Source organism: Faecalicatena contorta, assembly GCF_001404335.1.
Classification (GTDB): domain Bacteria; phylum Bacillota; class Clostridia; order Lachnospirales; family Lachnospiraceae; genus Faecalicatena; species Faecalicatena contortus_B.
This window is the reverse complement of the sequence record NZ_CYZU01000019.1, coordinates 1-90,176: the sequence shown is the minus strand read 5'-3', so window position 1 is coordinate 90,176 and position 90,176 is coordinate 1. Positions and strand designations below refer to the sequence as shown.

Annotated in this window: 75 protein-coding genes, 4 pseudogenes and 1 riboswitch; of the genes and pseudogenes, 59 read left to right on the top strand and 20 right to left on the bottom strand. The window is 43.2% G+C overall.

Annotation, left to right across the window (positions count from 1 at the left end; genetic code table 11):
* Positions 1-317: 317 nt before the first annotated feature.
* The 39 genes and pseudogenes from ARB69_RS11410 (at position 318) to ARB69_RS11215 (ending at position 51,610) form a co-directional block, all read left to right on the top strand.
* Positions 318-1,229 carry a MerR family transcriptional regulator gene (locus tag ARB69_RS11410; protein WP_154253370.1) on the top strand — a complete coding sequence of 304 codons (912 nt, stop codon included), beginning with the start codon at positions 318-320 and terminating at the stop codon, positions 1,227-1,229.
* Between the two features lie 231 nt (positions 1,230-1,460).
* Positions 1,461-3,554: an ornithine carbamoyltransferase gene (argF, locus tag ARB69_RS28255; protein ID WP_083487081.1), complete on the top strand. Its 2,094-nt coding sequence runs from the start codon at positions 1,461-1,463 to the stop codon at positions 3,552-3,554.
* An 89-nt stretch (positions 3,555-3,643) separates the two neighbouring features.
* On the top strand, positions 3,644-4,624 hold the full coding sequence (locus ARB69_RS11400; protein ID WP_050642072.1) for a biotin--[acetyl-CoA-carboxylase] ligase: 981 nt from the start codon (positions 3,644-3,646) through the stop codon (positions 4,622-4,624).
* Between the two features lie 65 nt (positions 4,625-4,689).
* Positions 4,690-5,031, top strand: coding sequence for a DUF6145 family protein (locus ARB69_RS11395; RefSeq protein ID WP_050642071.1), 342 nt, complete (start codon positions 4,690-4,692; stop codon positions 5,029-5,031).
* Positions 5,015-5,785 carry a type III pantothenate kinase gene (locus ARB69_RS11390; RefSeq protein WP_055153200.1) on the top strand — a complete coding sequence of 257 codons (771 nt, stop codon included), beginning with the start codon at positions 5,015-5,017 and terminating at the stop codon, positions 5,783-5,785. Before ARB69_RS11395 ends, ARB69_RS11390 begins: the two co-directional genes overlap by 17 nt.
* Positions 5,786-5,798: 13 nt before the next feature.
* Entirely contained in the window at positions 5,799-6,758 is a 960-nt protein-coding gene (gene dusB / locus ARB69_RS11385; protein WP_055153198.1) for a tRNA dihydrouridine synthase DusB, read from the top strand.
* Between the two features lie 147 nt (positions 6,759-6,905).
* Complete coding sequence (gene greA, locus ARB69_RS11380; protein ID WP_055153196.1) at positions 6,906-7,394, top strand: transcription elongation factor GreA; 489 nt, start codon at positions 6,906-6,908, stop codon at positions 7,392-7,394.
* Between the two features lie 94 nt (positions 7,395-7,488).
* Entirely contained in the window at positions 7,489-9,450 is a 1,962-nt protein-coding gene (gene lysS / locus ARB69_RS11375) for a lysine--tRNA ligase (protein ID WP_055153194.1), read from the top strand.
* Between the two features lie 520 nt (positions 9,451-9,970).
* Complete coding sequence (gene deoC / locus ARB69_RS11370; protein ID WP_050642066.1) at positions 9,971-10,660, top strand: deoxyribose-phosphate aldolase; 690 nt, start codon at positions 9,971-9,973, stop codon at positions 10,658-10,660.
* Between the two features lie 11 nt (positions 10,661-10,671).
* A complete protein-coding gene (locus ARB69_RS11365) occupies positions 10,672-11,985 on the top strand; it encodes a transaldolase family protein (RefSeq protein ID WP_050642065.1) in 1,314 nt (437 codons plus the stop codon).
* 139 nt (positions 11,986-12,124) lie between these two features.
* Positions 12,125-12,694, top strand: a complete 570-nt coding sequence (locus ARB69_RS11360; protein WP_055153192.1) for a DUF1097 domain-containing protein — start codon at positions 12,125-12,127, stop codon at positions 12,692-12,694.
* Between the two features lie 49 nt (positions 12,695-12,743).
* Positions 12,744-13,196, top strand: coding sequence for a VOC family protein (locus ARB69_RS11355; RefSeq protein ID WP_050642063.1), 453 nt, complete (start codon positions 12,744-12,746; stop codon positions 13,194-13,196).
* A 9-nt stretch (positions 13,197-13,205) separates the two neighbouring features.
* Positions 13,206-14,369, top strand: coding sequence for a phosphopentomutase (locus tag ARB69_RS11350; RefSeq protein ID WP_055153190.1), 1,164 nt, complete (start codon positions 13,206-13,208; stop codon positions 14,367-14,369).
* Between the two features lie 10 nt (positions 14,370-14,379).
* Positions 14,380-15,549 (top strand): iron-containing alcohol dehydrogenase, encoded by a 1,170-nt coding sequence (locus ARB69_RS11345; RefSeq protein ID WP_055153188.1) that lies wholly within the window; start codon positions 14,380-14,382, stop codon positions 15,547-15,549.
* 9 nt (positions 15,550-15,558) lie between these two features.
* On the top strand, positions 15,559-16,884 hold the full coding sequence (locus tag ARB69_RS11340) for an amidohydrolase family protein (RefSeq protein WP_055153186.1): 1,326 nt from the start codon (positions 15,559-15,561) through the stop codon (positions 16,882-16,884).
* A 25-nt stretch (positions 16,885-16,909) separates the two neighbouring features.
* Positions 16,910-18,001 (top strand): BMP family ABC transporter substrate-binding protein, encoded by a 1,092-nt coding sequence (locus tag ARB69_RS11335; protein WP_242843891.1) that lies wholly within the window; start codon positions 16,910-16,912, stop codon positions 17,999-18,001.
* A 116-nt stretch (positions 18,002-18,117) separates the two neighbouring features.
* Entirely contained in the window at positions 18,118-18,954 is an 837-nt protein-coding gene (locus ARB69_RS11330; RefSeq protein WP_050642059.1) for a nucleoside phosphorylase, read from the top strand.
* Positions 18,955-19,041: 87 nt separating this feature from the next.
* Entirely contained in the window at positions 19,042-20,574 is a 1,533-nt protein-coding gene (locus ARB69_RS11325; protein ID WP_050642058.1) for an ABC transporter ATP-binding protein, read from the top strand.
* Entirely contained in the window at positions 20,564-21,649 is a 1,086-nt protein-coding gene (locus ARB69_RS11320) for an ABC transporter permease (protein ID WP_050642057.1), read from the top strand. The genes ARB69_RS11325 and ARB69_RS11320 overlap by 11 nt, the downstream gene beginning before the upstream one ends.
* Before the next feature lies 1 nt (position 21,650).
* On the top strand, positions 21,651-22,595 hold the full coding sequence (locus ARB69_RS11315) for an ABC transporter permease (RefSeq protein ID WP_055153184.1): 945 nt from the start codon (positions 21,651-21,653) through the stop codon (positions 22,593-22,595).
* On the top strand, positions 22,592-24,592 hold the full coding sequence (gene tkt / locus ARB69_RS11310; protein ID WP_055153182.1) for a transketolase: 2,001 nt from the start codon (positions 22,592-22,594) through the stop codon (positions 24,590-24,592). The genes ARB69_RS11315 and tkt overlap by 4 nt, the downstream gene beginning before the upstream one ends.
* A 186-nt stretch (positions 24,593-24,778) precedes the next feature.
* Positions 24,779-25,558 (top strand): DeoR/GlpR family DNA-binding transcription regulator, encoded by a 780-nt coding sequence (locus ARB69_RS11305; RefSeq protein WP_055153180.1) that lies wholly within the window; start codon positions 24,779-24,781, stop codon positions 25,556-25,558.
* Between the two features lie 372 nt (positions 25,559-25,930).
* On the top strand, positions 25,931-26,905 hold the full coding sequence (locus ARB69_RS11300) for a LacI family DNA-binding transcriptional regulator (RefSeq protein WP_050642044.1): 975 nt from the start codon (positions 25,931-25,933) through the stop codon (positions 26,903-26,905).
* Between the two features lie 105 nt (positions 26,906-27,010).
* Positions 27,011-28,339 (top strand): ABC transporter substrate-binding protein, encoded by a 1,329-nt coding sequence (locus tag ARB69_RS11295; RefSeq protein ID WP_050642043.1) that lies wholly within the window; start codon positions 27,011-27,013, stop codon positions 28,337-28,339.
* An 88-nt stretch (positions 28,340-28,427) separates the two neighbouring features.
* Entirely contained in the window at positions 28,428-29,312 is an 885-nt protein-coding gene (locus ARB69_RS11290) for a carbohydrate ABC transporter permease (protein ID WP_050642042.1), read from the top strand.
* Positions 29,313-30,155: a carbohydrate ABC transporter permease gene (locus ARB69_RS11285; protein ID WP_050642041.1), complete on the top strand. Its 843-nt coding sequence runs from the start codon at positions 29,313-29,315 to the stop codon at positions 30,153-30,155. It abuts the gene before it with no gap.
* A gap of 48 nt (positions 30,156-30,203) precedes the next feature.
* Positions 30,204-32,681 (top strand): GH116 family glycosyl-hydrolase, encoded by a 2,478-nt coding sequence (locus tag ARB69_RS11280; protein ID WP_055153178.1) that lies wholly within the window; start codon positions 30,204-30,206, stop codon positions 32,679-32,681.
* Positions 32,682-32,800: 119 nt separating this feature from the next.
* Positions 32,801-33,502 (top strand): GntR family transcriptional regulator, encoded by a 702-nt coding sequence (locus tag ARB69_RS11275; RefSeq protein ID WP_055153176.1) that lies wholly within the window; start codon positions 32,801-32,803, stop codon positions 33,500-33,502.
* 85 nt (positions 33,503-33,587) lie between these two features.
* Complete coding sequence (gene larA, locus ARB69_RS11270; RefSeq protein ID WP_055153174.1) at positions 33,588-34,886, top strand: nickel-dependent lactate racemase; 1,299 nt, start codon at positions 33,588-33,590, stop codon at positions 34,884-34,886.
* 61 nt (positions 34,887-34,947) lie between these two features.
* Positions 34,948-36,282, top strand: coding sequence for an aspartate aminotransferase family protein (locus ARB69_RS11265; RefSeq protein ID WP_055153172.1), 1,335 nt, complete (start codon positions 34,948-34,950; stop codon positions 36,280-36,282).
* Positions 36,283-36,314: 32 nt separating this feature from the next.
* Positions 36,315-37,496, top strand: coding sequence for a M20 family metallopeptidase (locus ARB69_RS11260; protein ID WP_055153170.1), 1,182 nt, complete (start codon positions 36,315-36,317; stop codon positions 37,494-37,496).
* A gap of 40 nt (positions 37,497-37,536) precedes the next feature.
* The gene (locus ARB69_RS11255; protein ID WP_055153168.1) at positions 37,537-38,946 is read left to right on the top strand and encodes a YfcC family protein; all 1,410 of its coding nucleotides are present in this window, start codon (positions 37,537-37,539) and stop codon (positions 38,944-38,946) included.
* 57 nt (positions 38,947-39,003) lie between these two features.
* Entirely contained in the window at positions 39,004-40,275 is a 1,272-nt protein-coding gene (gene otnK / locus ARB69_RS11250; RefSeq protein ID WP_055153166.1) for a 3-oxo-tetronate kinase, read from the top strand.
* 1 nt (position 40,276) lies between these two features.
* Positions 40,277-40,888 carry a class II aldolase/adducin family protein gene (locus ARB69_RS11245; RefSeq protein WP_055153164.1) on the top strand — a complete coding sequence of 204 codons (612 nt, stop codon included), beginning with the start codon at positions 40,277-40,279 and terminating at the stop codon, positions 40,886-40,888.
* Positions 40,889-42,012: 1,124 nt separating this feature from the next.
* Positions 42,013-42,095: riboswitch (cyclic di-GMP riboswitch) on the top strand.
* Between the two features lie 383 nt (positions 42,096-42,478).
* On the top strand, positions 42,479-43,870 hold the full coding sequence (locus tag ARB69_RS11235; RefSeq protein WP_055153160.1) for a dockerin type I repeat-containing protein: 1,392 nt from the start codon (positions 42,479-42,481) through the stop codon (positions 43,868-43,870).
* An 18-nt stretch (positions 43,871-43,888) separates the two neighbouring features.
* Positions 43,889-44,134, top strand: a pseudogene (locus tag ARB69_RS11230) (hypothetical protein); the annotation flags it as partial.
* Positions 44,135-47,731 (top strand): M60 family metallopeptidase, encoded by a 3,597-nt coding sequence (locus tag ARB69_RS11225; RefSeq protein ID WP_055153156.1) that lies wholly within the window; start codon positions 44,135-44,137, stop codon positions 47,729-47,731.
* Between the two features lie 11 nt (positions 47,732-47,742).
* Entirely contained in the window at positions 47,743-49,152 is a 1,410-nt protein-coding gene (locus ARB69_RS27675) for a hypothetical protein (protein WP_055153154.1), read from the top strand.
* Positions 49,153-49,684: 532 nt separating this feature from the next.
* Entirely contained in the window at positions 49,685-51,610 is a 1,926-nt protein-coding gene (locus tag ARB69_RS11215) for a GGDEF domain-containing protein (protein ID WP_055153152.1), read from the top strand.
* Between the two features lie 96 nt (positions 51,611-51,706).
* On the opposite strand, the gene ARB69_RS11210 is transcribed toward ARB69_RS11215, so the two are convergent.
* From ARB69_RS11210 to trxA, 3 genes are all read right to left on the bottom strand, one after another.
* Positions 51,707-52,126 carry an RrF2 family transcriptional regulator gene (locus ARB69_RS11210; protein ID WP_050642020.1) on the bottom strand — a complete coding sequence of 140 codons (420 nt, stop codon included), beginning with the start codon at positions 52,124-52,126 and terminating at the stop codon, positions 51,707-51,709.
* 130 nt (positions 52,127-52,256) lie between these two features.
* Positions 52,257-53,177 (bottom strand): thioredoxin-disulfide reductase, encoded by a 921-nt coding sequence (trxB, locus tag ARB69_RS11205; RefSeq protein WP_050642019.1) that lies wholly within the window; start codon positions 53,175-53,177, stop codon positions 52,257-52,259.
* A gap of 3 nt (positions 53,178-53,180) precedes the next feature.
* Positions 53,181-53,498, bottom strand: coding sequence for a thioredoxin (trxA, locus tag ARB69_RS11200; RefSeq protein WP_050642018.1), 318 nt, complete (start codon positions 53,496-53,498; stop codon positions 53,181-53,183).
* A 268-nt stretch (positions 53,499-53,766) separates the two neighbouring features.
* On the opposite strand from trxA, the gene ARB69_RS11195 reads away from it, so the two are divergent.
* From ARB69_RS11195 to ARB69_RS11110, 18 genes are all read left to right on the top strand, one after another.
* Positions 53,767-54,540 (top strand): SDR family oxidoreductase, encoded by a 774-nt coding sequence (locus tag ARB69_RS11195; protein ID WP_055153150.1) that lies wholly within the window; start codon positions 53,767-53,769, stop codon positions 54,538-54,540.
* Positions 54,541-54,555: 15 nt separating this feature from the next.
* Complete coding sequence (locus tag ARB69_RS11190) at positions 54,556-54,894, top strand: hypothetical protein (RefSeq protein WP_050642016.1); 339 nt, start codon at positions 54,556-54,558, stop codon at positions 54,892-54,894.
* A gap of 395 nt (positions 54,895-55,289) precedes the next feature.
* Complete coding sequence (locus ARB69_RS11185; RefSeq protein WP_050642015.1) at positions 55,290-56,012, top strand: ABC transporter ATP-binding protein; 723 nt, start codon at positions 55,290-55,292, stop codon at positions 56,010-56,012.
* Positions 56,009-56,752 (top strand): ABC transporter permease, encoded by a 744-nt coding sequence (locus ARB69_RS11180; protein ID WP_050642014.1) that lies wholly within the window; start codon positions 56,009-56,011, stop codon positions 56,750-56,752. Before ARB69_RS11185 ends, ARB69_RS11180 begins: the two co-directional genes overlap by 4 nt.
* 126 nt (positions 56,753-56,878) lie before the next feature.
* A complete protein-coding gene (locus ARB69_RS11175; RefSeq protein ID WP_055153148.1) occupies positions 56,879-57,748 on the top strand; it encodes a MerR family transcriptional regulator in 870 nt (289 codons plus the stop codon).
* Between the two features lie 188 nt (positions 57,749-57,936).
* Positions 57,937-58,716 carry a YveK family protein gene (locus tag ARB69_RS11170; protein ID WP_050642012.1) on the top strand — a complete coding sequence of 260 codons (780 nt, stop codon included), beginning with the start codon at positions 57,937-57,939 and terminating at the stop codon, positions 58,714-58,716.
* 18 nt (positions 58,717-58,734) lie between these two features.
* Positions 58,735-59,520, top strand: a complete 786-nt coding sequence (srtB, locus tag ARB69_RS11165) for a class B sortase (RefSeq protein ID WP_055153146.1) — start codon at positions 58,735-58,737, stop codon at positions 59,518-59,520.
* A complete protein-coding gene (locus tag ARB69_RS11160) occupies positions 59,495-60,571 on the top strand; it encodes an LCP family protein (RefSeq protein WP_055153144.1) in 1,077 nt (358 codons plus the stop codon). Before srtB ends, ARB69_RS11160 begins: the two co-directional genes overlap by 26 nt.
* A 53-nt stretch (positions 60,572-60,624) precedes the next feature.
* Positions 60,625-61,209 (top strand): LPXTG cell wall anchor domain-containing protein, encoded by a 585-nt coding sequence (locus tag ARB69_RS11155; protein WP_050642009.1) that lies wholly within the window; start codon positions 60,625-60,627, stop codon positions 61,207-61,209.
* A 576-nt stretch (positions 61,210-61,785) separates the two neighbouring features.
* Positions 61,786-62,523: a CpsB/CapC family capsule biosynthesis tyrosine phosphatase gene (locus ARB69_RS11150; RefSeq protein WP_055153142.1), complete on the top strand. Its 738-nt coding sequence runs from the start codon at positions 61,786-61,788 to the stop codon at positions 62,521-62,523.
* A gap of 63 nt (positions 62,524-62,586) precedes the next feature.
* Entirely contained in the window at positions 62,587-63,288 is a 702-nt protein-coding gene (locus ARB69_RS11145) for a polysaccharide biosynthesis tyrosine autokinase (RefSeq protein ID WP_055153140.1), read from the top strand.
* Between the two features lie 63 nt (positions 63,289-63,351).
* Positions 63,352-64,764: a sugar transferase gene (locus ARB69_RS11140; protein ID WP_050642006.1), complete on the top strand. Its 1,413-nt coding sequence runs from the start codon at positions 63,352-63,354 to the stop codon at positions 64,762-64,764.
* Between the two features lie 502 nt (positions 64,765-65,266).
* Positions 65,267-66,328, top strand: a complete 1,062-nt coding sequence (locus ARB69_RS11135) for a glycosyltransferase (protein WP_055153138.1) — start codon at positions 65,267-65,269, stop codon at positions 66,326-66,328.
* A 25-nt stretch (positions 66,329-66,353) separates the two neighbouring features.
* Positions 66,354-67,544, top strand: a complete 1,191-nt coding sequence (locus tag ARB69_RS11130; RefSeq protein ID WP_055153136.1) for an O-antigen ligase family protein — start codon at positions 66,354-66,356, stop codon at positions 67,542-67,544.
* Between the two features lie 15 nt (positions 67,545-67,559).
* On the top strand, positions 67,560-68,996 hold the full coding sequence (locus tag ARB69_RS11125; protein ID WP_055153134.1) for a flippase: 1,437 nt from the start codon (positions 67,560-67,562) through the stop codon (positions 68,994-68,996).
* A complete protein-coding gene (locus tag ARB69_RS11120; RefSeq protein ID WP_055153132.1) occupies positions 68,993-69,802 on the top strand; it encodes a 6-hydroxymethylpterin diphosphokinase MptE-like protein in 810 nt (269 codons plus the stop codon). The genes ARB69_RS11125 and ARB69_RS11120 overlap by 4 nt, the downstream gene beginning before the upstream one ends.
* 12 nt (positions 69,803-69,814) lie before the next feature.
* Positions 69,815-71,413 carry a cytidylyltransferase domain-containing protein gene (locus tag ARB69_RS11115; protein ID WP_055153130.1) on the top strand — a complete coding sequence of 533 codons (1,599 nt, stop codon included), beginning with the start codon at positions 69,815-69,817 and terminating at the stop codon, positions 71,411-71,413.
* 12 nt (positions 71,414-71,425) lie between these two features.
* Entirely contained in the window at positions 71,426-72,469 is a 1,044-nt protein-coding gene (locus tag ARB69_RS11110) for an N-acetylneuraminate synthase family protein (protein ID WP_055153128.1), read from the top strand.
* Positions 72,470-72,497: 28 nt separating this feature from the next.
* On the opposite strand, the gene tnpB is transcribed toward ARB69_RS11110, so the two are convergent.
* A complete protein-coding gene (gene tnpB / locus ARB69_RS11105) occupies positions 72,498-72,797 on the bottom strand; it encodes an IS66 family insertion sequence element accessory protein TnpB (RefSeq protein WP_207733217.1) in 300 nt (99 codons plus the stop codon).
* A 109-nt stretch (positions 72,798-72,906) separates the two neighbouring features.
* Between tnpB and ARB69_RS26685 the strand changes: the two genes are divergently transcribed.
* Complete coding sequence (locus tag ARB69_RS26685) at positions 72,907-73,095, top strand: VanZ family protein (protein WP_157355626.1); 189 nt, start codon at positions 72,907-72,909, stop codon at positions 73,093-73,095.
* A gap of 113 nt (positions 73,096-73,208) precedes the next feature.
* Here the strand turns inward: ARB69_RS26685 and ARB69_RS25980 are convergent.
* The 16 genes and pseudogenes from ARB69_RS25980 to ARB69_RS27375 form a co-directional block, all read right to left on the bottom strand.
* A pseudogene (locus ARB69_RS25980) lies at positions 73,209-73,421 on the bottom strand (nucleotidyltransferase); the annotation flags it as partial.
* Positions 73,422-73,493: 72 nt separating this feature from the next.
* Positions 73,494-74,501 (bottom strand): annotated as a pseudogene (locus ARB69_RS11095) (acyltransferase); the annotation flags it as partial.
* Positions 74,502-74,585: 84 nt separating this feature from the next.
* Complete coding sequence (locus tag ARB69_RS11090; protein WP_083487074.1) at positions 74,586-76,061, bottom strand: lipopolysaccharide biosynthesis protein; 1,476 nt, start codon at positions 76,059-76,061, stop codon at positions 74,586-74,588.
* 120 nt (positions 76,062-76,181) lie between these two features.
* Positions 76,182-77,219 (bottom strand): thiamine pyrophosphate-binding protein, encoded by a 1,038-nt coding sequence (locus tag ARB69_RS11085; RefSeq protein ID WP_242857581.1) that lies wholly within the window; start codon positions 77,217-77,219, stop codon positions 76,182-76,184.
* Positions 77,220-77,247: 28 nt separating this feature from the next.
* Positions 77,248-77,781: a thiamine pyrophosphate-binding protein gene (locus tag ARB69_RS11080; RefSeq protein ID WP_055153119.1), complete on the bottom strand. Its 534-nt coding sequence runs from the start codon at positions 77,779-77,781 to the stop codon at positions 77,248-77,250.
* Positions 77,768-78,400 carry an SDR family NAD(P)-dependent oxidoreductase gene (locus ARB69_RS11075; protein ID WP_055153117.1) on the bottom strand — a complete coding sequence of 211 codons (633 nt, stop codon included), beginning with the start codon at positions 78,398-78,400 and terminating at the stop codon, positions 77,768-77,770. The genes ARB69_RS11080 and ARB69_RS11075 overlap by 14 nt, the downstream gene beginning before the upstream one ends.
* A complete protein-coding gene (locus ARB69_RS11070) occupies positions 78,397-79,005 on the bottom strand; it encodes an IspD/TarI family cytidylyltransferase (RefSeq protein ID WP_055153115.1) in 609 nt (202 codons plus the stop codon). The genes ARB69_RS11075 and ARB69_RS11070 overlap by 4 nt, the downstream gene beginning before the upstream one ends.
* A gap of 93 nt (positions 79,006-79,098) precedes the next feature.
* Positions 79,099-80,319, bottom strand: coding sequence for a CDP-glycerol glycerophosphotransferase family protein (locus ARB69_RS11065; RefSeq protein WP_055153113.1), 1,221 nt, complete (start codon positions 80,317-80,319; stop codon positions 79,099-79,101).
* A gap of 24 nt (positions 80,320-80,343) precedes the next feature.
* Positions 80,344-81,174: a LicD family protein gene (locus ARB69_RS11060; RefSeq protein WP_055153111.1), complete on the bottom strand. Its 831-nt coding sequence runs from the start codon at positions 81,172-81,174 to the stop codon at positions 80,344-80,346.
* Positions 81,175-81,207: 33 nt separating this feature from the next.
* A complete protein-coding gene (locus ARB69_RS11055; RefSeq protein WP_055153109.1) occupies positions 81,208-82,389 on the bottom strand; it encodes an EpsG family protein in 1,182 nt (393 codons plus the stop codon).
* Positions 82,390-82,415: 26 nt separating this feature from the next.
* Entirely contained in the window at positions 82,416-83,510 is a 1,095-nt protein-coding gene (locus ARB69_RS11050; RefSeq protein WP_055153107.1) for a glycosyltransferase, read from the bottom strand.
* Positions 83,511-83,539: 29 nt separating this feature from the next.
* Positions 83,540-84,547, bottom strand: coding sequence for a glycosyltransferase family 2 protein (locus ARB69_RS11045; RefSeq protein ID WP_070102405.1), 1,008 nt, complete (start codon positions 84,545-84,547; stop codon positions 83,540-83,542).
* Positions 84,548-84,567: 20 nt separating this feature from the next.
* Positions 84,568-85,647 carry a glycosyltransferase gene (locus tag ARB69_RS11040; RefSeq protein WP_055153103.1) on the bottom strand — a complete coding sequence of 360 codons (1,080 nt, stop codon included), beginning with the start codon at positions 85,645-85,647 and terminating at the stop codon, positions 84,568-84,570.
* Positions 85,648-85,651: 4 nt separating this feature from the next.
* A pseudogene (locus ARB69_RS28250) lies at positions 85,652-86,602 on the bottom strand (UDP-galactopyranose/dTDP-fucopyranose mutase family protein).
* Positions 86,603-87,114: 512 nt separating this feature from the next.
* Positions 87,115-87,270, bottom strand: coding sequence for a hypothetical protein (locus ARB69_RS27380; RefSeq protein ID WP_174518407.1), 156 nt, complete (start codon positions 87,268-87,270; stop codon positions 87,115-87,117).
* 339 nt (positions 87,271-87,609) lie between these two features.
* Positions 87,610-87,837, bottom strand: a complete 228-nt coding sequence (locus ARB69_RS27375) for a hypothetical protein (protein WP_174518406.1) — start codon at positions 87,835-87,837, stop codon at positions 87,610-87,612.
* A 1,551-nt stretch (positions 87,838-89,388) separates the two neighbouring features.
* Here ARB69_RS27375 and ARB69_RS11025 point away from each other — a divergent pair.
* Entirely contained in the window at positions 89,389-89,667 is a 279-nt protein-coding gene (locus ARB69_RS11025; protein ID WP_055153101.1) for a hypothetical protein, read from the top strand.
* The last annotated feature ends 509 nt before the right edge of the window (positions 89,668-90,176 follow it).

The window sequence follows — 90,176 nt, the reverse complement described above, 5'->3', positions numbered from 1 at the left end:
AGTTGAAGAAGTTTTTTCCTCATCACCTCCTCTTTGAAAGTCGATTCAAATATGAAAAATCAAGCGGAAATGACACCCGCTCTATTTGTCATGCCCTAATCGACTGTGAATAGTAACAAACGGTGATTTGGTAAAAGAAAAAACTATTGACTCTTACGCTGCGTGATAGTGTACTATGAAATAAAAGAAATATAGAAGACAGTCACAGCCGGCAGACGAACAAACTATATATTCTTATAAACACCGTGTACTGACGTTTATGCAGTTTAACTAAAAACGCTGAATAATAATGTAATAGTACAGCGGTAAGACAGGAGCTGATTACGATAAGAACTGTAAAAGAGGTTGCCAGTTTGTCTGGCATCAGTGTAAGGACACTGCAGTATTATGACGAAATAGGTGTATTCAAACCAACAAAAGTAACCGATGCAGGCTATCGTCTATATGACGATGAAGCGTTGAAAACCCTGCAGCAGATTTTGTTTTTTAAGGAATTGGACTTTCCGTTGAAGGATATAAAAGCCATCATGGAAGATCCGCATTATGATAAACTCAAAGCATTTAAAAAGCAGAAAGAACTGCTGATAGTAAAACGCGACAGGCTAACGAAGCTTTTAAGCCTGCTTGAAAAGCTGGAAAAAGGAGAATCATGTATGAGTTTTGAAGAATTTGATTTAAGTGAATATATACAAATGCTGGAAGATTTTAAGCAGGAAAATACAGAAGAAGTAGTCAGGCATTGGGGAAGCGTAGAAGAGTTCGATAAATTCATAAGTAAAATGAAAGCGGACGAAGTCCAGATTGCGGAAATGGCAATCAAACAGTATGGAAGCGTTGCAAAATATACGGCAGCCATGAAGCACAGCTTGGAGCACTTTTCTGAGAATATGGAAAAGATGGAGCAGATAAAAAAGAATGGATATATAGAAAAAAACGAGGCCCTGAATGCAAAACTATATGAGGATATAACAAAAGACCCGAAGTCGGAAGAAGTGCAGAGTATATTAGATGAGATTATAAAGCTGGGGCAGGAGACCATGCCGGATGTAGATCAGGGGGAGCACTATTGGGAGATGATGATTGACTGGTACCTCCATAAAGAATCCTTAATAGAAGCGATAGATAAACGGTATGGGGCCGGGGCATCCAGATATATGGGGGAGGCGCTGCAATACTATTTTAGAAACGAAATCAAAGAAAATGATATAGGGGACGCAAAAAAGGGATAGTCTTTACATTTATAAGCATATTATAAAAAAAGCAAAATTTCTCATAATACCGATAGCTAATTACTGGAGGTTTTACGGATCACCAACCGAATCAATACGCTCCCCCCGCCCTGCTACAGGCTTCCCGGTTTTTTAGCGTCCCTCCCACAACAAAGATTTCCGCCAACTTTTTATAGAAAGTTGCAATTTAGGTCCGGGATATAGTATACTAACATAAATCGAGGTGAGCATATGGAACCATTACTGGACTTATCGAAGGAATATGGGATTGTACTTGACGGAGGAGGAGCCAGAGGGGCCTATCAGATCGGGGCCTGGAAGGCGTTGAAAGAGGCAGGCGTGAAGGTAAATGCGGTTGCGGGTACATCAGTGGGCGCTTTGAACGGAGCGCTTATTTGCATGGATGATGTCGAGAATGCGGAAAAGATATGGACCGGTATGACATTTTCCAAGGTGATGGATGTGGATGATGACTGGATGGAGCGTCTGTTCAGCCATGAGAACAAGTTTACGGAAGTGATCGCAGAGATCTGGAAGAGGCTGTCGGATGGCGGTGTGGATGTAACTCCGCTGAGGAAGCTGATTCATGAAGTGATTGATGAGGAGAAGATCCGCAGTTCCGGGAAAGAATTCTTTCTTCTGACATTTTCTTTGACGGATTTTAAAGAACTGGATCTGAGCCTGGATGATATCCCGGAAGGGATGCTGGAAGATTTTCTGCTTGCAAGTGCGTACCTGCTGGGATTTAAGAATGAAAAGCTGCATGGGAAGAGATATATTGACGGCGGCGTGGTGAATAATGTGCCGCTGAAGTCCCTGGTCAAACGAGGGTATACTGATATTATTGAGATCCGTATTTACGGGCCCGGCAGAGAGCCCAGAGTGAAGCTGCCCGAAGGGGCTGAGAAGTATCAGATTGGTCCGCGGGTTGGACTGGGCAGTATTATAGATTTTGAGAGTAAGCGGAGCCGGCAGAATCTGAAAATCGGTTATTTTGATGCAAAGCGTATGCTTTATGGCCTGGAAGGATTTATTTATTATGTAGTACAGACCCATGAGGACGGCTGGTTTGAGGAACAGCTGGCGGATATCACGGAGATAGAAAAAGCGGAAATGGCGTTCGTGCTGAAGCTGCCGCTGACATTTACCGTAAAGGCTTTGTATATGGCGATGCTGGAGGCGAGCGCGAAGCAGATGCGTATTCCCAAGTATCAGATCTATACGACGGATGAATTATACAACCTGACGGCCGAACGGTATGAAGCGCTTGCCGACAAGATTCATCTGCCGAGATTTACACATGTACTTATGAATATAGGGAGGGATAACACAATGAATTTAAAAGGAAGAAACTTTTTGACGCTGAAGGATTTTACCCCGGAAGAGATTACTTATCTGCTTGACCTTGCGGCAGATCTGAAAGAGAAGAAGAAAAACGGGGTGCCTGTGGATTATTATAAAGGAAAGAATGTGGCCCTTATTTTTGAGAAGACAAGCACCAGAACGCGCTGTGCATTCGAGGTGGCGGCGCACGACATGGGAATGGGTTCCACTTACCTGGATCCCAGTGGATCGCAGATCGGGAAAAAGGAGAGCATCGAGGATACCGCAAGAGTGCTGGGAAGAATGTATGACGGCATCGAATACCGCGGTTTCGGCCAGGAGATTGTGGAGGAACTGGCAAAATATGCAGGAGTCCCTGTATGGAACGGCCTGACAAATGAGTACCATCCGACTCAGATGCTGGCAGACTTACTAACGATCCGGGAGCATTTCGGTAAATTAAAAGGAATCAAGCTGGTATATATGGGAGATGCAAGATACAATATGGGCAACTCCCTGATGATCGCATGTGCAAAGATGGGGATGCACTTTGTAGCATGCACCACGGCAAAATATTTCCCGAGCCAGGAGCTGGTTGAAGTCTGCAGAGGATATGCGGCAGAGTCAGGAGCAACAATCACACTGACCGAGGACGCCATGGAAGGGACAAAAGATGCGGATGTAATCTACACAGATGTCTGGGTATCTATGGGTGAGCCTGACGAAGTATGGGAAGAGCGTATTAAAGAACTTTCCCCATATAAAGTAACAAAAGAAATTATGGGAAATGCAGGCGAGGGCGCAATCTTCCTGCACTGCCTGCCGGCATTCCACGATCTGAAGACAAAGATCGGAAAAGAAATGGGAGAAAGGTTCGGCATCACAGATATGGAAGTTACGGATGAAGTATTCGAGTCCGTGCAGTCCAAAGTATTTGACGAGGCAGAAAATAGAATGCATACCATCAAGGCAGTTATGGTTGCGACTTTGGGAGAATTTTAAGAATATTCAGAAAACGGAGGGTAAAGGGGTCAGACCCCTTTGCAAAGGGGTCTGACCCCATGCCCTCCGTTTGAATTCGGGGTGAAGTTTTGAAAGCAGAAATATTAAAAATGCTGCGTGAAAGTAATGATTATGTGTCCGGCCAGCAGTTGTGTGAGAAGCTCGGAGTTTCCCGGACCGCTGTCTGGAAGGCAATCAATCAGCTGAAAGAAGAGGGCTATCAGGTAGAAGCCGTTCGAAACCGCGGCTATCATATTGTGGAGAGTCCGGATATTATCTCCAGAGAAGAGCTCGCCAGCATGATCGACACCGAGTGGGCAGGACAGAAAGTCTACTATTATAATACAACGGATTCCACCAACATCCGGGCAAAACAACTCGGAGAAGAGGGAGCCCCCCACGGAACCCTGGTCACGGCCGGCCAGCAGAGCGCCGGAAGAGGGCGCCGCGGCAGAGGATGGGAGTCACCGGCGGGCAGCAGCGTGTATATGTCAATTTTGCTCCGGCCGGAGATTCCGCCGGTGAAAGCGCCTATGCTGACTTTGGTAATGGCTTTGAGCGTTGCCAGGAGCCTCGAGGAATGCACCGGTTTGAATGTTCAGATTAAATGGCCGAATGATATCATCCTGAATGGGAAGAAACTGGTTGGCATTCTGACGGAAATGAGTACAGAGATTGACTTTATTAATCACGTAGTAATCGGTGTGGGAATCAATGTGAACATGGAATATCTTCCGGAGAAAATACGGGATAAGGCAACATCCCTCCGCCTGGAAACAGGACATGTGATAAGGCGAAGCGAAATCATAGCATCTACGATGAAAGAATTTGAGAAATACTACGGCTTATTCATCGAAGACCAGAATCTGGAAAGCATGCGTGAAGAATACAATGCTCTGCTGGTTAACCGCGGCAAAGAAGTGCGGATTCTGGGAGGAAAAGAAGAATATAACGCAGTGGCGCTGGGAATAAACGAAAAAGGCGAATTATTAGTACGCCGTAAAGACGGAACAGAAGAGGCAATCTTTGCCGGCGAAGTATCCGTGCGGGGAGTGTACGGATACATCTAAATTTTGAGAATATTCAGAAAATGGTAAGCAAAGGGGTCAGACCCCTTTGCAGGAAAGGACGAATCATGGAAGAGGAAGTTGTTCTTTGCGGGGCCAGCTCATACGAGCAGAAGTTTTATTTGAACCCCGAGTTCGAGACACTCCCGGAAAGCATACAGCAGGAACTTCAGATTATGTGTGTGCTGTACACAGAGGATGTGGGCGGAGTGCTGATGGTGGTTTACGACGAGCAGGGAAATCTGGAACTGCGGGTAGACCACAGGGAGGATGATTTTACGTTTGATGAGATAGGCAGCGTGCTGAAGATCAAGGAACTCCAGCGTACGAAGTCGGAACTTTTTGAGTCGCTGGAACTGTTCTATAAGGTATTCTGTTTAGGGGAGGATATGGATGTTACTGACGATTGATGTAGGAAATACAAATATAACATTAGGTGTATTCGATCATGATAAACTGGTCGGAACCTTCCGCATGACTACAAAGCGCTCCAGGACCTCGGATGAATACGGCTTTACGATCTGCGGCATACTGGAGCACCGGGATGTGAAGGCGGCAGATGTGGACGCGGTGATTATAGCCTCGGTAGTACCGGATATTATGCACTCATTGGGGAGTGGAATCATCAAGTATCTGGATGTAAAACCGCTGGTTGTTTCTGCCGGAATTAAAACGGGAATCCGGATTGTGACGGAGAATCCCAAGGAGATCGGTCCGGATCGTATTGTGGACGCAGTAGCGGGATATGAGCTCTACGGCGGGCCGGTGATTGTTGTGGACTTCGGGACTGCGACCACCTATGACCTGATCGGGCCGAAGGGGACTTTTGAAGCGGGGATTACCGCGCCCGGGATCGAGACTGCCGGACGCTCCCTATGGGGCGGAGCTGCCATGCTTCCGGCTATCGAGATCAAAAAGCCGCCGTCCATCCTGGCAAAGGAGACGGTCTCCAGTATGCAGGCAGGACTTGTCTATGGGGCGATCGGTCAGACTGAGTATATTATAGAGAAGATCAAAGAAGAGTCCGGCTATGATAAGGCCACTGTAGTAGCAACGGGCGGCCTTGGCAAAATCATTGCGAAGGAAACCAGGAGTATAGACGCATACAGGCCGGATCTGACATTGGACGGGCTTCGTCTGATTTATAATAAAAATAGAAAATAGTGAGATAATAGACATGAAACAATTGAAAATCGGCAATGTACAGCTACAGAATTCTTATATACTAGGACCCATGGCAGGAGTAACAGACCTGCCATTTCGCTTGCTCTGCAAAGAGCAGGGAGCCGGCCTTGTCTGCATGGAAATGGTAAGCGCGAAAGGAATCCTCTATAACAATAAGAATACGGAAAGCCTTCTGGAGATCCATCCGGATGAAATGCCCGCCTCTCTGCAGCTGTTCGGTTCTGATCCCAAAATTGTCAGTGAGATGGCAAAAAGAATAGAAGAGCGTCCATTTGCTATCTTGGATATTAATATGGGCTGTCCGGTCCCCAAGGTAGTCCGCAATGGGGAGGGATCCGCACTGATGAAGAATCCTAAGCTGGTATTCGAACTGGTGAGCGCAGTGGTAAAAGCAATCGAAAAACCGGTAACCGTGAAGATCAGAAAAGGGTTTGATGAGCAGCATGTGAATGCCGTGGAGATTGCGAAAATTATCGAGGAAGCAGGAGCGGCAGCCGTCGCAGTTCACGGAAGAACAAGAGAGCAGTACTATTCCGGAAAGGCGGACTGGGAAATCATCAGCAAAGTAAAGGATGCTGTAACCATTCCGGTCATAGGAAATGGAGATGTCACATCGGGGGAAAGGGCCATTGCCATGCGGGAGCAGACGGGCTGTGATGGAGTCATGATAGCCAGAGGCGCCCAGGGCAACCCCTGGATATTTTCCGAGCTCACAGTCTATGAACAGAACGGCACGCTTCCGCCCAGGCCGTCCGTTGCGGAGATTAAGAAAACCATGCTCCGGCACGCCGCCCTCCAGCTTGAATACAAAGGCGAGTACCTTGGAATTCGGGAAATGCGCAAGCATGTCGCCTGGTATGTAAAAGGACTTCACGGCGCAGCAAGGCTGAGAGATGCCATTAATAAGGTAGAGACGTATGAAGAACTTGAAAATATCTTGACATCGCTATAGGGATTGGTTATAATATTGAAATTGTGAAATATAAATTTAAACAGGATTAGAATCAGTGCATAGGAACGCTGATCAGAAGCAAGAAAGCTTAATAAATGAAAGAACACGATAAGAGGAAAGAAAAGGAAAGGAAAAGGAGCAGTTAACATGGCAGAAGCAAAGAAAAGATTACTTACTTATGCAGGCCTAAAGGCACTGGAAGACGAGCTGGAGAATCTGAAGGTCGTTAAACGGAAAGAGGTCGCAGCAAAGATTAAGGAAGCGAGAGAGCAGGGGGATTTATCCGAGAATGCAGAGTACGATGCGGCAAAAGACGAGCAGCGCGATATTGAGGCCCGTATCGAAGAGCTGGAGGGCATCCTTAAAAATGCCGAGGTCGTTGTTGAAGACGAGGTAGACTTCGACAAAATCAATGTAGGATGTAAAGTAAAAGTATTTGATATCACGTTTGATGAGGAAATGGAATTCAAAATTGTTGGTTCAACAGAAGCAAACAGTCTGGAAGGAAAGATATCCAATGAATCTCCGGTAGGGCAGGCATTGATGGGCAAGAAAGCGGGAGACTTAGTCGAGGTAGAGACACAGGCCGGGCAGATTCAGTATAAGGTACTTGATATCAGCCGGTCAACGAGATAACTGAGGATTGAAATAATGTAATAAACCAATGAAATGACAGACCTCTTACCTACAAGAGGTCTGAATTCGCATATATAAGGAAGGAGAGAAAACAGTGTCCGAACAGAAAAATAACAAGAACGCACAGCAGAACAATGCACAGGAGCCAGACCTGAATCAGCTGAGGAAGGTCCGCCGTGAGAAGCTGGCTGAGCTGCAGGAAAACGGCAAAGACCCGTTTGTAACCACGAAATATGACCAGACACACCACAGCCAGGAGATCAAAGATCAATACGAGGAGCTGGAGGGCAAAACCGTATCAATCGCAGGCCGCATGATGTCCAAGCGTGTCATGGGGAAAGCTTCCTTCTGCAATGTCCAGGATCTCAAGGGCAACATCCAGTCATACGTAGCAAGAGACAGCGTAGGTGAGGATGCGTATAAAGAATTTAAAAAGATGGATGTAGGCGATGTAGTGGGAATCGTGGGTGAAGTGTTCCGGACAAAGACAGGAGAGATCTCGATCCATGCCGCTTCTGTCAAACTGCTTTCCAAGAGCCTGCAGATACTGCCGGAGAAGTTCCACGGCCTGACAAATACGGACATCCGTTACCGTCAGAGATACGTAGACCTGATCATGAATCCGGAAGTAAAAGATACATTTATCAAACGTTCAAAAATCCTGAGTTCCATCAGAAGATACCTGGATACAGAAGGCTTCATGGAAGTGGAAACGCCGATGCTTGTGAGCAATGCGGGAGGCGCTGCGGCAAGGCCTTTCGAGACACATTTCAATGCACTGGATGAGGATTTCAAGCTCCGCATCTCTCTTGAACTGTACTTAAAGAGGCTGATCGTAGGCGGTATGGAACGTGTTTATGAAATTGGACGAGTCTTCCGCAACGAGGGTCTTGATACAAGACACAATCCGGAATTTACGCTGATGGAGCTGTACCAGGCTTATACAGATTATCATGGCATGATGGATCTGACAGAGAATCTCTATCGTCATGTGGCACAGGAAGTCCTGGGCACAACAACAATCGTTTATAATGGTGTTGAGATGGATCTCGGCAAGCCGTTCGAGAGAATCACGATGATTGATGCCGTTAAAAAATATGCGGGCATCGATTTTAATGAGATTAAAACAACAGAAGAAGCAAAAGCACTTGCGAAAGAAAAGGGCATAGAGTTTGAAGACAGGCACAAAAAGGGTGATATCCTGAGCCTGTTCTTTGAGGAATTTGTTGAGGAACATCTGGTGCAGCCCACATTTGTTATGGATCACCCGATTGAGATCTCACCGCTTACAAAGAAGAAACCGGAGAATCCGGACTATGTAGAAAGATTCGAATTCTTCATGAATGGCTGGGAGATGGCAAACGCATACTCTGAGCTGAATGATCCGATTGATCAGAGAGAAAGATTCAAAGCGCAGGAAGAACTGCTGGCACAGGGGGATGAGGAAGCGAATACGACGGATGAAGACTTTCTCAATGCGCTGGAGATCGGGATGCCTCCTACAGGAGGGATTGGATTCGGGATCGACAGGATGTGTATGCTGCTGACGGATTCGGCGGCTATACGTGATGTACTGCTGTTCCCGACCATGAAGACACTGGGCGGAAGCGATGCTTCTAAGAAGGTGGAAAAGGCAGGGAAGGAAGAGGACAAGCCAGAGGAAAAAAAGGCTGAAAAAATTGATTTTTCTAATGTAAGAATTGAGCCGCTGTTTGAAGAATTTGTTGATTTTGATACATTTGCAAAGTCTGATTACAGAGCTGTAAAGGTAATATCCTGTGAAGCTGTACCGAAGAGCAAGAAGCTTCTGAAGTTCGTTTTGGATGACGGTACAGACAAAGAACGCGTGATTTTAAGCGGAATTCACGAATATTATGAGCCGGAAGAGCTGGTAGGTAAGACTTGTATCGCAATCACAAACCTGCCGCCAAGACCCATGATGGGAATTGATTCCTGCGGAATGTTAATCTCAGCAGTACACGAGGAAGATGGTCATGAAGGACTGAACCTTCTGATGGTGGATGATAGAATTCCGGCAGGAGCGAAGCTGTATTAAGAGCTAATTTTCCGCTTGGAAAAAGCTGAAAATCCTGGTATTATTATTCATTTGCCAGTAATTATATAAAGTATGATGCATTGTTATAAAGCATAACGAATTTCAGGCGAAAAGGTGAAGGTGGAGCAAAAATATATGAAAGCACTTCTTAGAGTTAATCTAAGGAGTGCTTTTTTTCACATATGTGGTAAACCGCATTAAGCCGGTTAATGAACAGATTTATTATATGGGATTCCGTAAATGACACTATAGCTGTGTTATAGATTATGCAAAAGTATTCGGGACTTTAACGGAAAGTGTAAAAATGGCATGAAATGTTATATAATGAACAAATTGTTTAAACAAATGTTAAAGTATACTCATTTATATTGCGTGAAAGTGAACAATAAGTGAAATAAAACTAACAAATGTTATTGACAAAACAAAATAAGGGTGTTATACTAACATTGTAACGAACAGTATATTGAAAATGCGCATCAATATAATAGCAAGGAAAAGTGGATTATTAGGAGGATTTACAATGTTGACAGTGAACGAATTTGCAAAGCATTTAGACTTAGCATATCTGGCGCCGAATTTACAGAAGGAAGATATCATCGAAGCATGTAATATTGCTAAGAAGTATCATGTAAATGCGGTGAACGTGAACTCCTGCTGGGGAGAACTTGTTGTGGAAGAGTTAAAGGGAAGCGATGTTGGACCAAGCGCTGTCATTGGTTTTCCGTATGGCGCGATGTGCACGAAGGCAAAATTATTTGAATTAGAAGAGATGGTAAAGCTTGGATGTACTGCCTGCGATATGGTTGTGAACATCGGAGCTGTAAAAGATAAAAACTATGAGCTTGTACGCCATGAGATCAGCGAGTTTGTAAGGATCTGCGGCGAGGGCTGTGATACAAAGCTGATCTTCGAAGTTGGATTCTTGACTGATGAAGAGATAGCAGAGCTGACGAAGATCTGCTGTGAGTGCGGTGTTACATATGTAAAGACAGCTACCGGATCACAGGCATTCCCGACTTTGGATCAGGTTAAGATCATGAAAGAGAATCTTTCCGGAGATACGAAGATTAAAGTTTCCGGAGTGCCGAGAACATTTACCATGCCGGCAGTCCTTCACATGTTTGAACACATGGGTGTCAGCCTGGTAGGAACAAGAAGCGCAGGCAAGCTTGTCGAGGAATACAGCAAATATCTGGAAGAATTGAAATAGTGGAGGGTGTTATGCAGACAGTGAATTACAGTTTAGCCTCTCTTGTGGGAGGAGAGATTCAGATCGTATCAAATGATGAAGGCTATGTCAGAAGAGCGCTCCATCAGAATATCAGTCTTGAGGAATATGAATTCCTGTTGAAAAGAATACGTTATATCGGTGTAAGCGACAGATTCAGGGATGTCATCGATTTGTTCAAGGTTCCGGAAGGGGAGACGCCGGCGGGATTCAAGATTGAATATAATATGAAAGAGAACCAGATATTGGAGATAGATTTGGTCAGAAATATATCGTATGATAAAAATGGACTCAGAAGACCGACCAAGTTCATCTATTCGGCAGATACAGCCAATCCGTATGAAGTCGAGCCGATCAAACACCTCATCGGGAACCTGACCTGCAATCCGGGGATTATCTATGACCTGTTCATCAATAATCCGCAGGCAAATGTGGGGCATAAGTTTAAGACCAGGAACGAGGTTATGAGTGAGATTGCTAATATTCTCGGACCAGGGTGTGATATCAGTGTTGAGGTAAATAATCCATTTGCAGATTTTGAACAGATACTTGAGGAGGCAGAGGAATTCAGAGAGATGTTCTCTGATTACCGTATGGTTCTCAAGATTCCCCATACAGGCCCGGTAAATGCAGACAATGTAAGCGAGCTGCTCGCAGGCGACAAGAAGCTTTCTACACGCTGGAATCAGGCGGCTACAAAGGATTACCTTTACGGGCACAACCTGGCGCTGAAGATGAAGGAACATGGATTCAGAGTAAACTATACTTTGATGTTTGAACCGTGGCAGACGGGCATGGCATTGCAGGCGAAGCCATATTTTATCAATAGCTTTGTACGCCAGCGCTTTGGTGTTACAACTTATATTAATGGGCTTCTGAATGCATACCAGACTACATATGACGACAGATTTTTGCAGGCCCTGCGCAGCTTTATGATCGAATGGGACTTCCTCTCCAAGAATGACCAGGATGCGGATCTGCGTCTGGTTGAAAAGATGGCAAGAGAGACAGTTGAATATAGAAAGATCAACGAACACGAGGGATTCGACGGCATGGACGGCGTAAGGCATAACTTACGGATGCTTCGGAATTCTAATCTGGAGGACACCAGGCTGATCATCTGCAGTATCGAAGGTTCAAGAATGTATCCGGAGCTGGACAAACTGATGACAGAAGATGAGTTCAAGGATATGACGGACAGGATTGTAATTACGACAGAACCAAGTTACTTAGCCCAGAATACATCGGCACCGCAAATTATTACATATCAGAGAAGATTCATGAACGCTGCGAATGGTGAGAAGTAGTTTATTGAAGGGGCACCAGGGGCAGACTCGGGCGCCTCTTTTTTGGATCTCCCGGCGTAAATACGCCAATTTATAGCACCCGCTGTCTGCGCCGGGAGGCACTGGACAGGATTGCGTTAAAAAGCGGGCAGGAGGAGAAATGAAGAAAAGCCAGTATCTAATATTTGCGATTTTTGTGGGAATCCAGTCTTTTCTGCTTCAGCTGGTGGACCAGGTGATCGGTACGCATCTTGTATCCGGCGGCCACAGTGGATTTGTGTTTATCGCGTTTCAGGGCTGGGCGCTTTACTTTCTGCTGGGAAGCAGTGTGAAGGGCGCCGTAAAGGGATTCTGCGGGTATGTCCTGGGGATTCTGTTTGCAGTGATTATGATTGGGATGTCGGCCATTTTACCGGATCTGAAGCTTTTGACGGTACCGCTGGTGGCGTTGATTGTGGTTCCCTTTATGATGTATTTTGAATTTGCCCCGTGGTGTATCAGTAATGTTGCCGTGTTCTTTGTCGGGGCGGGCGCCTTTTTCGGAGTTAACAGCTATGTTGAAGGTATCAAAATGTGGCAGTCCGCAGGGATTGTACTTCTATACTGTATATTCGGGCTGCTGTCCGGCTGGACGAGCATCGTGTTTCGGAAATGGCTGGAAGGCAAGATTTTCAGCGTATCTGTTCCTGATTCCGGACAGATACCGGGTAAGAAAGGAATAGATGCGTAACAGTTCAGGCATGTCTGAACTGCTACATGGATGGAGGTGTATCAGGCACATGAGTAAGTTAGAAATGCTGACAAAGTTAAATGATATCTGCTTATTTGTAAAAGATTTTCAGGGAGCGCTTAAATTCTACACAGAAAAGTTCGGGTTCAAAGTAAAGAGACTTCAGCCGGACCCTGAGCATGCCAATTATGCGGAATTTGAATTCCATGGGACGGCGGTTACGCTCTGGGATAAAAAGGGGCTGTGCGAAGTGGTGGACCATACCTATATCGATGGGGAAGGACATCATTTTATGATGGCTGTGAAGGTTCCCGCTCTGCAGGACGTAGACGATATAGCAGAAGAATTGATTGGCAACGGGGTAAACTGCATCAAGGAACCGACCACCTATGGTTTTGGCTCCAGAGCGGCTTATTTTCAGGATTTTGAAGGAAATGTATGGGAAGTGTTTGCCTGGGAAGAAGGCAATGGCCCGGGTCTTCTGGATGAAGCGACAGAATAGGAGGAAGCCATGCCAGGTTTTACAATTATCGTGCTGGACAGCGTAGGGGTCGGAGAGCTTCCGGATGCGGCAGAGTTCGGAGATACAGGAACCAATACGCTGAAGCATGTGGACGAGTACAGAGAAGGGCTGAATATCCCGAATTTAAAGCAGCTTGGGTTGTATAATATCGAGGGAACAGGACTTACGGGGATCAGGGCTCCCAAAGGGTGCTTCGGAAAAGCAGCAGAGTTGGGAAAGGCAAAGGATACAACGAATGGACATTTCGAGATTGCCGGGCTGACCGTGAAGACGCCGTTCAAAGTATTTGGGGAATCTTTTCCGCCGCGGATTATAGAGGAGCTGGAGCGGCGGATTGGGACGAAGATGATTGGGAATTATCCGGCGTCCGGTACCGAGATCATCAAAGTGCTGGGAGATGAGCATGTAAAGACCGGGTATCCGATCGTATATCTATCGGCTGACAGCCTGATGCAGATTGCGATGCATGAGAGTATCATCCCTTTAGAGAGACAGTATGAGATCTGCCGGATTGCCAGGGAGCTCCTCACAGGGGATGACACGGTAAGCCGTGTGATCTGCAGGCCGTTTACCGGCGAAAGCGGTAATTATTACCGCACGGAAAACCGCAAAGACTTTTCCGTAGACCCGCCGGGGTATACAGTTTTGGACCTCCTGAGTGAGAAGGGGAAAGACGTGATCGGCGTCGGGAAGATTGAAGACATTTTCAACAGGCGCGGCCTGACGGAGATCAATCACACGAAGAACAACAGAGAAGGCATACAGGCTGCCCTGTCTTATCTGAAGACAGGATTTGACGGGCTTTTATTTGTGAATCTGGTTGATTTTGACATGCTTTACGGACACCGCAATAACCCGCTGGGATATGCTGAGGCGCTGGAGTATTTTGATACCTTTGTACCTGAGATGGTCAGCCTTTTGAAGGAAGATGATATTCTCCTGATCACGGCGGACCATGGATGTGACCCGACAACGCCGGGAACAGATCATACAAGGGAGTATATTCCGATTGTCTTATACGGGAAGCGGCTGAAAGCAGGAATCGATATAGGAACCAGGAGTACCTTTTCAGACATTGCGGCGACCGTTGCAGAATATTTTGGCTATGAATTTCAGGCGGGTACCTCTTTTCTGAAGGAGATAGAAAGGTAAGGTAGGAAATATGGATAGTTTTGAATTTATGTCACCGACGAAGTTTATCCTGGACAAGGATGCAGATCAGCTTTGCGGGCAGGAAGTTAAGAAGATATCTGATAAAGTGTTATTTGTTCATTACGGGGACGGTTATATGTATAAGTCCGGGCTCCACGCAAGGATTATTAAGGCTCTGGAGGCGGCGCAGGTTACGTATTATGAGCTGCCAGGGGTAGAACCGAATCCGAAGGTCGGGCTGGTCCGGGAGGGCGCAGCGCTTTGTAAGGAGCATCAGATCGGCTGCGTATTGGCAGTTGGGGGCGGCAGCGTCATTGACACGGCTAAGGCAGTTGCCCTGGGGGCAAAGTATGAAGGCGATGTGTGGGATTTTTACAGCAAGAAGGCCGTTCCGGCTGAGGCGCTTCCGGTAGGCACAGTCATGACACTTCCGGCGACAGGAAGCGAAGGCAGCAATGGAAGCGTGCTGAATAATCCGGAAACAGGCGAGAGCGCGGATGTCATGGCAGATTTTTTAAGGCCTTCATTCACCTTAATGAATCCCGATCTGACGCTGACGATACCGAAAAGACAGACCGTATTTGGCATTATCGATATGTTTTCCCATGTACTGGAACGGTATTTTTCAAGCTCTGTGGATGTGCATCTGACAGACTATATGTGTGAAGGTGTTATGAAGGCAATTCTGGTCAATGCCAGAGCGCTGATGGAGAACCTGGATGATTACAATGCCAGGGCAGAGTTCATGTGGACGGCTATTGTAGCACACAACGGGCTTCTTGCAGCCGGAAGGAATCAGGACTGGGCGACGCATACGATCGGCGCACAGCTGAGCGCGCAGTATAATGCGGTACATGGTTCGACCCTATCCGTGCTATTTCCATGTTGGGCGACGTACGTATACAAAGAAAACCTTCCGAGATTCGTACAGTTTGCGAACCGCGTGTTTGACGTTGAGATAGATTTTTATGACCAGGAGAAGACCGCTTTGGAGGGAATCCGCAGATTGAAGGAATTTTTCCAATCCATGGGTGCTCCCGTGACATTAAAGGAAATCGGAGTCGAAAGCGATGAGAAGTTCCGGAAGATGGCAGAAGATGCATGCAGGTTCGGCAATATCGGTGGGCTGAAGGTTCTGAATGCCGATGATGTGGAAGCAATTTACAGAATGGCACAGTAGGGTGGGTATATGAAGTATGAAATAGGTATCAGCGGGGCAGTTATTGTCTCGGCGCACAACCGGTACCGGCCGTTTATCGGTTCGGTAGGCGTGTCCGGGGACAGGATTGCGGCCGTTATGGAAGGAAAACTAAAAAAGGAAGACTGTGAGGTCTGGCTGGATGCCGATGGAAAGATCCTGATGCCCGGACTTGTCAACGGGCACTGCCACGGGGACATGACACTGGCGCGAGGGCTGGGGGATGATATGACTTTGCTGGAGCAAAACCATAAGTTTGCTGATACCGGGTGGTTTTATACCCTGATTGACGACGAGGACAGGTTCTATTCCCGGCAGCTCACCTACTGTGAGGCGCTGCTTTCCGGTACCACATTTATCATGGAAAATATGTACTGGGGGCTTAAAGAAGATTCTGTCCGTGCGATGAAGGAGGTTGGTATCAGAGGAGCTCTGGCGGAGGATGTCCGGGTAGATTTTCAGAAACCGGATGAGCTTATATCAGAACAATTTCTTACAGAGTTTATCAGAGTGTGCAAAGAGAATGATTTTGTTCCTGTACTGGGTGGGATTTCGGAAGAAGACTATGATACGGAGAGGCTGAAAAGGATTCAGGCGATCGCAGACCGGCACAAGATATTGCTTACCTGCCATTTAGCGGAGAACACATGGCGGCAGGAGATTGTAAAAGAGAAGTACCATGGGACGGCGATTGCATATCTGCATCAGAACCGGCTGCTGAATCCGGGCGTAATCGGCTCCCACGTCGTCTACGCTTCCGAAGACGAGGTAATACAGCTTGCACAGACGGATACAAAGGTAGTGAATACGCCGCTGTGCGAGATGAAGATTCAGGACGGCATCGCGCCAATTCCGGAGATGGTCAGGCGGGGCGTTACCGTATGCCTGGGTACAGACGGGGCAATGTGGAACAACTCTAACGATATTTTCCGGGAAATGAAAGGGATGTCCCTGCTCCATACGATCCACAAAGGAATCCGCAGTCTGAAGAAGACGGATATTCTGGATATGGCGACAATCAACGGGGCAAAATGCTTTGGACTGGAAAACGACTATGGAACCATCGAAGCAGGGAAGAAGGCAGATTTTATTCTAATCGAGACTAGAGCTCCCCATATGCAGCCGATGCTTCTGGGGGAAATGGAGACGGTAACGTCCGCTCTTATCTATAATGCAACAGGCCGTGACGTAACGGATGTTTTTGTGGACGGAAGGCATGTAGTAGCGGATGGGGTATTGCAGACAATAGACGTAAAGGATGTCATGGAAAAAGTGCAGAAGACTTCGGAAAAAATAGGAAGGGCACTTTCTTCATAGAAAAAAGAAAAGGAAGGAACATATTATGAAAAAACGAGTATTGGCAGTTATGCTGGCAGCAGTGATGGTGATTGGACTTGTGGCAGGATGCGGAAAGAAAAACGAACCTGCGGCCTCAGACGGGAAAGATGATGGGGGAACGAAGCAGTTAAAGGTTGCGCTTGTTGTAAACCAGAAGTTCGGCGACAAAGCCTCCATGGATGACCTCGCAAAAGGCGCGGATCAGGCGGCAGAGGACTTTGGAGTTGAGATTAAAAAGCTGGAGTCTGCGGAGGCTTCCAAATTCGAAGAAGACGTGCGTGCAATGTCCAAGGCAGGTTATGACTTGATCGTAACTACATACGGCTACATGACAGACGCAACAAAGCTTGTATCAAAGGAATATCCGGATACCAAGTATGCGGCAATCTTCCAGACCATCAATGACGGCAGTGAAAAGTATGAAAATGTATGGGATACGGAATTTCACGGCGAAGGCGCTTTCTACCTTGGCGGATATATTGCCGGAAAACTGACAAAAGCGAATCACGTAGGCTTTGTTGTAGGCGCAGAGGAGCCGACGCCAAATGCGGAAGGCAATGGTTTTATGATGGGTGTAAAGGCGGCCAATCCGGATGCCACTGTTGAATTTTCTTATGTAGGAAGCTATGAAGATCCGGCGAAGGCAAAAGAAGTAACGAGTGCAATGATCTCAAAAGGCTGCGATGTCATCCAGACAGACTCAGGCGCTTCGAATGCAGGCGTAGTTGAGGCATGTAAAGAAGCAGGTATCCTGTGTGCAGGTGAGATCAGCGATTACTATGATACATACGATGGGTTCTATGGCATTGAAGGCATTGGATTTGGAGACACCGTATACAAAGCAATTGAAATGCTGGAGAATGGAGAATATCCTGGCGGAGAGCACGGAATCCGTGACCTGACAAACGGCGGATACTTTATGGATTGGGATTCATTCAACAGATTCGCAGACAGTAACGACGAGTATAAAGATGTAATGAAAGCAGCGATTGAAGAGGCACAGAAACTGGAAGAACAGATTAAGGACGGCTCCTTAGAAATTCCATTCAATACAGACGTGCCGAATTGGGAAAAAATTAAATCTTCAGCAGAATAAAACGAAAACGGCAGAGGCTGCCCCTTAAGCTGCAGTTACAGGCAGCTTAAACAGGGCGGCTTCTGTAAGATAATAAAACAGATAAACGAAGCATTGTTAAAGGAGAGTCAATGATTATGGAAGAAAACATGAACAAAGCATCCGCACCAAAGGCAGAGAACGAAGGGGTATATCATCTACAGCTCAAACCAGGGGATGTCCCGCCGTACGTGATTCTGCCGGGCGCTCCGGAAAGAACTTTAAAAATTGCGAAAAATTGGGAGGATGTGAAGGAAGTCGCATCCTATCGGGAATATAAAACAGTTACGGGAAAATATAAAGGGATGGATATGGCGTGCACTTCCACAGGCATCGGCGGGCCAAGTTCCGAGATCTGCCTTCACGAGCTGAACACACTGGGCGTGCACACCTGCATCCGTGTGGGGACGACGGGATGTATTGTACCGCAGTTCGATCTGGGAGATCTGATCATCCCGGTTGCCTGTGTCAGAAAAGACGGAACCTCTGCCACTTATGTAGAGCCCGAATTTCCGGCGTTTGCAAATACCTATGTGGTCATGGCCCTTATGGAGGCATGCGAGCGTCTGGGATTCCGTTACGGACTGGGCCTTGATTACACGGTCGGCTCTTTCTATATCGGACAGGGACGTCCCCTGAATGAGGATGGAAGCGGATACTGGCCTTCCTTTGCAGAAAAGATTATCCCGGATCTGCAGACTGCCGGTGTGACGAACATCGAGATGGAGACCTCCGGACAGTTCGTGGTAGGTTATCTGCACGAAATGAGGATGGGAGCGGTTCTTTCCGTAATTTCCAACAGGGTGCTGGACCGCTGGGGCGACAATGGCGGAGAAGAGAAGGCATGTCTGGCAGCGGCCGAAGCGATGAAAATACTCAAAGAGTGGGATGAAACAGGCGAAGTAAAACTGAGCGTGAAGAAAAATCAGGTATAGATACGAAAAGACCAAATCTATGGTGGATGAGCAGAAAAGGTAACAGTTCAGGTCTGCCTGGCCTGTTGCCAGAAAAGGAAGGATAATATGGCAGTAGCGGTTGAAATGTTGAATATATCGAAATTCTTCCCCGGCGTTGTGGCGAATGATAATGTATCCTTAAGCGTGAATGAGGGGGAGATACTTGGACTGATCGGCGAGAATGGCGCCGGCAAATCGACGATGATGAATATGCTGTATGGGATGATGGAGCCGGACCTTGGCGTAATCAGGCTGTCAGGGAAGGAAGTCCGAATCCAGTCTCCGAATATGGCAATTAAACTGGGGATTGGAATGGTACATCAGCATTTCATGCTGATGCCCAATTTAAGTGTTTTACAGAATATTATTTTAGGAAAGACACCAACTAAAAATGGGTTGATTGATACAAAAGAAGCAAAGGAAAAGATCCAAAAGATAATGGATACCTACGATCTCCCTGTAAATCTGGACGAAAAGATATACCAGCTGTCTGTCGGAGAAAAGCAGAGAGTGGAGATTATTAAGGCGCTGTACAGAGAAGCCAGAATCCTGATTCTGGATGAACCGACAGCCGTATTGACGCCCACGGAGACAGACAAGCTTCTGGAGGTGCTTAGGCTTTTGAAGTCAAAAGGCTGTGCGATCATCTTTATTACACACAAGCTCCGCGAGGTCATGGCAATCACCGACAAAATTGTAGTTATGAGAAAAGGCCTTGTAACAGGAACTCTGGATACCTCTGAGGCGAATACGGAGGGGCTTTCCGATATGATGGTCGGAAGAAAAGTAAACCTGGAGATTGAACGGCAGGCGTACCAGCCAGGAGAAGAGGTACTGGAAGTCAGGGACGTAAGTGCCTTGAACCAGAGAGGGCTTCCGGCACTGAATGGGATCAGCTTCCATGTATCCAGGGGCGAGGTTGTGGGTATTGCAGGTGTAGAAGGCAATGGGCAGACAGAACTGATCGAGGTTGTCTCAGGCATGCTAAAGCCCACGGGCGGCCAGGTTATCTTCGAGGGCAAAGATGTAACGGCGCAGAATGTACGCGAGCGTAGAGAAGGCGGCATGTCCCATATCCCGGAGGACCGGCTGAAGATGGGCAGCGCGGTCAACTGTACCATCAGAGACAATCTGATCCTGAACAGGTACTATCAGAAGCCATACTGCAAGGGCGGCATTCTGGACAACAAAAAGCTTCACGATTTGTCGGAGGATCTGTGCAAAAACTTTGACGTTAAGACGCCGGATTCCGATTATAAACTGGGGACGCTTTCCGGTGGAAATATGCAGAAGGTGATCTTTGCGCGTGAGATGGAGGCAGACCCGGATCTGCTGATTGCGGCACAGCCTACCCGCGGGGTGGATATCGGAGCCATCGAATCAATCCATCATAAAATCATAGAAGTGCGGGACTCTAACCGGGGCGTGCTGCTGGTCAGCGCGGAATTAGACGAGATACTTTCTCTGTCGGACCGGATCCTGGTAATGTACGAAGGAGAGATTATGGCAGAATTCAAACGTGGAGAAGCAGATGAGCGTACCATTGCAGTCTATATGACAGGCGCAAAGAGACAAGGCGGTGATGACGATGAAAAATAAAGAAAACAACAGAATATTATCCGCACTGGGCGTCGTAGGAAAACAGGTCAGCCTGATTGTTATTGCGCTGATTCTTGCAACAATCTTCCTGGCAGCTTCCGGTTACGAGCCACTGGCGATTGTAAACGGAATTATGGACGGGTTGACCCTGGATATCGCCGGCACGATCCGCTGGGCGACACCCCTGATTCTCTCCGGCCTTGCAATCTGCGTAACTTACAAGGCAGAGGTTTTCAACCTTGGTGTGGACGGGCAGCTCTATATGGGGGCGGCGGCAGCAACGGCGGTAGCAGTAAATATCCCGGAATCAATGAACCATTTGGCGGCGCTGGTGCTTATCTTCCTTTCCGCCATGCTGGCAGGAGCGTTGTTTGCAATGATACCGGCGCTGATGAAGGTGTTCCTGAACACGAACGAAGTGGTATCGACACTGCTTTTAAACTTTATCGCAGTATTATTTGTAGAATATCTGGTAACGGGCCCATTGCGTGACCCGGAGGCTGGGACGAATCTCAATGCCAGCGCTATTTTGAAAGAAAATACATGGCTTCCGCGTATTTCGTATTTCGAGCCCTCCTCTGCAAATATCGGGTTTTACATAGCAATCATAGTTATGATTATTTTAACATTTATTTTCTTTAGGACGGCCTTTGGGCATGAGATTAAGGTAGTCGGCTCTAATCCGGTCCTGGCGAAATACGCCGGAATGAAGCCAAAGAAGACGATCCTTCAGGTCATGGCGATGAGCGGAGCTATCGCGGGGATTGTCGGAGCGGTTGAGGTGACAGCGGTACAGCACAGGCTTCTGGCGGGCTTTAACCCTGATTTTGGATTTGACGGAATCGTAGTATCACTGCTGGCAAATAACAATCCAATCGGCGTGCTGTTCTCTGGTATTTTCTTCGGCGCCCTGAAGAACGGCGGAATCAATATGGAACGTATCACAGATGTGCCGTCAGCGGTAACAGAAATCGTAACGGCAATTATATTTATTACAATCAGTGCGAAGTTCCTGCTCCCGAAGTTAAAGAAAAAAGCAGCCAAAAAGACACCGGCAAGTGAAGGAGGTAAATAGGATGAATTTAGCAGTTATTTCTGATACATTGGCATCGATGATACGAATTGCCACTCCTTTGATGCTGATGGCCTTAGGCGGTCTTCTCTGCCAGCGGGCAGGCGTTTTCAACATCGCGCTGGAAGGTTTCTCACTGGTAGGCGCATTTGCCGCCATTGCAGTTGTGCAGTTTACAGGTGGAAGTGTTTGGGCAGGACTGATCGGGGCGATGCTGATCGGCGCCTTGTACAGCGCGTTGTTCGCCCTGTTTGTAACAAGGTTCAAGGCGGATAATATTATAGCCAGTATCGCCATGAACATGCTGGGCGCCGGGCTGACCTCATATCTCTTACGGGCGATGTTCGGGGTGCAGGGAGCTTACACGCCGGACAAGATTAGTAAGCTGGAAATGATTAATATTCCTGTCATCAAGAATATCCCGATCCTGAGCTGCATCAGCGGACAGAGTATTGTGACTTATTTTGCTATCGTGCTGATCATCGTGATCTATATTATGTTGTTTAAGACGAAGATGGGCTTAAGTATCTGTGCGGTTGGGGAGTCCGAGATTGCAGCGAAGACCGCAGGCATCAAGCCGGCGGTTGTAAAATGGCAGGTCATCCTGATCTCGGGTGCATTGTCAGGGCTTGCGGGGGCATATCTGTCCACAATTTCTGTTTCCCAGTTCTCCGAAGATATGATTCAGGGAAGAGGATTTAATGCCTTTACGGCACTTGTTTTCGGAAATGCACATCCGATATTCTCTTCACTGGTAACACTGCTCTTCGGGCTTGCAGATGCAATCGGAATCAGAATTGAGCTGATGGGAATGAATATTTCACCTTCTATCATCAAGATGTTCCCATTCATTTTCGCGATTCTTGCATTGGCAATCAGCTCTTATACGACAAAGCTGAAGATAAAAGGCGTGATTGGACATAAAAAGAAAAAGGAGAAAACGGCATGAATAAGCAAATAGAGAAACTAGCAGTGAATGCAATCCGGGTTCTGTCCGCGGATATGGTGCAGAAAGCAAATTCCGGGCATCCGGGGCTGCCTTTGGGCGCCGCCCCGATTGCATATGAAGTATGGGCGCATCAGATGTCCCATAATCCGGAGGATCCCCAATGGATCAACCGGGACAGGTTTATCCTGTCGGCTGGGCATGGCTCTTCCATGTTATATTCCCTCCTGCATTTATTCGGTTATGGGGAACTTGGAATTGATGATCTTAAGAACTTCCGGCAGTTGAATTCCCTGACTCCCGGCCATCCCGAATACGGCCATACAGCCGGCGTAGAAGCGACGACAGGGCCGTTAGGCGCCGGGCTTGGCATGGCGGTGGGGATGGCCATGGCGGAAAAGCATATGGCGGCAGTGTTCAACAGAGATGGATATCCCGTCTTTGACCATTACACATTTGCACTCTGCGGAGACGGCTGCCTGATGGAGGGAATCTCTTCGGAGGTCATGTCTCTGGCAGGCACATGGGGGCTGGGAAAACTGATCGTCCTGTATGACTCCAATTCCATCACAATAGAAGGGAATACAGATCTTGCGTTTACAGAAGATGTGGAGAAGCGGTTCGAGGCCTTTGGCTTCCAGGTTCTTTCCGTGGAGGACGGGAATGATCCGGTGGCAATCGGAAAGGCAATTGAGCAGGCCAAGTCGGAAAAAGAGCGTCCCTCCTTTATTAGAATAACAACCAGGATCGGGCATGGTGTACCGGCAAAAGAAGGAAAGGCCAGTGCACATGGCGAGCCGCTGGGCGAGGAAAACGTTAAGATTCTGAGAGAGTCACTCGACTGGCCGCTGGAGGAAGCATTTGCGGTACCGGAGGAAATTTACGAACATTACCGGTCGCTGGCGCGTGCAGGTGCTGGAAAACAGTATTTCTGGCAGCAGATGTTTGAGGAATATGGCAGTAAATACCCGGAACTGAAGGCAATGCTGGAAACATATTATGACTTTGACGCAGCATCCGGTCTTCTTGACGATGAGGCGTTCTGGGCAGGAAATGGAAAAGCTGAGGCCACGAGGAGCATTTCAGGCAAGGTGCTGAATGCTGTCAAAGACCGGCTTCCGAACCTGATTGGCGGCTCCGCCGATTTAGGCCCGTCAAATAAGACCGTTATGAACGGGGAGGCAGATTATTCCGCTGAGTGTCCCGCAGGCAGGAACCTTCATTACGGCGTCAGAGAACTTGGGATGACGGCGGTGGCTAACGGAATACTCCTGCATGGCGGACTGCGTACCTATGCGGCGACCTTCTTTGTGTTTGTGGATTATATGAAGCCGATGCTGCGCCTTTCTTCTCTGATGGGCCTGCCGTTGATTTCGGTATTGACCCACGACAGCATCGGAGTAGGGGAAGACGGACCTACCCACGAACCGGTGGAGCAGCTCACCATGCTCAGGTCCCTTCCGAACATGCATGTGTTCAGGCCCGCGGATGAAGTCGAGACAAAGGCGGCCTGGTATTCGGCGCTGACCTCCGCACACACACCGACCTGCCTGGTGCTTTCCAGACAGAATCTTCCTGCGATTGAGCAGACTGGCAGAGACGCGCTGCGCGGGGGATATATCCTTAAGAAGGAATCCGGTGAGGCAATCGATATGATATTCATGGCTACAGGTTCAGAAGTCAGCGTTGCCCTGGAGGCGGCCGGCATGCTGGAGCAGGACGGTATATCAGTCAGGGTGGTAAGTATGCCGTGTATGGATCTGTTCGCGGAACAAGACGAGGCATATCAGGAAGAGATACTTCCGAAAAGCGTTGCAAAGCGCGTTGTAGTTGAGGCCGGCAGCAGCATGTCATGGGGAAAATACGCCGGTATAGACGGCTGTTATGTGACAATGGATGAGTTCGGCGCATCGGCGCCGGCGGGACAATTATTCGAAAAATATGGATTTACAGCCGACGCTGTGGTAAACTGTGTACGGAAAAAGTTTCCGCAAGTTTAGATTTCATGATATAATGTACGCAGAGTGTACATTATATCATTGCGCATTTAGCAGTTTCTGCAGAACAGCAGAAAGCTGTGCTGTGCATCCGCCGGAGGCATCGTGTCCGCTTGCGGTCATGCTATAATAAACAATATGGTGGGACACATTTTCAGTGGGGAAATTATAGAGTGAGAGGTATTTCTTTTGAGTAAAAAAGAGGATAGATTAAACCGGTTAATTGAAATATTGAAAAGGCAGAATGGCGCTACGATCCGTGATCTGGCACAGATGCTGGATGTATCTGAGATGACCGTGCGCAGGGATTTGGATGCACTGAAGTCAAAGAACGTGATACTGGATATTCCGGGTGCAGCGGTCCTGAATACCCAATATACGTATGAAGGGGAAGACGATGCATATCAACTCTCTATGGCAACCCGCTCACATGCAAAGGAAAAGGAGCGGATTGGAAAGTTTGCCGCCTCCTTAATTCAGCAGGATGACTGCGTGATTATTGATAACGGTTCTACCGTAGAATATCTGGCGGATAGTATTGCAAAGGACATGAAGGTGACGGTCTTTACCTGTAACCTTAATATTTTAAATAAGATCTGCAGTAACCCCAATATTTCTATTATTTTTGGGGGCGGCTATTATCATCCGGATACGACCTTGTTTGAATCGGCGGAAAATATCACGTTGATCAAAAATATCAGAGCTACAAAGGTCTTTGCATCGGCGGCAGGGGTTCATGACACAATGGGGGTCACCTGCATGAATAATTATGAGCTGGAAATTAAACAAACGATCATCCAGTCGGGGGCAGAGAAGATCCTGCTGGTAGACTCCAGCAAGTTTGGGATGATTAAGCCATGCTTTGTGACAGATCTGGATATTTTTGACCGGATCATTACCGACACGAACCTTTCGGAGGAATGGGTACAGCTGATTCAGGAGAAAGGGATCGAATTGAATATGGTGTAAATAAAACGGACAGAGCATAGGTAAAATGCCGTTTCTCTGTTCTGGAGATAATACAAGACTTTGGATTTAGAATCCAGGGATTCATCTTCTTTCAAGGCCAGACTAGAAAATAACCCTTTAGTAAAATGCTGAAGGGTTATTTTTTGTTTATAAACAGAAATTGCATTTCACTTCCGAGCATACTTCAGACAGTATGAATGGAAAAAAACTAATAAAAATAGATAAAAACAGATAAATATAGAAAATAATAGAGAAAATATAGAAAAAATTCTCCGTTAAGCTTGACTTTTTTCTCCAAGTTGATATAATGTAGCTATATCAAGAAGGAAATCTGATTCATTTGTATGTCTGCATGACTTTAGGAGGATAAATATGGGCACCATAAAAGATGTAGCTAAAAAAGCCGGAGTCTCGGTATCTACGGTTTATAAGGTTTTTAATGATAACTACAGTACCCGCCCGGGAATAAAAGAGCGTGTACTGGAGGCCTGCAAGGAAGTGAATTATACGCACCATGCAGTAGTCCGCAACCGTAAGCTGTTAGGATTAATGTTCAGCGAGGCGAAGAATCCATTCACGAACGACCTGATCCAGATGATCATTGAAGAATTGGGAAGCGAATACGAAATCGTTGTATTATTCAGCAACGAAGATACAGACAGAGAAGAGCAGAATGTGGCCTGCCTGGAGCGCCTGGGGGTTGATGCATTAATCTTTGCAGCGGTGTCAAACTACAACTATCCAGAGATCGAAAAAATGATTGAGGAAGGCAAGCCGGTTATCCAGATTTTTATGTGTACCCACCAGGGCGCAGATACCATTCTTTTTGATGATGAGCTGGGAACATACCGGGCAGTAAAATACCTGCTGCAGAACGGGCATAAAGATATTCTGATGCTTTATAAATACCGGGAAGATTTTCCGCAAAGAGGCGACGGCTACAGGCGGGCCTTTGAAGAGGCAGGGCTGGAAGTTGATTCCCGTTTCTTATATGATATTCCCTATAATGACAGTATCAGGGGAATGATTCAAAACCATATTCAGGAATTGCAGCCTACTGCTATTTTAGCAGTGAATGAAATCATTGCTACCGCTGCAGTTGCTGCGCTTACCGAAATGAAACTGTCTTTTCCGGAGGATGTCAGTCTGATTATTTATGATGATTTACCCTGGGCGGCAGCCTCGGGAATCACCACGATTGGGCATGCTTTTGATTCTGCAGGGTCACTCTGTAAAAATATCCTGTCGAACTCAGGAAGTGCCGGTAAACCTCATGAGCCGGTCCGGCTGGTGATTGATCCGATGCTCATCGTACGTGATTCGGTAAAAATCTTAGATTCGAAATAGATGAAATAAGGGCCCAAACCAGTTATTAAGTCATTGCATCCGGAGGCGATGGTTAATAATAAATATGAACAAGTATAACCATGTTTAAAAGGTGAGGAGAAAATCATGAAAAAACGTGTAATTAGTGTATTAGTCATGAGTGCGTTACTGCTGGGATTAACAGCGTGCGGCAGCTCTGGTAATTCTACAGATAAGAAAGAAGATAAGAATGCGGGGAATGGTAAAATAACATTTACGTTTGCAGAGCATGTGGCGAATATTGAAGAACAGGCGCCCCAGGTATATGCTGTAGTTCAGGAATTTATGAAACAGAATCCGGATATTGTGATAGACATGACTGGTTCAGCGCAGGATGAACACACTCAGAAGATAAAATTAGCGTCACAATCGGATACTCTGCCGGATCTGTTCTATTCACTAAAAGGGGATGCCGATGCTATGGCGGAGGCAGGGCTGCTTGCAGATATTTCCGCAGACATTACGGATGATCAGGAATTTGTGGATGGTTTTCTGCCGGGAATGCTGGATGTAATGGAGATGGATGGAGCCATTTATGGGCTGCCAGCAGAGATTTTCTGCAATGGGATCTGGTATAACAAGGCGCTTTTTGAAGAATGCGGATTGGAAATACCCGTGACATATGATGATCTGATACATTGCGCTGAAGTATTTAATGAAAAGGGAATTGTCCCTATGGCACGTGGTACTAAGGATGTCTGGAGCAGCTGGTCGTTAATGACAATGCACGCCAGATACGGATTTTTTGACCATATAGATGGGATTTTCCAGGGCACGGACAACTGGCTGAACGACGATTACCTGCTGTTCTATGAAAAGCTTCAGGATATGTCAGAAAAAGGGATGTTTCCGGATAATGCGGCTTCTCTTGGTTATTGGGAAGCGACCGAGATGTTCCTTGGGGGAAAGGCAGCTATGTTTGACAGCGGGGCCTGGGATACCAAAAAGTTTGATGAAAGTGAATGGAAAGAAGACATTGGCTTCTGGTGGGGACCGACTTTCAGCGATGGTATCGGCAACCAGGAACTGGCTATGAAAGCGCCTTCTCATCCATATTGCGTATCTGCAAAAACGAAAGAGGAAGAACCGGAAAAATATCAGGCAATCATCAAATTCCTTAAGTTTTATTATGGCCCTGAGGGGACAGCCATCATTGCCAGGGATAACCAGAGCGTGCCGGTAACCAGATATGAAGGTGAAATTGATGCAGAATCGTACCCGGTGTTTGCGAAAGTTATGGAGCGTATGAATGATGATTGGGAAAGTCCCGAGACCTGCCCCAATATGACCTTGCCCGGACAGTTTGAGACCACTTATTTTGAAAGCATGGCAGGAGTCATCAACGGTATCTATACGCCCGAAGAAGCGCTCCGGTATATGGATGAACAAACTGAAGCACAGGGGCTGATCCAATAAAGCAGACTGCTCGCCTGATGCCGCTTGGCGCAGGCGAGTTTTTCAATCAAACCGGAAATTCATTTTCTTTTAGAGAGAGGTAATTTTAATGCACTGGCTGAGCAAAAGAAGTACGAAAATTATTATGGTGCTGCCGGCTCTGATTCTTTTTGTGGGATTTGTTATTATACCTATTTTTATTAGTGTTTATTATAGTGTTACGGATTTTACAGGTATCGGAGAGGCACACTTTATAGGCTTGAAAAATTATCGGGTATTATTTCATGATAAGTTCTTTTTCATCGCCCTGAAAAATACATTCATCATTTTGATTTGTATAACAATCACAGTATTACCTATATCTTTTCTTGTGGCTTTACTGTTGGAAAAGTCCTTCAAGGGAAGCGGAATCATTCAATCCATGATCTTTGCGCCAAATGTAGTGGCGCCGATCCTGGTAGGCTTAATATGGCTGTTTATTTTAGACCCCAAAATGGGACTGATTAACGCGGTCCTGAAAGGAATTGGGCTGGAAGGATGGCAGCAGCAATGGATTGGCGGACAGACACTGACGCCTTATGCGGTAGCATTCGTCTATTTGTGGCAGGTTCTGGGGTTTTATACAACCATAAATATGGCGGGACTGCGCAGCATACCTTCGGATATTTACGAGGCATCTCAGATCGACGGAGCAAACCGGGTTCAGCAGGTTTGGCGGATTACGATTCCGATGATGAAGAATACCATCGTGATTAATACAGTTTTGATTATTACTGGCGGGTTTAAAATATTTGAGACAGTTCAACAGCTGACAAATGGCGGGCCCAATCATGTATCGGACGTGCTGGTTACTTATATGTACCACACCACGTTTACAACCTCACGTTATGGCTATGGTATGGCCATTGCCACAGTTTCCTTTATATTTTGTCTGATCTTTTCGATCATATATCTGACCAAAGTGAATAAGTCGATGCATCAGGAGGAGGGATAGATGATGTCAAAAACACGCAGATGGCCAAAAGCCCTGAGCCGTATCGTGCTGATTGTGATCACGGCATTAACCGCATTTCCGTTTTTGTGGCTCTTTGTTCTTTCCTTTAAGACGGATACGGAAATTCTGAACAGCCCGTTTTCTCTGCCGGAAAGTATCAGTTTTTCGAATTATGAGCGGGCGCTTCATACGCTGCCCCTGATAAAGATGTTCGGTAATACTCTTTTTGTAGCAGTTTTTGCCCTGGCGATCAGCCTGGTCTGTACCTTTATGCTGTCTTATGCTATTACACGCCTGCAGTTTAAATCAAAGCGTTTACAGAATGGTCTTTATCTGCTATTTGTGGCAGGCCTTACGATCCCCCCTTATATTGTGATTTTCCCTACTTACCGTATGATTGTTTCCATGGGATTGCTGGGAAACAGGGCGTCTTTGATCCTGCCGCTGGCGGCAACGACGATGGCACTGGGCGTTCTTTTAATGGTCGGGTTCCTCAGGGACTTTCCAAAAGAAATTGAAGAGGCGGCAATCATCGATGGCTGTAATATCTATCAGATGTGTACAAGAGTTGTTCTTCCGGTTATTAAACCGGTACTTGCTACGGTTATTATTTTTAATGTTTTGTATTTTTGGAATGAATACCCTATATCGTCGGTTCTGGTAAATGACCCTAAAATGATGACAATATCCCTGGGAGCTTCTATGTTCAGAGGGCGGTATAGCATGGACTACAGCGGAATGATTGCAGCCACGGTGATTATTATTATCCCGCAGCTTCTGTTTTATCTGCTTTTCCAGAAACATATTGTGGAAGGCATGACCGCCGGGGCTGTAAAAGGATAAGCGCGCCCGGACGATATTTAATAAAAAACGAAAAAAAGGAGATTATTCATGAAACATTTAATATATCCCACAGAAGAGCTATTCTGTGACAATGAACAAAAAAAGTACCCCGGAACCGCAGGGTGTGTCGATTTCCTTTTAGGCGGAATCGGTACAGGCAATGTATCTTTGGGGGCAAGAGGGAATTTGACAACCTGGCAGATATTTAATCAACCGGGACAGCTCAACAGAATGCCGTATACTTTTTTTTCCATCTGGGCAAAACCCGAACATGGGAAGGCGGTTGCAAGAGTATTGGAAAGCAGGCTGAATCCCCCGTTTGCGAAATCTCAGGGCTTCTTCCGAAACGAAATGGCCGGGTTACCACGCTTTGACAGTGCAGAAATGGGCTCAGAATATCCATTTGTTAACTTTAAATTTACGGACGATCAGATGCCGGTTCAGGTAAGCTTAGAAGCATTTACGCCATTCATTCCGTTGAATGCGGATGATTCAGGAATACCCGGAGCGTATTTACAATACAAAGTAAAGAATCCGGGAAGAGAAAAGGTGGAAGTGTCGATTGCCGGTTCGATGAACAATGCCGTGGGTTTTGAAGGGTATAATAACTTTTCTTTTATGCAGCATGCAGGTGAAAGAGTAAACAGATACCGTGATGATAATGGAGTCAGAGGGATTACATATACGGGCAGTGGATTTTCCGACCAGCATATTACCTGGGGGGATATGGCTCTTACGACCACAGCGCCCGCAGAAAATATAACGGCAAAACCTGTTTGGTATCAGGGGCAGTGGACAGATGGGGGCGAGGATTTCTGGCAGGATTTTTCTAGTGACGGCAGGCTGGATGAGGCCAGCATTTATGAACAGGTAGGCAGTACCTGGGCAGAAAATTCGGATTTCAGCTTTCTTCATTTTACAGACAAAATTGGTTCTTTAAGCGTTACGCACAGTCTGGAACCGGGGGAAGAAAAGACGTTTACATTTATACTGACCTGGTATTTTCCCAACCGTCCGAAAATGTGGATTGAACTCGACAAGGACAGAGCCGATATCAATGCAGGCAATTACCAGGTGACAAAAAATTATTATGCAACCCTTTTTGCAGATGCATGGGAGGCAGCTGCTTATCTGGGCAATGAAAAAGAGCGCCTGTACCGTGAGAGCAAGGCCTTTTCTAATGCATTTTTCAGCACCACTTTACCGGGATATGTCTTAGAGGCAGCAGCCGATAATATAACGGTTATGCGCAGCCCCACCTGTTTCCGGATTGAGAATGGCGACTTTCTTGGCTGGGAAGGCGTTGATAATGATTTGGGCTGCGGCCCGGGAAATTGCACTCATGTCTGGAATTACGCCCAAAGTGTGGCGGTACTATTTCCGGAGCTGGAACGAACCATGCGCCGGATTGAGCTGGCCGATGAAATAAGAGAGGATGGTTACATGCCTTTTCGGGCGTACACACCTTTTGATCTGCCCCAATGGGAAATGACGCCTTCGGCAGACGGACAATTGGGAAGCGTCGTGAGGCTGTACCGGGAATGGGTGATCAGCGGCGACGATGCGATTGTCAGGGAATGCTGGCCGGGGGTTGAAAAAACTATGAGATATGCCGAGCAAATATGGGATCGTGACGGCGACGGTTTGTTAGAGGAGCCCCAGCATGTGACTTATGATACCGAACTGTATGGAATATCCAGTATGACCGGGAGCATTTATTTTGCGGCATTGGCAGCGGCGGCTGAGATGGCGGAGCATATGGGGCATGCAGGAGACGCTGAGAAATACAGGGAATTAGCACAAAATGGCAGGAGAAAACTGGACGAAATCAGCTGGAACGGAGAATTTTATGAGCAGATTGTTGACGACGTGAATGCGTATCGTTATCAGTACGGGAAAGGATGCCTTTCCGATCAGTTGCTGGGTCAGTTCATGGCCTTTAATGCACAGCTGGGTTATGTGATGTCTGAAGAACATGTGAAAAAGGCTGCAGCATCCATCTTCAAGTACAATTTTGTTGAACGTGCAAAAGAGAATGTTCATGCGGAGAGGGCGTTTATTTTAAATGATGAAAAAGGCCTGACGCCCTGTACCTGGCCGAATGGCGGCCGTCCGGTATTTCCTTTTGTCTATTATGGCGAGGTATGGACTGGAATTGAATATGAAGCAGCGGCGCTGCTGGCAAGAACGGGTCAGGTCGAAGAAGCCCTGACCATCGTGAAGGCGATTCGCGACCGGCACGACGGCTTCAAACGGAACCCCTTTAGTGAGAATGAATCAGGATATTACTATACAAGGGCCATGGCGTCATGGTCAGTATATGAAGCATTATTGGGCTATGAGTATGACATGCGCAGCAACAGACAGACGTTTGCACCCAGACTTCATGCAGATGACTTTACCGGATTCTGGTGTAATGGGAAAGCCTGGGGAATCTTCCGTCAGAAAAAGACCCAGGACGGCGGCCTGACGCAGGAAGTGGAAGTCCTGTATGGCGGTGAAGGAACTGTAAAGCGGGGGAAATAGTCATGAACAGTAACGAATAGTTATCAAATAAATTACCTACTTGACATATTCTGGAATTTTAGCTATGATACAACTATAATCTAAAATTTCAGATGCATAAATGCAATGCGAGGTAATTTATGTTTAACAGAGTAAAATACAGCAGTTTAAACGAGTTGATATACGACGAAATAAAGAGCAAGATTCTCACAAATGAGTTAAAACCAAACGAAAAGCTGGACATTGACTACCTGAGCACATCTCTGGGGGTCAGCCGCACACCCGTGACCAATGCCCTGAAGTCCCTGCAAAAGGACGGCTACGTAGTAATCAATCCCCGAAGCGGCAGTTATGTAAGAGAGTTGACAAAGGAAGAGCTGGAATATATTTTTGATTTCCGGGAGGTATTAGAAGCCCAGGTAATCCGGAAAGCCATTACAAAGCTGGATAAGAAGAAGCTAAAAGAATTCGGGGAAAAGTTCCGGCTTATTTTAAGTGTTTCTTCTGTGGAGGGGGAAGAGCAGGTACTGGATGTCGTGGAGAAGTTTTTTGAGATAGAGATTAATTTCCATGAGCATTTAATCGACGCCTGTCCATCCATTATCGGAGCGGAGATCATGAATCTGGTGGATCTGACCAAGCGGATTCGTAAACTCCATATTATTTATAAATTGCACAAGGCAGGCTGGGAGTGCTTTAAAGAAGAGATAGAAATTCATGTCCGTTTAATTGAAACTTTGATCAATGAAGAGTTAGAAGAAAGCATCCGGTGGATTTCCACGGATATACACCACACAAAAGAAGAGATTATGGATTGCTTTGACATTATTAATCAGTGGTAAGGCAGTTGGTGCCGGCGTAAGATCGTCGGCGCCTTTCAAAAAGAAAAATGTGAAATTTTACATTTCAAAAAATCGGAGGGGAAATATGTACAGAATCGAAGCGGCCGGAGACAAAATACATTACATTGACGACGAAGAAAAAAGAGACGCATTTCTGCCTTTAGAGAATTTCATGGGAATTTACGAAACCGGAAATCCTCCGTCTATTCAGGCAGAAGAAATCAAGAACGCCGTTATAAGCCCAGTGGGAAAGGGGGAACGTTTAAGGGATATTGTAAGCAGAAAGCAGGCGGAAACGGCAGCGGTTATTATATCGGATGCAACCCGCGGCGTACCAACGGACCGGGTTGCACCGTATATCATTCAGGAGCTGACAGCGGCCGGTATGAAAAAGGAGAATATTGTCTTTGTTGTGGCTCTTGGAGTCCACAGGGATGCCACGGAAAGTGAAATGAAGGAGTTTTTAGGCCCTCTCATGGGAGACATTGCGATTGAAAACCATGATGCTTTCGACGACAATAAGCTGGTATATCTGGGCATGACTTCCCGCCATACACCGGTGAAGGTAAATAAAAGGGTGTATGAATGCGACGTAGTGATCACGATCGGCAAGGTAGAGCTGCATGATATGGCCGGATTTTCAGGAGGAAGAAAGTCCATACTGCCGGGTGTCGCTTCACAGGAGACGATTGTGATCAACCACAGGCCGGAGATGATGGTGCATCCCAAAAGCTATGCAGGCAATCTGGAAGGAAACCCCATCCACGAGGATATGCTCGAGGCCGCTAACATGTGTGGTGTGGACTACTCGGTGAATATCGTAATGAATCAGGAATATGAGATTGCGGGAATCTTCTCAGGGGAACTGCAGGAATCACATGAGGCTGCGGCTGCCTTTTTAAAAGGGTTCTGTATGGTGGAGCTTCCGGCAAAGCCAGATATCTATGTGGTATGTCCTGGGCATCCCTTAAATATCGATATGTACCAGGGTGTTAAGCCGTTAATTGCCCTGCACAAACTGGCAGATGAGAATACTACGGTGATATTGTACGGCGATTTCAACGAGGGTATCAACGCTCCGGATTTTATTGAACCTTTCCGGGCCTATCCGGATCTTGAGGAATTGAAGGAATACGTCTGGAGCCACTATGAGATACAGATGGATCACATCGTTCCTATAAGAGAGATCCTGAAAAAGAAAACCAGAGTCATGGTTGTCTCAGAAAATGTATCGAAAGAAGACCTGGCAGCTATGCACATGGAGAAGTATGACACGCTTCAGGAAGCGATTGACACCGCGATTAAAGAGCATGAGGCAGCATGTCCGAAAGCTGCGCTTTGCCCGCAGAGCTATCGAAGTATTCTTACATTTTTGAACAATTGAGATATTTTAGCTTAATCTAAAATATTAGATATTAAATTATAGACGACAGGAGAGAATCAGTATGAATAAGGAGAGCGCATTATATGCAGTAATAGAGAAAGAATATCCGGAAGTAGATTACGGAAAAGGAATGTATATCTATGATAAACAGGGAAAAAGATACCTAGACTGTGCAGCCGGAATCGGCGTGGTAAATATCGGACACGGGGTGAAAGATGTCATTGATAAGATGACAAGGCAGGCGGAGAAGATCAGTTTTGTTTACGGAGGCACATTTACCAGTGATGTCAGAAGGCGTTTGGCGGCTAAGATTGTCTCGATTGCACCAAAGGGCATGGACAAAGTCTTTTTCTGTTCGGGTGGTTCCGAAGCTATGGAGTCACTGATGAAGATCGCCCGGCAGTATCAGTTGGAAGCCGGAAGGCCAAAGAAGAATAAAATCATATCCCGGTGGCAGAGCTATCACGGGAATACTATGGGAACGCTGGCTTTGGGCGGAAGGCCGTCCTGGCGGGAAAAATATGAGGATTTCTTTCCTAAGAATATTTCCCAGATCGCCCCCTGTAATTGTTACCGGTGTCCTTATGGTTTAGAAGAGGAGAGCTGTTCCTGCCAATGCGCCCAGGAACTGGAAAGAAAGATCAAATACGAAGGGCCGGACACGGTAGCAGCCTTTGTGATGGAGCCTATTACGGGAACCACTGCGGCAGCCATTACACCGCCTCAAAAATATATGAAGAAAATCCGGGAAATCTGTGATAAGTATGATGTGTTGTTCTGCGTAGACGAAGTGATTACCGGCTTTGGAAGAACCGGAAAGAATTTTGCAGTAGACCATTACCAGATAACCCCGGATCTGATTGGATTTGCCAAGGGGCTTGGCAGCGGTTATGTACCCATAGGCGGCGTCATCGTACATAAGAAAATTGTAGACGCTATCGCGGCTGGTACAGGGGCCTTAACACACAGCTTTACTTTCTCCGGGAACCCGCTGGCATGTGCGGGGGCAGAGGCCGTACTGGATTACATCATGGATCATGGCCTGATTGAACAAAGCCGGAAAATGGGCGAGATTTTTCTGGAAAAGCTGCAGCCATTGAAAAAATACCCGGTTGTGGGTGATATCCGGGGGATCGGCCTTTTACTTGGCGTAGAATTTGTAAAAAACAGCAAAACAAAAGAGCCGCTGGATTTTAATTTTTCCACGGAAATTTCACAATATTGTTTTCAGCATGGAATTATGATAACGGGAGGTGTAACAGGAAGCGCTGATGGTATTTTAGGGGATGCATTGCAGATAGCCCCCCCGTTTATCATTAGTGAGGAAGAAATAAACCAGGTGGCTGCCATGCTGGAGCAGGCCATAGAAGAAACTATGAGAAAACATCAGTTATGAGCACGCTCGTTATAAGAAAAGAGGTGTAAAAAATGGATTTAGCAAAATTAATGGAACAGATTGACAGGCAGGAGCTGACTGATTTTTTGCAGAAGGCAGTTCAGATCCCCAGCCATATTGAGCTGGAAAGCCAGGAAAAAGAAATCGGGCAGTATATCGCCGGAAAGCTGCTTGCCGAAGGAATTGAAACAGTACTTCAAGTTGTAGAAGGAGAACGGGCTAACGTGCTTGCCACTATTCACGGAACCGGTGAGGGCAAAAGCGTTACCTTTAACGGCCATATGGACAGCATCCCTCCGATTGATATGGAAGATCCTTATTCAGGCAGAATCGTGGGGGATGACCTGTACGGCAGGGGGGCCTGCGATATGAAGGGCGGCATTATTGCCATGGCTTACGCAATGATAGCCATTAAAAGGGCAGGCCTTATCCCAAAGGGCGATATCGTGCTGTCGGCCATGATCGGAGAAGAGTATGGAAGTGACGGCGCCACTTATTACGCAAAGCATACCAAACTGACTGATTATGGGATCTGTGGGGAACCAACGGACATGAAGATTGGTTCTGCACAGAAAGGTCTTCACTGGTTCCAGTTTGATATTCCCGGCAGGCGGACCCATTCCAGTGTTTCATCTACGGGGATCAATGCATTGAAGCGTCTCAATAAGCTGATGACCTGCATCAATGAAGAGCTGGAACCAAAGCTGAAGGAAAGAATACATCCCCTTCTGGGACCGTCGCTGGTGAATCTGGGAAAAGCATGGGGCGGGGAACAGCCTAACGTGGTACCGGGAGACGCTCATCTTCAGGTAGAAAGAAGATACATCCCCGGAGAGACTCTGGAGAGTGTAAAAGCGGAATTAGATGAAGCAGTAAAAAAGTGCAATGAAGGATATGAGGAAGAGTACGCGATTACTTACGAATCTATGCCCTACAGCCTGAAGGTAAGCAAAACGCCCATGGATATTCCCGAGGGGCATCCCATCGTACAGGGGATGAAAAAAGCAGGCATGGAAGTGCTGGGAGAGGAGCCGGAGATCTTCGGCGTTCCCTTCTGGGGGGATGCAGGAGTCTTATATGATGCAGGGTGCGACTGTATACTGTTTGGACCGGGAAGCATAAAAGACGCCCATTCAAAATGCGAAAAAGTCAGCCTGAGCAACGTTTATCAGGCCGCGAAGATCTATGCGGCGCTGCCTTTTGTTTTGGAATAGTTCTTTGATTGAGTACTCTGATTAGGTGAGGAGGGAATTTATGTCAAGTAAGGATACAGCTGTAAAAGAGAAGAAAAAATTTTCGATGCCCCCGGCATTTGCCCTGCTGGTTGTTATGATTTTAATTGGCGTGATCGCCACTTGGATCCTGCCCGCAGGAGAGTTTGACCGGGAAATGAATGATGCCGGGAAAACCTTGGTAGTAGCCGGTTCCTATCACGGAGTAGAGGCGAGTCCGGTAAGCGTGTGGGATGGGTTTATGGCGATTCCGCAGGGGATGGTCAAATCGGCTACCATCATTTTTGGAGTTCTGCTTATTGGAGGTTCCTTTACCATTATCGTATCAACGGGTATGATTCAATCAGCATTGGGTAAAGTTGAAAAGGTATTTAAAGGCAGAGAGCTGCTAATGATCCCTATCATTATGGCTGCCGCCTCCGTAATGTGCTGTTTCATCGGCCTGCTGGAGCTTTCCATGGTTATTATTCCAATATTGATCCCCATATGTCTGATTTTGGGCTTTGACTCCCTGACAGCGATTGCCATGGCCCTGGTTTCCACGGCAGCCGGTTTTGGCGCCGCCGTGGCCAATCCTTTTACTGTGGTTGTGGCTCAGCCGATTGGGGAACTGCCCCTGTATTCCGGCGCGGGATACCGCACCATCTGTCTCATCGTGATTACTGCAATCGGGATCGCGTATGTCATGCGCCATGCCATAAAAGTCCGGAAAAAACCGGAGCTCAGCATAACTTATCAAACAGACATTGAGCTGAGAAAAGAGTATGGGGTTGGCAAAAAGGTAGAAATGACCGGCCGCAGAAAGGTGGCTATGTTTGCCTTCTTAATCTGTTTTGCGATTCTGATTGTGGGAGCATTAAAATTCTCCTGGGGACTGATTGAGATCGGAACGATGTTCCTGATCACGGGTCTGCTTGTAGGTTTTATCTGTAAGCTGTCCCTGACGGAAATCTGTGATAAATTTTCAGAGGGGCTTTCCGCCTTTATCGGCGCCGCTTTAATCAGTGGTTTTGCGAGCGGAATCACAATTGTGCTGGAAAACGGAAAGATTATCGATACCATCATTAATGCGGTAGCACAGCTGGTCCAGGCTCTGCCCCCGTCAGTGGCAGCAGTAGGGATGCTGATTACACAGCTGCTTTTCAACTTTATCGTACCTTCCGGGTCGGGACAGGCTTTGGTATCTATGCCTATCATGTTCCCACTGGCCGATCTGGTGGGCGTCAGCAGACAGGTGGCGGTTCTGGCCTTCCAGTTTGGAGATGGACTGTCCAATATTGTGTGGCCGACTCTGGGATATCTGTGGGTTTGTATTGGCTATGGTAAAATCAAATACGAACAGTGGTTTAAGTTTATTATTCCTTTGATCGGTATATGGTATTTGGCATGTATGATTCTTCTGGTAATTGCACAGGGAATTGGATGGTCTTAACATTAAGGACGGATTTGCTTTTTATGCAAATCCGTCTGTTTGAAAAGGGGGAGTACTATGCAGAAAAACAAACTGTTATTCGGATGTGTGGCAGATGATTTCACCGGCGCCGGGGACGGGGCCTCGTTTCTTGTAAAAAGCGGTATTTCTACGGTACTGTATAACGGGATACCTAAGAAAAATCTGGAAGATAAGAACGTGCAGGGTGCAGTCATTGCTCTTAAAACGAGAAATGTTAAAAAGGAGCAGGCGGTGGTTGAATCTCTCAAAGCCTTTGCGTGGCTGAAAGAGCAGGGAGCCAGAATCTTTTACTTCAAATACTGTTCCACCTTTGATTCCACGGAGGAGGGAAATATCGGACCGGTAATCGATGCAGTTATGGAAAAAATGGGATTTTCCTATACGGTACTATGCCCTTCGCTACCGGTCAACGGACGCACGCTTACGGAGGGCAGGCTCTATGTGAATGGGAAGCTTTTAGAAGAGAGCCACATGAAAAACCATCCGCTGACACCCATGAAGAAATCACGTCTGGGGGATCTCATGAAGTCCCAGGGGAAATACCGCTGTATAGAAACAAGGACCCCTTTAACGGAAAAAGCGAAAAAAGAGATTGCCCGGGAAATTGATAAAAATGCGCACTGTTACGTGGTGCCGGATTATGAAACGGATGTTCAGGGCCAGCAGATTGCCAAAGACTTTCCAGGCATTGGTTTTTACACCGGAGGTTCGGGGCTGATAGAACATCTGGGGAAATACTTTGGGAGAACGTATGGATTCGAAATGGAAAAGGCAGAGGAAGCACCCGTAAAAGGCCCGACACTGCTCATCGCAGGCAGTTGTTCTAAAATTACTTTAGAACAGATTGCTGAATATCAGAAAAAAGGCCTTCCATATTATAAGGTGATACCTGCCCGGCTGGCAGACGGCTCTTTAGATGCAGCGGGCATATGGAGAGAGGCACAGATAGATCATGCCTCGGAGATACTGATTTACAGTTCCGCATCTCCCGGGGAGGTAAAGAAAAACCAGGAGATGGGAAAGGAAGCCATAGCCCGGAAGATAGAGGATACCATGGCCGATCTGATAACCATTGCAAGAAAAAACGGCATCAGGAAATATATGATAGCCGGAGGTGAGACTTCCGGCGCCGCGATGAAAGCGCTGGGATTCGAAGGGTACCTTATCGGAAGCAGCATTGCACCGGGTGTCCCAATAATGACCCCTTTAGATGGACCCGAGTACCGCCTGGTGTTGAAATCGGGAAATTTCGGACAGCGGGATTTCTTTTTCCGGGCCATACAAATGTTAAAAGGAGAGGAGATATAAAATGACGGAGCAGTATTTTCAGGAAGCAATATGGATCGCTCACACCCTATTTGCAAAAGGGAGCGCCTCCGGATCGTCCTCCAATATCAGTTTCCGCGCAGGGAACCAGATCTACATCTCCGGCAGCGGTACATGCTTCGGCACACTGACAGAAGAACAGTTCGCCTGCCTGACGATTGAAGGGGAACAGAGGAACAAAGTAAAACCAAGCAAAGAATTTCCGCTGCATCAGGTAATATATCAGGCTAAACCAGATATAAAGGCTGTGATACATACCCACAGCTTCTATGCAACGCTCTATTCGTGTACGGTCGTTGAGAATCCTGCGGATGTGATTCCGTCCTATACGCCTTATCTAAAAATGAAGGTGGGAACCATAGGCTTGGTCCCTTATGCAAAACCGGGGAGCCAACAACTCTTTTCCTATATGCGGGAAAGGGTTTTGCTGTCCGATGGCTATCTATTAAAACAGCATGGCCCAGTGGTTGGCGGAAAAAGCCTTATGGATGCATTTTACGGGATAGAAGAACTGGAGGAGAGCGCAAAAATGGCATGGTATTTGGAAGAGAACAGGAGAAAACAAAACATACATCCAACCACAGACATAAACTAAATCGGGAATTAGTGACGCGCTTTAGTCGCGGCACGGATGGGGACGCTCCATGAAGGAATAGCCGAAAACCTCCCGGAGAACATCCGTGTCCTTTCAAAAATGCGGCCGCGGGCCTAAGAAATTCTAGGCGGGAAACAGCCCTGAAAATGGAGCACCACTGACACATCACCAGAAATCCCGATGATTTCTCGCCTGGGTCAGCTGATTTTTGGATTCGGAATCCAAAAATCTCTCCATTTTCAGGGCTGTTCCCACCAAGAATTTCTAAGGCCCGCTTTAAGCGTTTTTGAAAGGACACGGATGTTCTCCGGAAGGTTTTCGGCTATCCCTTCATGGAGCTGGCGCATCCAACCGGCAGGAAAAAGCTCGATTCTAAGGAGGGGCCTCAAGCGGGGACAGCGTATGGTATTGAATTTGCGGGACTTTTATGTCCCCAGTGGATGTACAAAAGCAATGGGATACGGTTCCAGTATCAAAATAATTCAATATACATCTTGAAGATGAAAAGACACGTATAGCCAATCCACATCCGCTGTCCCGATTGGGGATCCCACCCGGTTGGCGAGCTTTCCTGCCGATTGGATGAGCCAGCTTTATGACAGGGAGGCCGGGGAGGCGCTGGGGCTGTATATGCCGTTGCGAAATGCTGGAGTGCGCTTAGTGTTTCTTGAACAGCCGCTGCCGGATAGGCGGGGAAACACTTGATCTCCGAATCAAGTGTTTGCTGAACCCAGCGCGGGAAATCATCAGATTTCCCGTGATGTGTTCAGTGTACCCGCCTATCCGGCAGCGGCTGTTCTAGAAACACTTAGCAGCACGGGTGCATATCGCAACGGCATATACAGCCCCAGCGCCTTCCCGGCCTCCCTGTCATGAAGCGTCTCCATCCGTCGGCTAGGCTAAAGCTAGCCGACTAACTCCCGATTCTGGAGGATTTTTGTAAAAGTTTTTTATGTGTCATTGACAGTGAAAGTTTTAATTGCTATATTAAATGCAACAAGATGATTACGGATTCTTACGTTTTATAGGTGAAGAGACGAATCACTAGATATAAGATTAGCGGACGTGGTTGGTGGTGGATAAAGGATTCTCCGCCGATGGGGACCGCGAAGTTTTTTATACTCATACGAAAAAGGCAAAATTGCCGTAAGGCAGTGACGCAAAGCTACAGGTCCTGGCAGTTGTACAGGATGGCTGAGTTGCAGATATTCAGGGGGAGAAAACCGGGGGGATTAATGCCGGGGAATATCTTATTCGTGGGTCGGATAGAATAATAGGAAAAGTGTATTTTCCAGGCTATCAGTGCGCATAAATCTGCAGGCGGTATCAAAGTCTTTTTGATACCGCCTTTTTGATGATATAGGGAGTTTTTCTGGGATTTTCTATATCGCGAATTTCTCTGAAGGATGCTAACGCGGTGTTTAGAATATAGCAGCCAAGCGGTATCGCTGCGGTGCCAAAGTATTTTTGCCTTTCATGAGTGCGGGTCGGGAAGCAGAAGTGGGTATGCCCACTTTGCCAGGATTGAATAAAAGGAGAGAGACAGCCCTTTCAGCAATGAATAGGGGGCGTATTAAGGAGGATGGGCAGATGAAGAAAAAGTTGGCATGGGTGCTGGCAATGTGCATGGTACTGCAGCTGTCATCATTTACGGTTTTTGCGGAAGAAGGACAGGGAGGCTCTGAACCTGAGGGTGTGGAGATAGTGACAGACAATGATGAAGGGATTACTGCGCCGGGAGGGCAGGCAGGGGAGTTAGCCGGTACCGGTGAGGAAGGAATAGCACAGCCGGAAGGGGAAGAGACAGCTCTGGATGAAACTGAGAATCGAACGGAAGGGCCGGGGGCTGATCTGATTCAGGGAGAGGATACGGCGGAGATGAAGATGGCGCCGAATAGACAGCGGACAGGGAATTTGTCGATTGAACTTACGTGCAATCTGCCCATCGCAGAGCTACAGACCCGCCTTGAAAGTATTTCGGCCATATTGACACAGGAAGGCAGCGAGGCTGCTTCTGCGGGCTTTACTGTTTCGGGTACGGACAATGGCAGAGCGGGAGCAGAGATCAACGGGCTGGCTGAAGGGACGTATGAGCTGCAGATTATTGGGGGCGGTTTTGCCTATAGCCAGAGTATTGAGATACAGCCGATGAACCAAAAGATACGCCTGGTGGATATGACGGCGTCTATTGGGCAGGAGTCTGCCCATCCGGGAACTTTTCGTTATGGGGATGTGAATGGCGATGGTGCGGTAGACAATACGGATCGGAACCTGCTTCTGGACGCTATCAGTGAGGAGACCCAGGAACTTATCTGTGATGTGAATGGGGACGGAGCAGTCGATCTGGCGGACCTGCAGTGTTTTACATACAGTTATGGTACAGAGCAGCTGGAGTCTGCGGTAACAAGATCCGTAATTATTGACGAGGACATGGTAGAGGCAAAGACGGCTGAAGGTACCGAACTTGCAGCGGGCAGCAGTGTATCGGATGTGTTGACCGGCAAGGGAAGTATCTCTATGAAACCAGTCTCTGACGAAATAATTTCCAAAGAGAATCCGGTAGAAATCAGCATAGATTTATCCGGGCAGGAGACCGCGCCAATAGATGGGATTACGATCGCGCCGCCAAAGGATTCTGAAAATGTCATCAAAGAGGGGACGATCGACATTGTCTACATCGACGAGAATGGTGATGAACAGACAACAACAGCCGTAATCGGCGGTATGGCGGCGTACTACCGATCCAGAGCGGCGGCCATTGTGACGCAGGAGCCGGACGGCACCCTGGTGGTAAATCTTGGGAAACAGGTTGCTGTGAAGAAGATTACGATCAAGGTGACAGACACGGGAAGTACGAAACTTGCTGATATTGCCAAAGTGGAATTCCTAAATGATATGGAATCAAGGATACCTGTGCCTGTCATGAATATACCGGGGAATCTTTCGGTGGCTCCGGGAAGCAAAAAGTTTACGCTTACCTGAGAAGCACAGCAGAATGTAACCGGGTATGAGGTTGAGATTACATATGAAGGAAAGAGCATCGTGATACCGACAACGGTGAACCGGCTGGCTGTGACATCATTCGGCAATGAAAAGCTGAAAAATAAAGAGATATATAAGGTAAGAGTACAGTCCGTAAATGGAGAATGGAGCAGTGGTTACAGTGAGGCTGTGGACGCGGTGCCGGTCGCAGATAAAGCGCCCTCCGCACCTGAAAATATAAGCGTAACCGGCGGATACCGTTAGTTGGATATTTCATGGAAAAAGATGGAGGACGCGGATTATTATACGCTTTATTACCGGGTGAAGGGAGAAAGCGAATATCAGAAAGTTGATAATATTAAAAAAACAAGCTGGCGGCTCACAGAATTGGAAAATAAGACGACATATGAAGTTTGCCTTACCGCTGCAAATGAGTGTGGGACAAGCAATTTTTCAAAGTCTTATACAGGTGCTACAATGGATATTGACCCGGCCATTACTTCCAATTACAAATTGATTAATACAGATAACGGAGTCGGCAATGCAACCGAGCATATTGTAAAGGTAGAATATCCGAGGAACAAACCGGATACTGAAATGGCTGTTGTGGATAATGACTATACCACATCATGGATGCTTCCTTCTTGGGACGGGGGTGGATACAACAGCGGAAAGCCTTCCCCTATTGTAGAATTTGACCAATTATATGAGATGAACCGTATTACTGTGGTACCGGATGCAGGGCAGGTGGGACAGTATGCCTATGCGAAGACCCGCTATTGGGATGAGAACGGGGCAGTGAATATGATTGATGGTTTCCTTACTGCGAAAACAAGCAGTAATGGCAAGGTATATTATGAGTTGTGGTTTGACAAACCGTTTACCGCCAAAAAAGTGCAGGTAAACCTTGCACAATACTGGGCCGGAAATAACAGCTTATCTATTTCTGAGCTGAAGTTTTATTACTATGACAGTTTGGACGATGAGATAGAGGCCCTTTATGACGATTCCCTGCACGTGACACTGGCAGATGGTGTCACGGCAGACATGATCGATAAACTTGAAGATCGTACAAATACAAAGGATGAGGTCAGTGGTGAGTATCATCCAAGGCGCCAGATTCTGTTAAGAGAGATTGAAAATGCGAGAAAGATCCTGGATGACAAAAAGATATCAGACCCAATCAAGGTAGATACAGGGATTATTAAGTCAAAAGATAATGTACTTAAAATAGCCTCGGGTCTGAATTCCTGGCAGCCTCTTGGTATCACAGCCCATGAGGGAGAAGAACTGGCAATATATGTGGGCCGGGAAAACGCCGCAATTGGATCTAATACCCAGGTCCGGCTTATCGCGACTCAGTACCATGCAGAATCCGGGAACTGGAGTAAAGTCGTTGTATCGAATCTTAAGCAGGGACAGAACATCGTCACGATGCCGAAGATCAGCAGCCTGGATACAGAGCATGGCGGTAGCCTGTACGTTGAGTTTACCGGCAGCAACAGGAATCTGAACATACAGATCCGGGTGAGCGGCGGAATAAAGATTCCGATGCTGGATATATCCAAAATGTCTTCTGAAGATGAGCGGCGTGCCGCAGTTTCAGCTTATGTGCAAGAGCTCAATGCCTATGTTCCAAAGATAAAAGAACAGCATAACAGCCTGCATCTTGGAAAGGAAGTAAGCCACTGTGATTATGAATTCCAGAAGGAGAACTGTATACTGGGAGCTACGGAGATCGTGCTGGATCAGGTCATGTATTCTGTTTCGGCCGAGCAGATTCTTGCCGGAATAAACCGCAGTGCTGCGTTAAATGGCCAAACAGTGACAGTGGAGAGCCAGACAGAGGCGCTGTATCAGTCTCTGGAAGCAATGGAACAAATGGTTGCACTCTTTTATCAGCATAAGGGGCTCACAGATCAGGAAGTGCCCGAGGAATATGGCACAAGCAATAGCTTGCCGGTGAGCAGGCTGAATATCCGATATATGAGAATGTTCGCAGGAGCCTTCATGTATGCGGGCGGGCTTCATATCGGGATCGAATGGGAAAGTATTCCGGGACTTGCAGCATCTCAGCCCATTGTCAGCGACAATGGGAAATATGTGAGCGGCCATCTGTTTGGCTGGGGCATTGCCCATGAGATAGGGCATATAATCAACCAGCCGGATTATGCGATTGCCGAGATCACGAACAATTACTTCTCGATTCTGGCACAGGCAGATGAGACCAATGAAAAAGTAAGATTTAAGTATGCCGACGTTTATGACAAAGTGACATCCGGCACCAAAGGGAAGGCCCCCAGCGTGTTCACCAGCCTTGCCATGTACTGGCAGCTGCACCTGGCATATGATAATGGCTATAATTATAAGACATATGATAACTATACCGATCAATTTAACAACCTGTTCTTTGCGAGAGTGGATGCTTATGCAAGAAATACCTCGATTGCACCAAACGGCCTGTCACTTGACGGGGCAGATAAGGATAATAAATTGATGCGGCTGGCTTGCGCGGCGGCACAGAAGAATCTGCTTTCCTTCTTTGAAAAGTGGGGAATGATTCCGGACGATACGACTAGGGCATATGCGGCGCTCTTCCCGGAAGAGACAAGAAATATTTGCTATATTACGGATGAAGCCAGGGCTTACAGGGCCGAAGGCAAGTCAGATGCAGCTTCCGGCAGTATCGTAAATGTAGAGATGCAGCACGAAAACAACTCCAGACAGATAACTCTTAAGATGTCCAATACGGCGCAGGATCAGGATGCAATGCTTGGATACGAGATATACCGTAATGGTACGGTGATTGGGTTTGCAGAGGCACACAACGGTGTTACGGAATATACAGATACAATAGCAACCGTTAACAACAGGGTATTTACATATGAAGTAGTGGCATACGACAAGCTGCTTAACATAACAGAAAAGGCGGTGCTTAATCCAATTAAGATTTCTCATGACGGAAGTGTCTCTAAGTCAGGCTGGTCGGTAACAACAAATATGGCCTCCCCAGACGACATGAAGGAAGAGGGATCCGATGATAATCCCGAACCGGAAACTATTTCAGCGATTGGAAAGATTTATAATGATGATTACAGTGACAGCTATACAGGGACGTCTGCAGGAAATCCGGAGCTTGTCATTCATTTCCAGGAAACACTTGCGGCAGCCGGCATGAAGATTACAGCTCCGGTGGGCAGCGCGGGTGCAGTGAAACAGTATGAAGTATATGTAAGCAGCGATGGCATTGAGTGGACACTGGCAAAATCAGGAAGCTTATCCTATGATAAGGGAACTGCGCTTGTTTATTTCAGCAAAGAGAATGACACATGGATGTATACGTATGATGCGTCCTTCCTAAAGTTTGTGGTAAAAGGACAGAAAAAGGCCGAAATATCAGAGATTGATATTTTGGGCCCGGCAGGAGATAATGTAGATCTGCCGGAGCAGGGGATCGGAATTCTGAAGTCAGATTATCACTATGATAAGAGCAGTGATCATGGAAAAATACCTGCGGGTTCTCTCATATTTACAGGAGAATACAAAGGGAATCCTGCCTATAACGCTGTGAAGCTCTATAATGAAAAAGGCGAGATTGTGGAAGGCACACAGCTTATCTTTGCAGAAGTGCCCGATAAAGGAGAACTGGGAGAGATTTCTTCAGGAACCTGGATTTACTATATTGAGCCTCAGGATCTGGAGACACTTGTAAGTATGGGAAATGTACCCGTAAGCGTCAGGGCAGAACTTTACCGCGTGGATGATGCGCATACCAATGAGGGTGAACGTCTGGTAAGCGATACACTTCCGGTAATATTGCCGGAAGTACTGCCGGAAATTACAATTCAGGATAACAAGTAGGAGGGGACAAAATGAAAAAAATAAAAAGACTAGTGCCGCTGCTTCTGCTTGCACTATTCGGATGCTGTGTTACGGTGTCTGCCGGGGAAAATAAAAACAGTGACCTCATACAGTGGAAGGCAGACGAAAGCCAGGTAGGTGCAGAGCTTATATTTACGCCGGATGAAGAGATGTTTGAGAACGCCGTAACAACATTACAACTTACTATGCAGATAGTAGATACAGGCCAGAAAATTACCGATGCAGCCGTTGAGTTTAATGAAGGCACGGCTCAGGCCTACCGTATCACATCCTATACATACAGGCCAGACAAAGGCGAAGTACACATTTTTCTGTCTGACGCAAACCCCTTGTTTCAGGATAAGAGCAAAAGCGTAATAATCGGAACCGTAAATGTAAGCACCGAGCCAGGGGAGGATCAGATTAGCATACAGCCTGTATCTGTAAAATCCGTGGATCAGAGCCACACAATCCGGAAAATTGAAGCAGAAGATTTACAGAATATGTCTGTCACAATAAACAAAAGTGGTGGGGAGCCTGTAGTGCCGGACACACCGGATACTCCAGACATTCCAGACACTCCAGACACTCCGGACACTCCGGACACTCCGGACATTCCGGATACTCCAGAGACTCCGAACACTCCAGACAGCCCAGGCACACCGGACAATCCGGGTACCCCAGACAACCCATCTTTAGGCGCTGTATTTAACAACGCAGCAGACGTGGTAAAAGAGTTGGAAAATGGCCAGGCCTCAGAGGTGACGTTGATTATTGAAAACAGGACGGAGGTAACAGCGGAAGATCAAAAAGCCATATTCCAGGCGCTGAAAGATAAAGATAAGTCCTTAACATTTGCATTTAAAAACGGCGGGAGACTTTTATACTCATTCACTTTCAGAGGAGATCAGATCACCAATGAGAATATAACCGTTAATTTCAACATTAAATCAGACGTCAGGAATCAGGATATAGAAAACTTAATGGAAAAAGAGGCAGAGAAGCTGCTTATGGACTTCTCACATAATGGCAGCCTTCCGGGGAGAGCAGAGATAAAAGTATATGTCGGAAACCATTTTACAGATGGCCGGAAACTGTATCTTTACTATTATAATCCAGATAAAAAAGAAATAGAGCCGGTGCAGAAGAACATAGTCGTAGTGGACGGTTATGCAACATTTGAATTGTCACACTGCTCCAGCTACGTGCTGACGGACAAGGAAGTAAAAAAAGCAGGTGAATTTCCTGTGCCGGGAGAACAAAACAACTCAGGAAACTCAGGCAAAAATGGATACAGCCAGAAGGCGGGTACATTGACCGGAGATTCCTCCCCCCTTACGGCAGTGCTTATATTGATTATAGTTGCAACGGTAGCAATCGTATTGGCAATATGGTGGAAAATGAGGGGGCGAAAGAAGTAGTCCGAGCTTCGGCCCAGCGCGGATGGTGATGTCTCATGAAGGGAGAACTGCCCTTAGTAAGAACATCACTGTTATGCAAAAATCGTGGACACGGACCTAAATAATTCTAGGCGGGAAACAGCTGCCCCATTACGAGAAATACGATAATTTCTTGTGATGGGGCAGCTGTTTTTGGATTCGTTATCCAAAAGTCACTCCATTTTTCAGGCTATTTTACACCGAGAATTATTAAGATCCGTTTTCCGATTATTTCATGACAGAGAGGTTCTAATGGGGGCTTTCGGCTATCCTTTTATGGAGCTGGTGTAAAAGACCGGCAGGGAAAGGACTCGTTCCTTAGGTGGGCCCAAAAAAGTGTATCCCCGCACAGGCATAGCCAGCCCCAGTGTCCCCCCGTCCTCTCTGTCATTAAGCATCTACAACCAACGACAAGGTAAAAGCCTGCCGACTAAAACCAGATTTTAAATTTTGGATGCAGTGTTTCAGTTATATGGTATAATGTAGTAGTAAAGTTGGATGGAGGGGGAACAGTATGAAGTATCAGATCCGGAAGAAATTATGTTTGATCATATCGGCGGCCATGCTTTTCTCTCTGCTGCTGAATGTTCTGCTTCAGGTTAATCTGGCGGAAAAGTCTATGAGGACGGAATCTGAGAATTTATTCTGGCAGATTAATCAGATATTGGTGCAGAATGAAAAGGACGTCGAACAGATCAAAGCAGATTTTGCGAGGAACTGCCTCATTAATGCAAAGGCCGCTGCTTATATCATGCAGAACCGGCCGGAGATTATTGGGAATCAGCCGGAACTGGAGAAGATTGCTAAGCTGCTTCAGATCGATGAGTTTCACATATTTGATACGGAGGGAAACTTGTATGCGGGGTCGCAGCCTAAATATTTTGGGATGAATTTTAATTCCGGGGAGCAGATGCAGTTTTTTCTTCCAATGCTGGAGGACCGTTCTCTTGAGCTCTGCCAGGAGATAACCCCGAATACGGCAGAGAGCAAGCTTATGCAGTATGCGGCTGTCTGGCAGGAAGACGGCAAAGGGATTGTGCAGATTGGAATGGAACCCGACCGTGTTGTAGAGGCTATGAAAAGAAATGAGCTTTCCTATATATTTTCAATTGTTACTGCGGATGAGGGAAATGTAATCTGTGCGATAGATCCTGATACCCATAAAGTGCTGGGATCTACAGACAGCAATTATATTAACAGAGATGTCAAAGAACTGGGGATAAAAGGGGAGGCTCTGGCGGATGGAGAAGAGGGATTCCGGACGGAGTTTGACGGGGAAAAGAGTTACTGTTTGTTCTCGCGCACGGGTTCCGTAATACTTGGGCGGATCTGTCCCGAGAGCACAATGTACCGGAATATATCTAAAAATACGCTTATGCTGTCCTTGTATCTTGCGCTGCTGGGCGTGATTATTATTGCAGCAATTTCAAGGTATCTGGACAGATATATAGTGCGGGGGATTTCTTCGGTCAATCAGAAACTGCGTGTGATTACCGGAGGTGACCTGGATACCCTGGTGAGCGTAAATACGACGCCGGAATTTGCCGAACTGAGCGAACAGATTAATGAGATGATAGAAAGCCTGCTGGATATGCCGAATAAATTATCAGCAGTGCTGGATATTGTGAAGATTCCGGTGGGGATCTATGAGTATCGGCTGAATATGAAGCGGGTGATGGCTACGAGTGGGATAAGAAGCATTCTCTGTCTGTCTTCGGAAGAAACTGAGAAGATTCTGTCAGACCATGGGCTGTTTGAAGCAAAACTGGAAGAGATCCGACGATGCCCGGAGGAAGCAGAACGGGGGATTTACCGACTTCCCTGGGAAGAAGAACGGTATATCCGAATGGATTCCATTCCTTACGAGAATGGCACTTTGGGGGTTATTCTGGATGTGACGGAAGACATGGTTGAAAAGCACCATATTGTATATGAAAGAGACCGGGATTTTCTGACCGGTTTATATAACCGCCGGGCTTTCTACAGCAGGTTTGAAGGAATCATGAGCGGAAAGCAGGAATGCGGCCAAGCAGTGCTGTTTCTTGCCGATGCCGACGGACTAAAAAAGGTAAACGATCAGTATGGCCATGCTGGCGGAGATGACTACCTGCAGGGAATAGCTGATGTACTGCTCTCCTGCCCGGCCGGAAAGAAAGTTGTGAGCAGACTGGGGGGAGACGAATTTGCCCTGCTTATTTATGGCGCGAAAGACAGGGCGGAATTGGAAGATTATATCAATGCGGTGCAGAAGACTGTAAGCCAAAGCATTGTAGAGATCAACGGACAGATCTCGATTCCTGTGCGACTGTCTGCGGGATACGCATTCTATCCGGAGGACGGCAGTGACTGCAGTGGATTGATGGAACTTGCGGATAAACGCATGTATGAGGCAAAGAAGAGCAGGGGATATAAACCCCGTAATAAGAGTGTATCCAGTTGATGATACACTCTTAAGGGTAACAGCTACAACAAACTGAGCTGTTACCCTTATATAGACTTTTCAACAGGAGTCTGCCATATTCAAGTTTCCTCTGGTTTAATCTGCCTTTCCGAAAATCTGCTCCTCAATGTCTTTTATTGTAACACTCTCCAGATATTGTTTTCCGATTTTATTTAGACTGCCATAGATTCCATCCATGACTCCGGCCATTCCGGATGCGACCAAACAAGGCATATCAATATTTCCGGAATGCCAGGAGGGCTTTACAATATCCATCTGCAGAGCATCACAAATTTGTTTCAGATTGATATCCTCTGGATTCCTGGCAATTCTATAGCCGCCCCTCAGGCCTTCTTTGGTATCGAGTAAATTATATTTTTTCAGCCTTGCCATCACTTTTCTGACCCGGACCGGATTTGTGCAGATGTTGGCTGCCAGCTCTTCACTGGAGAGCGTTTCCTTCTTATGGTCCAGAAAGACCAGTGCGTGCACCGCGATTGTAAATTCTCCTGTCATGTTATCACCCTTCAGTTATATTTGTTCCTGCCCATTTCGCTCTGTTAGTGAGTCTTTGTGAAACTATTTTCAAAAATTTGGTTCTTTCAGTAGATTATTTATCCATCAGACCTATTTTTTAAACAATTTTCTACATTCCACTTAGAAATTCTTCCGCGTATTTAGAGGCTACAGCGCCATCAGATGCTGCTGTTATAATCTGACGCATGGGTTTTGTACGGACATCTCCGACCGCAAATACGCCGGGAATATTTGTGCGTGTTGTCTCATCGGCCTGAATATAGCCGTGGGAATCCAGCGTAACCTGTCCCTCCAGAATGGCTGTATCAGGAACTCTGCCAACTGCCACGAAGATCCCGTCACAGGGAAGGTAGGACACTTCTTTTGTATTGACATCCTCCAGTTTGGCTCCGATGACTTTCTTTTCGTGAAGAACGCCGGTTATCCGTGTGTTCCAGTGGAAAATGATATTGCTGTTGTTCAGCGGCTCGATATAGATCCGTGATGCACGGAGCTGGTCCCTACGGTGAACCAGATGTACTTCTTTGCAGATTTTAGAGAGCAGAATAGCGTCTGCAGCCGCAGTATTTCCTCCGCCTGCGATTACCACGGTCTTATTCTTATACATCATCCCATCGCATGCCGCACAGTAAGCGACGCCATGTCCGCGCATCTCCTGCTCTCCGGGGACATCCAGTTCGCGCGGAGAGGCGCCCATTGCCAGAATCACAGTGCGTCCAAGAACTTCTCCTTCTGAGGTGATAAGTTTTTTGGGATTGGAGGTGAGTTCCATTTCATCTACCTGGGCAAAAGCGGTTTCCACACCGAATCTGTCTGCGCCCTTTTTCATCTTTGTGGCCAGTGTGTAGCCATCTATACCGTCTTCAAATCCCGGATAATTATCGATCTGTTCGGTAGTCGCCATCTGTCCGCCCGGAGAAAGCTTCTCCAGTACCAGAACGGAAAATCCGCTCCTGGCGGCGTACAGGGCCGCGGTATAACCGCCGGGGCCGCCGCCCACAATCACAACATCATATTCCTTCTCTTTCATCCTCTATACCTCCTTTATCCACTTTTGTATCTCTGCTTTCGAGCCCGGATTAACAAGCAGTTCACTGTGCTGGCCGTCCTTGAACATTAACAGGGAGGGGATCGTGTCCACATCGAACTTTTCCGCTAGTTCCGGCTCGTCATCCAGATTGACTTTTCCGATTGCCACTGTACCCTGGAGGTCTTCTTCCAGCTGGTCGATTACGGGGCCCAGACGGCGGCAGTAACCGCACCATGGCGCCCAGAATTCCACAATTATGGGGGTTGTATTCTGATTTGTATGCTCCTGAAAATTATTGCTTGTTAAAGTGAGTTGACTCATCTTTGGCACCTCCTGATTTTTATCTTTTTTGTTTTCTGCGCAGTGCTGTGAATATAAATGTAATACTGATAGTTACAGTTTATACTGTAATTATATTAGTATCAGTTTGTGGTGTCAAGTGTTTTTATGAATCTTTTTGATGAAAATAAAAGTATGTTTAAAATTTATCAGACTATTGTTAAAATATTATTTAAATTGACAGTATATTTATTGCGTGGTAATGTAAATGTACAGTTTTGGAATACACTTTTGAAAAGGGAGGTTTATTATGAGTGTTTATATTATTACAGGAGGAACAACAGGTATCGGGGCTGCTGTAAGGACGACATTGCTGGAGCAGGGCCATGAGGTTTTTAATATTGACTTAAAAGAGGGAGATTTCCTGGCAGATCTTTCTAAAAGTGAAGAACGCCAGAATGCAATTGAGACAGTAAAACTACGCTATCCGGATGGGATTGACGGGCTGTTCTGCAATGCCGGCGTGGGGCCCACTGCACCGCCTAAGCTGATATTCAGTCTGAATTTCTTTGCGGGAATTGAGATTGCAGAGGGACTGCGCCCACTGCTGAAGAAAAAGAACGGGAGCTGTGTTATGACCTCTTCAAATTCGGTGACAAATCATACGGTCCGGTGTGACTGGGTAGACATGATGTCAAACGTCATGGACGAAGAACGGATATTGGAGATGGCGGCAGATATACCGCGTACAATGGCTCCATCCGCCTATAGCTCTTCCAAGCATGCTCTGGCCAGGTGGGTAAGGAGAGTATCTCCTGCGTGGGCAGTGGACGGTCTGCGTATAAATGCGGTTGCCCCCGGCAACACAACGACTCCGATGACACAGGGAATGACTGATGCACAGCGGGATGCGGCGCTTTTGATTCCGATTCCAACGCGGTATGGAAGAAAAGAATTTCTGGATGCACAGGAAATTGCAAACGGCATGTTATTCCTTGCTTCGCCGCTGGCCAGCGGGATCAATGGAATTATCTTATTTGTAGACGGCGGAATTGATGCATTATTGCGTTCAGAGCGTTTTTAGAAGGGAGAGAAAGTGATGAGAATTTTAGAACAATATATGGACTGTATGCAGCGTGGTGATAATGTGGGGCTAGCCGACCTGTTTAATGAGTACGGGGTGCTTCACGATGCTTCCTTAATAAAGATTGGAAGCGATACGATGCATCTGGAAGGGAAAATGGCCGTAGAAATGATGTTTCACCATAAGTTTGGATTCAATGGAGGACCATTCAAAATATACAGTGTCAAATACAATGGGGACAATCAGGTGTGGTACTTTATTCAGTATGGAGATACAATACTGCCGGTAACCGCTTTTCTGGAGAAAACGGATGAAAATGGAAAGATTAAGCGGCTAAATATATATCCGCTCTAAATAATTAAAGTGTTATAAAATTACATCGCATATGGTGATAAGATCTTTATACTTAAAAGTTGTTAAATTTATATCCATTATAATAAGAAGAAACTGCTCTGCCCGAAACATTTTTTAGATGTTTTCAGCAGGGCATTTTTTTATGATATAGGAAATTCCTTTGGAATTTCCTATATCATAAAAACCCTCCGGGGGATGCACACGCCGCGATAAGGTATATAGCCGCAAAGCGGCATCGCGGCGGTGCCAAAGTGTGCAAGCCCCTCATGAGTGAGGGGCTTGCACACTTTGTTATATTCTGCATGATTCAGAAATAGGATTCAGAAATATAAAAAACATCTTGACTCTTCCCTTACGGGAGACTGTAGGATGAATTTGTAAGGAGGAGCAGAGAGATGAGAACATGTATGAAAGCAGAACATTTAACAAAAAAGTTTGGGGACAGAACCGTGGTTGACAATCTGTCATTTCAGGTATACAGCCGTGAGGTCTTCGGGCTGCTTGGACCCAACGGGGCTGGAAAAAGTACGACAATTGAGGCCATCCTGGGTTTAAAAAAAGCGGATGGAGGACAGGTGGAACTACTGGGAATGGAGCCGGGAAAGAAACGGAAAGAGCTCTTTCATAAAGTAGGGGTTCAGCTGCAGTCCTCTAACTTTCAGAACAACATTCGGGTTGAGGAGATATGCGAAGAGCTATCCGTACTCTACCGTAATCCGGCGGATTATTGTGATCTGCTGCGCAGGTTTAAGCTGTGGGAACGGCGTAAACAGCCAGTGGACAAGTTATCGGGGGGAGAGCGCCAGAAACTGTCGGTAGTGCTTGCGTTAATGCCGGATCCTGAACTGGTATTTCTGGATGAGCTGACAACCGGGCTGGATACTGCTGCGCGCAGGGAAGTCTGGCAGTCTCTCAGGGAATTAAAGGAAAACGGTATGACGATATTTCTGACCACACATTATATGGAAGAAGCAGAAAGTTTGTGTGACAGGATCATGCTGATAAAAGCGGGAAAGAAGATCGCAGAGGGGACAGTGGAAGAAATCATCCAGACGAGTCCATATGACAATTTGGAAGATGCGTATCTGTGGTATATGGGAGAGGAGGAATTGGCATGAGACAATTTGGAACCTTATATAAAATAGAACAAAAGCTGGGACTGCGCTGCCCCGACGGCCTGATCTTCGGCGTTGCCATGCCGGTAGGAGTATTGGTGCTGATTGCCGTAATTGCAGGAAACAAAACTGCCGGATCAGGAGGAAGCCTTACGTATCTTGAAAGCGCATTTGCATCGCTGACCGCGGTAGGTATCTGCGCCAGCGCATTTATGGGAATACCACTGACAATTGCAGATTACCGCGATAAAAAGATCCTGAAACACTTTTTCGTGACACCCTGCAGCCCAATGATGCTTCTGGGAGCAGTGGTCGTATGCGGCGTGGTAACAGCACTTGTCTCATGCGCTGCGGTTTCACTGGTTTCCGTAGTGGTATTCGGATATCGGATGAAGGGAAATGTACTTTTGTTTCTGGCATCCTATCTGCTGGTAATGGCTGCTATGTACAGTGTCGGAATGCTAATTGCGGGCTTGTGTAAAACGGTAAAGGCGGCAAACGTAATAACCACAGCAGTATATTTTCCTATGTTATTTTTATCAGGTGCAACAATTCCCTTTGAACTATTTCCAAAAGGACTGCAGAATGTGGCGTCCATCCTGCCGCTGACGCAGGGAATCAAGCTGATGAAGCAGGTATCAATGGGTGGTGCGGTTGAAAATATCAGCGGCACAGTTCTTCTGATGGTAACTATTACCGTTATCTGCTGTGTTCTATCTAAATTGACATTCCGGTGGGAGTAACTTACTATTGAAAAACAGCATATGTTAAAAACTTTATTGTGCAGGGTCTCCAAAGGGGTGCTATTCACAGCCTATGGTCCGTGAATAGTAACTCCAGAGACCCTGTATTAGGAAAGGCGGACAACCATGAAAAAAGAGCACATCTGCGATATAAAGGAACCCTTCAAATTATATAGAATCGGCATGTTTGCCAGCATGAACCACGTAACCGTAAAAACACTGCGCTATTATGACGAGCAGGGCCTGTTAAAACCGGTCAGTGTAGATACTGCAACGGGCTACCGCTATTATACAGCCGGCCAGCTGCCTGTCATACACCAGATACTGGTGCTTCGGAACATGGGATTTTCCCTGGAAGAAATCAAAGGGATACAGAGAGGTGAATCAGAGGAAGAATTACTGCGGGCAAAAAAACGCCAGCTCCTGGCCGAGATTGCAGAGAAAACTGCCAAACTGGCACAGGTAGAATGTTACTTATCTTCTGAAAATATAAATACGAATTACCATGTCCTCATTAAAAAGATACCTGAGGTAACCGTCGCATACATGAAAAAACGCCTGCCGGACTACGGTGCCATGTTTGATGTCATGCCCGCCATGGGAAAAGAAATGGAACGTCTGGGGTGCGTCTGTGCAGAGCCGGAATACTGCTTCACCATCTACCATGACGGAGAACACAGAGAAGAAGACATAGACGCAGAAATATGTGAAGCAGTCACCGAAGAAAAACCTGACTCAGAACTAGTTCAGTTCAAAGTAATACCAGAAGTACAAACTGCCGCATGCGTACTGCACAAAGGTTCATATGAAAGATTCCCGGAAGCATACGCCGCGGTCATAAGATTTATAGAAGAAAACGGCTATGAAATCTGTGGCAGCCCAAGGGAATCCTATATAGACGGAGTATGGAACAAAGAAACAGAATCAGAATGGCTCTCAGAGGTGCAGTTCCCGGTAAGGAAAATCGTAAAAGAGGATTCAATTTTTCAACAGTAATCAATCCCCTGAGAATAAGCCCTAACCGGCCTGCCGGATGAACCTGGCCTGCCACGCTTCTCTTCGCAGCAGGCATCACTCACATCCTTCTCCAAATCCCGGCATTTTTTGTCATTCCCAGTTGTGTTTTGTCGTCTCCTGTGCTAGAATAAAACAGATTCTAGCGATTAAAGAGGGAGATTTTTATAATGGAAGAGCAATTACGAGATGATGAAATAGAGATTGATTTACTAGAGATAATTCACGCGCTTTGGCGGAAAGCATGGCTGATTATACTCTGCCTGGCTGCCGGAGCAGTGATTGCAGGTGCCGCGACCAAGTTCCTGATGGTGCCGCAATATACTTCTTCATCTATGATCTATATTCTAACGAAGACAACCAGTGTGACATCTCTGGCGGATATACAGATGGGGACACAGCTCACGGTTGACTTTGAGACGCTGGCTACAAGCAGGCCTGTTGTGGAAAATGTAATCGAGGAGCTGAACCTGGATACGACTTATGAAGACCTGGTGAAGACTATTTCTATATCCAATCCTGCAGACACCCGTATCTTGAAAATCAGTGTGGAGAATCCGGATGCGGAACTGGCAAAAGACATCGCCAACGCAATGGCGAATGCAACCGCTGACAGAGTTGCAGAAGTCATGAGTACGGACAAGCCAAGCATCGTGGAGGAAGCTGTCATTTCAGAGTACCCCTCCAGCCCTGTTTTGAAGAAGAACGTGGCAATAGGCGGATTGCTTGCGGCACTGCTTGCAATAGCAATTATTATCGTTCTGCTGTTGCTGGATGATTCCATTAAGACAGAGGATGATGTAAGAAAGTATCTTAATATGAATACATTGGCGGTAATTCCGCTGGAGGCAGGAGAATCTTCAACAAAGAAACAGCGCATGAGCAAATATGGCGGGGAGAAGAAAAAGAAAAAAAGAAAGTCAGGCTCTTCGCAGGCTCATAAGAAATAAGAAAGAAGGTTTCAGAAGTTGAAAAAAAGTACAAAAGCAGCCTTAACCGTAGTTCTGGTTTTGATTGCGGCAGCATGCATTGGTTATATCATTTATTATTTTGCAGGACAGGACAAAAGAAGTAACGCTTACGATGAGGTTCAGAAACAGGTGAACCTGGAACCGGAAAAAGAAACAGAGGAACCAAAAAGTTCGGAGGCCCCGAAAGAACCGAATCCGATAGATTTTAAACAGTTACAGGAGACTAATCCCGATATTTACGCATGGATCTCCATCCCGGATACGAACATCAATTATCCGATCGTACAGAGTGCTACGGATAACACGTATTATCTGGACAACACAATAGACGGGCAGGCGGGCCTGCCGGGATCAATCTATACGGAGAATCTGAATGCAAAAGATTTTTCTGATTTTAATACTGTAATTTACGGACACGACATGCTGGACGGCTCCATGTTCCAGAATTTACATAATTATGAAGACCCAACGTATTTTCAGGAACACTCAAAAGTGTATATATACACACAGGAGAAGAAGCTCACATATGAGGTTTTTGAGGCAGTTGTTTATGACGACAGACATATTCTGCTGTCCTTTGATTTTACGATGAATCATCAGAAGCAGGCTTATCTGGATTCGCTGAAAGCAGTCCGGGAGTTAGGAAGCAATTTTAATGACAATGTGCAGGTGGGGCCGGAAAGCCGTATTATTACAATGAGCACCTGTATTGGCGACAGACCGGATAACAGGTATTTAGTAGGAGCTGTACTGACAGATGAGTATGAATATGAAGCACAATAATAAAAGAAGTTCGGATGGTTCAGGTCATACCGGGAATAAGCCTACAGGGCATGGGAAGAAGAATACAGGTTTGATCGTGGGTGTTATCGCAGTGATCATTCTCGTGATAATTGCGGGCACATTATTCTTTATGAAGTCCAGACAGGAAAAGGCGCAGGTGCCTTCTAAAAAGTCCGCTTCATCCTCGCAAGGTGAGACCAAATCAGATTCAAAGAATATAACCTACCAGGGACAGGCATATGAATACAACCGGGATATTAAGGCGGTGGTATTTCTGGGGGTGGATAAAAAGGGTGATATGGACTATGCTCAGTTCATGGGAGACGGCGGTCAGGCAGACAGCATTATACTGATGGCGCTTAATGAGAAAGAGAAGACGGTCCAGCTTTTCCAAATTTCCAGAAATACAATGACGAATGTAGACGTATATTCTGAAAAAGGAGAGTACTTAACGACACAGAAAATGCAGATTGCGCTCCAGTATGCATACGGAGATGGTGAGAAGAAGAGTGCCTGGCTGATGAAGAAGGCAGTATCAAACCTGATGTACGGTGTTCCGATCAGTGCATCCATTGCAATGAGCATTGACGGAATCTCTACAGTGAATGATCTGCTGGGAGGAGTTGAGATTACGGTTCCCAAGGATTATACTTATGTAGATCCTGTCTTTGAGCAGGGAAAAACCCTCACTCTGACGGGAGAACAGGCAGAAAAGTATGTACGTTACCGGGATATCAACGTTACAGGAAGCAACAATGACCGAATGGAGCGGCAAACACAGTTTGTCATGGCGCTGATGTCACAGTTAAAGGATGCATCCCAGAGGGATACAGAGCTATATGCCAAACTCATGACAGGAGCGAACCCTTATTTCACGACGGATATGAGCGCGGATGAGATTATGGCGTTATCCAATTATGAGATGTCCGGCGAAATACAGACGATTCCCGGAGAAGAACGGGCAGGTGCAGAACATGACGAATTTTATACAAATGAGGACGAATTACAAAAAATGGTAGTCAAAACCTTTTACAAAATTAAGGATATGTGATACAATATGGAAATGAACTAGAATTTTATTATTTTACTTAGGAGGGACTAGTCATGAAAAAAAGTAGAATGAAGAAATTAGTGGGGGTTTTAGTATCGGCTGTAATGCTTCTTACTATGACCATGGGTGTATTTGCTGCAGGAAGCCCGTCAGCTAATTTCCAGAGTGGTACAAAAGCCACAGACAAGGACGGCAATCCGGTTACTGTAACATTTGCCGCTGCAACACAGACACCAAGCGCTGCAGACATCACAGCAGTTATTCCGAACGGAACACTGGTAACATCATTTGATCTGACAGCACCGGATTGGGATTTCGCTAATGGCCCGCTGACAATCAGCTTCCCGTTAGCAGGAGCAACATCAAACACAAAAGCAGCAGTGCTTCACTTTGACGGCAGCTGGAAGAACGTAACAGGAAGCGTTGGCGACGGCGTTATCACAGGTACTTTCGACAGCTTATCACCAGTAGCAATCGTTGTTGACAACAGCACATTAACAAACAGCGGTAATGGAACAGCAACTGGAACATCACCAAAGACAGGCGAGTCTTCACTCGTTCTTGCATTAGGCGTATTAGCAATGGCAGCAGCAGCTGGAGCTTACGGCCTGAACAGAAAAAAAGCTTATAACAAATAATTTGTACTTATAAAACAACAAATGAGAATAAGCAAATCAAATCTCTTTCTGACAGTAATTGCCAGAAAGAGATTTTTTTGTATAATAAGAAATTGCTTAGTACTTTCCTATTATACAAAACCCTCCGGGGGGATGCAAACGCCGCCATAAGGTATATACCCGAAAAGCGGGCAATTCCAATAAGTTACAAAAAGAAGCACATTTACAGAGTGTAATTACGGTGGCATATAAAAAAGCGATTTCTGCAAAAAAAGCGGCAGACACATAGAGAAGTGTGCGAGTCTGCTCTGCATTTTGTGATAAAGTCTGTTATTTGTGCACTTTGTATCAATTAATTATAAAAAAGCGAAGTTTATAAATTGAATTGTGGCGTATTTGCGGGCTTTCTGGTAATTTGCATAATATGACAATAAAACGCAATGTTAGTACAAATTCTACAGATTTCTTGACAAATGGGAAAGTAAGCGATAAACTAAATGTTGTATCTGGTAAAAGAAAAAGGTGTAATACTATGTTTTAATGCATAGTACAGATATATAGATAGAAAGTCACAGGAATGACTAGGAGGCCAGCCTGATGGAAAGATATATTGACATGCACTGCCATATCCTTCCTGGAGTAGATGATGGGGCTGCCAATATGGAGGAGACAGAGAAGATGCTGCACATTGCTTATGATGAAGGCATCCGTTGTATGATTGCGACTCCCCATTACCATCCCCGCAGAGGACACGAGCATCCTGACGTATTAAGAAAGAAACTAACTTTAGTCCGTAAAGCCGCACAGAACATTGATGATAAATTCCGGATCTATCTTGGTACGGAAATATATTTTGGACAGGATGTTCCTGAAAAGATCAGGCGTGGTGAGATACTCACAATGAACAGAAGAAATCAGGTCATGGTTGAGTTTTCGCCTGCAGATAATTTTTCCTATATCAAACAAGGACTGCAGCAGATACAGTCAGCTGGATATGAAGTGATTCTCGCACATGCGGAGAGATATCTTTGCCTGCTTGATAAGTTTGAGTTAACAGAGCATATCTGGAACATGGGGGTTAATATACAGATTAACTCGGGTAGCATAACTGGGGATTCCGGGAGAAAGGCAAGACAGTTTGTAAGGGATCTGATGGACCAGGATATGGTGTTTGGTGTGGGTTCGGATGCACACCACTCTGAGAGCAGATCTCCCAGAATGGAAAAGGCAGCCGCATATGTAAAGAAAAAATACGGAGAGCCGTACATGAGAAAAATATTTTTCAATAATGCGGCATCCATGCTTAGAAAGATAAATAGTAAAACAGAAAGTTAATACACCCTTGAAGTAACAGACAGAGTTGCAACCGGGAGCCAGGGGCAGAGGAGGATAAGTGGAATGCAGGAAATAGTGCTGAAAGGCATGGATAAGGATTTCAGGAGTAATGAGGCGTATAAAACCCTCCGTACTAACATTGAGTTTTCCGGAGCAGACAATAAGGTTATAGTATTTACAAGCTGTACGCCGAATGAAGGAAAAAGCACAGTATCCCTTTCTGTATCCAGTTCTTTGGCAGAGGCAGGAAAAAAAGTGCTGTTTATAGATGCGGATCTTAGAAAGTCAGTTCTTGCCGGCCGTCAAAAGTTAACAGGAGCAATGAAAGGATTATCTCATTTTCTGGCCGGGCAGGCTGAGGTCGGTGATATCATGTACAAGACGCAAAAGGCCGGCCTTGTTGTTATGTTTGCAGGTGTGGTACCGCCTAATCCCGCAGAGCTGCTGGGACATAAACGCTTCGAAAACTTAATCAGCAGCGCCAGAAAAGTTTATGATTATATTATTATAGATGCACCGCCACTTGGAAGTGTAATTGACAGCGCGATCATAGCAAAACAATGCGATGCTGCTGTGATGGTAATTGCATCTCAGGCAATTAGTTACAAGTTTGCCAAAAATGTTAAAAAGCAGCTGGAAAAATCAGAATGCCCGATCTTAGGAGTTGTACTGAACAAGGTTGATATGAAGCTGAACCAATATTATGGAAGATACTACGGAAGATATTACGGCAAGTACTACGGAAACTATGGAAACGAAGAGTGATACCGTATATGGAATGAGAAACCGATTAGTATCCGTTAAGTAGTATGAGGATGGGGGAGAAGCATGTATCAGAATATTGTAAAGGGCTGGGCTAAACATTTAGACTTTACGATATTGGACATTGTGTGCCTTGAGGTTGCATTTTTCATTTCTTATTTAATAAGAAACGGTTTTCCAGAGGGCGGTCTGAGCGATCAGTATCAGAGTATGATTTGGGCCATCGTGTTTGTAAGCCTGCTGGCAGTATTCTTTATAAACAGTTATGAAAATATCATACGCCGCGGTTACATGGCGGAGATAAAGCAGTCAATATTACACTGTGGGTTTGTCACAGTAGGGCTTATTATATGGATGTTCATATTTAAAGAATCCAGTTCCTATTCAAGGGCAATAGTTTTATCCATGTGCCCTATGAGCATGTGCTTTATGATTGTGGAAAGATTATTCTGGAAGCGGATCATACGCATGCGGATAAGCGGTAAGAAAGCCAGAAGAAAAGTGCTGATCATATCTACCTCAGCGCGGATTGAGGAAACAATCGAAGGTCTGCTTCAGCCATACAGAGATTACCAGCTGACCGCTTGCGCGCTGTATGACACAGCCGACCAGGTTGGAACCAGTATCAAATATGTACCCGTAGTGGCCGATAAAGACCATATCATCAAATACATACAAGACAGCATCATAGACGAAGTGTTCATAGACCTGCCCGGGCAGGAAAAAGACGCCGAAAGGCTGATGAGCATATTCGTGGGCATGGGCTTGGTATCCCATGTAAACCTGGCTCGATTTACAGAGCAGGTTGAAAACAAAAGAATCCAGAGATTTGCAAGTTATATGGTCTTGTCTTCCAGTATGAAGTTCGCGACGCCGAGGCAGTTGTTCTTCAAACGGCTGATGGATGTTGCAGGAGGTTTGGTAGGACTGATAATAACCGGGATTGCATTTATCATATTTGCTCCGATTATTAAGAAGCAGTCACCAGGACCGGTTTTCTTTTCTCAGGAAAGAGTAGGGAGAAACGGAAGACGGTTTAAGATTTACAAATTCCGTACCATGTACCCTGATGCAGAGGCGCGGAAAAAAGAACTGATGGAACAGAACAAGATGAGCGGCTTTATGTTCAAGATGGACAACGATCCGCGGATCATCCCCATCGGACACTTTTTAAGGAAAAGCAGTATCGATGAACTTCCGCAGTTCTGGAACGTTCTGAAGGGGGACATGAGCCTTGTAGGCACACGGCCTCCAACGGTGGATGAGTATGAACAGTATGAAGTGCGTCACAGGAAGCGGCTGGCTATGAGACCGGGGCTGACTGGGATGTGGCAGGTGAGTGGCCGAAGTGATATTGTGGACTTTGAGGAAGTTGTGGCTTTGGATGCTAAGTACATAACAGAATGGACGCTGATGATGGATTTTAAGATTATTTGGCGGACGGTATTGATTGTGCTGGGGCAGAAGGGGGCGGTTTAGGGAATTTAAACTCAAAATAATAACAATTATTTGGAGGACAAAGTACATTTTAGTAAGCTTTTAGTTACTACAAAAACTATAGCAGTATTTTACTTCTCTCAAATATACTTATTACTTTTTAAATCTGATCATCAACTTAATGCAAAAGTATAATGCATACAGGCGATCCTTATATAAGTTTCAGCTACAAACACCTTATCTTTAAAATAAGGAACTCAATAAAAAAATCAGCCAAAAGGAATGTGGATAAATTTGACGCGACTGTATATTGTGTTTCCCCTTCTTCTGAAAAAGCAATAGAGCAGTATTTGATCAGCAAGCTAAAGCTACGGGAAAATCAGTTCTTGTAATCGACAAACGTCAGAATATTGCGGGAAATAAAGAACTAAAAGATGCAGAGGAGATGATCATTTTGAGTGGTCGTCTTATCGAATATAAATATTACGACACGGAGACTATAATTGTGTCTGCGTTGGAGTGTGTAGAGGGAGAAGTAAAGTAAATGAAAAAGATACTAATGGTTTGTGAAGCATTCGGAGGTGGAGTTTTTTCTTATGTTTCTCAACTCTGCAATGATATGGTTGATAGTTTTGATGTCTATCTGGCATATTCGCTTAGACCCCAGACGCCTAAAAACTATAAAGAATTTCTTGATCCCAAGGTTCATTTAATTGAGATGAAATATTTAGGGGGTAAAGGACTTACAAGTATTAAAAATGATATTGCAGTGATTAAAGAATTAAGAGCAATTGAGAAAAAGGTAAAACCTGATGTGATTCATCTTCATTCTTCAATTGCAGGTGGTTTGGGAAGACTAGCATACAATGGGAAAAGTAATACTGTTGTATACACACCACATGGGTATGCGCACATTCTTATGGGACCTGGCAAGAAGAGCATTGCGTATAAAACTGCTGAGAAAATTCTTGGGAATAGAGCTCTTACTCTGACCTGCTGTGAAAGCGAAGATGAAGAAGCAAAGCGGTTTTCTAAGAGAACAGCATACGTTGAAACGGGTATTAACTTAACAGATTTATCAACTTCACTTGATGGTATTGACCCGGTTAAAAATGAGAAATTCACAGTGTTTACTTTAGGACGGGCTTGTAAACAAAAGCAACCTGCGCTGTTCAATAGGATTGCAGAACTTGTACCAGAAGCAAGATTTATATGGATTGGTAATGGCGAACTTGAAAATGAGCTTACCGCTCCTAATATGGAAATCACAGGTTGGAAGCCTAGAAAAGAGGCTCTTGCGATGGCAAAAGGTGCAGATGCGTTCATCCTTTGTAGCCTTGGAGAAGCAATTGCAATGAGTCTTATCGAGAATATGTTTATTAAGAAACTTATTTTGGTAAGTAACACAATGGGTAATAAAAGTGTTATTAATGATGGTGTAAACGGTTATATTTGTGAATATGCTGAAGAATATGCAGATAGAATTAAGGCTGCAATAAAAGAATTCCCCAGTAGCCTTCCAGAGCAAGCATATCAGGACGTACTGACCATTTACAATACTGATGTAATGAAGAAAAAGTATGTAGAGTTTTATTCTTCCTTATAAGACTTTATGAGGCGGAGATTCTAAAATGAAACTAAGATTAAAGATTCATCCAAAAAGAATTACGAGAAATATAGTTTTTAGTGTTGTATTTTTTGCATTATTAAAACCAGATTCGTTAGCTTATCTTGGCCTTGGATGGTTAGACACATTGCTGATTGTTTGTGATGCCTTTGTACTTTTATATTTTGCAGAAGAATTACTAGTTCGAAGGTACAGGATGAGCCACATAACTAAATGTATTATAGCCATTTATTTGGCTATGACCTTGTCTACTGTTTTGGTTTCACACGATTACTTTACATTGCTTAAAACGGCAGGACCAGCTATTGCAATGTGTATGTTTACAGATCATTCAATGCAGAGGAGACCAATTGAATACTTAGAGGCTTCATTTAATCTGCTTGCATTATTATATACATTGAATTTAATTACTATTATCCTTTATTACCCTAATGGAATGTATCAAACAGATTATGTAGTTGGTGATACTTATTTAATGGGATTTGATAATGGTATGATTTATAATTTTTTACCATTGTGTTGTTATGCTGCGATTCAATCATATATCAAAGATAAAAAACTTTTTACTAGAAGAACGATTTTTGCTTTTGAGTTAATGCTAATATCTGAGATCTATGTAAGTAGTGGTTCAGGAATAATTCAAGCAGTATTACTTCTGTTATTAATGCTTGCAGTAGACAAGAATTTGATGAATCACTTTATAAAACCAACAATAATGTTCCTTGTTTTTTATGTAGGGACTTTCTTGATTACAATATTAAGAATTCAAACTTATTTTGCTGACTTTATTATTGGAGTATTAGGAAAAGACTTGACAATGACAGGCAGAACATATTTATGGGATTACGCAATAAGTAGTATTAAAGAAAACCCGATTATAGGAATTGGAGCAACAGGTAGAACAGTTTTAGGAATCAATGATCATTATTATCCTCATCCGCATTGTATGTTACTTGACTTCCTATATAAAGGTGGAATAATAATGTTTTTCTTTTTTGTATTGTTGACAATTTTATTTATAATTAGTTATAAAAAAGCAGAATCAAAGACATTAGGAAATATCATCCTGATAACGTTGTTTGTATTTTTAGTTGGAGAAATGGTTAATTCAGCACAGTATAAAATATTTTTTTGGGGAATATTTGTTCTGATTGGTTATGTGAATCATTTGGAGGCAATCCGCAGAGCAGGATAATAAGGAAGGATTGAAATGCAGAAAAATTCGTTATATAAGAACTCCTTATATTTTATCTTATATAGAGTTATAAATGTAATCTATCCTTTAGTAACAGCAACATATGTGTCAAGAGTCTTGAAGCCCGATGGCGTAGGTCAGATATCTATAGCTCAAACAGTAGTGATTTTTCTAACTGCCTGTGCATGCTTGGGTATTCCTAATTATGGCACAAGAGAAGTTAGTAAGGTTGATAATAGGGATGAATTAAGCAAATTATTCTCTGAACTATTTATTACTAATCTATTATCGACGGCTATTTTTGCCGCATTATTTTATTCAATCATTCCTCTTTTATCAAATGATCTCGAAATTAATAAAACCTTATATTATGTTGAGGGAATCATTTTAGTTCTGAATTTTATTAATGTTGACTGGTTTTATCAGGGGAAAGAAGAATTCAGATATATAACTATTAGAAGTTGTATTGTAAAGTTCTTGTCAATTTTTGCTATATTTGGTTTTGTTAAAAATGAGGGGGATATTGTAGTCTATGCAATAGTATTTGTAATAGCATATGCGGGCAATTATCTGTTTAATGTTATAAATTTACGAAAATATGTTTACTTCACTTTGAGAGGAATAACCCCCAAAAAGCATATCAAATTAGTATTGATTTTAGCAATCACATATATTTCAAATGAAATATATGTGACGGTAGATACAGTAATGCTAGGTTTCATGTCTGGAAACTCAGCTGCTGCATACTACTCTAATGCAATGAAACTTATAAAGATTCTTGTAAATGTATGTACGGCTATGGGAACCGCCTTGCTTCCAAGACTATCGAGGGTTTTGTATGACGGAGATAGCTTGGGGTTTGAAAGGATTACTAAAAAAGCTGTGCATGTGCTAATGTGGATTACTCTAGCATGTGTTACAGGAATTATTTTAACTTCGCAACATTTAATTATTGTTCTTTTTGGATATGATTTCGCACCATCTATTGGAATTATAAGAGTACTGTGTTTTCTTATTGTGTTTCGAAGTTTTTCAAATCTTTTTTTGCAGATATTATTGTGTACCAACCAAGAAAAAATTACAACGTATGGATATTTTAGTGGCATGATTCTTAACATAATCTTGAACTATTTTTTTATTCCATATTGGGGAGGAGAAGGCGCTGCCATTGCGTCTGTTCTGAGTGAATTATACATCTGTTTATTCCTTTTCTTCTTCTTGAGAAAAAAGACAAAGATTAAAGTAGATCCAAAATACTTAGCGAGTTTGGCGATTTCAATAACATGCATGGTGATTTGTGTCCAAACAACAAAAATATGGGCATTTTCTCATTTTATGAGTCTTGCTATTGAAATTGCTATAGGCTTTCTAAGTTTTGTTTTTGTTAATATGATCTCAAAAAATGAAGTGTTGTATTTATTTTTAAAAAAATATGGAGGAAGCTCGAAATGATTCTAAAAGTGAAAACAAGAAAGAATATTCTGAAGATTCCGTTTGCAAGAGAAGTCAGCAATTATATTGTCAATGTAGGAAATGAGCTATTTTATAGTAAGTTGAATTCTACACGGCAATTTGACAAGAAAATCAGATCCATAAAAGGAACAAAAACAGGAAAAAGATGTTTCATTGTTGGAAGTGGACCGAGTTTGACTTTAAATCAGCTAGAGGCAATAAAGTGTGAAGACTGTTTTGGTGCTAATCGTATTTATAAAATGTTTGAAAAGACTGTTTGGAGACCCAAATATTATGTGATTCAGGATAAATATGATAGCACAAAAGGCATTTATGAAAAACTAGATGTAGAGAATCTATTTATTTCTGATTTTTATTGGAAAGAACATGGAATGAGTAACCCCAATGCTATTTGCTACCATATAAAAAGAGCTTTAAAACAGACGCGTAATCTTCCTTTTAGTGAAGATTGTTCGACGTTTGTCCAAGCAGCTTCAACTGTAACTTTTACAATGATTCAGTTGGCTTGTTATATGGGATACTCTGAAATATATTTAATAGGTATGGATCATACGTATGCAAATGTGACTAATGATAAAGGCGTTATTATTCAGAAGAATAATGTAAAAAGCCATGCTTTTGAAGATGAAAAGCCAAACGAAGTAGTTGCAAATATTGCTTATATGGAACAGGCATACCGTACAGCTAAAAACTATTGTGAATCACACGATATTAAAATATACAATGCCACTTTGGGTGGTGCTTTAGAGATATTTGAAAGGGTTGACTTTTGGAAATTAATATAAAGAGGTGCGACGATGAAAATTTTAGCCGTAATCCCTGCACGTGCAGGATCTAAGGAAATTCCTAATAAAAACATAAGAATTGTTGGTGGTCATCCACTTATTTATTATTCAATAAAAAATGCTCTTTCATCAAATTACATAACTGATGTAATTATATCAACTGATTCTGATCATGTAAGAATTATTGGAGAGCAGATGGGAGCATTGGTAAAAAGGCGAGAGGCGGAACTTTGTGAAGATGCGGTTACTCTAGATGCAGTAATCCATGATGCTGTTCCAGAAGGAACATGGGATTACATTATTACAATGCAGCCAACCTCTCCAACCTTAAGAGTTGAAACACTGGACGCTGCCATTAAGTATACCATCGATAGTGACTTGGATACAGTTATCTCAGCCATTAACACACCTCATCTCTCTTGGGGGGAAAGGGACGGTAAGAAAATACCAAATTACACAAGAAGATTGAATCGTCAATACTTACCACCTTGTTATATGGAAACTGGTGCATTTGTTATTTCAAAGGCAACAGTCGTAACATCTAGGACTAGAATTGGAGAGAAGGTTGATGTCTTTGAAATTCCGGAAGATGAGTCTCAGGATGTAGATAATTTTAAAGATTTACGAAATGTTGCAGCTGTGCTTGATAGGGAAAAGGTAGCAATCTATGTAAACGGGAACAACAAGCGTGGAATTGGTCATATTTACAGAGCTCTTGAAATAGCTGATGAGTTCTATTCAAAACCGGATATTTATTATGATATGAATCAGACTGATCCTAAAGTATTCGGAACAACGACTCATAAATTAATTCCTGTTAATGGTATTGCAGATTTGTTCGAAGTTTGTAAAAAAGAGAATTACACAATTTTCATCAATGATATTCTTACTACTTCTATTGATTATATGATTGGACTGAGAACTGTGCTTCCAAACGCTAAGTTAATTAACTTTGAAGATGATGGTGAAGGGATATTGAAAGCAGACCTGGTTTTCAATGCGCTTTATCATGAAGGTGATCTACCTCAGGTCAAAGCAGGAGAGAAATACTATATCTCTGGAAAAACCTTCATGTTCTACAAGCCTATTGAGATTAACGAAAAGGTTGAAAGAGTGTTTATTTCTTTCGGTGGAGCAGATCCTCAGAATTATTCTGATAGGTTGCTGTCTATTGTCAGCCAAGATGAGTACAAACAATATAAGTTCGTAGTTGTTCTTGGAAGAGCAAAATATAATGTAAATAAGCTTCTAGAGTATAATAAATATGACAATCTTGAAGTATTGTATGATGTTTCGAATATGCCCGAACTTATGAGTTCTTGTGATATTGGTGTTACCTCAAGAGGAAGAACTGGTTACGAGCTTGCTATTCTCGGTATTCCATCAATATCAATGGCACAGAACCATCGTGAGGAAAAACATGGTTTTGTTTGCAATGAAAATGGTTTCAGTTACATCGGTTTGAACCCGGCTGATGAGGTTATTAAGGGAACACTTGATATGTACCTTAAGATGTCACAATCAGGTAGAATGCGCTACCATGAAATGCTTTTAAGCCACGACTTGCGTGGGGGAAGAAAGAGAATTATGAGTCTGATTAAAAGTTTATAAAAGGAGAGAAAAATGCGAAGTACAAAACCTTATATTATTGCTGAGATGGGTGTTAATTTTTACGATACAGCAAAAGCTCTAAACATTACTCCATTGGAGGCGGCAAAACTTTATATTGACGGTGCGGCTGAAGCTGGCTGTGATTGCGCAAAGTTCCAGTCTTACAAAGCTGATACTATTGTTTCTAAAAACTCACCTGCCTATTGGGATTTGACTAAGGAGCCTACCAAGACTCAGCATGCTTTGTTCATGAAACACGATGGATTTAATGAAGAAGATTACAGAAAACTTTGTGATTACACTCATGAAAAAGGAATGGATTTTACATCTACACCCTTTGATTATGCATCTGCTGATTACCTTGAAGATATGGTGGATTTCTATAAAATCTCATCCTCTGATCTTTCAAATCTGCCTTTCATGAGACATATTGCTAAGAAGGGGAAGAAGATGATTGTATCTGTAGGCGCAGCGTATCTTTCAGAGGTTGATAAAGCAATTAGAACAATAAAAGAAGTTGGCAATAACGACATTGTTATTCTTCACTGTGTCCTTTCTTATCCTACCGCTCCTGAAAATGCTAACCTTCGTATTATCGAGACACTTAAGAAGATTTTTCCTGATGTGGGTATAGGTTTTTCTGACCATGTTGCTCCAGATGATACAATGATAACTCTTGCTACCGCATATCTTCTTGGCGCTGAAATAATAGAGAAACATTTTACGCTTGATAAGACCCTTTCTGGTAACGATCATTATCATGCTGGCGATCCGGATGATTTTAAAAAAGCAATTGCGAACTTCCAATGGATTGATCGTGTACTTGGTTCTGGCGAAAAGACAGTTCTTGATTGTGAGTTTATTCCTAGAAGGGAAGCAAGAAGATCTCTTGTCCTTAATAGAGATATGAAATCAGGAGAAGTCATTCGAAAAGAGGATCTTATGCCTAAACGTCCCGGAACAGGCATTTCTCCAGAATATGTGGAGCTTGTTTTAGGAAGAAAAGTTGTTAGGGACTTAGAGGAAGACACTATACTGACATGGGATATGCTTTAAAAGATAATTCCTTGAATTGTGCACTAACTCACTGAACAGTAAAAATTGTAAAGGTGTTGCTGATGCACGCTTTCGGCTGTTCAATATCGATGCCTGACATCAGATAGTCGAACTCTCTCCATGTAAGATTTCGGACTTTAGATTTGTACCTTGGCCATCGATATGCCCCCTCGGCAGTCAGTCTTTTGTATATCATGAGAAGCACATCAGGTTCTTTTAAGATGGATTTGATCCGGTCACATTTACGTCCATAGAATAGAAAGAGTGCATGGTCGATCCCCATAGTAAACTGATCTTGAATGACCGCATATAATCTGTTCTGCCACAGACGATATAGATCGTATCGACATTTAATGTATTTGTTAAGATTTCAAAAGAGCAGACAGGACATCATTACTCATGCGTATCAGCAATCCTATTGCTTCGATTTCAATTGTATGTTGAGAAATATATGTTTTTGCTTATTGATGGCCTTTATTACAAGCCTGACAATTGAGACGACACAGGTGATTACAAAGATGGGGTATGGGCAGACTGATGACGTAATCACCAATGTTCTTGGTGCTATAGTCGGGCTTGGTATATTATGGATTGTGGGGAAAGTAAAACGATACCGGTCAGCCTAACCTATAGGCTGGATTTTAGAAATATGAATTGATCTCTTAAAAATAAAAAATACGGGCAATTCTTATCAAGAAAAATCATTTTCCATAGACACAGAAATTTTTACGCCCTCACAGATATCGTTGATATCCTGGAAAGCGTAGTCCACAGTTACGTTATGAGCGGAGCAAATAGCTACAATGCGATCACCGATGACCTCTTTGAACTCCTGCCCGATATCCTTAAGGATAATAAATACTACATGGTTGAAGCCAGCTTCGATTGCATCATGGATCGAGTAGTCCATAATGATATGATTAGAAGCATCCACTGGCTCCAACTTTTTGATTCAAGTTCAAAATCGGCTACCGATTCCGGCCGCCATGATAAGTAATGTTGTGTTCATTTTTCTTTTTTCTCTCTATCCTTTTATTTTTAAAAAACCCATTTTCCCACAAATGGAATCTTCTTTACAATGCGCGTAACAATATAGCCACATACAAAAATTCAGTATTGCAATAAGAACAGATGCCAATGTATAGCAATAGTTTGTTGCAATCATAAATCGATCCGAAAATGTCTGTATAAACATCACATGCACCAGATAGATTCCAAGCGTTGTGCTCCCCAGATTGCAAATAAAGTTCTTTGACTTTTCTGTAAAACAGATATCTCCACCCTTATCTTTGAACAGTACAAAAATCATCGCAGAGTAAAAAACAATATTTAGTGTCAAATTATTATATGTCGCTTGGCTTGGTTCACCAATATGTCTGCCATACAGAATGCCTCCGATGACACCATAAATCATACCTAATATTACGGCCAACATGAGAAGACGCTTACTAGAAATTTTATTATTATATAAATAGTATCCTAAAATGTAATATCCCGTGTAACCCATAGGCAAAAACAAATATAATTTATCTTGCAACACTTCTTGTGCCAAATCATTCAATATCGGAACAACCTCTAACATTCCGGGAGCCCAGCATCCAACCACACACAGAACCAGCAAATACTTGCAGAGCTTATTATCTTCAATAATTATACTAAAAATTGGCGTAATAGCATATAATCCAGCAATCATCCATAAATACCAAAGATGATAATTGCCAAATAGCAATGCTCCAGCAATACTTTTTATGCCTGTAGTCTCTAAGTTGCCATTTAGAATTCTAAATACAAAATATGTGCATGACCAAAACACAATAAGAGCAAAAATCCTATAAATATATTTTTTATAAACTATCTCAATATTTTTACCTCTTGGCTTTCCAAGAAATAATGCACCACTTATCATAACAAAACAACACACACCAATTCTTGAAATAGCATGCCAAAACAGATAAATCGGCCATACACTCGCATTAACCCCAGCATATTTCCAACCTTTTGTTGAAACATGAAGCACTATCACACAAAAGCAAGCTAATACCCTTTATAATTCAATCCAAACTGCTCTGCTCTCAAAGTTATCTTCCCCTTATTTTTGCTGTCAAGTAGTCTTCTTTTACTTTTCCTTCATACTTCGTAATAGTTCAATCACACTATCTTTCTTAATAATAGCTACAACTGCTCCCCCAAAAAGAATTCCATATCGAATATACCAATAATCAAACAAGAAATTACACAAAACACCTGCTGTAATTACAAGAATCGATAGAGCTAAAATCATCTTGGAATCAAATAGAATTTTCCCTGGAATAAATATATTCATGACGCATTTGCTCACAATCCAATGTCCTATACTGTACAGAACATAACAGACCAAAGTTGTATACCCGGCTGCGACATACCCGAACATCTGGATAAAAATATAGTTCAATACTAGATTGACCAGTGCTGCTGTTATAGAAGACAAAAGCAAGAACTGGGTTTTTTCAAAATAAAACTGGGGGAGTGCAAGAATGTTATAAAGAAAGATGAAAAACACACTTGCTGCAACCGGCGGAATAACAAATGTAGCACTAGCATATTCTGCTGAGCCAAAAAGCCATACAAGTTCCGGGCCACATAGCATTAAAGAAAATACAATAACACCTACCAACACTAATAGTGCATTTATAATTTTTGCAATTTCAGCATAATCATTCTTCTTAATTTTCTGATATACCCATGGCGTAAAAGAATTGCTAATCGCATTTGTAAAGATTTGAACAAGCATTCCTATACTATATGCGACACTGTAAAAAGCAACTTCTGATCTTCCTGCCAATTTATCTATCATGATTCTATCGCCTTGGTTCAACACCATGCTCGATAAATAGTGGGGTAGAAGGGGAATTGCCAAGCCAAGTGCATATTTCCAATATTTTTTCAAAAAAAAGCATCGACCATCTGCAAACTGCTTGACAAGAACAATACTGCAAAAAATAACCTCTACAATAACAATGGAAGCAATACGAGCTGAAACCTTATCATTTGCAAAATAAACCGCAATCAAACCCAAAACAGGATTTGCAATAGATTTTCCAAGCGTGACTGCAACCAGCTGTTGATACTTATATTCAAATCTTTGCCGACCAGCCCAAAAACTAATCGCTGGGGTTACTAACATTTCAATAAACATTAATATAATTAATATTGGTGCTAGCCCGAGTACCTGAACCCACATTTTTTGAAAAGCAAGATATATTCCAAACACAGCGGCAGTGATTGTCATGGTCAATCCCTGCATAGAAGATATATATCTATTCCGATCATCTTCAAATTTTACCATGGCATTGTTAAATACCCCATAATAAAGATATAGCGATGTAATAATCGTTAAAATTTGTAACCAGGACAAATAAAGGCTATAAGTACCATATTGTTCTTTTGTCATCAATCGCGTGAAAATTGGTACTGTAATAAAAGCGATTCCTTTTTGTAGGATACTACACATTGTAAACCAGATTGCAGATTTTGCCTGAACACTCATTTGTGTGTATTTACTGAGTAGTTTCGTTCTTTTCTCGACCGTTTTTCTCGAACCTCCTTCAATCAAATAACACGAATTCCAAAATATTAGTCTACGATGAATTTAAGAAAAAGAGAAAACTGTACCCAAGATTCTATCCACATCTAATCATCGTAGACCACTCTATATTTTTCTTATACTTTTTGATTATTTAGCCAATATAGCTTTAGCTTGATTAAAGACAGAATCTTCAAGTTTTGGAGAAATCAGTCCTGTTTCAAACTTAATTTTGGGTGTCAAAAAGCTTGCTTCAGGTAGTGAAATATCTAAAAGGCACGGTTCCGAATCCTCAATCCAATCAACATACTTATCTAGATCTTCATATATTGAAAGTGAAGCTGCCTTAACTCCGTATGCTTCTGAAATCTTGCAAAAATCCGGGACTGTATATCCACCACTTGCTGCAGTAGCTGCAAATCGATCTCCATGACTAAAATGTTGCGTTTCACTGATTTTGCCTAACACTCGATTATTCATAATAAAAATCTTGATAGGAAGATTCTCCCTTTTTATAGTCTCCAACTCCTGAATATTCATCTGAAATCCGCCATCACCGCAAATACAAAAAACTTTTCCGTTGTCTGTTGCTATGGAAGAACCTATAGCATACGGAAGTCCGCAGCCCATTGCCCCAAAACCACCGCCAATATGTATTCTGCCTTCTCTACCTTTGAGATGCAAAGACTGTGCCGCCCAGCACTGATTCATGCCAACATCCACAGCTACAATCGGATTTACTGGTAAGAGAGAGGATATTTTTGCTATGGCTAAATTTCCAGGCTGAACATCATATTTTTTCAAATACTCTTTTGCCGCAAGACACTGATTCTTCCAAATGGAATAATCACCAACTTCTTCGCTGAGTAACATTCTCATGAAGTCTCTAGCATCAGCGTGATATTTCTTTTCTCCTCTTTTAATATCACGGCTTAATTCATATTCATCAATATCTGCTCTGACCAAATCAGCCTTTGGTGCGAATCCTTTCGGATCTCTGCCAACCTGCCTGATACCAAGCCGTGCACCAACAGATATTACTAAATCGCATTCATTTAATATCATATTGGCAACTCTGTTTCCGTGTGTTCCGATAAAGCCAATGTGGAACTCGTCCTGCGCCAAATCCACACCATTTAAAGTGGTTAAAATCGGGATATTGCATTTTTCTGCAAATTCATAAACCATGTTTACCGCATTAGCGGATCTTACGCCATTACCGATCAGCAATACTGGCTTGCTGTATGTCAAGTGGAAAATCAATGATAACGCCTCCTTTTCTTCCCAATGTTGCCATATTATATGCTCGTCCCACAATATCTGCAAAACCTTCGCTTGTATTTGCAGTGACCGAATATTTTGAAATATTTCTCGTCATAGAAACAAGATCCATTTCCTGAAAACCATTCTGGCGAATTCCGGAAAATCCTTTCATTTCTTTAGTAGGCACATTTCCGCAAATCCCCATAACTGGAAAACTATCAAACCAAGCATCAGCCAAACCGCTAAGACCATTTACAGCACCAGGTCCAGATGTTGTAAAGTAAACCCCCACTTTTCCCATTGTACGGGCAAAACCCACTGCGGCAAATGCACAGCCTTGTTCGTTATAGCACACATGCATTTTAATTTCATCTTTTCTTTTATATAAAGCATCCATAAATGGTACTATATATCCACCTGCATAACCGAATATATCCGTTACGCCATGCTCTATGAGAAAATCAACTAAATATTCAGAACAATTCATCTATTTTTCCCCCTAAAACATCTTTTACAGTTTGCTTTCTTACCAAAATATGGTCCCCAGCACAGTATTCTTTGTTTACAGCTTTTGAAATAACTTTGGCAAAATCATCAGGTTCCAGTAATGTTGTTTGGTCTTCTTCTGGGTACAAACTCTTTCTCATTTTAGTTCTTGTACGTGCAGGAGATACCGCTACCGCATACAAACCATCATCCGCCCAACACTTTGTAGCCATGACCACTGCGGCCTTCGTTGCGCAATATTCACTCCATGTTGCATGTTTTTCCACAGCTGCAGCTGATGTAACATTCACAATATCAACATTAGGATTGTACTTTAAGGCAATCTCTGTACAGTAAAACGTCCCTGATAAGTTTATGTCAATATGTTTCTTTGTGTTAAGCAGATTGGCTTCTTTTATAGATTTTGGAACAACGTAACCAGCATTGTTGATTAACACATCCGGTATAAAACCGGAAATTTCTTTTTCTATACTCTCCCAATCTGTCACGTCAAGCTCTAATTTTGAAGGAGCGTATACTTCATAGCCCTCGATTTCCAGCTGCCGCTTTATTGCCTGCGCTATGTCACCACTTCCACCAGTAATAAGTACCTTTTTCATTTGCCCATCTCCTTATTTATTCTCTGATATATCGATTCAATAACGTCCAAATCACCTGGATATGTCACTTTGAAAAGATTTGATTTTGTCTCAATAAAGTGCGGTTTTATTCCGTAATATTCGTACATCGCTCTAGTTTCGTCTGTAATATCATTGAACTTACCACTTCGATATGCTTCTAGTAACAACCTAAAATCAAATGCCTGGGGTGTTAAAAGATCATACAATTCTTCTCGATTAATATAGGTACCATCTCTAAATATAACGGTGTTAACCAACGGCCGCACAAACGAAACTGACGGATGGCAATCATCCAGTAGCTGCCGAATTTGTCTTTCTGTTACCATTGGACGGGCGGCTTCTAAAATAATAACTCTATTTGTATCCGAAGGAATAGCCTCCAAGCCCTTTAGAACAGACCCAGTTCTAGTCGTTCCTCCCGGAATGTCTTTACCAACAGCCACAATATTGTTTTCCCCAACAACTTTCATTCCTGCTTCGTAGGCATAGCGCCACAATGGCTTAGCATGAAACAGAACGTCTTGTTTTGTTCCTTTATATCTTGTTCCCTTGCCCGCCGCCAGTAAAATAGCAGAATACTTCATCTAATTTTCTCCTCCTATAAATCGCGCATCTGCACAAATTCAACTTTTCACTGTTGCCTTTACAGTAAAACCGTATCTCACGAAGTCAATGTCTCATAAGTGAAAAATTTCAATGAGACGTTTCGCATTATTTCCATCATTATACTGATTTGCCCATGCACAGACTTGATGTCTTTTTTCAAGATAAGGATCTTTCCCCTCAAAAATTTCACAAAAGAAAGAGAGTAATCCCACTATATCTTTGATGTGATCACCAGGCATATAGTCTGTAATATTTTCATATGCAAAGCCTAATTTGTATGATTTCATATCGTCTATAATATAAGCCATTGGACGATCTGCAAGCATATAATCAAAAGCTACGGATGAGTAATCTGTAATTAATCCGCTGCTGGACGTGAATAGACTATACATGTCAATATTGTGTTTTTCCAGATAATCATTTGTCCACACAATAATATTACTAAACTTCAATTCTTCTATGCCGCACTGGGCCGCTCGAGGATGTGGTTTTATCAGCAAGATTATTCTTTTCTCATGAAGCACATCGTTGATGGTTCTTAAGTCCGCTTCGCTATGTATTAGTGGAAGTCCATACAAATATTGCACTGTGGAGTCATTTCTTCTAATATTATTCTCTACAATATTAGAAGAACGAAATGTTGGCATCCATATAACCACTTTCATTGATTCGTCAAATCCAAACTCTTGGAATTTCATTTGCGATCTTGGAATCACATCATTGCGTGCCATACCATTTACGATAAATTTTCCTCTCTGGAAGCAAAGCATATCCGACATAACATCACGTACTTTATCAGACGTTATCATGGCATTCGTATCAAGCTTTGGATTTAACGTAATAAATCCCTTACAATTCTTGAGGGAAGGACAGCCATGCCCTAAGTACACAACTCTTTGCCCTTTAACACGTCTTTGGAAACAACAGCTAACCTCATAAAAAACAATAGACGCCGTAGCATTATAGTAGATTTTTTTTAGCCAATTTCTATCAGAAATTACTTCGCAATATCCATCGTTTAACTTATAACGATTGGAATCATTATTTATGTGCCACACTATTTTGTATTTCTCATAAAATCCATTTTGAATCAATTCATCATACAAAGCTTTGCAGTTTCCAGAAAAATCAGTCTGCCCCTTCAGAACAATCACATTTCTTATCCCTAGTATAGACCGTAAAAACCTTGCGACACCAACATTTACCATAGTAATAAAACAATACCGTGCAAAAAACGCAGATCCCTTTATCCGGCCATACGATTTTAGCATTAGTTTCAATTTTCGTGGCATATTTACCCTCCAAACAGCAAAACATTATGCATTTTTGTATGGTCCGAAATCGAGACTCTGGAAACCATGCGTATGTCTTTTTTCCTTTGGAGGTAATTTCATATAATCTCCATAAACAGTTCTCAAAAATGCATTATATTCTTTAATAATAGAAAACTCTGTATTTTCAAATGGAACTACTATAGTTTCTTCAAAATACTTTCTATATGTTGTTTCCTTATCGTAGCCATAATATCCGCTCATATTACAAACCAACTCTGTTTTTTTGCAATTAAATCTTGTCATGTTCTCAAACAATTTTGACTTCAAATATTTCATCGAAAAAAAGATATTCACAAAATCAATCAGGTGAAAAGCAATAAATTTCAAAAAGCTACTTTTATCTTCGATCCCTGCTTTACCTTTTCTCGCCAGCATTTTTATTAAAAGATAGATTTTTCGCTTTTGCTTTTTTCTATCTTTAATATTAGCAGGAACATTGTCAAGTGGAAAAATATCAATATAAATTCCCTTTTTTTGTTTTGTTTTTTCGTGACAATACTGAACTAGATATGTATCTTTAAGCATTATCTTTGCAAATCCAAAAAAATAATTAGGATCATTATCCATTGTCTGAATCTCAAACGCTGAACCAAGTTGTGTTTCACATGCCTTTAAAAACTTATTATAGTCATCTCTTAGCATTGCAATATCCATATCGTCATCCCACGGAATAAAGCCTTTATGGCGCACTGCACCTATCATACTTCCTCCCGTTAATGAATAATTTATTCCATTATCATTACATATTCTTTTCACTTCTTCTGATTGCATTACAAGCAGTTCGTGAAGTTTTTCAAGATCTTTCTCATTCATATTTTTTCCTCTTCTTAATTTTACTTTCAAATATCAATTACTAAAAAACACGTATGGAACTGTTCCATAAGACGTTCCACCTGAAGTAAATCCGATATACAAGAAATACGCTAATAGTACACAATACATCCCATACTTAGTCAGCCTCCTCGTTTGAATATTATCCATCATATTCAAAGCTCTTGGAAACGCAATCATTATGAATGGAAGAAAAAACTGACTTAATCTTCCGACAACAAAAACAAAAAAAACGAAAAACCGACACATTGCTGCTATATAAACGGCAAATCCTATAATCGAATTCGACCACGGATACTCTTCGTTTGGAATTTTAGATATAAACATTTTGCCTCCACTTATAGCAATTTTTTTTGGTCTTTGTAGCCTATCCTCATACATTTTCCAAGGCTTTATGTAAATACAAACAAGTATTAGCACCACAAAAGGAATTATAAATTGTACCAGAGAATTCCAGTTGAAATATCCCACCGCATGCATTCCGAACTTATATATATCATATGAATCGGACAAAAAAGGAATTTGTAGCAGATAACTAAATAAGGCCGAATACGATGCAGGAATCACAGCTAATATCACTAATAAAAATATAAGTCTATTAGGTGTAAGCCGTATTTTATCTAAAAAAACCAGAACAAATGCAATTAATGCACTTTTATGAAACAGAACCGCCACTAAAACAAATATGATATATTTCACATATTTTTTATCCCTTAAAGTGCCCAAGCCCATAATTACAATACTAACCGCCATGGCCTGACGTATCGTATTCATATTTGAAAACATCAAATTATATGCAACATAAAAGAATGCACCAAATACCACATCGTCGCAATTTTTATAAATTAAATACCCATATGGCAAAACGATTACTGCACTTGATACAGCTATAAAAAATTGAGTATCTGTTGAAATATATGTCAGCAATTTGCAGAACGCACAAAAGCCCAATTCCCAGTCTCCAGATATCGTTACTGACTGCAAGTTATTCCATGGTATTTGTGCAAAATGAGCAAAATGTGGCGCATAGTATTTATTTAAATCTATTCCTATCAATGGACTTCTCAATGCATTTACAAGGTAAATTGCACCAAAAATAAATACTATAAAATATTTTTTCCCTTTTCTGCTTCCATTGGGTTTGAATACTACATTTGCAAATAAAATGAGCAAAAGTAATATAATATATACAATCATTTATTTTCCTCAAACATTCTTAGTTTTCATAAAGAATCATAAATCACCGCTAGCTGGTCCCCACAATAACGCAAATCATAACCATGTTCCTTTAGATAATCCAAGTTATCATCCCTTGAGCCTTTACAATTTTGGTGTGTAATGAGTTTGTCAGCCCAAAATCCAGCTTTCTTTTTTAATGAAATATACTCAATATTATTAGTGACGGCAGTATCGGTTGGGATAACATCTGATGCGATACAATATAATCCAGATGCTTGTGCCTCAATGTAAACCATACCTAGCCCTTCAAATAATGACGGCAAAAAGAATATATCCATTGCCGAATATATTTTATTGGCATCTTTTCTTGCTCCTAGCATCACAACAAAATCGTGAAGATTATTGTTATCAATATATTTTTGTACCGCTTCTGTTAATGGTCCTGATCCAACCCACAGTAATCTTGCATTTTTATTTTTATTCAAAATTTCTTTGAAAACGTCAACTATAAAGAATGGATTTTTTTGCTCTGCATGTCTGCATACTGTTCCTATAACTAACTTATCATTCAGTCCATACTTTTCTCTAAATAAATGACGATATTCATTATCAAATTTATATTGTTCAGGATTAATTGCATTAGGCAAAACAGTATACTTATTTTTTCCGAACACATCATCTCCTGCAAGTGAAGAACACGCCAATCTCTTTGTTGATAACATTGCACATATAGGATCAAAAAGGAAACTACGAATTCTTGCTTTAATAGATGATGTTTCTCGTGGGTTATGGCTATGATGTATTCTTTTTTTGACTCCGCATTTTTGGGCAGTCTTTAAAAAGACAACACCATTTAATCCTGTTAAATTGTTATGCACTATATCATAATTTTCTTTTTTCAATATGTCTCGAATAAACTGTGCATTTTCTTTATTGGGCTTACCTGTATTATGTGGATATATATATTTTTTTCCCCCGCGTTTTTTGACATATTGCATATATGGAGAAGGGACATTGCTTAATAACGCATAGTCAACTTGATATCCACGGTTTAGGAGTCCGTCATAGTAGCTCATAATACAACTGGCGATACCGTTTCCATTTCTTAAATTGGCAGAAGATATTATGACTTTTTTCATTAAAGACCTCCTCCTTTACTATCTGCGGATTAAATTTTACGCACACCCTTTTTTTTATCTATGTGTGCATTCATATTTTTTATAGAGGCCACAAACCGTGATCCAAAATAGCTTGTCAAACATGCAATTTTTGTTTTTGTTCTAGCTTTTGGATTTTTGATAACTGACCACCGATATTGCCTTATGATTTTCCAGCATTTATCAAGGCATTCTTTATTTAATGGTGAACATTCATATATTTTACATAGCAAAACAAAGCTATCCGTCACATGTTTACACACTGCTGCATTTACTATCTGAGGGAAATTCTTTTCCATATATTGTAAACATTCAGCCGAAAAATCTATTAAACTCATTTTTCTTTCAGCGAAGCTTTGATGCATAATGCTTCCCGAATGCTGTAGATAAAAATAACTTTTATATGTGTCAAACGAAATAATGTCGGCCTTTGCAAAGACTTTATAGGTAACAGCTGTATCTTCATTAATTTTTCCTTCAGGATATTCAATTCCTTCAAACAATGACGAAAGATACATTTTTCCCCAAGCATTAACATCCACTTCATCTTGATACAGCATTTTTTCAATTGCCTGTTCAGCTGTAAATACCTCATTCCTTCGATTGCTTGCATCTACTGTGCAGAATTTTTCTGAAAATACTGTCTTCACACCACAAATTGATATTTGCGAATTATTGTTTTTTATTGAATTATAAAGTACCTCTACATAATCATCTGCCACCATGTCATCCGGGTCGATAAATGTCATGTATTTCCCCGTCATCGTTCGAATTCCGCAATTACGTGCTGAGGATACTCCTCCATTAACCTTGTGAATAACCTTGAAACGACTATCTTTTGCTACGTAACTATCACATATTTTAGAACTTTCATCGGTACTACCATCATCAATTAACAGAATTTCCAAATTCGAATATGTCTGAATTGCAATGCTATCTAAACATTTCGGTAAATATTTTCCAACATTATATATAGGCAATACTATACTTATTATTGGTTTTGTTTCGGATTGATTCATTCTTACTCTCCCATTAAGAATTAGACCTTTATAATAATCCTATTATAGAATTCTACATATTTCTTCTTCATAGCATCTGTGTTATAAACTTCAAGAACATCCTGATAGGCTCTTTTAGGAAGTTCCTTTGGAAATTTCTTCATAGCTGCTTTTATTCGCTCAGCATATTCTTCTGCTTTATCACACACATAACCATTTACGCCGTCATTAATAACGCTCTTATTTCCCATCGTATTGCTGACAAGAATCAATTTCTTGATATACATATTTTCAATAAGGCTCATAGCAATAGCCTCGCCGAGACTGCACAGAACAAATGCATCTGCACCTTTAGCCATTGCTAAAGCTTCCTTACGAAGTTTCCATCCAGTTACCTCAATGTTCGGTGCTTTTAATTCATTTTCAAGTTCGCCGTTACCGATCCAAACGAATCTTGCATCTGGTACTAATTCAGCAATTCTATTAAAAAGCTGTGGCTGTTTCTGGACACATGCACGGCCAAGTGTAAATACTGTGAACTTAGCGTTTTTCACAGGTTTTATACCGTCGAGGGATGCTGAAAGATCCGCAAGATTCACACCAGTTTCAACATAAGCCGTTCTCTTAGAAAATTTCTTTGCTTCCTCATCTTCACTTTCACAGCAAGTAAGTGTAAGTGCTCGATTTCCGAGAACCTTTTCAACAAACTTATAAATCTTGCTTTTCTTTCCTGGTCCCATGAGAATATGTGCATATCCATGAGGTGTATATACGACGGTATTATTCTTTCCTTTATATGCAAGTCTACCTAAACCACCTGCAACAGAGGAATGCAGGTGAATCACATCTGGCTGAACATCCTTTTCAATCCGACGTAGTTCTTTGATTGCCGCAATATCACTTTTTAAATTAGTCAAACCTTTGACTCCAACATTTTTCATTTCAATCAGATGTACTCTCTGATCCAGAAAATCTTTGTAATTCTTAGGAGTCTGCGGTCTGAGGGAATATGCAAGATAAACGTCAAATTCATCCACCATATCGTTGCATAGCTGAGAAACGTAGGTAAATACGCCTCCTCCAAAGGCCTCACAGACCATTAGTATTCTTTTCTTTGCCATATTTTTATTCTCCTAGTTCACTATCACATTTATCTAACACGGCAGCAACAACTTGATCCATGTCGTAGTACTTATACTCGCTCATCCTTACCAAACTCAAACCATTTGTGCTCAATAATTGGAGTCCACGGGGGTTCGCGATCGGTGTAGTTCACCGCCGCATTACCCTGGAAGTTTGGTTTATCCAATGTTTCCGTTTCAAAGCGGACAGAACGGTATTCCAGCGTACCCAGCTTGTAGCCAAAGTAAGCGTCAATCGGTTCAGTGTATACAACCTTATTAGCCAATGCGTCCAGCTCATCTTTATTTTCCTAATAATCAGTATTAAGGCGAACCTCAATGCCATCCAGCAGATTGGCAATCATCTTGGTATAACCACCAACAGGAATTCCCTGATAAAGTACATTAAAGTAGTTGTTATCAAAAGTCAGACGAACTAGAAGGCGTTCGATAATAAAGGACGGCAGTTCTTTGCAGTCGCGTCCCCACTGTTTCTCCGTATATCCCTTTATAAGTTTCTCGTAGATATCACGACCAACAAGGGAAATAGCCTGTTCTTCGAGATTCTGCGGCTCACCAGTAATCTCTTTGCACTGCTCTTCGATTTTAGCGGTAGCTTCCTCCGAGGTCACAACACTCCACATCTTATTAAAGGTATACATGTTAAAAGGATGAGAATACAGTTGCCTTTATAATTAGCCACAGGGCTGTTGGTGAATCGGTTAAATTCTGCAAACTGTGTGATGTAGTTCCATACCTTTTTGTTATGGGTATGAAAAATATGAGCACCGTACTTATGAACATTGATGCCCTCGACATTTTCGGTATAGATGTTTCCCGCAATATTGGAGCGTTTGTCTACTACCAAAACAGATTTTCCATGAGCCTTAGCTTCATGTGCAAAAATTGCTCCATACAGGCCAGATCCTACTACTAAATAATCAAATGTTTCCATAATACTTACTCCTCGGATCCTCTTCGAACCCCATTCCCTTGAAAGGTAATTTTATCTATCTACACATCCATCTGGATGGTATCTCTCATTCTCAAACCCATGTGTTCACCACACTGGCATATCTACTACAATGGTAAACTCATCACAATCAGCTAAGTGTTCTTCTATTGAGTAAGCTCCCACACCGCAATATATGTATTTTGGCTACGTGTTTTCCTGTTCACTAAACCCCTTATCGCTTATGTAATGCTCATTTCTGCTAAGAGTTCTTGTGCTGACTTAACTTCAGCGTAGCTCGATATGTCTAGACATTGGTCGGTGCCGCAATAACAACAAAGTCCGCTTCACTGTGTGCTACTCTGGCATCCAGCGTTGCGGTCAAATTCAAGTCTTTTTCTTTTGTTCATCGCTGCACCCTCAACCACAACTGAACTTATCTACACCGCCTTTAGTCTGTACGAAGCAGGCTTGTATTTTCAAGTTTTACACCACTGCGTTTGAAGGGCAGTCATTTAAATGGCAACCTTCCGGCTGTCTACTATCTTAGTGCCTTTACCAAACTTTTTAACTACTTTGATCAGATTCTCCAGGAAATAGTACAGATTAATATTTCCTGAATACATAATGACGAACTTACCATCCAAACCGTATTTCTTTTTGAATTCCACATTTTTGAATGGTTTTCCGGCAACGGGTTAATCTCATTTTCATCAATCCAATTGTTGAAATCACGGTCTTAGGAAGTAGCTTTCCTTCGAATCTTTTCTCGACAGTCACGACCAGATCACGGCCAACTGTACTCACTAGGTCACTCCGTTTACAGCTGAATTTGTCGAACCACATCATGGTGTCGGTGATCAGCGTGCTCTTGGTATAACCAACGGCCAACACTTGCTCCGGATTGAAGTTCTGTATGTTGTATATGTACTTGACGTGTTTCACCCATTTGCCCCAGACACCTAGTAAAACGCCCAAAATCGGTGGCTGTGAAATAGAAACCATATAGTCTATTTTCCGACCTTAAAAGTCATACCCATTACCCCAAAGAAATAGGAAACAATGTTCTTTACTATACTCTTCTTGTTGGTCTTACTGAATTCCAGCACTCGGATTCGAACTACTTTCACACCGTAGATTTCTTCTTCGTAATATTTCTGCGTCTTGTATTTATCTTCAAAAGTTCCAAAGTAACTCGGAACTACGTAAATCGCCGTAATTTTTAATATATCCAGCATGCACTTCGCTAATTTACGGAGAATCTTTCCCGTTAACACTATATCTTGAGTATAGTAATGAGCAGATATCAAAATTTTCTTGAAATTATTTGACATTTTGCTATGTTCCTCTCAAGCTTTATATCTAACAGTAGCTGTGATACCCTGAATTATCTACCTTGTCATCGGTTCTGTACGTCTGCATCTTTTTAGAGCCGTAAAAACTGGAGGAAAAACCTAATCAGGATATTACATGCCATTCTGGTAATGTTCCACGTATCAAGTAAGCCGCCATTTCTTGGCGGCCGCGACATCCAAAATAAAACTCCTTGTTTTCCAACCATAAATGTATTCCTCATAGTGACAAAAAACACGACACAATATTTTCACCCCAATTCTTTTTTATCTTATTGAGCCGTACTTCCCTAATTCAAAATACCACCATATTGTCATTATTCTCTCCGCAACACTTTTGTGTATTGTACTTCAACCCGAATGTGGAAAGGTACTTCTAAGCCACACAAAATACCAGTATATTGAACATATCAGGTACGCCCTCCATAGATTCATGGAGGCATTGTTCAAATGATGAGGTGTTAAGAAAAGGATAGTGAGTTCAGGAATTAAAAACTCTTTTAACAGCCCAATTCTGTGCCTCCTTATTAGCTTCCTGTTTTCCAGAATTTATATTCAAACGCAACTAAAAAGCAACGGATGCCAGCGTATCCTACTCCAAATAATTGTTATTATTGGTTTGGAAAAAATAAAGAAATTGACGTGCATTTAATACACAATACAATTAAATATCAAATAATTCGGAGTATATGGAGAATGAGTCAAAATACTCAAATTAAAATTCTAATAGGTAATATGCATAATATAACTTTGCCTCATCGTTGCCCTCATAATATGTCGGAATATAAAACAAATATCACGAAATGCACAAACTTTATAAACAATAAAGCCTAGATCATAGTGTTCTTTTGTTTTTTATACCTAATTTAAAGAAAAGTTTTTACACAGGTGGGATTTATTTTAAAAGAGTTAAGTAAATATGTAATAAGCATAGTATTGTTAAAACTGTCTGGTAAAGACCATAGAATGGAAAGATGAAAAAGAATAAAAAGATACTATTATAAAGCGGTGTCTGTTAAGCCGGTAAATGATAATACATTCCGGTATATACTGATACATCAAAGCGTAAGCAAATAAGAAAGCTTGACCAACTGAAACAAGTCGTAAAGTACATTGTTAATAATTGGCGAATTATCTTTTCAGCAAAGTCAATATCAAATTATTTAAAATCAGAGAACAATCAGAGAACAGAAAAATAGATAACGCAAAGATTCACAGCTACCTTGAAGAGTCCTATTTGCTACATTGCTGCTCCCGTTTTGATTTGCAAAGAAGAGAATTTTTTTCACAGACGTGGCACTATGATACAGTATTCTCGGCTAAAACGCAGACATTGTAGCTTCAATTCTTGAAAACATTATATATCGTAAGTTCTGCCAAAGGAGATATGTAATAAATATAGTAAAAACAGCTGTCGAAGAGATTTATTTTGTTGCGGTGAGACAGAATGATAAGCTGTATGTTCAAGTGACACAGGAAATTGTATCTGATAAGACAGAGAAACGCGAGCATGATCAGTTACATGAAATCAGTAACTACTATCCTAAATATGTTTTAATGATAGACGGATTTGGGGATGTGAACTATAAGGGTCACAAAACCATACATATCGCTAATTTCTTATTAAACGCAAAAGATAGAATTGGTAAAACACAGATGAAGGGTGTTCATCTCTTAGACAGACGCTCCTTTTCTATTAAAAAAGCAGGAATCTGATTTGTTAATAAACGCTCTTCTTTAAGCATGCTTTTTCGAAACATAAGATCGGTATTTACATTTGTACTTAATTAAACAGCATTGATTCCCCTCTATATAGAACAGGCCTATTTCCTCCTGGAGTTTTTCAATCAGATTATTTATACTCCCTTTTTAATATATAAATAAAATGTAGCATTTTTATAAACAGAAAATAGATTAGCGTAGTTTTTTTAATTCCCTGTGAACCGTGTAAAAATATGCTCACAGGGAGAAAAGGGTATATGCTGTTTTATTTCTTACTTTTGTTTCATTACCAATACATATTTTGCTTATTTACCAGCCATCTGTCTTAAAAATTATACATATTTCACTTACTTGGTATTCATAAAGTTCCTCCCATTATACTTCATTAAAACTTCCTTTTTTCGATTTAAGGATACCTCTGTGTAAATGGTAAAATAAAAATGTACATTTAATGGAAAATAAAAATGTACAATCCAAGTCATCATGCTATCGTATTCATGGAG

What these genes read in the sequence shown, in the direction of transcription:
- argF (WP_083487081.1), top strand. Translation starts at nt 1,461, where the DNA reads ATGGAACCATTACTGGACTTATCGAAGGAATATGGGATTGTACTTGAC.
- ARB69_RS11395 (WP_050642071.1), top strand. Translation starts at nt 4,690, where the DNA reads ATGGAAGAGGAAGTTGTTCTTTGCGGGGCCAGCTCATACGAGCAGAAG.
- ARB69_RS11390 (WP_055153200.1), top strand. Translation starts at nt 5,015, where the DNA reads ATGTTACTGACGATTGATGTAGGAAATACAAATATAACATTAGGTGTA.
- dusB (WP_055153198.1), top strand. Translation starts at nt 5,799, where the DNA reads ATGAAACAATTGAAAATCGGCAATGTACAGCTACAGAATTCTTATATA.
- greA (WP_055153196.1), top strand. Translation starts at nt 6,906, where the DNA reads ATGGCAGAAGCAAAGAAAAGATTACTTACTTATGCAGGCCTAAAGGCA.
- deoC (WP_050642066.1), top strand. Translation starts at nt 9,971, where the DNA reads ATGTTGACAGTGAACGAATTTGCAAAGCATTTAGACTTAGCATATCTG.
- ARB69_RS11365 (WP_050642065.1), top strand. Translation starts at nt 10,672, where the DNA reads ATGCAGACAGTGAATTACAGTTTAGCCTCTCTTGTGGGAGGAGAGATT.
- ARB69_RS11360 (WP_055153192.1), top strand. Translation starts at nt 12,125, where the DNA reads ATGAAGAAAAGCCAGTATCTAATATTTGCGATTTTTGTGGGAATCCAG.
- ARB69_RS11355 (WP_050642063.1), top strand. Translation starts at nt 12,744, where the DNA reads ATGAGTAAGTTAGAAATGCTGACAAAGTTAAATGATATCTGCTTATTT.
- ARB69_RS11350 (WP_055153190.1), top strand. Translation starts at nt 13,206, where the DNA reads ATGCCAGGTTTTACAATTATCGTGCTGGACAGCGTAGGGGTCGGAGAG.
- ARB69_RS11345 (WP_055153188.1), top strand. Translation starts at nt 14,380, where the DNA reads ATGGATAGTTTTGAATTTATGTCACCGACGAAGTTTATCCTGGACAAG.
- ARB69_RS11340 (WP_055153186.1), top strand. Translation starts at nt 15,559, where the DNA reads ATGAAGTATGAAATAGGTATCAGCGGGGCAGTTATTGTCTCGGCGCAC.
- ARB69_RS11335 (WP_242843891.1), top strand. Translation starts at nt 16,910, where the DNA reads ATGAAAAAACGAGTATTGGCAGTTATGCTGGCAGCAGTGATGGTGATT.
- ARB69_RS11330 (WP_050642059.1), top strand. Translation starts at nt 18,118, where the DNA reads ATGGAAGAAAACATGAACAAAGCATCCGCACCAAAGGCAGAGAACGAA.
- ARB69_RS11325 (WP_050642058.1), top strand. Translation starts at nt 19,042, where the DNA reads ATGGCAGTAGCGGTTGAAATGTTGAATATATCGAAATTCTTCCCCGGC.
- ARB69_RS11320 (WP_050642057.1), top strand. Translation starts at nt 20,564, where the DNA reads ATGAAAAATAAAGAAAACAACAGAATATTATCCGCACTGGGCGTCGTA.
- ARB69_RS11315 (WP_055153184.1), top strand. Translation starts at nt 21,651, where the DNA reads ATGAATTTAGCAGTTATTTCTGATACATTGGCATCGATGATACGAATT.
- tkt (WP_055153182.1), top strand. Translation starts at nt 22,592, where the DNA reads ATGAATAAGCAAATAGAGAAACTAGCAGTGAATGCAATCCGGGTTCTG.
- ARB69_RS11300 (WP_050642044.1), top strand. Translation starts at nt 25,931, where the DNA reads ATGGGCACCATAAAAGATGTAGCTAAAAAAGCCGGAGTCTCGGTATCT.
- ARB69_RS11295 (WP_050642043.1), top strand. Translation starts at nt 27,011, where the DNA reads ATGAAAAAACGTGTAATTAGTGTATTAGTCATGAGTGCGTTACTGCTG.
- ARB69_RS11290 (WP_050642042.1), top strand. Translation starts at nt 28,428, where the DNA reads ATGCACTGGCTGAGCAAAAGAAGTACGAAAATTATTATGGTGCTGCCG.
- ARB69_RS11285 (WP_050642041.1), top strand. Translation starts at nt 29,313, where the DNA reads ATGATGTCAAAAACACGCAGATGGCCAAAAGCCCTGAGCCGTATCGTG.
- ARB69_RS11280 (WP_055153178.1), top strand. Translation starts at nt 30,204, where the DNA reads ATGAAACATTTAATATATCCCACAGAAGAGCTATTCTGTGACAATGAA.
- ARB69_RS11275 (WP_055153176.1), top strand. Translation starts at nt 32,801, where the DNA reads ATGTTTAACAGAGTAAAATACAGCAGTTTAAACGAGTTGATATACGAC.
- larA (WP_055153174.1), top strand. Translation starts at nt 33,588, where the DNA reads ATGTACAGAATCGAAGCGGCCGGAGACAAAATACATTACATTGACGAC.
- ARB69_RS11265 (WP_055153172.1), top strand. Translation starts at nt 34,948, where the DNA reads ATGAATAAGGAGAGCGCATTATATGCAGTAATAGAGAAAGAATATCCG.
- ARB69_RS11260 (WP_055153170.1), top strand. Translation starts at nt 36,315, where the DNA reads ATGGATTTAGCAAAATTAATGGAACAGATTGACAGGCAGGAGCTGACT.
- ARB69_RS11255 (WP_055153168.1), top strand. Translation starts at nt 37,537, where the DNA reads ATGTCAAGTAAGGATACAGCTGTAAAAGAGAAGAAAAAATTTTCGATG.
- otnK (WP_055153166.1), top strand. Translation starts at nt 39,004, where the DNA reads ATGCAGAAAAACAAACTGTTATTCGGATGTGTGGCAGATGATTTCACC.
- ARB69_RS11245 (WP_055153164.1), top strand. Translation starts at nt 40,277, where the DNA reads ATGACGGAGCAGTATTTTCAGGAAGCAATATGGATCGCTCACACCCTA.
- ARB69_RS11235 (WP_055153160.1), top strand. Translation starts at nt 42,479, where the DNA reads ATGAAGAAAAAGTTGGCATGGGTGCTGGCAATGTGCATGGTACTGCAG.
- ARB69_RS27675 (WP_055153154.1), top strand. Translation starts at nt 47,743, where the DNA reads ATGAAAAAAATAAAAAGACTAGTGCCGCTGCTTCTGCTTGCACTATTC.
- ARB69_RS11215 (WP_055153152.1), top strand. Translation starts at nt 49,685, where the DNA reads ATGAAGTATCAGATCCGGAAGAAATTATGTTTGATCATATCGGCGGCC.
- ARB69_RS11210 (WP_050642020.1), bottom strand. Translation starts at nt 52,126, where the DNA reads ATGACAGGAGAATTTACAATCGCGGTGCACGCACTGGTCTTTCTGGAC.
- trxB (WP_050642019.1), bottom strand. Translation starts at nt 53,177, where the DNA reads ATGAAAGAGAAGGAATATGATGTTGTGATTGTGGGCGGCGGCCCCGGC.
- trxA (WP_050642018.1), bottom strand. Translation starts at nt 53,498, where the DNA reads ATGAGTCAACTCACTTTAACAAGCAATAATTTTCAGGAGCATACAAAT.
- ARB69_RS11195 (WP_055153150.1), top strand. Translation starts at nt 53,767, where the DNA reads ATGAGTGTTTATATTATTACAGGAGGAACAACAGGTATCGGGGCTGCT.
- ARB69_RS11190 (WP_050642016.1), top strand. Translation starts at nt 54,556, where the DNA reads ATGAGAATTTTAGAACAATATATGGACTGTATGCAGCGTGGTGATAAT.
- ARB69_RS11185 (WP_050642015.1), top strand. Translation starts at nt 55,290, where the DNA reads ATGAGAACATGTATGAAAGCAGAACATTTAACAAAAAAGTTTGGGGAC.
- ARB69_RS11180 (WP_050642014.1), top strand. Translation starts at nt 56,009, where the DNA reads ATGAGACAATTTGGAACCTTATATAAAATAGAACAAAAGCTGGGACTG.
- ARB69_RS11175 (WP_055153148.1), top strand. Translation starts at nt 56,879, where the DNA reads ATGAAAAAAGAGCACATCTGCGATATAAAGGAACCCTTCAAATTATAT.
- ARB69_RS11170 (WP_050642012.1), top strand. Translation starts at nt 57,937, where the DNA reads ATGGAAGAGCAATTACGAGATGATGAAATAGAGATTGATTTACTAGAG.
- ARB69_RS11160 (WP_055153144.1), top strand. Translation starts at nt 59,495, where the DNA reads ATGAGTATGAATATGAAGCACAATAATAAAAGAAGTTCGGATGGTTCA.
- ARB69_RS11155 (WP_050642009.1), top strand. Translation starts at nt 60,625, where the DNA reads ATGAAAAAAAGTAGAATGAAGAAATTAGTGGGGGTTTTAGTATCGGCT.
- ARB69_RS11150 (WP_055153142.1), top strand. Translation starts at nt 61,786, where the DNA reads ATGGAAAGATATATTGACATGCACTGCCATATCCTTCCTGGAGTAGAT.
- ARB69_RS11145 (WP_055153140.1), top strand. Translation starts at nt 62,587, where the DNA reads ATGCAGGAAATAGTGCTGAAAGGCATGGATAAGGATTTCAGGAGTAAT.
- ARB69_RS11140 (WP_050642006.1), top strand. Translation starts at nt 63,352, where the DNA reads ATGTATCAGAATATTGTAAAGGGCTGGGCTAAACATTTAGACTTTACG.
- ARB69_RS11135 (WP_055153138.1), top strand. Translation starts at nt 65,267, where the DNA reads ATGAAAAAGATACTAATGGTTTGTGAAGCATTCGGAGGTGGAGTTTTT.
- ARB69_RS11130 (WP_055153136.1), top strand. Translation starts at nt 66,354, where the DNA reads ATGAAACTAAGATTAAAGATTCATCCAAAAAGAATTACGAGAAATATA.
- ARB69_RS11125 (WP_055153134.1), top strand. Translation starts at nt 67,560, where the DNA reads ATGCAGAAAAATTCGTTATATAAGAACTCCTTATATTTTATCTTATAT.
- ARB69_RS11120 (WP_055153132.1), top strand. Translation starts at nt 68,993, where the DNA reads ATGATTCTAAAAGTGAAAACAAGAAAGAATATTCTGAAGATTCCGTTT.
- ARB69_RS11115 (WP_055153130.1), top strand. Translation starts at nt 69,815, where the DNA reads ATGAAAATTTTAGCCGTAATCCCTGCACGTGCAGGATCTAAGGAAATT.
- ARB69_RS11110 (WP_055153128.1), top strand. Translation starts at nt 71,426, where the DNA reads ATGCGAAGTACAAAACCTTATATTATTGCTGAGATGGGTGTTAATTTT.
- ARB69_RS26685 (WP_157355626.1), top strand. Translation starts at nt 72,907, where the DNA reads ATGTTGAGAAATATATGTTTTTGCTTATTGATGGCCTTTATTACAAGC.
- ARB69_RS11085 (WP_242857581.1), bottom strand. Translation starts at nt 77,219, where the DNA reads ATGGTTTATGAATTTGCAGAAAAATGCAATATCCCGATTTTAACCACT.
- ARB69_RS11080 (WP_055153119.1), bottom strand. Translation starts at nt 77,781, where the DNA reads ATGAATTGTTCTGAATATTTAGTTGATTTTCTCATAGAGCATGGCGTA.
- ARB69_RS11075 (WP_055153117.1), bottom strand. Translation starts at nt 78,400, where the DNA reads ATGAAAAAGGTACTTATTACTGGTGGAAGTGGTGACATAGCGCAGGCA.
- ARB69_RS11070 (WP_055153115.1), bottom strand. Translation starts at nt 79,005, where the DNA reads ATGAAGTATTCTGCTATTTTACTGGCGGCGGGCAAGGGAACAAGATAT.
- ARB69_RS11065 (WP_055153113.1), bottom strand. Translation starts at nt 80,319, where the DNA reads ATGCCACGAAAATTGAAACTAATGCTAAAATCGTATGGCCGGATAAAG.
- ARB69_RS11060 (WP_055153111.1), bottom strand. Translation starts at nt 81,174, where the DNA reads ATGAATGAGAAAGATCTTGAAAAACTTCACGAACTGCTTGTAATGCAA.
- ARB69_RS11055 (WP_055153109.1), bottom strand. Translation starts at nt 82,389, where the DNA reads ATGATTGTATATATTATATTACTTTTGCTCATTTTATTTGCAAATGTA.
- ARB69_RS11050 (WP_055153107.1), bottom strand. Translation starts at nt 83,510, where the DNA reads ATGAAAAAAGTCATAATATCTTCTGCCAATTTAAGAAATGGAAACGGT.
- ARB69_RS11045 (WP_070102405.1), bottom strand. Translation starts at nt 84,547, where the DNA reads ATGAATCAATCCGAAACAAAACCAATAATAAGTATAGTATTGCCTATA.
- ARB69_RS11040 (WP_055153103.1), bottom strand. Translation starts at nt 85,647, where the DNA reads ATGGCAAAGAAAAGAATACTAATGGTCTGTGAGGCCTTTGGAGGAGGC.
- ARB69_RS27375 (WP_174518406.1), bottom strand. Translation starts at nt 87,837, where the DNA reads ATGCTGGATATATTAAAAATTACGGCGATTTACGTAGTTCCGAGTTAC.